Genomic DNA, 110,865 nt, shown 5'->3' on the forward strand with positions numbered 1-110,865 from the left:
TGGCCGGTGAAGCCCAGCTCGAAGCCGTTGATTTCCTTCTTGCCGGCATTCTGGCTGGTGCCGTTGTCGACCGTCACGCGCGCGTTGTTCATCACCGTGTGGAAGATCGCCGCGGTGAGGTTCAGGCGCTGGTCGAACAGGTCCCACTTGGTGCCCAGCTCGAGGTTCTTCGTATCCTGCGGCTTGAGGTCGGCCACGGCGGCGCTCAGGCCGTCCGAACCGTCACCACCGTCCATGCCCGGCGGAGTCGAGGAGGTGCCCCACGACAGGTAGATGCTGCCGTTGGCGGCCGGCTTGAACACCACGCCGGCCTGGTAGTTCAGGAAGTCGTTGCTGTTGCGCACGCGGGTCGGTGCCTTGCCGGCCACCGGGGTGGTCAGGGTGGTGCGGAAGTCGTCGTAGCGCAGGCCGAGGTTGATCATCCACTGCTCATTGAGCTCGATGGTGTCGAACACGTAGGCCGAGGTGGTCCTGGTGCGCTGCTCTACGTCCAGTGCCTTGTCGCTGCGGTACACCGAATGGGTGGCCGCCCACGGATCGCGCGGGTTCGGATTGGCGAAATCGGTGCAGTTGTAGCCGGTGGCCGCGCCGGTGGTCGGGCACTTGCTGTTGCCGGTGAGCGGGTTGCTGGTGCCCGGGGTCATCAGATAGCTGCCGCGGGTCATCTTCTCGTCGCTGTATTCCACGCCCGCGCTGTAGCTGTGCTTGAGCGCACCGGTCTGGAAGGCACCGGTCAGGCCCAGCTGGTCGGCGAAGCTCTTGACGTCGACGGCACGGCTGTTGGTCCGGCGCCACAGGGTGCCGTAGTTGTTCGGGTTGCCCTGGCTGTCGTCCGGCTGGGTCCACAGGTAGTCGTTGCTGGTGTTGCCCAGGCGCGCGATGTTGCGCAGCTTGTGGCCGCCGAAGTCGTAGCTGGCATCCAGGGTGCTGATGTCGGCGCGGGTACGCTGGAAGTCACGGTCGACCAGGCCGTAGTAGTTGTTGCGGTCCGGCACCATCGGGCGGCCGTCGACCCACTTCGAGGCCGGCGCACCGTTCGGGTTGCCATACGGGAAGCCACCCGCGTCCGGCAGGTCATCGCTCTGCATGTGGTAGTGGCTGGCGATCAGCTGGGCCGGGCCGTTCAGGCCGAACGCGATCGACGGCGCGATGCCCCAGCGGCTGACATTGGCGGCGTCACGGCCGGCGATGTCCGATTCGTGCTTCATCAGGTTCAGGCGCGCGGCGATGCCATCGCCCAGCACGTAGTTGGCGTCCACGGTGCCGCGCGCGTAGCTGTCGGTGCCGATGCCCATGCTGGCGCTGGTCTCGTTCTTCAGCTTCGGCGTCTTGCTCACAAGGTTCAGGCTGCCACCGCCGGAATCACGGCCGCCGTAGGCCGAGCTCGGGCCCTTGACTACTTCCACCTGCTCCAGGTCGAAGATCTCGCGGGTCTGCGAGCCGACGTCGCGCAGACCATCGACGAAGACGTTGCTCTGCGAATCGAAGCCACGGATGAAGGGACGGTCGCCGGTCGGGTTGCCGCCTTCGCCGGCACCGAAGGTGATGCCCGGCACCATGCGCAGCGCATCCTGCAGGTTGGTCGCACCGGTTTCGGCGATCAGCTTTTCCGAGACGATCGACACCGACTTCGGGGTGTCCAGCAGCTCGGCGGTGAACTTCGGTGAGGACGGATTGAACCAGCTGCCGCGCACCTGCACCTTGTCCAGGTCGGTGGCCTTGCGGGAGGAGGCTGCGTCAGCGCTGTCGGCCGCCTGTGCGGCCAACGGCGCGAAGCCGGCGGCCAGGGTGGCGGTGGCGAGCAGGGAAACGCGCGGGGCGTGCTTGCGGGACGTGATGTGGGTCATGACTGTGGGTAGTGGCTTGGATCGGGAAAGGGCGAGCGCGAGCCGGCGCAGATGGGCATGCGGCGACAGGCGGGAAGTGGGTGCTGTAGAGCCGAGCCAGGCTCGGCTGGCGGGAAACGCAATCAGGCGCACGGCAACGGCCGCAGGGCGCCTCAGCTGGCGTGCGGTGCGGGCGGTGCGTGGCCGGGGTTCAACCGCAGTGCGGGATCGTGCAGCTGCCAGTGCAGGGCATCGGAGCGCCACAGCGGAACATGCGCGACCAGGGCGGCGCGCGGGGGAGCCAGTCCGGTACAGGGCGTTGTGCCCTCGCCATCCAGCGGCGGCTCCGGTACTGGCACCGCATGGCGCGGGCACTCGTCCGCCGGCGGGGCCGGCATCGGCATGGCCTGCTGAAGATCTTCAGCGTGTGCCTGCCAGCCGTAGGTGGCGGGTCCATCGCGCCCTTCGTGCAGGGCCGACCAGCCCAGCAGCAGCGTCAGCAGCAGGGCCACAGCCAACGGCCACCCATGGCGGGCAAGCTGGCACAGCGTGGCGGCGGGCGCGGGCAAAGCCATGGCGCAGGGGACGGAGTCGTTACGAAGGTGTTACGTAGAATAACATCAACGATAATGATTCGCATATGCGTGGGCGAACGAGCAGTCTGGAGGCCCGGGGAGGCCCCTGAACGCCTCTCAGCGCGCTCCGCTGGCTTCCACCCCCTGGGCGGAGTCGCCGGCGGCCGAACGCCGCGTCAATCGCGGTCGTCGCGGGTCCAGACGGCGTCGTGTTCGCGCTTCACCGGGAACTTGGGTACCGGCGTATAGGCCGGGGCGCACAGGGCGCGGCCATCGCGCACGTCGAAGCGCGCGCCGTGCAGCACGCATTCCACGCTGCCTTCGTCGGTGTTGAACTCGCCCGAGGACAGCTCGAACTCCTCATGCGTGCACTGGTCTTCCAGCGCGTACAGCTCGCCGTCGAGGTTGAACACCACGATCGGCGTGCCGGTCACTTCGTCGAACACGCTCTTCATTTCACCGGGCAGCAGCTCGTTGCCGGCACACACGAAGGTCCAGGTATCGCTCACGCGGCGGCTCCGGCCAGTGGCTTTTCCAGGACCTCGAAGCGCAGGTCGTCGCGCTTGGGGATTCCGAAGCGTTCGTCGCCATATGGGAACGGCTTCTTGATGCCGGTACGCTGGTAGCCGCGGCGCTCGTAGAAGGCGATCAGTTCGTCGCGTACGTCGATCACCGTCATCTGCATCACCGGCACCTTCCATTCGCGTGCGGCGTGCGCTTCGGCGGCGTCCATCAGCTGCTTGCCGACGCCGCCGCCCTGCTGGGCCGGATCGACCGAGAACATGCCGAAGTAGCCGTTGCCGTCGACGTCGGCAACGTGGGCGCAGGCCACCAGCTGGCCCTCGCGCTCGGCCAGCAGGATCGTGGAGCGCGGGCGGTCGAGGTCGGCCTGGATGCCTTCGGCGTCGATGCGGGCGCCATCCAGCAGGTCGGCTTCGGTGGTCCAGCCAACGCGGCTGGCGTCGCCACGGTAGGCCGAGGTGACGAGGGCGATCAGGGCGGGGATGTCGGCCGGCGTGGCGGCGCGGAAGGTCAGGGTGCTCATGGCCCCATTCTAGGTGGGGCGTGGGCGGGCGCAAATGGGGGAGTGGGGTCAGATCCCTTTCGCAACGCGAAAGGGATCTGACCCCGGCATCTACTGACTCAACGGCAGGCCATGGACCGACTGGCACGGGCCCGGAATCGGCAGATGCTCGGGGTCAGATCCCTTTGCGCAGCGAAGGGCCCTGACCCCCTGCTACCAGGAGCAGCCCATGCCAAGGCCACGGCGCATCGATGCGCCCGGATATCCGCAACATGTCGTCCAGCGCGGCAACAATCGTCAGCGCGTGTTCTTTGCGGATGGCGACCGCGTCGCCTACCTGCGCCTGCTGTGTCATCACGCAGGTCAGCAGCAGTGCCGGGTCCACGCCTATGTGCTGATGGACAATCACATCCACCTGCTGGCGACACCCGATGTGTCCGGCGGCTTGTCTCGGATGATGCAGGCGGTAAACCGGGCCTACGTGCGCCGGGTGAACGATCGACAGGGCCGCACGGGAACCCTGTGGGAAGGACGTTTCCATTCCACGCAGGTGGATACGGATCGCTATCTGCTGGCCTGCCAGCGTTACATCGAGCTCAACCCGGTTCGGGCGGGGAAGGTGGCGCATCCCGGTGACTATCGCTGGTCGAGCTATCGTGCCAATGCGCGTGGCAGGCCCAATGCGCTGCTCGAGCCGCATTCGGCATTTGAGCTGGTGGGTTCTGATGCGGATGAACGGTGCAGGCGCTATGTGGAGTTCATCGAGGCGGGTATTCCGGCGGGGGATCTGCTGGCGATCCGGCGGGCATTGCAGTCGCAACGGCGGCTGTCGGGAATGCTGGTGGAGTCAGATCCCTTTCGCGTGGCGAAAGGGATCTGACCCCGGTGTGCTGCGGGCGGTATGCCGCGTTCATCTGGTCGCGATCCGGCGGGCATTGCGGTCGCAACGGCGGTTGTCGGGAATGCTGGTGGGGTCAGATCCCTTTCGCGTGGCGAAAGGGATCTGACCCCGGTGTGCTACGGGCAGTATGCCGCGTTCATCTGGTCGCGATCCGGCGGACATTGCAGTTGCAACGGCGGTTGTCGGGAATGCTGGTGGGGTCAGATCCCTTTCGCGTGGCGAAAGGAATCTGACCCCGGTGTGCTGCGGGCGGTATGCCGCGTTCATCTGGTCGCGATCCGGCGGGCATTGCGGTCGCAGCGGCGGCTGTCGGGAATACTGGTGGGGTCAGATCCCTTTCGCGTCGCGAAAGGGATCTGACCCCGGTGTGCCGGCTCAGCCCAGAAGCTTGCGCACCTTGGTCAGCGCGGTCATGAAGCGCTCGATCTCGGCGTGCGTGTTGTAGAACGCCAGCGAGGCACGGCAGGTGGCGGCGACGCCGAAGTACTGCAGCAGCGGGTGTGCGCAGTGCTGCCCCGAGCGCACGGCCACCCCTTCCAGGTCGAGCAGGGTGGCCAGATCGTGCGCATGCGCGCCATCGATCAGGAACGAGACCACGGCGGCCTTCTCCGGCGCTTCGCCGATGATGCGCAGGCCGTCGACGCGGCGCAGCTCCTCGGTGAAGTGCGCCAGCAGTTCGGCTTCGCGGGCTTCCACGTTCTCCTGGCCGAGCTGCTGCAGGTAGTCGGCAGCCACGCCCAGGCCGATGAAACCGGCGATGTTCGGGGTGCCGGCTTCGAACTTGTGCGGGGCATCGTTGAACACGGTGCCGTCGAAGCTGACTTCCTTGATCATCTCGCCGCCGCCGAGGAACGGCGGCATCGCGTCCAGGTGCTCGCGGCGCGCCCACAGCGCACCAGTGCCGGTCGGACCGCACATCTTGTGGCCGGTGATGGCGTAGAAGTCGCAGCCGATCGCGGCGACGTCGACCTTGCGGTGCGGCACCGCCTGCGAGCCATCGACCACGGTGATGATGCCGCGCTTGCGCGCTTCACGGCAGATCTCGCGCACCGGATTGACCGTGCCCAGCACGTTGGAGACATGGGTGACCGCCAGCAGCTTGACCTCCGGGGTCATCGCCGCGCGCAGCGCATCCAGGTCCAGCGCGCCATCGGGCGTGATCTCGGCCACGCGGATGGTGGCGCCGGTACGTTGCGCGACCAGCTGCCACGGCACGATGTTGGCATGGTGTTCCATGCGCGTGATCAGGATCACGTCGCCGGCCTTCAATCGCGGCAGCGCCCACGAGTAGGCCACCAGGTTGATGGCGAAGGTGGTGCCGCTGCACAGCACCAGGTCGCTGGCGCGCACGTTGAGGAAGCGTGCCAGCTTGTTGCGTGCGCCTTCGTAGGCGTCGGTCGCTTCGCTGCCCAGTGCATGCACCGCGCGGCTGACGTTGGCGTTGTAGCGGCGGTAGAACTCATCCACCGCGCCGATCACCTGTACCGGCTTCTGGCCGGTGTTGGCGTTGTCGAAATAGACCAGCGGCTTGCCGTGCACTTCACGCATCAGCAGCGGGAAGTCGAGGCGGACGCGATCCCAGTCCGGGGCGCCGGTGCGTTCTTCGATCGGGCGTGGCGTGGACAGGTTCATGCCACACCCGCCTCGGCCAGGGCCTTGTCCAGGCGGCGTGCCAGCTGCTCGCGCAACGCGTCCGGCAGGATCTTCAGCGGTTCATGGCAGAACGCAGCGCTCAGCAGTGCCTGCGCCTGGACCTGGGGCAGGCCACGCGAGCGCAGGTAGAACAGCGCATTGGCATCGAGCTGGCCGACGGTCGCGCCGTGCGCGGCCTTCACTTCATCGGCGTCGATCACCAGCGTCGGCTGGGTATCGATCTCGGCATCGGCCGACAGCAGCAGGTTCTTGTTGGACAGGTTCGCGTCGGTGCCGTCGGCGCCTTCGCGGATCTGGATGCCGCCATGGAACACCACGCGGCTGCGGTTGGCGGCAACGCCGCGCCACAGCAGCTCGCAGGCGGTATCGCGCGCGATGTGGTCGATGCCCAGGCGGGTCTCGACGTGGCGGCGGCCATTGCCGAGCAGCACGCCGTTGGCGGTCAGCCGGGCGTTGTCGCCTTCCAGGCGCACGTTCAGTTCGTGGCGGCTGAGCGCGGCGCCCAGTTCCAGGTCCACGCGGTGGTACTGCGCGTCGCGGGCCAGCACCGCGTCCGTACGCAGGAAGCTGGTCTGGCGGGCGCTGCCGGCCTGCACGCGGGCGTGCTTGAGTACGCCATCGCGGGCGACGTGGGCATGCAGCACGGTGTTGTCCAGGTGGGCGGAGTCACCCACGCTGAAGCGATGCTCGACCACGCCGAGGCTGGCGCCGGCGCGCAGTTCGATCAGGTGGCGATGGTGCCAGGCCAGGTCGGCTTCCCCGGCGACGCTGGCGAATACCAGCTGCAGCGGCGTTTCGACCTGCACGCCTTCATCCACGCGCAGCACCACGCCTTCATCGGCCAGCGCGGCGTTGAGCCGGGCGAAGATCTCTTCGCTGCGCTCGTAGCGACGGCCAAGGAAACGCACGGCGTCTTCGCCAGCGGCCAGCGCGGCCGACAGCGGCTGCAGCTGCACGCCGGACGGCAGGGCCTGCACATCGCTCAGCGCGGCATCCAGGCGGCCGTTGACGAACACCAGGCGCGGCGCCGGGATGTCGTCCAGCAGCGCGGCGTCCAGCGCCGGGCCCTGCAGCGGCGCTGCAGCGAACGCACGGCGTTCCAGCTGGCGCAGCGAGGTGTACTTCCAGGCTTCATTGCGGGCGGCGGGCAGGCCGTCGCGCAGGGCCGCATCCAGCACTTCGCGGCGCGCATCGCTGCCACAGAAGGCCTGGGCCATGGAGTCAAGCAGGGCGCTCATCAGACCGCCGCCTCGGGCACGACCCGGTCCTTCAGGAAATCATAGCCGTGCGCTTCCAGCTCCAGCGCCAGCTCGGGGCCGCCGCTCTTGACGATGCGGCCATCGGCCAGCACGTGCACCACGTCCGGCTTGATGTAGTCCAGCAGGCGCTGGTAGTGGGTGATGACCAGGAACGAACGGTCGGCGCCGCGCAGTGCGTTGACGCCGTCGGCCACGCTCTTCAGCGCGTCGATGTCCAGGCCCGAGTCGGTCTCGTCCAGGATCGCCAGCTTCGGTTCCAGCACGGCCAGCTGGAAGATCTCGTTGCGCTTCTTCTCGCCGCCGGAGAAGCCTTCGTTGACGCCACGGTGCAGCAGTTCGTCCTTCAGGTGCAGCACGGCCAGCTTCTGCCGCACCAGCTTGAGGAACTGCATGGAATCGAGTTCTTCTTCGCCGCGCGCCTTGCGCTGGGCGTTCAGTGCCGCGCGCAGGAAGTAGGTATTGTTCACGCCCGGGATTTCCACCGGGTACTGAAACGCCAGGAACAGGCCCGCGGCGGCACGTGCTTCCGGGTCCTGCTCCAGCAGGTCGACGCCGTCGAACTGCACGCTGCCTTCGGTCACTTCGTAGCCGTCGCGGCCGGCCAGGACGTTACCCAGGGTGGACTTGCCGGCGCCGTTCGGGCCCATGATGGCGTGCACCTGGCCGGGCTTCACATCCAGCGACAGGCCCTTGAGGATTTCCTTGTCGCCGATGCGGGCGTGGAGGTTTTCGATCTTCAGCATGGTGGGGGTTTCCGTGGGGCGGGCCAGGGCCCGCCGGTAAAGAGAATGCGTTTGCGAGGGGCAGGGGCGGGCGGTCAGCCCACCGAACCTTCCAGCGAGACTTCCAGCAGCTTCTTGGCTTCCACCGCGAACTCCATCGGCAGTTCGCGGAACACCTGCTTGCAGAAGCCGTCGACGATCATCGACACCGCGTCTTCCTGGCTGATGCCACGGGCGCGGCAGTAGAACAGCTGGTCATCGGAGATCTTGGAAGTGGTCGCCTCGTGCTCGACGGTGGCGCCCGGGTTCTTCACCTCGATGTAGGGGAAGGTGTGCGCGCCGCACTGCTTGCCGATCAGCAGCGAGTCGCACTGGGTGTAGTTGCGCGCGCCCTCGGCGTTGCGGTCCACCCGCACCAGGCCGCGGTAGGTGTTCTGGCCACGGCCGGCGCTGATGCCCTTGCTGACGATCTTGCTCTTGGTGCGCTTGCCGACATGGATCATCTTGGTGCCGGTGTCGGCCTGCTGGCGGTGATGGGTCAGCGCGACCGAGTGGAACTCACCGACCGAATCGTCGCCCAGCAGCACGCAGGACGGGTACTTCCAGGTGATCGCCGAGCCGGTCTCGACCTGGGTCCAGGTGACCTTGCTGCGCGCGCCACGGCATTCGGCACGCTTGGTCACGAAGTTGTAGATGCCACCGACGCCGTTCTCGTCGCCCGGGTACCAGTTCTGCACCGTGGAGTACTTGATCTCCGCATCTTCCAGCGCGACCAGCTCGACCACCGCGGCGTGCAGCTGGTTCTCATCGCGCATCGGCGCGGTGCAGCCTTCCAGGTAGGAGACGTAGGCCTTGTCCTCGCACACGATCAGGGTGCGCTCGAACTGGCCGGTGTGGCCGGCGTTGATGCGGAAATAGGTGCTCAGTTCCATCGGGCAGCGCACGCCCTTGGGAATGAACACGAAGCTGCCGTCGGAGAACACCGCCGAGTTGAGCGCGGCGAAGTAGTTGTCACCGACCGGCACCACGGTGCCCAGGTACTGGCGCACCAGCGCCGGGTGTTCCTTGATGGCCTCGGACATCGAACAGAAGATCACGCCCTTCTCGGCCAGTTCCTTGCGGAAGGTGGTGCCCACGGATACCGAGTCGAACACCGCATCCACCGCCACGCCGGCCAGCTTGGCGCGCTCGTGCAGCGGCACGCCCAGCTTGTCGTAGGTGTCGAGCAGTTCCTTCGGCACATCATCCAGCGAGGCGTACTTCGGGCCCTTCGGCGCGGAGTAGTAGCTGAGCGCCTGCAGGTCGATCGGCGCGATCTCCAGCTTGGCCCAGTCCGGCATCGGCAGGGTCAGGAAGTGGCGGTAGGCATCCAGGCGCCACTGCGTCATCCACTCCGGCTCGTCCTTCTTGGCCGACAGGGCACGGATGGTGTCCTCGTCCAGGCCCGGCGGCAGGGAGTCCGACTCGATCTCGGTGATGAAGCCGGCCGAATACTTGCGGCCGAGCTGCTCGTGGATCTCGCGGTTGGGGGTGTCGTCGTGGGCGACGTTTTCGATGGTTTCGGTGGCCATGGGGGGCTGCCTACGGATCAGGAGACGACGTCGACAGCGATGGTGCGGCGCTGTTCGTCATCGGCAAGGGGGAGAGGGGGCAGGATCTGCGCGAGGGTGACATCGCGCAGGGCCTCGGAGACCACGTCGTTGATCAGCCGCCAGCTGCTGCGCGCGCCGCACTTGGGCGCCATGCCGCACTGGTGGTGGTCGTGGCTGCATTCGGTCAGGGCCAGTGGCCCTTCCATCGCTTCGACCACTTCGAACAGCGAGATCTCGATGGCCGGGCGGGTCAGGCGGTAGCCGCCACGGACGCCACGCAGGCCTTCGACCAGGCCGGCCTGGGCCAGTGGCTTGAGCACCTTGCTGACGGTGGGCGGCTCCAGACCGGTGAATTCGGCCAGCTCGGTGGCACTGAGCACTTCGCCCGGACGGGCGGCGAGCACGGTCAGCACGACGGTGGCGTAATCGGTGAGTTTGGTGACGCGCAACATGGGGATGCGAGTGGTTCTTAAAGCGGACTGAAATTGTACGCTTTTATTCGCCACCATCCAACCCGGGCATTCAGCCGGCGCTTGGGCCAGGCCGGGAGGACACACCGCGGCCGTTGCCGGGGCGCAATGCTGCGCCAACGGGGTGATTTTCGCAATCACCCGGAATGGGCGAGAATCCCCATTCCATTCGCTGCAAACAGCCCTCGCCGATGCCGAAGAAGATCCAAGCCCGCAAGTCCGCCATCCATGGCAACGGCGTGTTCGCCGTGGCCCCGATCAAGCAGGGCGAGCGCGTGATCCAGTACAAGGGCCTGCTGCGCAGCCACGGCGACGTTGATGCCGATGACAGCGGCGACGTCGAAAGTGGCCATACCTTCCTGTTCACCCTCAACGATGACTGGGTGATCGACGCCAACTACAAGGGCAACGACGCGCGGTGGATAAACCACAGCTGCGACCCGAACTGCGAGGCGGTGATCGAGGAGGACGAGGACGGCGACAGCCGGGGCGACAAGGTGTTCATCGAGGCACTGCGTGATATCAAGGCCGGCGAGGAGCTGACCTACAACTACGGCATCACCCTGGCCGAGCGCCACACCGCCAAGCTGAAGAAGATCTGGGAGTGCCGTTGCGGCTCGCCCAAGTGCACCGGCACGATGCTGCAGCCCAAGCGCTGATCGGTACCGGGTAGTGCCGGCCGCCGGCCGGCAAGGCGCAATCCAGGTGCCGGCCAGCGGCCGGCACCACCCGGCGGCTCTCCACCTGCCGTGCACGACAGGGTCACCGCCGCGCAAGGGCCGTTCTTCCATTCTGTGGGCTCCCCCAACCGGAGTGCCTCCATGGCAGAGCGATTGAAGGGCAAGCAGATTGCCATCCTTGCCACCCACGGCTTCGAACAGTCTGAACTGATCGAACCCAAGCGTTTGCTGGAAGCGGAAGGGGCGCGCGTCAGCGTGGTCTCGCCCGCAAAGGAAGCGACGATCAAGGGCTGGAAGGAGAAGAACTGGGGCGACGCCGTCGCGGTGGATATCCCGTTGGATGAGGCGGATCCTGCACGCTTCGATGCGGTGGTTCTGCCCGGCGGGGTCATCAATCCGGACACACTGCGCACCGATGATGCCGTACTGGCCTTCATCCGTTCAGTGGATGAAGCCGGCAAGCCCGTGGCGGCGATCTGCCATGGCCCGTGGCTGCTGATCAACAGCGGCCTGGCCGATGGCCGCGAGCTGACCTCCTGGCCTTCCCTGCAGCAGGATCTGGCGAACGCGGGTGCGACATGGCGCGATGCCGAGGTGGTGGTCGACGGCAACGTCATCACCAGCCGCAAGCCGGATGACATTCCGGCTTTCAGCGAGGCGGTGGTAAAAGCGCTTGCCGCCTGATGCGCTACCGGTAGTGCCGGCCGCTGGCCGGCAGATGCAGTGACGTGCTGCCGGCCAGCGGCCGGCACCACCTCATTTGCCCAGCAGGCCTGCCGGTACCAGGTTGCCCAGGTTCTGGTTGAAAGTGACCACCAGCTTGCCGTTCTTCACCTGTGCCGACTGCACCTGCAGGGCGCCGAGCACCCCGGCCACGGCCGGGTCCAGCTTGTAGATCGGTTCGCGCTGGGCGTAGTCGCTCAGCCACGCATTGAGCAGGCCACGGGTGCGCGAGTCGAGGCGGCCGCCCTGGTTGGCCGGGGTGAAGTCATCCACGCTCGGCTGCTGCAGGTGAAAGCCCTGGGTCTGCGCGTCGTAGCGCAGGCCGCTGCTGAGCTTCACCGTGCCCAGTCGGGCCGGGTTGCCGCCGGCGGTGGCCAGCGCGACGTCCATGCCCAGGTTCAACCGTTCGCCGGCCGGAAGGCTCAGCTGCGGGTGGCTCATGGTCAGGGCGATCAGGCCGCCGAGGGCGTCCTGGGTGCGCGGGAAGCTGCCATCGAGGTACTGCTGCACGTCGCTGGCGCCCACCGACAGTTCGCGGCCGGAAATGGAGGGAGCCGCCTGTGCACCGATCGCAGCGGCGATCAGCACGGTGGAGGCCGCGAGGCGGGTCATCAGGGAACGCAGGCGCATGTCGGTGACCGGTGGGAAGCAGATGGATGGATCAAAGAGTAGCCGCGCAGGCTGAATCGCGCGTGCATGCCGCTGCAACGGTTCAGTCCAGCGTTGGACGCAGCTGTGCCGACTGGATCTGCCAGGCGCTGCCGTCACTGCTGGGCTGCACGCGGTACCAGCCGCCGAAGCGGAACGTGCCATTGGCGGTGACCGCACGGATCTGCACAGGGACTTCAAGCAGCCGCGGTGGCTGCCGGTCATCTCGGGCGATCGGGGTATCGCTGTGCAGGCGCAGCGTGCGCAGGTCCTGCAGCTGCCGCAGCGCGGCGTCGTCTGCATGCCGCGGGTCGCCGGGTGGGATCGTCCAGGCAGCATCGCTGGCGGCGCGGTCGCGGTTGAGCAGTGCGGCGACGTAGCGGTTGAGCATCGTCGACGGCGGCTCTGCGCCGTCGTCGACGGCGGACAGCAGCGTCATATCGCTCGCCTGCAATGCTGCGGGAACGGGACCGGGACCGGTGTCCGCTGCTGCGGCGACGGGAGCGGACGCTGCCGTGATGTGATCATTCGTCTGTGCCGCCGGGCGTGAACAACCCAGCAGCACCAGTGGTGCGATCAGGAACAGGATCCTGCGCATGCCCGCCTCCTCCCCGAGGCAACCTGGAGGGCGGCAGTGTATCGGTTGCGCCGCTATCAGCGGGAGGAGGGCAGCTGCTCCAGCGCGTCCAGCGCCGGCAGGACCTGGCCGGCGATGGCGGCCAGTGCGTGGCCGTCGGTCTCGGCGTGGCGCTGTACGATGTCGCGCAGCAGCTGGGTGGCGATCACCAGGGTCGCGCGCTCGTCGCCACTGATGCCGGCGGTACGCGGGGCCGCTTCCAGCAGGCGCATCAGGTCGCGGCCGGCGCGGTGTTCCAGTTCGATGGTGCAGCGCCCGGTGCACTGCAGCCCGTCCTTTTCGATCGGGGTTACCGAGATCCGGTAGCGGGTGGAGGGGCTGGCCATGAGGGTGTGCTCGCCGTAGCTGTGGAGGATGTGCCCACCATAGGCAAGGCCACGGCTGGCGGCGACGGCCGGCGCTGCACGCAGTGTTCCACCCGGTACGTTCCGCGCCCTTTGCGGAGCACCGGCAGCCAATGCTGGCGGGCCTGTACGGGGATTGCCGGGGCCGCGGCAACGCTGTGTTGCGGGGTGTGGTGCGGACAAAAAAAACGGGACGGCCAGAGCCGTCCCGTCGGAATCCGCGTTGGGGCGCGCGCTTACAGCGCGGCGTCCTTCAGCTTCTTCAGCGGACGCACCTTCAGCTTGGTGGTGGCCGGCTTGGCAGCGAACCACTGCTCTTCCTTGGTGAACGGGTTGATGCCCTTGCGCTTCGGCTTGGCCGGCACATTGACGGTGGTGATCTTCAGCAGGCCCGGCAGGGTGAACGAGCCAGCGCCCTTCTTGTGCACCGAGGAGGCGACGGCGCTTTCCAGCGAGGCCAGCACAGCGCGGACGTCCTTGGCGATGACGCCGGAGGCTTCAGCGATGTGTGCAACCAGGCCGGACTTGGTCAGCACTTCCTTGATCGGCTTCGGAGCGGCCGGCTTGGCGGCTGCCTTCGTCGCGACTTTCTTCACTGCCTTCTTCGGGGCAGCCTTCTTAGCGGTCTTTGCCATGGTTTCCTGTTCCGTGAACGGTTGGTTGTGTGGTCGGCGCCGAACCCCGTCGGCAAGCGCAATGTAGGGCAACTCTCGGGCGCCGCCAATAGCCCGAAGCGCGGAAAGTGCATGTTTTTTCATATCCAGGCCGATTCAGTACATGGCCGGCGGTGGGGGACGGGGGCGCTGCAGCGTGCGCGATGGCTGCTGCCTGCCCGTTGCTGGAATGTGCGAAACCACTGAAAACAAGGGAAAAGTCCGCGTCGGTCTGGCGAAGAAGTGACCAGCTGTCCGATGTCCGGCGGACGTGCGGCATGCGGCGGAGCGACGCAGGGCTAACGCGTCCCGTGCGAGAGTGGCCGTTCATCACCGCCACGCAGGAGCAGCACATGGGAATCTCGCGACACGCCACCGCGCACTGGGAAGGCGATCTGAAGTCGGGCAAGGGACAGCTGAGCACGCCGCAGAGCGGGCTGCTGGACAAGACCCGCTACGGTTTCAACAGCCGCTTCGGCGACGAGAAGGGCACCAATCCGGAGGAGCTGATCGCCGCCGCGCACGCCGGCTGTTTCACCATGGCGCTGTCGGCCAAGCTTGGTGAGGCCGGCTTCACCCCGACCTCGCTGGACACCGAGGCCAAGGTCGATCTGTCCCTGGAGGGCGGGCCGCAGCTGTCGCAGATCCGGCTGAAGGTGAAGGCCGTGGTGCCGGGCATCGACGCCGCACAGTTCCGTGCCATTGCCGATGACGCCAAGCAGAACTGCCCGGTGTCCAAGGCGCTGAGCGCGGTGCCGATCAGCCTGGAAGCCGAACTGGGCTGAGCCACGGTAGTGCCGGCCGCGGGCCGGCAACCGCATGATGCCGGGGTCCATGTAGCAGCCGGCCAGCGTTATGGCGGCCTTCCTGGTCCCCACCCTCCGGGCCGTCGCGTCCGACGTTGGCAGCGGCTCCTGCCGCTGCCTTCGGCTCTACCACCCGCCAGCGCGATCACCAATCAAGGGTGCCGGTAATCACCGTCTGCACCTGCCCGCCCGACCAGACCTCGCCGTCTTCATCGACGCGCAGGGTCAGGCGCGCGTCGTGGCCGACTTCGCGGCCCTGGCTGACTTCGAACGATTCACGGCCCCGCGGCAGCGCATCGCGCAGGTCCAGCCATGCGGCCAGCACCGCATTGGCAGCACCGGAGGCGGCGTCCTCGAAGCGGCGGCCATTGCCGACAAAGGCGCGCACCGCCAGATCGAAGCCTTCGCCGCCATCGCTGAAGGCGTAGGCAAACACGCCCATGCTGTCGGTGGATTCGGCCAGAGCCGCGACCGCGTCCCAGTCCGGGCGCAGTGCGCGCAGTGCCGCTTCATCGGCCACCTGCACCACCCACCAGCTGCGCCCGCCCTGCATGCGCGCTGGCGGCAGCGAGCCCAGCGGCCAATTCTTCAGCGCCGCCTGCAGGCGCGGGTCGGTGGCCTCGGCGATCTCCGCCAGCTGCGCGCGCGGGGTGCGAATGGCAATGCGCTGCTGCGCGCCCTCGCCGTTCACGCGCAGCGGCAGCGCACCGGCAATGCCATCCTGCACGAGCACGCCGTCGACTGGCGCGGCCAGGCCCGCCTGCAGCACCGCATGCGCGGTGCCGACGCTGGGATGGCCGGCGAACGGGACCTCCTTCTGCGGGCTGAACATGCGCAGCCGGTAGCTGGCGCCTGCGACCTGCGGCGGGAACACGAAGGTGGTCTCGGGCAGGCGCGTCCAGCGCGCAATGGCCTGCATGCTGGCATCGTCCAGGCCTTCGGCATCAAGCACCACGGCCAGCGGATTGCCGGCACCGGCGCGCGGGGAGAACACATCCAGCTGCAGGAAACGGCGGGTGGACATCAGGCAGGACTCCAGTAAACAGGCGGCATAGCGTAGCGCGGGGCACAAAAAAGGGGACGGAGGGAATTAAGTCGCTTGTGCCCCAAGTGCCATAAGCGACTTAATTCCCTCCGTCCCCTTTTTTGTGCGCTACCAGCGAAGGTGGCCGTCGATGACCGGCTGCACCTGGCCGCCGATCCAGACCGTGCCCTGCGCGTCGACCTGCACCTGCACGTGGCCATCGCGGCCGACTTCGCGGCCCTGGCTGGCCACGTAGTGGCCCTCGCGGCCGGGCAGGGCGTTGCGCTGCCGCAGCCAGGCAGCGATCAGGGCATTGGCGCTGCCGGTGACCGGATCTTCCGGCACGCTGGCCGCATCGGCGGGGCAGAATGCGCGCACCACACGGGTGTGGTCGGTACCGGCTTCGTCGGCGAATACGGCCACGCCGGTGGCCTCGGTGGCAAGGCTCCAGTCACGCAGGGCGGCCATGTCCGGCGCCAGGCCGCGCACAGCGGCGGCATCGCGCAGCGGCAGCAGCCACCAGCGCGCGCCGTTGTCCCAGAGTTCGGGCACGTGCCCGTTGGCGGCGAGGGCCAGCAGTGTTTCGGGTGCCGCATCTGCGCCAGTCGCCAGTTGCCGCGCCGGTGGGCTGGCCAGCTGGATCTGGAGTGCTTCGGCCGGGCCGCTCACCCGCACGGGCAGCACCCCCGCCGCGCACTGCTGCAGCAGGGCGCCGTCGCGAGGCTGGGCCAGGCCGCAGCTCACCGCCGCCCAGGCCGCGCCGACGCTCGGGTGGCCGGCGAAGGCCAGCTCACGGGTCGGGGTGAAGATGCGGATGTGGTAGTCGGCGCCGGGCGCGCTGGGGCGCAGGAAGAACACCGTCTCGGACAGGTTCAGCCAGGCGGCCAGGGCCTGCATCTGCTCGCCGGAGAGCGCATCGGCGTCCAGGAGGGCACCCAGTGGATTCCCGGTTCCGGGGCGGGAGGCGAAGACATCGAGCTGCAGGTAACGGAGGAGGGCCATCTACGGGGATATTGCGCTTAGAATCAAAGGTTCCGCCCCCAAGGGCGGCTTCCCCACATTCTACATAGCCAATCCATGTCAGCTTCCCCCCTTGTCGATCGTTGGATCGTACTGAAGTTCGGCGGCACTTCGGTGTCGCGTCGTCACCGCTGGGACACGATCGGGAAGCTGGCGAAAAAACGCGCGGAAGAGACCGGCTCGCGCGTGCTGGTGGTGGTGTCGGCGCTGTCCGGGGTCACCAACGAGCTGACCGCGATCGCCGATGGCGCGCCGGACAGCCGTGATCGCGTGGCCGCGCTGGTCGAACGCCATGAAGGCTTCCTGGCCGAACTGGGCCTGGGCCGCGAAGTACTGGCCGAGCGCCTGGCGGCACTGCAGGGCCTGCTCGACGACCCGCGTGCGGCCACCCGTCCGCTGCAGTGGCAGGCCGAAGTGCTGGGCCAGGGCGAACTGTTGTCGTCCACGCTGGGCGCGGCCTACCTGCACGCCTCGGGCCTGGACATGGGCTGGATGGATGCCCGCCAGTGGCTGGACGCGATGCCGCCGCAGCCGAACCAGAGCGACTGGTCACAGCGCCTGTCGGTGAACTGCCAGTGGCGTGCCGATGCGGAGTGGATGCAGCGCTTCCGCGCGCAGCCGACCCGCCTGCTGATCACCCAGGGTTTCATCTCGCGGCATGCCGATGGCGGTACCGCCATCCTCGGCCGTGGTGGCTCGGATACCTCGGCGGCGTACTTCGGCGCGCTGCTCGGCGCCAGCCGCGTGGAAATCTGGACCGATGTGCCGGGCATGTTCAGTGCCAACCCGAAGGATGTGCCGGACGCGCGCCTGCTGACCCGCCTGGACTACTACGAGGCGCAGGAAATCGCCACCACTGGTGCCAAGGTGCTGCATCCGCGCTCGATCAAGCCGTGCCGCGATGCAGGCGTGCCGATGGCCATCCTCGATACCGAGCGTCCGGAACTGCCGGGCACCAGCATTGACGGCAGTGCTGCACCGGTACCAGGCGTCAAGGCGATCAGCCGCCGCAACGGCATCGTGCTGGTGTCGATGGAAGGCATCGGCATGTGGCAGCAGGTCGGCTTCCTGGCCGATGTGTTCAACCTGTTCAAGAAGCATGGCCTGTCGGTGGACTTGATCGGTTCGGCCGAGACCAACGTCACCGTGTCGCTGGACCCGTCCGAGAACCTGGTCAACACCGATGTGCTGGCCGCGCTGTCGGCCGACCTGTCGCAGATCTGCAAGGTGAAGGTGATCGTGCCGTGCGCGGCGATCACCCTGGTCGGCCGTGGCATGCGTTCTCTGCTGCACAAGCTGTCGGACGTGTGGGCCACCTTCGGCCGCGAGCGCGTGCACATGATTTCGCAGTCGTCCAACGACCTGAACCTGACCTTCGTCATCGACGAGGCCGATGCCGATGGCCTGCTGCCGATCCTGCATGCCGAGCTGATCGACAGCGGTGCGATGCCGGTGGAAGAAACCGAAGTGTTCGGCCCGCGCTGGCGCGAGATTGCCGGCACCGTGCGCCCGCGCGGCACGCCGTGGTGGCGCGGCCAGCGTGCGCACCTGCTGCAGCTGGCCGATGCCGGTACGCCGCGCTATGTCTACCACCTGCCGACGGTACGCGCCCGCGCCCGCGCGCTGGCCGCGATCAAGCCGATCGACCAGCGTTACTACGCGATCAAGGCCAACAGCCATCCGGCCATCCTGCAGTTGCTGGAAGCCGAGGGCTTCGGGCTGGAGTGCGTCTCGTACGGCGAGCTGAAGCATGTGTTCCAGCACCTGCCGGAGCTGTCGCCGCGGCGCGTGCTGTTCACTCCCAGCTTCTGCCCGCGCAGCGAGTACGAGGCGGCGTTCGCCCTTGGCGTGACCGTCACCGTCGACAACGTCGAAGCGCTGCAGCGCTGGCCGGACCTGTTCCGCAACCGCGAGCTGTGGCTGCGCGTCGACCTGGGGCGTGGCGAAGGCCACCATGCCAAGGTCCGCACCGGCGGCAAGGAGTCCAAGTTCGGCCTGCCGATCGCCCGCGTGGACGAGTTCGTGCGCGCGGCCACCGAGCTGGGCAGCCGCGTGGTCGGCCTGCATGCGCACCTGGGCAGTGGCGTGGAAACCGCGCAGCACTGGCGCCTGATGTGCGATGAGCTGGCCGGCTTCGCCCGCCGCATCGGCAGCGTGCACACCATCGACATCGGTGGCGGCCTGCCGATTCCGTACAGCGACGAAGACGAGCCGTTCGACCTGGACGCCTGGGCCGAGGGCCTGGCCGAGGTCAAGGCGCTGCACCCGGCGTTCCGCCTGGCGATCGAGCCGGGCCGCTACCTGGTGGCCGAATCGGGCGTGCTGCTGACCCATGCCACCCAGGTGGTGGAAAAGGACGGCGTGCGCCGCGTGGGCCTGGATGCCGGCATGAACACGCTGATGCGCCCGGCCCTGTACGACGCCTGGCACGACATCGAGAATCTCAGCCGCCAGGGTGGTTATGCCGAAGCGGCGTTCGATGTGGTCGGCCCGATCTGCGAATCCAGCGATGTGTTCGGCAAGCGCCGCAAGCTGCCGGTGTCAACTGCGCCGGACGACGTGATGCTGATCGCCGACGCCGGCGCGTACGGCTATGTGATGGCCAACACCTACAACCAGCGGATGCTGCCGCGCGAAGACGTGATCGAATGACCACCGCGCGCGCCCTGCACCCGCCCACCGACACGTCCCGCGCCATCGCGCGGGCCCGTGCCTGACCGGATACACCATGACTGCTTTCGACAAACACCAGGTTTCCCGCTTCCGCTTCGTCCGCTGCGAATTCGCCGCGGATACCGGCGTGGCCAAGCTGGTCTACGCCTTTGATGACGGCCCGGAGATGGTGGAAACCATCACCGTGCCGGGCGCCCCGTTCGTGCTGGACGAAGCGCGTAGCGCCGCCGTGCAGCGCGCGCTGCAGCTGCTGCACCTGATCGCCGGTGTCAGCTACTACAAGGCCGGCGTACCGGATACGGTCAGCATCGAAAGCTACAGCATCGATGCCGATACCGCCGCGCTGGTGGAGACCATTTACCTCAACGGCCTGGGCGAATTCGCCTACCGCAACGGCCTGAACCTGCGCGGCCGCTTCCGGTTGCCGGTGCAGGGCGAGGCCGTGCAGGCGCCGGCGCTGGGCCTGCAGCCGCACGCGCTGGTGGCCATCGGCGGCGGCAAGGATTCGCTGGTCAGCATCGAAGCGCTGCGCCGTGCCGGCGTGGACGAGACCGTGACCTGGATCGGTGGCTCGCAGCTGATCCGTGCGTGCGCCGAGCGCACTGGCCTGCCGACCTTGAACCTGGGCCGCACGCTGGCACCGGAACTGTTCGAGTTGAACCGCCAGGGCGCCTGGAACGGCCATATCCCGGTGACGGTGGTGAACTCGGCGATCATGGTGCTGGCCGCGTTGCTGCACGGCGTGGACCAGGTCGTGTTCTCCAACGAGCGCTCGGCCAGCTACGGCAGCCAGATTCCAGGCACCGGCGAAGTGAACCACCAGTGGTCCAAGGGGTGGGCCTGCGAGCAGGCCTTCGGTAGCCATGTGCAGAAGTACGTGGCGGCGGACCTGCAGTACTACTCGCTGCTGCGCCCGATGTCCGAGCTGGCGGTGGCCCGCCAGTTCGCCAAGAGTGACTTCTACGACGCGCATTTCTCCAGCTGCAACCGCAACTTCCACATCCTCGGCGAGCGCCCGGTGAACCGCTGGTGCGGCGTCTGCCCGAAATGCCATTTCGTGTTCCTGGCGCTGGCCCCGTTCATGCCCAAGACGCGCCTGGTGCGCATCTTCGGCCGCAACCTGCTGGACGATGCCGAGCAGGCCGGTGGCTTCGATGCGCTGCTTGAATTCCAGGACCACAAGCCGTTCGAGTGCGTGGGCGAAGGCCGCGAATCGCGTGCGGCGATGGCGACCCTGGCACAGCGCCCGGAGTGGAAGGAAGACGTGCTGGTGAAGCGCTTCTGCAACGAGATCCAGCCGCAGCTGGATGCCGCCGAACTGGAACTGGCACCGCTGCTGCAGCTGCAGGGCGAGCACCGTGTTCCAGCTGCGCTGTGGGAACGGGTGCGTGAAGATTTCGAAGCTTGAAGGAAAGCGCGTCGCCCTGTGGGGCTGGGGCCGTGAGGGCCGCGCCGCGTTTGCGGTGCTGCGCGCGCGCCTGCCCACGCTGGCATTGAGCCTGTTCTGCCCGGCGTCCGAGGTCGAGGCGGCGCGTGCGGAAACGAAGGGCGCGCTGGACGTTCGTGGCGAGCCTTCCGCTGAAGCGCTGGCTGCGTTCGACGTGGTGATCAAATCGCCCGGCATCAGCCCCTACCAGCCGATCGCGCTGGCGGCTGCAGGGCAGGGCACCAGCTTCATTGGTGGCACCGCGCTGTGGTTCGCCGAACACGCGGCCGACGATGGCATCGTGCACGACACCGTGTGCGTGACCGGTACCAAGGGCAAGAGCACCACCACCGCGCTGGTTGCGCACCTGCTGCGTGCCGCCGGCCATCGCACCGGCCTGGTCGGCAACATCGGCCTGCCGCTGCTGGAAGTGCTGGATCCGCAGCCCGCGCCCGAGTACTGGGCGGTGGAACTGTCCAGCTACCAGACCGGTGAGGTGGCACGCAGTGGCGGCCGCCCGCAGGTGGCGGTGGTGCTGAACCTGTTCCCGGAACACCTGGACTGGCACGGCAGCGAACAGCGTTACATCGAAGACAAGCTGCGGCTGGTGACTGAAGCCGCACCGCGCATCGCTGTGCTCAACGCCGCCGATCCGCACCTGGCCGCGCTGTCGCTGCCCGACAGCGCAGTGGTCTGGTTCAACCAGCCGCAGGGCTGGCACATGCGCGGCGACATCGTGCATCGCGGTGAGCAGGCCGTGTTTGATACCCGCAACACGCCGCTGCCAGGCCGCCACAACCGCGGCAACCTGTGCGCGGTGCTGGCCGCGCTGGAAGCGCTGGGGCTGGATGCCGCGGCGCTTGCGCCGGCGGTGCAGGACTTCCGTCCGCTGCCGAACCGCCTGCAGCGCATCGGCGTGGCCGATGGCCTGACCTACGTCAACGATTCGATCAGCACCACGCCGCATGCCAGCCTGGCCGCGCTGGAGTGCTTCGCCGGCCAGCGCATCGCGCTGCTGGTGGGAGGGCATGACCGTGGCCTGGACTGGACCGATTTCATGCAGCACATGGCGCACGATGTGCCGCCGGTGGAGATCGTGACCATGGGCAGCAACGGCCCGCGCATCCACGCGATGCTGCAGCCGTTGGCCGACGCCGGTCGCTTCGGCCTGCATGCGGCGGGCGATCTCGCCGAGGCGATGGCCTTGGCGCGCGCCGCGCTGGGCGAACAGGGCGGGGTGGTGCTGCTGTCGCCGGGTGCACCGAGCTTTGGTGCATACCGCGACTACGTGGCGCGCGGACGTCATTTCGCCGCGCTGGCCGGGTTCGATCCGGACAGCATCAGCGCGATTCCGGGGTTGGGCATCGGGTGAGGGGTCGGATCCCTTTCCGCAGGAAAGGGCTCTGACCCCGGCGGGATCCTGTGCAGCTATCCACGCATGGCGTGGATCTACAGATCTTCGTCGATGAACGCGTAATCGCCGTCAATCAGCTGCTGCAGGTAGGCGTCGAAGCTGGGCGCGATCACCGCGTAACTGTCCGGATCATGCAGGTAGCGCACCACCTGGCCGACCGTACCGCCCGGTGCGGGATCGAAATCCAGGTACAGCATCGAGGTGCCGCCATTGTTCATGCAGTGCGAGAAGCACAGCCGACGGCTCATCGGCAGATCCGCGTCGATGCCCTCGCCGAGGATCTCCGGTTCGTCATCCAGCCACTCTTCATAGATGGAACGGATGCTGTCGTCCCACTGGTGCTGGTCCTCGAAGATCTGCGCGACCGAGCGCAGGTAGTACGGATAGCCGCCGTCCTCAACGTCCGAGCCGAGCATCAGCACGCAGACCTCGCCGCCGGGGTATTCGCGGAAGTGGGTGCCATCCACGCGCGACAGCAGTTCGACCAGGCTGTCCGGCACCTGCGGCCACTGCACACGCAGGCGCTGCAGGTCTTCGGCGCTGGCGCCCTGGACGTGGATCCATTGCGCGGCGCCATCAGCAGGCAGGCGCGGGTTCAGGCCAGACAGAAAGCGGTCAACAACGTTCATACGGAAAAAGGGGACGGAGGGGATTAAGTCGTATCCAACCACACCTGCGTCACGTCGCCAATGCAGAATGCGACGCGGGAGGGGCAAATGCGGCTTAATCCCCTCCGTCCCCTTTTTCTTGCGGAGCAGGCGCATGAATCGTTGGCGATGCGGTGTGGCGGTGATCCTGGGGCTGGCGGCGATGCCGGCGTGGGCGGCGATGAAGACCCAGCCGGTGGAATGGAAACACCAGGGCACGACCTTCAGTGGCGTGCTGGTCTATGACGACGGCGACAACGACAAGCGCCCGGGCCTGGTGATGGTGCCGAACTGGAAGGGCGTGAACGAATCGGCGGTCGAAAAGGCCAAGCAGCTGGCCGGCGATGATTACGTGGTGCTGGTGGCCGATGTCTACGGAAAGGGCGTGCGGCCGAAGACCGATGCCGAGGCCGGGCCGGTGGCAACCAAGCTGCGCAATGACAGGCCGCTGCTGCGCGCACGTGCGCTGGAGGCGGTGAACGTGCTCAGGGCGCAGGCGGGCAAGGTGCCGCTCGATGCCGGCCGGATCGGCGCGGTGGGCTTCTGTTTCGGCGGCACCACGGTGCTGGAACTGGCTCGTGCCGGTGCGCCGCTGGCCGGTGTGGTCAGCCTGCACGGTGGGTTGGGTTCACCGCTGCCGGCGCAGGCCGGTGGCAGCCATCCGTCGGTGCTGGTGCTCAACGGCGCAGACGACAGGAGCGTGACTGCCGAGGACATCGCTGGTTTCCAGAGGGAAATGAACGCGGCCAAGGTCGACTGGGAGTTCACCAACTACAGCGGGGCGGTGCACTGCTTCGCCGAGCGCGATGCCAACAGTCCGCCGGGGTGCCAGTACAACGAGCGGGCGGCCAAGCGCGCGTGGAAGGCGCTGGATGAGTTCTTCGAGGAACGCTTCGAGAAACGTTGATTCGTGCAGTGGTAGTGCCGGCCGCTGGCCGGCAACCTCATGATGCTGCGGATGTCATCGGGAATGCCGGCCAGCGGCCGGCACTACCGATGCTTCAGTGCCGACCAACGGTCGGCACCCACCGGAATGCCGGTTTGGTGGGTGCCGACCGTTGGTCGGCACACCTCAGCCGGTCAATGCGAGCGCTGCACCGCGTAGCGGGCCAGGCCGCGCAGGGCGGCCACGGCATCGTTGTCGCCCAGGCCGTCGAGCGCGCGCTCGGCGGCTGCGGCATATTCCTCTGCACGCGCGCGGCTGTACTCCAGGCCGCCGGTGGCACGGATCGCGGCCAGCACTTCCGGCATCGCCGAGGCGTCACCGTCCTGCACGATGGTGCGCAGGCGCTCGCGGGTGGCGTCGTCGGAGTGGGCCATCGCGTGGATCAGCGGCAGCGTGGCCTTGCCCTCGGCGAGGTCGTCGCCCAGGTTCTTGCCCAGCTCCTCGGCGTTGGCCGAGTAGTCCAGCACGTCGTCGGCGATCTGGAACGCGTAGCCCAGATGCATGCCGTAGTCGAACAAGGCCTGCTGGGTCGCTTCATCCACGCCGCTGGCCAGCGCGCCCAGGCGGGTGCCGGCGGCGAACAGCACCGCGGTCTTGCGCTCGATCACGCGCAGGTAGGCGGCTTCGTCGGTATCCGGATTGTGCACGTGCAGCAGCTGCAGCACTTCACCCTCGGCGATGCGGTTGGTGGCGTCGGCCAGGATCTGCATCACCGGCATGCGCTCCAGCTCGACCATCAGCTGGAAGCTGCGCGAGTACAGGAAGTCGCCGACCAGCACGCTGGGCGCGTTGCCCCACAGTGCGTTGGCGGTGCTGCGGCCACGGCGCAGGCTGGATTCGTCCACCACGTCGTCGTGCAGCAGGGTGGAGGTGTGGATGAACTCGATGATCGCCGCCAGCTGGTGGTGCTCCGGGCCAGCCTGGCCGACCGCATGGCCGGCCAGCATCACCAGCATCGGGCGCAGGCGTTTGCCGCCGGCGGAAATGATGTGGTCAGCGATCTGGTTGATCAGCACGACGTCCGAGGACAGCCGGCGCCGGATCAGGGCGTCGACGGCGGCCATGTCGGCCGCGGCAAGCGACTGGATCTGGGGCAGGCCCAGGGCGGGACGGGTGTCTTCGGTGATGGTCATGCGATCAGGCTTTCAGGCTCACCACCGATTATAGGCGCTGGCCGTGAATTCGGGCGCAAACCGGCCCGAGCGGCAATTCCAGCCCGGCCTGCGCGGCCCTCCGCGTGAATACGTATGCAGGTTGCGCCATGCCTGGGAGCCCGCCGCTAAGCTTGCCGGATCAGGATTTCGGCCCGCTGCCGGCGGGTCCCGCATGCCCGGAGGGGGGCTGTCGATGTCGCACTATCCATGGTGGCGCGGAGCCGTCATCTACCAGATCTACCCGCGCAGTTACCTTGATGCCAACGGCGATGGCGTGGGCGATCTGCCCGGCATCATTCAGCGCTTGGACCACATTGCCGCGCTGGGCGTGGATGCGATCTGGATCTCGCCGTTCTTCAGGTCGCCGATGGCCGACTTCGGCTACGACATCGCCGATTACCGCGATGTCGACCCGCTGTTCGGCAGCCTGGACGACTTTGACCGCCTGTTGGCCAAGGCCCACGGCCTGGGCCTGAAGGTGATGATCGACCAGGTGCTGAGCCACACTTCGATCGAGCATGCGTGGTTCCGCGAGAGCCGCCAGGACCGCAGCAATCCGAAGGCCGACTGGTACGTCTGGGCCGACCCGCGCGAGGATGGTACCCCGCCCAACAACTGGCTGTCGCTGTTCGGCGGCTGCGCCTGGCAGTGGGAGCCGCGCCGTGAGCAGTACTACCTGCACAACTTCCTGGTCGACCAGCCGGACCTGAACTTCCATCACCCGGACGTGCAGCAGGCGACCCTGGACAACGTGCGCTTCTGGCTCGACCGCGGCGTGGATGGCTTCCGCCTGGATGCGATCAACTTCTGCTTCCACGACGCACGGTTGCGTGACAACCCGGCCAAGCCCGCCGACAAGCGGGTGGGGCGCGGCTTCAGCCCGGACAACCCGTACGCCTACCAGTACCACTACTACAACAACACGCAGCCGGAGAACCTGCCGTTCCTGGAGCGCCTGCGCGCGCTGCTGGACGAATACCCGGGGGCGGTCAGCCTGGGCGAGATCTCTTCGGAAGACTCGCTGGCCACCACGGCCGAGTACACCCGCGAGGGCCGCCTGCACATGGGCTACAGCTTCGAGCTGCTGGTGGACGACTACAGTGCGGCCTACATCCGCGATACGGTCTCGCGCCTGGAAGCAGCGATGACCGAAGGCTGGCCGTGCTGGGCGGTTTCGAATCACGACGTGGAGCGGGCGGTCAGCCGCTGGGGCGGCCACCCGGCCGATCCGCGCCTGGCGCGGATGCTGGTGGCGATGCTGTGCTCGCTGCGCGGTTCGGTCTGCCTGTACCAGGGCGAGGAGCTGGGCCTGGCCGAGGCCGAGGTGCCGTTCGAGGCCCTGCAGGACCCTTATGGCATCACCTTCTGGCCGAATTTCAAGGGCCGTGACGGCTGCCGCACCCCGCTGCCGTGGACCGATGCACCGCTGGCCGGCTTCACCACCGGCCAGCCCTGGCTGCCGATCCCGGCCGAACACCGGGCCGCGGCGGTCGCCGTGCAGGAGCGCGACCCGCATTCGGTGCTGGCGGCGTTCCGCGCGTTTCTGGCCTGGCGGCATACCCAGCCGGCCCTCCTGCACGGCAGCATCAGATTTCTTGAAAGCGCCGAGCCCGTGCTGCTGTTCGAGCGTATGCTTGCAGATGAAACCCTCCTGCTGGCCTTCAACCTGTCGGCCGAAGCGGTGAGCCATCCGCTGCCGCCGGGCAACTGGCAGCAGGTGGTGGTACCGGGCCCGGATGCGGGCACGGTGCAGGGCAATGAACTCCAGCTGCCGCCGCGCGCGGTGTATTGCGCCCGACGCAGCTGACCGTTTTCTCCGGTGGCGGTACTTGCGGGGACGGGGCCGAAGCGCCCCGTCCCTCTTTTATGGGTGGGCCTTGCGACCAACGGCCGGCATCCGCGCAAAGGAAAACCCGCTGCCTGCGCAGCGGGTTTCCGGTCCTGCTCCCTGTTTCTGTTGCCGGCCAGCGGCCGGCACTACCGGGTCCGGCTGCCGGGCAGGGCCCGGCGCTACCTCAGAACTTGTAGTTCACGCCCAGCATGTAGGTGCGGCCCCATTCGATGTACTCCAGCGGGCGGTCCTTGCTGCCGGCGTAGGTGCGGTACGGCTCGTTGGTCAGGTTGCTGCCCTGCAGCAGCAGGGTCAGGCCACGCAGGGCGCTGCTGTCGCTGAAGGTGTAGCTGACCTGCGCATCGGTCACGTTCTCGCCGACGACATAGCGCAGGCTGCGGTTGCCGTTGAAGTTGCCGATCTCACCGATGAAGTCCGACCGCCGGCGCTGGCTGACGCGTGCTTCAAAACCGCTGCGCTCGTAATAGGCAGTGAAGTTGTACACGCGCTTGGACAGGCCCGGCAGGCTGATCGGTTCACTGCCCACGCTGGAGGCGCTCTCCGGATCCAGGATGGTGATGTCGCTCTTGTTGAAGGTCGCGCTGGCCTGCAGGCCGAAGCCACGCAGGCTGTCGGTCAGCATGTCCAGCGGGAACGATGCGGTCAGTTCCAGGCCCTTCAGCGTGCCGCCCTTGCCGTTCTGCGGCGCGGAGAAGGTGCCGGTGGTCAGCACCGGCGCATCACCTGGTTGAGAAACCCAGTTGGCCACTTGGTCGCTGAAATCATAACCATCAATTGTCTGCGTATAGACGTAACTCTTCAGGTCCTTGTAGAAGATCGCCGCCGCTACGTAGGCCTTCTCGCCGAAGTACTTCTCGTAAGACAAGTCGACCGCGGTTGCACGCCAGGGATCCAGCAGGGGGTTGCCGCCGCTGGCCCCGGGCTTGCCGGTTTCTCGGGCAACACCAAAATCCAGACCGGCGCGCATCTGATCCACGCGCGGGCGTGCGACCTGCTTGGCGACGGCGAAGCGAAGGGTCTGCTGGTGCGGGAACAGGAAGGCCAGGTTCAGGCTCGGCAACCAATCGTTATAAGTTTTCCCGCTGGCGATAGGAAGAACGTTCTCGCCCGCTGGGCGGGAGCGGTCAAAGTAGCGCGAATCCGAGCTCTGGTCGGTGTGCTGCATCTGCACGCCGATGTTGCCGCGCACGCCCACTTCACCGATGTCGGTGTTGATGTTCAGGCGCGCCCAGGCGGTGGTGATCTTCTCTTCGACCGTCCACGACTTGGGGATCAAGTAGTCCAGGTTGTCGACCGGGTTGAAGGTCATGTAACGACCCACAGCGGCCGGTACGTTCCAGGCCGGGATGGTGCCGAGGCCGGCGAAGCCCAGGTCCACCGGACGGTACTGCAGGTCCGAGGCGATGTTGGCATCGCCCTGTGCGCCGAGCAGGATGTTGCCTTCGGACTGGGTCTTCACCTTGCGGCGGTCGGCATAGTTCACGCCGATGTCGATGTCCGGTGCCCACGAGGCGATGGCATCAGGAAGGGCGATGGTGGCAGCCAGCTTGCCGCCCTTCAGGCGGTCTTCCACCTGCGGCACCTTGCCGTAGCCGGAGCCGTAGATCGTGTTGGTCAGGAACAGCGCATCGGGGTTGGAGTAGTTCAGGCCCGGGCTGATCTGCGAGAAGCCGTCCTGGCGGATCGACACGCCGACCGTATCCAGTTGCGGCATCGGGGTCAGCTGCAGGTTGTTTTCCAGGTTCAGCTCGTCGCGCGTGGCCTTGGAGTAGTTCAGGTCGGCGACCAGCTTGACGCCGCCGAAGTTGAACTCGTTGTTCCAGCCGAACGCATCGATCTTGTCCTTGCGCTTGTTGTACATGCCGCGCACCAGCGGATACACGCCGCTGGCGGTGCCGCCGGTGAACGAGCCGTTGGCGTTGACCTGCGGGTTGCTGACCAGCAGGCCCGGGGTGTAGTTGCCGTTGTAGTTGCTGAGGTTCAGCTCGAACTGGTTGGCGGTGTCGATCTGCTCGGCTTCGGTGTGGAAGGCATCGAAGGTGCTGGTCCAGCTGTTGTTCGGGCGGAACTGGATCGTGGCCATCACGCCGTCGCGCTTGTTGTTGCCGGTGCGGCGCAGCGCCTTGATGCCATCGGAGAAGTAGGTGCCGGCGCCCACGCCCGGGCGGTCGCCCTTGTCGGTGTGCTCGGTGGTCCACGGCTCGTACAGGCCGACCTGGTTCTCCTGGATCGGCATGTCGCTGTGCGCATAGCCGATGGCGATGCCCAGGGTCTTGTCCAGGAACTGGTCGATGTAGCTGGCGCTGAAGCGGTTGCCGTACGGATCGACATTGGCGGCGCGGCCCAGCGAACTCTTCTGGTAGCGGCCACTGACCGCGATCACGCGCTCGCCGAAGCTGAGCGGGCGCGCGGTCTGCATGTCGATGGTGCCCGACAGGCCCTGGCCGACCAGCGCCGCGTCCGGGGTCTTGTACACCGTCACGCCGTTGACCAGCTCGGACGGGTACTGGTCGAACTCGACGCCGCGGTTGTCGCCGGTGCTGACCACTTCGCGGCCATTGAGCAGGGTGGTGGCGAAGTCCGGCGACAGGCCGCGCACGCTGATCACCTGCGCACGCCCGGCCACGCGCTGGGCGGCTAGGCCGGGCAGGCGCGAGATGGATTCGGCGATGCTGACGTCGGGCAGCTTGCCGATGTCTTCAGCGGAGATTGCCTCGACCACCGAGGTGGCGTCCTGCTTGACCGCGATCGCGCTCTCGATGCCGCGGCGGATGCCGGTGACCTGCACCGTATCCAGGTTGGTGGCGGCGGTGCCGGCCGGCGTGGTGGTGTTCTGCGTGGACTGTGCCGACGCCAGCGTCGGCGCCAGGACAACGGCCAGCGCGATGCTCAGCGCGCTGCGCTTGTGGTTCAACATTTTCCCCTCCCAGGCAATGTTGCAGATCGATTTGTGAGCGTTCCGGCGGGGCCGTGAACGTGCGACGCGGTGGCCGCTGTCGTCGCCGCTATGGTAGGCAGCGCGTTCTTCGCGGGAATCACCCTGCATACGTATTCAATGGCGTCTGCAGGGTTGTAATCGCTTTCAGGTGCCTTGTTCGGTAGAGCCGAGCCCATGCTCGGCTGCGTTTCGGTGCTACGCACCGCCGCCCGAGCATGGGCTCGGGCGCTACGGGAGCGCAGGTAGGAAAACGTTCAGTGGATGGGCGTGAAGCGAATGGCCTGCCCACCGCCCGGTGCCAGCACCAGCGTCAGTGCATCGGCACTGGTCACCTCGCGGGTTTCGCGTGCGAACGCGAACGGGTTGCTGCGGAAATCAGCGCCTTCACCATCGCGGTAGATCTCGGCGCGATAGCGCACGCCTGGCTCCAGGAAGCCCAGCGGTACCGGCAGCACGCGGCCGTGTTCGTCGGTGATGCTGCCGAGGAACCAGTCGCGGCTGTTGCGGTCGCGGCGCACGATCGTCACGTAGTCACCCACTTCGCCGTCGAGCACGCGGCTCTGCTCCCAGTCCACCGCCACGTCCTCGATGAAACGGAACGCCTCGCGATGCTGCAGGTAGTGTTCGGGCAGGTCCGCGGCCATCTGGATCGGGCTGTACAGCACCACGTACAGGGCAAGCTGGCGGGCCAGCGTGCTGGGAATGGCCTGGCCGTGGCGGCCCTTCAGGCTGAGGATGCCGGGGGTGTAATCCATCGGCCCGGCCAGCATGCGGGTGAACACCAGGTTGACCTCATGTCCCGGCGGGTTCGGCGGCTGGCCCCAGGCGTTGTATTCCATGCCGCGCGCGCCTTCGCGTGAGATCCAGTTGGGATAGGTGCGGCGCAGGCCGGTATCCTTTATCGGCTCATGCGGGTTGACCGACAGATGCCGGCGCGCAGCTTCCTGCACCACCTTCAGGTGGTGGCGGGCCATGAACTGCCCGTCGTGCCACTCGCGCCACAGTGGGCCCCCCGCGGGGTTGCGGCGGTCGACCTGGCCATCGTCGCAGACGTAGCCGGTCTTGAACTGGTCCACGCCCAGCCGTGCGTACAGGTCCAGCGCGGCGCCCAGCTGGTCCTCGTAGTGCTCGATGGCGCAGCCGGTTTCATGGTGGCCGATCAGGTGCACACCCTTTTTCAGGCCATACGCCGACAGCGCTTCGATATCGAAATCGGGCGTGGCACGGGTGAAATCGAAGTCGTAGCCATTGCCCACCCAGTTGCCGTCCCAGCCCGGGTTCCAGCCTTCCACCAGCACGCCACGGAAGCCATGCGCGGCGGCGAAGTCGATCACCTTCCTGGTCTTGGCGGTGGTGGCCGCGTGCTTCGGTCCGGTTGCCCAGCTCTCGTTGTCCAGGTGCATCGACCACCACACGCCCAGGTACTTGGCCGGCTTCACCCAGCTGACATCGCCCAGCGCGTTGGGTTCATTGAGGTTGAGGATCAGGTCCGATTCGACCAGGCCACCGGCACGATCGGCGATCTGCAGCGTGCGCCACGGCGTGGCGAAGGGCAGGGTGCGGCGTACCTTCCAGCCTTCGGCCGAGGGCGACAGCTGCGCGCGCAGGCGCTGCCCCTCGGTGCGCCGCAGCCACATGCCGGCATAGTCCACCAGCGCTGCCTCGTGGATCGCCACGTGCAGGCCATCGCGGCTGCGCAGGGTCATCGGCGTATGCACCAGCGGCACTTCGCGCAGCGGCGTGCGCTGATACAGGTATTCGTAGTGGATCGGTTCGCCGGCGGGAATCCACCAGGCGGTTGATTCGGGCGCGATGGCGAACTCGGTCAGTTCGTCATCGATGATGGCTTCGCGCAGGTTCGGTTGCTCAGGGAACACATACCGGAAGCCAAGGCCATCATCGTAGACGCGGAACACCACATCCAGCCGCCGCTTGCGGCCGGTGGTTTCAGCCAGCTGCACGGTCAGCTCGTTGAAGTGGTTGCGGGTGAGCCGGCGCTCGCCCCACGGCTGCTCCCAGGTGTCATCGACGCTGCGCCGCTGCTGGCCCAGCAGGGCGAAATCGCGGTCCAGGCGACCGTCGCGCAGGGCAAAGCCCAGCTTCGAATCCTCCACCACGGTGTCGCCCAGGCGCTCGACACGGTAGCGGGCGGTGCCGCCGTCCAGCAGCAGACTGACCTTCAATACCTTGCCCGGCGATTCGACGCTGGCCACCTGTGGCGCGGCCTGTACCAGCGTGGCCCACCCGATCAGGGCCAGGCCGAGCATGTGCGCGAACACCGCGCGTACAGCAGTGGATGACATCGGCAATTCCCCTCCCAAGGCGCCGTTGGCAGACCCGGACCATAAGCCAGCGCGGCGGGCGCGCCACCGCGCGATGCCATGAATACGTATGCAACTGGACGCAGCCGACAGCCCCGCGTCTACCATGGGGCCCAGGCACCTTGAGGGAGGGGCCGCGCCCGCCCGCCGGCAACGACGGTGCGGACCTACAACGCGTGCAGAGAGGGAGGGAGGCCGACGGGCGCAAGCCGGTCCGCCGCTTCGATGCTGAAGATCATTTGCCTGACCGCTGCCCTGGGGGCAGCGCTGGGATCGACCGCGCAGGCGGCCGACCTGCAATTCGACGGTCGCCATGCGCGCGCCGAAGCCGCTGCCAAGGGCAGCTTCGTGCTGCATGCGCCGAAGGGCGCAGTGCAGATCGCAGCCGCACCGATGCGCAGCCAGACCGGCAGCGTGATGTTCGATGCCCTGTTCGCGCTCGCCCAGCAGGAGATGTCCCAGGACCGCGTGGACGCGATCCGTGATCCGGCGTTCGACGAGGGCCGGCCGGTCCCGTGCGAGTGCTTCCAGACCGGTGCACGCTGGCCCTATGTGTGGACCCGTGATGTCAGCTTCGCCGCCGACCTGGCGCTGGCGCGGCTGGACCCGCAGCGCACCCGGCAGTCGCTGCAGTTCAAGCTGTCGGCAGCCCGTGACGGGCGTACGCCCGGCCTGTTCGTGGCGCAGGACACCGGTTCCGGCGGCAGCTGGCCGATCAGCAGTGATCGCGTGGTGTGGTTCCTGGCGGCACGCCACCTGCTGGAGGACCGAGCGTTTGCCGATCAGGTCTGGCAGGCGCTGCAGGGCACGCTGGCGCAGGACCGCGCGATGGTGTTCGACGCGCAGATGGGCCTGTACCGCGGCGAGACCTCCTTCCTGGACTGGCGCGAGCAGACCTATCCAGACTGGACCCGCGAGGACGTGCGTTTCATCGGTGATTCCTACGCATTGTCCACCAACGTGCTGCACTACCAGGCACTGCGCCTGGCCGAACGCCTGGCCGGGCAGCACGGCGATGCCCGCGCGGCCGACTACAGGGCATGGGCCGATGCATTGGCGCAGCAGATCGATGCGCGCTTCTGGCGCGAGGATATCGGCCAGTACATGAGCTACATCGGCGAGGCCGCGCACCCGGTGCCGTACGCCAAGGTCGATCTGCTTGGCCTGTCGCTGGGCATCCTGGCCGAAGTGCTGCCACCCGAGCGGGCGCGCCGTGCATTGGCCGCCTATCCGATGGGGCCGGCCGGCAGCCCGGTGGTGTGGCCGCAGGAGGCGCAGCAGCCGATCTACCACAACCGCGCGATCTGGCCGTTCGTCAGTGCCTATTCGCTGCGCGCGGCGCGCCAGCTGGACGATGCACCGCGCATCGCCGCCGAGATCCGCTCGCTGATGCAGGGCGCCGCGCTGGCCGGTTCCAACATGGAGAACTACGAGCTGGTCAGCCAGGCGGTGCATGTTGACGAGGGCGTGCTGAGCGGCCCGGTGGTCAACTCCGAACGCCAGCTGTGGTCGGTGGCCGGCTATCTGTCGATGGTGGTCGAGGGCGTGTTCGGCGTGCAGGACGATGGCCGCGTGCAGCCCAAGCTGCCGGCCGTGCTGGTGCCCGAACTGTTCGGCAATCAGCGCCGCATCTCCCTGGAGGCCGATGGCAGGCGTTATGTGCTGGAGCGACCGAAGCAGGTGGGTGATGGCCTGCTGGTGGCGGGCAAGGTGAAGACCCGTGGCGCCACCACCACCGTGCAGCTGGTGCCCGCCGCAGCGGCGCCACGCAGCGCGGCGACGACGGCCGACGCAGATGCGCGCGCACCAGCCACGCCGGCCGCACCGCAGGTGCAACGCAAGGGCAGGGGCTGGAATGTCGTGGTCGCTGCCGGCCAGGTGCTGTGGCAGGACGGCCGGGCGCTCGCCGCCAGCAATGGCCTTGCACGCATCGGTGACGATGGCCTGCAGCATTGCCTCAGCCTGACCCGGCGCGACGGTGCAATTGAATCGCTGCACAGCCCGATGGTCTGCGTCGGTCCGCAGCAGCGACTGAAGGGTACGCAGCGCTGGCAGTTCACCTCCGCCAGGGCCGGGCAGGTGCGCCTGCGCCTGCAGTACCGCAATCCGAACGGGCCGATCAACACCGGCGTCACCGCTGCGGTGAAGCAGCTGGTGCTGCAGTGCCCGGGCCAGCCGTTGCAGCGGCACACCGTCACCCTGCCGCACAGCGTGGCCGTGCAGGACTCGACCTCGGCGACATTCACGGTGCCCAAGGGCCGATGCACGGTCACGCTTGAAGAAGGCTTCAACATGAGCGCGCTGCAGCACTTCGCGCACTACACCGGGGGCAAGGGCGGACGCGATGGCGTGCTCAACCAAGCCCAGGTGCAGGCGCTGATGGTGGCGCCGGTGGCCGCGGCAGAGGGCGCACGATGAATCGTACCGCCAAGCCGCAGCTGTCGTTCTGGCAGATCTGGAACATGTGTTTCGGCTTCCTGGGCATCCAGTTCGGCTTCGCCCTGCAGAACGCCAATGCCAGCCGCATCTTCGAGACGCTGGGCGCGGACATCGACGCGGTGCCCGGGCTGTGGATCGCCGCGCCGCTGACCGGCCTGCTGGTGCAGCCGGTGATCGGTTACCTGTCCGACCGCACCTGGACGCGCTGGGGGCGCCGCCGTCCTTATTTCATGATCGGAGCGGTGTTGACCACGCTGGCGCTGCTGGTGATGCCGAACTCGCCGACGTTGTGGATCGCGGCGGGCACGTTGTGGGTGCTGGATGCTTCGATCAACGTATCAATGGAGCCGTTCCGCGCCTTCGTCGGCGACCAGCTGGCACCGCGCCAGCGCCCGACCGGCTACGCCATGCAGAGCTTCTTCATCGGCGTGGGCGCCATCGTCGCCAGCTTCCTGCCGTTCATCCTGGCCCACTTCGGGGTCGCCAATACGGCCGCCGCAGGTGAGGTGCCTGATACCGTGCGCTATGCGTTCTACTTCGGCGCGGTGGTGCTGTTGGCGGCAATCACCTGGACGGTGGTCAGCACCCGCGAATACTCACCGGCGGAGCTGGCCGGTTTCGATGACGCCGAACCTCCGGCACATCACGCAGCGGCGCCGATCAGCGGCCCGGCGCCCTGGGTGCAGGTGGCCGGATGGCTGGGGCTGGGCGTACTGCTGGCGCTGCTGATCACCTGGCGGCAGGGCGACCGGATGCTGTACGTGCTGGCCGGCCTGTGTGCCGGCTATGGCCTGCTGCTGGCGCTCGCGCGTACGCTGCCGGCCACGCACATGCTGGCCGCCATCGTCGGCGACCTGCGCGCGATGCCGGTCACCATGCGTCGCCTGGCGTGGGTACAGTTCTTCTCGTGGTTCGCGCTGTTTGCGATGTGGATCTACACCACCGCCGCGGTGGCTGGCGCCCACTTCGGTTCGACTGAACCAGAGTCGGCGGCCTACAACGAGGGCGCCAACTGGGTGGGCGTGCTGTTTGGCGCCTACAACGGGTTCGCCGCGTTGGCGGCGGTGCTGATTCCACTCATGGTGCGTGCGATCGGCCTGCGCTGGAGCCACCTGGTCAACCTGTGGCTGGGCGGTGCCGGCCTGGTCTCGCTGATGTTCATCCGCGATCCGCACTGGTTGCTGCTGTCGATGGTTGGCGTCGGTTTCGCCTGGGCGTCCATCCTCTCGCTGCCGTATGCACTGCTGTCCGACAGCGTGCCGGCATCGAAGATGGGCGTGTACATGGGCATCTTCAATTTCTTCATCGTGATCCCGCAGCTGGTGGCGGCCAGTGCACTCGGCTTCGCCCTGCGCACATTGCTGGGCGGCCAGCCAATGCATGTGCTGGTGCTGGGCGGCTGCAGCCTGTTCATTGCCGGCCTGTGCGTGTTGTGGGTTCCGTCCCGTCCGGAGGTGGTGTGATGCGTGCTGCGTTGTCTGTTGCTGTTTCCTTGATGCTGCTGGCCGGCCATGCGGCGGCCGCGCCGCGCCCGGACTATGTGGGCACCACCGAACCGTTCGCCAGTGATGCGGTGTACTTCGTGGTCACCGACCGTTTCGTCAACGGTGACCCGTCCAATGACCATCGTGACCAGGGCGGCAAGCTCCGCACCTTCGACATCCCGGTGCCCTGCCCGGACAAGGTGGACGGCAACATCGGCTATCTCGGCGGCGACTTCCGTGGCGTGCTCGACAATGCGCAGTACATCCGCAACCTCGGCTTCGGTGCGGTGTGGATCACGCCCATCGTTGACAACCCGGACGAGGCCTTTGCCGGCAGCAAGCCGATCAGCTGCACCAGCACGCTGACCGATCGTGGCAAGACCGGCTACCACGGGTACTGGGGCATCAACTTCTACAAGCTCGATGAGCACCTGCCCAGCAAGGACCTGGACTTCGCCGGGTTGACCAAGGGCCTGCACGGTGCCGGCTTGAAGGTGGTGCTGGACATCGTGGGCAACCACGGTTCGCCGGCCTGGACCATGCCGACACGGCAGCCGCAGTTCGGGCAGATCTTCGACAAGGACGGAAAGCTGATCGCCGACCACCAGAACCTGCCGCCGCAGGAACTGGATCCGAAGCACAACCCGCTGCACGCGTTCTACAACAACATTGGACCGGTCGACAGCAAGGACGGCTCGATCTTCGATGGCAACCTGGCCGAGCTGTCCGACTTCAACCAGGACAATCCGGCGGTGATGGACTACCTGGTCGGTGCTTACCTGCAATGGGCCGCTCAGGGCGTGGATGCGCTGCGCATCGACACCATCGGCTGGTTGCCGCACCCGTGGTGGCATGCCTTCGTCAAGCGTATCCGCGCCGAGCACCCGGGCATGTTCATGTTCGGCGAAGCGTTCGATTACGATGCCGCGCGCATTGCAGAGCACACCTGGCCGGCCAACGCCAACGTCAGCGTGCTCGACTTCCCGTTGCGCGGTGCACTGGAGCAGACCTTCGGCACCGCCGGCAAGGGTTTCGAGACCCTGGCCGAGCCGCTGCATCTGAGCGGTGGGCCGTATGCCAACCCGTACGAGCTGATGAGCTTCTACGACAACCACGACATGCCACGACTGCAGGCCAGCGACAGTGGCTTCATTGATGCACACAACTGGCTGTTCACCGCGCGCGGCATTCCGGTGGTCTATTACGGCTCGGAGACGGGCTTCATGCGTGGCCGTGCCGAGCATGCCGGCAATCGCGCTTACTTCGGCCAGCCGCGTGTGGATGCTGCGCCGAAGAGTCCGATCTTCGCGCCGCTGCAGCGTATCGCCCGGCTGCGCGCAGCCACTCCGGCGCTGCAGCGCGGCCTGCAGGTGAACGAGCGCCTGCAGGGTGATGAGGCGGTGTTCTTCCGCGTGCTGCAGCATGGCGAGGTGGCGCAGACCGCGCTGGTGCTGCTGAACAAGGGCGACAGTGCGAAGACCTTCACCGTGGCGCGGTACCTCCAGGCGGGCCGCTGGCGTGATGCGCTGGACGGCGGTTCGTTGCAGGTGGATGCTTCCCTGAAGGCCGAAGTGCCGGCGCACGGGGTGAAGGTGTACGTGCTCGATGCCGCCGTGCAGCAGCCGGCGCTGCAGGCCGAGCTGGACAAGGCGATGGCCGACCAGCGGGCGCGGGACGTGCGGCTGGGGCGGTAGTGCCGGCCGCTGGCCGGCACCCATGAATCCATGGCACCTTCAGGTGCCGGCCAGCGGCCGGCACTACCGGGGTGACCATATCCGGCACAATAGGCCCCCCTCACGCCCCGCCGTATCGCCATGACCGACCTCGCCCCGCAGACCCCGATCGAAACCCTGCTGAAGGCGGCGATGGACGGGGCGGTGCCGATCCGCGCCTTCATGGAGGCCTTCGTCGCCTCCGAGGTGGTACTGCTGACCGGCAGCCTGGTGACCCCCGATGGCAGCGGCTTCGACCCGCTGCTGTTCGACAAGCAGGGCACCCTGCACGTGGCCGTGTTCACCGATCCGTCGCGGGTGGGCATCTACAGCCAGCAGGCCGAACACCAGATCCGCTGGCGGATGCTGGACGTGCTGCGCCGGGTGCCGGGTGGCTACGGCGTGGTGATCAACCCGGGCACTTCGCTGGGCTTCGAGATCTCGCCCAGCGGCGTCGGCGAGATCCTGAAGGACTTCGCCCAGGGTTGATTGTCATGTAGAGCCAAGCCCATGCTCGGCTGCCGTTCGCGCAATGCCGGATCAGTCGAGCACGGCTCGATACTACAGAGAGCTTCCCTTCGGGCACCGTACGTGATCCCCTTTGGACTACATCGGGATCGAGGCACTCTCCATGGAATTCAGCGAATCACCCGCCGACGCACCGGCACGATCACGCCATTCCCGCTCCGCACTGGTCTTCCTGATCGCGGCCATCGTCGCCGCACTGGTGTCCATGCCTGTTCTGCGTGCGGTGGGCATGGTGCTGTGGCCGGTGTTCGCCATTGCCTGGCTGATCAACCTGGGGGCGGCCTGGCATCTGGGCCAGTGGGCGCGCCAGCAGGGCCGTCCGGCGTGGGCATTCGGGTTGCCGGCGGTGCTTGGCACCGTCGCCTCGATCGTGGTCTTCGTGCTGCTGGCGTTGCTGGGGCCGAAGGCCCCGGTGCGCTGAACTTTCGCGGTTGTCGTGGACGGTGTGCGGGGCAGGGCTCGGCACTACAGCAAGGCCAAGCCAAGCCCGCACGCGTCGCGCGGAGCACCGGCACATCGGCCGGCGCCCCGTTGCTTCACATCGTCACCTTGCGCCGGTTGTCATCGCTCACCCGGTCGATCAGCTTGTTGTAGGGATCGAAGCCTGCTTCGTCCGGCTTTTCATCCACCGTCACCGTGATCTTCGGCGCGGCGCTGGTGATGTGGTGGCGCTGCAGGTACAGCACCTTCTGGTCGCGCTCCTTGCCCGACGGTCCGGTGGCGAACACGCCGATCTCGACCCAGTCATCCATCTTCGCCTCGCTCTCCTTGCCCTTGCCATCGGCGTACTGCTTGGCGGCATGCAGGTCCAGGGTCACGTCGTAGCGGCCGTCAGCACGTTTGCGGGCGCTGGCGGCCATCACCCGGTTGTCGTAGAAGCTGATCTTCTCGAACAGGTCGGTGACCAGCTGCTGGCGGTCGGCCGGGGTCTCGGCGCGGATGTAGCCCAGCAGCTCGCGTGAGGTGGTGTACGGCGGCTGCTGGTAGCCCTTGTCCTGCAGGAAGCGCTTCAACGCACGGTTCAGCGCCTGCTCGCCGATTTCCTCGCGCAGGCGGTAGAACACCAGCGAACCCTTCTGGTAGTGGATGTACTGCTGGTTTTCCACGCGTTCCAGCGGCTGTTCCTCGATGGCTTCGCCACCGCGGCCGGACAGGTAGCCGTCCAGTTCGCGCTTGAGGAACTGGCGCATGTGCTGGCGGCCGTATTCCTGCTCCATCACCATCAAGGCCGAGTACTGCGACAGCGATTCGGACAGCACGGTCGCGCCCTGCACGTTGGCGCCGATCACCTGGTGCGCCCACCACTGGTGCGCGATCTCGTGCGCGGTCACGTAGAACACGTAGTCCACCTTGTCCGGGTCGCGCAGGTCGGCGATGAAACCGATGGCCTCGGAATAGGGGATGGTGTTGGCGAAGGACTGCGCGAAGCGGGCATAGCCCGGGAATTCGATGATGCGTACCTGGCGGTGCTGGTACGGGGTGAAGTTCGCCTCGTAATAGGCCAGCGACTTCTGCACCGCCTCGATCATCCGGTTCACGTTGTAGCCGTGCGCCGGATCGAAGTAGACCTCGATCGGGATGTCCTTGTACTTCGCCTTGCGCACCTCCCAGCGTGCCGATAGATAGGCATAGAAGTTCAGCATCGGCCGGTCCATGGCGTAGCTGAAGCAGCGCCGGCCGTTGACCGTGGTCTCGCGCTGCAGGTAGCCCGGGGCCAGCGCCACCTGGTCCGGTGCGGTGCAGATCGTGGTGCGGAAGTCGAGCCAGTCGGCATCGTTGGCAATGTACGTGTTGGCGCGCGCCGCTTCGTCCTCCAGCCTGGGCATGCGCCGCGGCTCACCCAGGCCGCGCTTGCGCCGCTCGTTGCGGTCGCTGATCTCGGCGCCCTCGTTGTAGCCGAACGAGGGCAGCACGCGGCTGTTGAAGAAGGTGCCGTTGTCCACGATGTTGCTCGGCGCCGGCCCGGCGGTGATGCCGTTGGGTTTCTGCACCACCCGGAAATGCACGCTGCGGGTTTCGCCCGGCTGCAGCGGCTTCTGCAGGCGGTAGATGCGGTAGCCGAGATCGGCATCGTGCAACGACAGCGTCTGCCCACCCAGGTCGACGTCGACCAGCTGCTTGTCATCGCCTATCGAGACATGCACGTCCTGGATCGGCGTGGCATGGGTATTGCGCACCGTCCAGTTCGCATCGATCACCATCGACTGCGATTCCGGGAACAGGTCCACGCGGTTGTCCACCGCCACGATGCGCGGCTGCGGCTGGGTGCGGTACTTCGACAGCTCGCGCTCGTAGCGGGCCTGCAGGTCCAGCTGCTGGTCGGGCGAGATGAACTCGTTGCGGATATTGGTGCTCCAGTACAGCCAGCTGCCCACGCCGGCGAAGGCCAATGCCGCAAGTCCGGCGAAGACGCCGGTCGGGCCGCGCAGGCGGCGGCCGGCCAGGACCAGGCGCTGGCGCAGGCCCTGGCTGACACCGCGCACCCAGAGCGCCGATGCCAGGCACATCAGGGTCAGCAGGAACAGCGCCCAGTAGCCCTGGAATGCCAGCTGCCCCGGCAGGAAGTGGCCGTAGCCGTTCATGTCCGAATAGGGAGCGTTGGGCCAGCCACCGAAGGTGTACAGGTTCTGCGTGTAGTCCAGCATGCCGAGCACGCCCTGGCCGATCATCACCACGATCAGCAGCGCGTAACCGACGAACTTGTTGTTGGTGAGCACCTGCAGCACCAGTGCCAGGCCCCCCATCAGGATGTAGATCACCGAATCCAGCGCCAGGCTGCGCAGGTACAGCAGCGGCTCCAGGTGGGTGTAGCCCTTGACCAGCTGCACGCCCATCGCCGCCAGTGCACCGGCGGCCTGGAAGCAGATGATCACTGCCAGCAGTGCGGTGAACTTGGCCAGCAGCGGTACCCAGTTCGGCACCGGCATGGCATCGGTCACTTCGTTGATGCGCGCGCTGCGTTCCTTCCACACCAGCTCACCGGCGAAGAACAGCACGATGATCACCAGCAGCCAGCTGAAGGCCCCCTGCAGGCCCATGATCATCTGCGAGGTGACCGGCCAGATCGAGGTGCCGTACAGGGTCTGCCGGAACAGCGCGTTGGGCAGGAAATTGGCCAGGCCCAGCACCAGCAGCACGATGAACGGCACGCTGCGCAGGACGCCGCGCGTGTCGAAGCGCACCTGGCGCAGGAACTGTTGCCACGCGGTGGTCGCGCTGAATGCCGGTACCACGCGCGGCAACGGGTTGCGGTTGGGCCGGAGGGCGGCGGCGTCGGCAACCGGCTGCGCCTGCCGGCGGCCCCAGCGACGACGGCCGCTGCCGCTGCGCTCGGTGCGGAACAGGGCGAACGTGGCGGCGAACAGCAGCGCCGTCACGCCCAGCCACAGGGCACGGTTGGCCAGCAGGTAGCCGGCCAGGCCGGGAACGCCGCTGTTGTGCTCGGCGGTGGACCAGTAGCGGATGGTGCGTGACAGGGCGCGCATGCCCAAAGGCTCGCTGAGCACCGCCAGCCAAGTGTTGTCGATGTCGCGCAGCACCGCCGCGCTGGCGCCGAACAGGACCAGGTAGGCCACCAGCCCGATGTAGACCCACAGGATTGAACGCGTGACCGCTGCCAGCAGTGACAGCAGCGCGGTGGTGAACAACAGGTTGGGAATGACGATGACCGCAAAACTCCAGGCATAGCCCTGCCAGCTGATCGGCCCCATGCGCTCGGCGTCCACCCAGGGCATGAACGGTGCCAGCCAGAGCCCGAAAGCGACCAGCAGGTAGAACAGCAGGCCGGTAGCCAGGGCGGCGGCGATGCGGCCGGCCAGGTAATCGCGGCGTTTCACCGGGCTGGCGAAGATCAGCTCGGCGGTGCCCAGTTCGAAGTCACGCAGCAGCGCATTGCTGACGAACAGGGCGGTGACCAGCATGCCGAGCAGGGTGAAGATGCCCAGCATCTGCGCGATCACGGTGGGCGCGTTGCTGTGCACGTTGCCGCTGCCACCACCGATCTGTACGGCGTCGCTGGACGCAGCGGCGAAGGCGAGCAGGGCGAACAGCCCGGCCAGCAGCCACAGCAGCGGGGAACGCAGCTGCTCGCGCAGCTCGAAACGGAAGAAATCGAGGATCATGGCGTGCTCCGCTCAGGCTGCCGCGCGAGCACGGGCCTGCAGGCGCAGGCGCTGGAAGTACACGTCTTCGAGGTCGGGAGCCACGGCCGCAAAGCCGTCGCCGGGGTCGTTGGCGCTGTGCACATGGATCACCGGGCGGCCACCGACCAGACGGGTCGACAGCACCACGTAGCGCGCTTCATGGTCGGCCAGCTCCGAAGGATCGACCTGCTTGCGCCAGACCTGGTGCTGCAGGGCGTCGATCGCTTCGCTGGGGCGGCCGGTCAGCAGCACCTGGCCCTTGTTCATGATCGCCATCGTCGGGCACAGGTCGGTCACGTCCTCGACGATGTGGGTGGACAGGATCACCGCTACGTTCTCGCCGATCGCCGCCAGCAGGTTGAGGAAGCGGTTGCGTTCCTCCGGGTCGAGGCCGGCGGTGGGCTCGTCGACGATCACCAGCCGCGGGTCGCCCAGCAGCGCCTGGGCAATGCCGAAGCGCTGGCGCATGCCGCCGGAGTAGGTGCCCAGCTTGCGCTTGCGGGCATCCCACAGGTTCACCTGCTGCAGCAGCCCATCGACCACCTCGCGGCGCTGCGCGCGTTGGGTCAGGCCCTTGAGCACTGCGAAATGCTCCAGCAGGTCCAGCGCGCTGACTTTCGGGTACACGCCGAAATCCTGCGGCAGGTAGCCCAGCCGACGGCGCACGGCGTCCTTGTCACGCAGCACGTCGATCGGCGCCTCGCCCGGAATGCTGAGCGTCACCGTGCCGCTGTCGGCCTCCTGCAGGGTGGACAGCGTGCGCATCAGCGAGGACTTGCCGGCGCCGTTCGGGCCGAGCAGGCCGAACATGCCCCGCGGGATGTCCAGGGTGACGTTGTTGAGGGCATGCACGCCGTTGGCGTACGTCTTGGACAGCGAATCGATCTTCAGCATGCGACGTACACCTTTCCATGGGCAATGTCTGCGCGTTATCCGCGCAACCGCCTCCGTGCGCATCCGCCGTTGGTCATGGGGGGAGAATCCCGCCGTCGTGCGTTGGCCAGCGCGCCGGCCCAGCGGCGCTTACCCGCGCAGGGATGATTCGCGCACCACCAGCTTCACCGGGATGCTCTGGCTGTCCACCGGCTGCCGGCCGATCAGCGCCAGCAGGCGCTCGACCAGCAGCTGGCCGGCCTGCTTGGTGTCCTGCTGCACCGTGGTCAGCGCGGGGGACACCGAAGCGGCCAGCGGGATGTCGTCGAAGCCGGTCACCGCCACGTCCTGCGGCACCCGCAGCCCGGCCTCGCGCAGGGCGCGCATCGCACCGATGGCGATCAGGTCGCTGGCCGCGCAGATCGCATCGATCGGCTCGCCGCGCGCCAACAGGGCCTGGCAGGCTTCCTGGCCGGAGGCTTCAGTGGTGATCGCATCGTGCTGCAGCGCCGGTTCGGCGGCCAGGCCGTGGTCCTGCAGGGCCGCCACGTGGCCGCGGTAGCGCTCCTGGAATTCGGGGTAGTGGCTGGAGGCATGGCCGAGGAAGGCGATGCGGCGGCAGCCCTGCTGCAGCAGGTGGGTGGTGATGTCATGCCCGCCCTGGAAGTTGTCGCTGCCGATCGAGACACCGGGCTGGCCGGGCAGGGCGGCGCCCCAGCGCACGAAGTGCGTGCCCTGTTCGACCAGCCGCTGCAGGCGGTCGCGCGATTCGTGATAGTCGCCGTAGCCGAGCAGGATGATGCCGTCGGCCTTGTTGCTGTCCTCGTAATCGGCCTGCCAGTCGGTGGACAGCTGCTGGAACGAGACCAGCAGGTCCTGCCCGTGCAGCGCGCAGGCGCGGGTGATCGAGCCCAGCATCGAATGGAAGAACGGGTTGATCAGCGAGTCGTCGTTGGTCGGGTCCTCGAAGAACAGCAGGGCCAGCGTGCCGGCATTGCGCAGGCGCAGGCTGGAGGCATTCTTGTCGACCTTGTAGTTCAGCTCGCGGGCGATGCGCAGGATGCGCTCGCGGGTCTCGGCGTTGACCATCGGGCTGCCACGCAGGGCCCGCGACACGGTCGGCTGGGAGACCCCGGCTAGGTGGGCGATGTCCAGGGAGGTGGCTTTGCCTTTGATCGTCATGTGCGGGCGGAGCGGGCAGGTGGAAGGTGCCCGGGCATGATGCCATGCGCAGACGCGAATGCCCCTCCGGGCGTCGGCCTGGGCACAGGTAAGTCATTGCCGGACAAGGAAATCAGCCTGATCCTTCGGTGCGGTCGGGGTCTCCTGACCGGGCGGATGGCGGCGGCAATGGTAAGATGCGTCGTTCTCGCATTCCCCCAAATTTCACCAGGGGCGGCCCAGCGTACTGCACCCCGCCCGGGGCTGTGCTATCACTGGCGGTCTGCCCCTGGACAACGGACGAAGGTACCTATGGCGCGCGGCATCAACAAAGTCATCCTGGTCGGCAATCTCGGCAACGACCCGGACGTGAAGTACACCCAGGGCGGCATGGCGATCACCCGCATCAGCCTGGCCACCACCAGCGTCCGCAAGGACAAGGATGGCAACCAGCAGGAGCGCACCGAATGGCACCGCGTGGTGTTCTTCGGCAAGCTCGGCGAGATCGCCGGCGAGTACCTGCGCAAGGGCAGCTCGGTCTACGTCGAAGGCAGCCTGCGCTACGACAAGTACACCGGCCAGGACGGCGTGGAGAAGTACTCCACCGACATCATCGCCGATGAAATGCAGATGCTGGGCGGCCGCGGTGAAGGCGGCGGCGGTGGCGGTGGTGGCAATTACGGCGGCGATCGTCCGCAGCGCCAGCAGGCGCCGCGCCAGGAGTATGGCGGTGGCGGCGGTGGCCAGCGTGGTGGCCAGGGCGGTGGCTATGGCAACCAGGGCGGCAACCAGGGCGGGGGTTACGGCAACCAGGGTGGCAACCAGCGCCCGCAGCCGCAGCAGGCGCCGCCGATGGACGACTTCGCTGACGACGATATTCCGTTCTAAGCGTACCTTCCGTTTATCCCGACAAGGGCTCCTGGCACGCGTGCCCGGGGCCCTTCTCGTTACAGGCGACGTGGCAGGATCCCATTGCCCGGCGGCAGGATGCGGACGTTCGTCGACCTCGTCACCGATTGCCGAACATTCCCTGGTCCAGCAGGCAGTCAATGAACGCGCCCAGCAGGGCGGGGCGATGCCGCCTGTTCGGGTAGTAGAGAAAAAGCCCGGGCCGCGAGACCGACCAATCCGCCAGTACCCGCACCAGCAGTCCCTGTGCCAACAGTTCGCCCACACCATCCTGTTCGAAGTGATAGGCGATTCCAAGGCCGGCCAGGGCCGACGCAATCCCGATGTCAGCGTGATTGGTGACGACAGGACCGTCCACGGCGACCTCGAGGTGGCGACCTCGCTTCTTGAACTCCCATCGGTACTGCCTGCCATCGCTCTGCAGCCGCCAGTTGATGCAGGCGTGATCCTGCAGTTCCGCCGGAGTTCGCGGTGTTCCGCGGCGTGCCAGGTAATCCGGTGACGCCACGGCCACCATGTTCAGGTCCGGGGTGAGGCGGATGGCCACCATGTCCTTCTCGAGCTGACCACCCACGCGGATGCCCGCATCAAACCGGCCACTGACGATGTCGCTGAGCGCGTCGTCGACCACGATGTCGACAACGACATCAGGGTAGGCCTGGTGGAAGCGGGCAAGCCGCGGGGCAATCAGTGTTCTCGCGGCGATGCCCAGCGTATTGATTCGCAGGGTCCCGTTGATCCGTCCGCTGGCTTCGCTGGTTTCAGCGACCGCGACGGCCAACTCCTGGAACAGCGGCGCGATGCGCGCGTACAGTCGCCCGCCGCTTGCCGAGGGCGCCACGCTTCGTGTCGTGCGATTGAGAAGGCGGGTGCCGAGACGGCCTTCCAGTTGGCGGATGGTCTGGCTCAGGGCCGAGGGCGATACCCCCAGATGTTCCGCCGCCCGCGCGAAGCTCTGGCGTTCCACTACCGCCACGAAGGCCTTCAGTTCAGCGAACTCGGATCCGCGCATTATGTGAGATTCTTGACATAACCCATTCGGATTATAGGGCATTCACTTAACCGACCTGCGTGCACATCCTGAGCGCCTGACCACTGCAGGAGCCAGGAATGAATGCGTTGACCCTCCCAGAACCCATTGCCGCGTACTTCGCGGCCGAACATGACCCTGAAGTGCTGGCGCGTTGTTTTGCCGCCCAGGCTGTGCTGAAGGACGACGGGCACACCCTCGTCGGCGTCGACGCCATCAAAGCCTTCCTGGCCGAGGCATCGGCCAAATACAGCGCCACCAGCGTGCCGAGCGCCATCGAACGGCAGGAGAAACACCACGTTGTCCGTGCCATCGTGAGCGGCAACTTCCCCGGCAGTCCGATTCTGCTGAGCTACCGTTTCGAACTGGAACGGGGCCTGATCGCATCGCTGGAGATCACGGCATGAGCCTCGATCTTCAACTCGGTGGCCTGCGGGCCGTGGTGACCGGCGGCACGGCCGGTGTGGGGGCGGCCGTGGTCAGGACCCTCGCCGAGGCCGGGGCCAGGGTAATGACGTCGGCGCGCAGCCTGCCGGCACGCCCGGTGGAAGGAGTCGCCTACGTAGCCGCCGATCTGTCGACGGCCGAGGGCACCGGCATTTTCGCCCACGCCGTGCTGCAGGCATGGGGCGGCGCAGACATCCTGGTCAATGTGCTGGGGGGATCAAAGACACCTGCCGGTGGCTTCGCAGCGATCAGTGATGCGCACTGGCTTGCCGAGCTGAACCTGAATCTGATGCCGGCGGTCCGCCTGGATCGTGCCTTGCTGCCATCCATGCTCGCGCAGAGCGCTGGCGTGATCATCCACGTCAGTTCGATCCAGCGCATGCTGCCTCTGCCGGAGTCCACCACCGCCTACGCCGCCGCCAAAGCGGCACTCACGACCTACAGCAAGTCGCTTTCACGAGAGGTCACCCCCAAGGGCGTGCGGGTGCTGAGCGTAGCGCCGGGCTGGATCGAGACAGAAGCATCCAGGGAATTTGCAGAACGGATCGCTGCGGAAGCGGGAACCGACTATGAAGGAGGCAAGAAGGTGGTCATGGACTGGCTCGGCGGGATCCCGGTGGGACGGCCCGCGGCACCGCAGGAGGTGGCTGATCTGATTGTGTTCCTGGCGTCTCCCCGGTCGGCGTCGATTGCCGGAACGGAGTATCGGATCGACGGCGGCACGGTTTCGACCCTGTAGCCAACAGGCGTCGTCCTGCTCCCACCGCCAGAAGGAAAGCCCCGCTCACGCGGGGCTTTTGTTTTCCAGGTCGGTTGCGGAGTTGTGCCTCGCAGCATTGATTTTCGTGCACTGCGACTTGCAAACACACAAATTCCTCCCCTATGGTGCAATCGATTGCATTGCAGTGAATCCTCAGTGTTTGATGTCGGTTGGGAGGCCGGCAGGTGGATGTCCATCCATTCGATCAGACCGGCTCCGGCGACGGGCCTCACGCGGCGCGATGCGTTGCGCATGGCGGTTGCTGGAGGCGTAGCGCTGGGTACTGCGGGAGCGTTGCCTGCATTCGCCGCCACCGCAGCGCTCAAGGGCAACCTGAAGCACTCCGTGGCGCGTTGGACCTTCCCGCAGCTGTCGGTCGCCCAGCTCTGCACGACGGTGAAAGACATCGGCTTCGCCGCCATCGACCTGGTCGGCCCGGAAGACTGGCCCACGCTGAAGGCGAACGGCGTCTACAGCTCGATGTGCAATGGCGCGGAGCTGGGCCTGACCAAGGGCTTTGCCGGCCGCGAATTCCACGACCCGCTGGTGGAGCGCTACACGCGGCACATCGACCTGGTCGCCGATGCCGGTTACCGCAACCTCATCTGCTTCTCCGGCAACCGCAACGGCATGGACCCGCAGGACGGCATGGCCAATGCCGAAGCCGGCCTCAAGCGCATCCTCGGGCATGCCGAGAAGCGCGGCGTCGTGCTGGTGATGGAGCTGCTGAACTCCAGGGTCGATCACCACGACTACCTGTGCGATCACTCCGCCTGGGGCGTGGAGCTGTGCCAGCGGCTCGGCTCGGACAATTTCGGCCTGCTCTACGACATCTACCACATGCAGATCATGGAGGGCGACATCATCGCCACCATCGGCAAGCATCACGCCTGCTTCAAGCATTACCACACTGCAGGCGTGCCGGGCCGGAACGAGATTGGAGACCAGCAGGAACTCCACTATCCGGCCATCTGTCGCGCGATCCGCGACACCGGTTTCAAGGGGTATCTGGCGCAGGAATTCACGCCTGCAGCGCCCGATCCCGTTGCCTCATTGCGCGAGGCGATCCGCCTCTGCGACGTCTGAAACGATATCCACCCAGGTGAGAGACCATGGCAGATAATCACTACGACGCCATTGTTGTTGGCTCGGGAATCAGTGGCGGTTGGGCAGCGAAGGAGCTGACCGAGAAGGGCCTGAAGGTCCTGATGCTGGAACGCGGGCGCAACATCGAGCACGTCAAGGACTACGTCAATGCGATGAAGGAAGCGTGGGACTTCCCGCATCGCAACCGGCCGACGCAGGCGATGAAGGCCGCCTTTCCGGTGCTGATGCGCGACTACGGCCTGGCCGAGAACCTGGAAGGAATGTGGGCCAACGAGCAGGACTCACCCTACATCGAAACCAAGCGCTTCGACTGGTTCCGTGGCTACCACGTGGGCGGGCGCTCGCTGATGTGGGGCCGGCAGAGCTATCGGTTTTCCGACCTGGACTTCGAAGCGAACCTCAAGGATGGCATCGCCACCGACTGGCCGATCCGCTATGCCGACATCGCGCCGTGGTACGACCATGTAGAGAGGTTCGCCGGCATCGCCGGCACGCGCGAAGGACTGGACGTGCTCCCGGACGGCGAGTTCCTGCCGCCGATCCCGTTGAACATCGTCGAGAAGGACGTGGCCGCGCGGATCAAGAAGGCCTTTGGCGGAACGCGGCACATGATCCACTCGCGCACCGCCAACATCACCCAGCCGATGCCCGAGCAGGGGCGCGTGAACTGCCAGTACCGCAACAAGTGCATCCTGGGCTGTCCCTTCGGTGCCTATTTCTCGACCCAGGCGGCGACGCTGCCAGCGGCGATGAAGACCGGCAACCTGACCTTGCGGCCGTTCTCGATCGTCAAGGAAGTGCTCTACGACAAGGATCGCAAGCGTGCGCGCGGCGTGGAGGTGATCGATGCCGAGACTGGGCAGACCTACCAGTACACCGCCAAGGTCATCTTCCTCAATGCATCGTCGTTCAATTCGACCTGGCTGCTGATGAACTCGGCGACCGATGTGTGGGAGGGGGGACTGGGTTCTTCGTCGGGCGAGCTGGGGCACAACGTGATGGACCATCATTTCGGTGCGGGCGCCTCGGGCCGGGTCGAGGGCTACGAAGACAAGTACTACTTCGGCCGCCGTCCGTGCGGTTTCTACATTCCGCGCTTCCGCAACGTCGCGGCCGACAAGCGCGGCTACCTGCGCGGGTTCGGTTACCAGGGCGGTGCCAGCCGCACCGGCTGGTCGCGCGAGATCGCCGAGCTCAACATCGGTGCCGACCTGAAGGAGGCGCTGACCGTACCGGGCGACTGGCGCATCGGCATGACCGGGTTCGGTGAAATGCTGCCGCACCACGACAATACGATCCGCCTGGACCACGACCGCAAGGACAAGTGGGGGCTGCCGGTGCTGGCGATGGACGTGTCCATGCGTGCCAACGAACTGGCGATGCGCAAGGACATGGCCGCCGATGCCGCCGAGATGCTGGAGGCGGCCGGCGTCAAGGACGTGAAGATGCACGACCACGACTATGCCCCGGGCAAGGGCATCCACGAGATGGGGACCGCACGCATGGGACGTGACCGGAAGAGCTCGGTATTGAACGCGCACAACCAGGTCTGGGATGCGCCCAACGTCTATGTGACCGACGGTGCCTGCATGACCTCCAGCGCCTGCGTGAATCCTTCGCTGACCTATATGGCGCTGACCGCGCGCGCGGCCGACCACGCGGTACGCGAACTGAAAGCGGGGAACCTCTGATGGATCGCCGCGAACTGTTGAAGATGATCGTTGCAGCCACCGGCGCGGCCATGGTCGGCCTGCCTGCGCTCGCGCAGGGAAACGCCGCCGCGGCACCGGTGAAGACCCTGTTCTCCGATGCCGACATCGGCACGCTGGACGAGATCGCCGAGACCATCCTGCCGCGGACCCGGACGCCAGGGGCGAAGGATGCCGGCGCTGGCCTGTTCATGGCGACCTTCGTCAGCGATTGCTACACCGCCCGGCAGCAGGCAACGTTCCGGGCAGGCCTGGTCGATATCGACAAGCGCGCCGGCGGCCGGTTTGTGGCGCTTGCGCCGGAAGCCCGCACCCAGTTGCTGCGAACGCTGGACGCCGAAGCCAAGGCGCGCTCTGCCGACGTGACCGAGACCGGTACGCCTGAAGAGGGCGAGGCGATGCCGCATTACTTCACGATGATCAAGCAGCTGGCCATCTTCGGCTTCTTCACCTCCAAGGTCGGGGCGACCGGCGTGCTGCAGTACGTCGCGGTGCCCGGCCGCTACGACGGCGACCTCGCCTATGTCCCCGGTACGCCCGCGTGGGGGACCAGCTGATGGACACCACCCTGATGATCCGCCCTGCGTTGATCACTGTTGGCCTGCTGGCCGCTGCATCTGCATTCGCGCAGGACAGTGCCGACGCTGCGCGCGACCCGAAGAAGACCGAAGTGTGGACCCCCGTGCCCGCTGTCGTGGCCACGCCGCCAGGCAAGGCCCCCTCCGACGCGATCGTGCTGTTCGATGGCAAGGATGTCTCCGCGTGGGAATCGGAGCAGGGCGGACGCGTGCCCTGGAAGGTTGCCGGGGGCGCCATGACCGTCGTTCCGGGCAGCAAGGGCATCCGCACCCGGCAACGCTTCTGCGATGTCCAGCTGCATGTGGAGTGGCGCACGCCCACTGACACGAAGGGCTTCGACGGCCAGAACCGGGGCAACAGCGGGATCTTCCTGCAGGAACTGTATGAACTGCAGGTGCTCGACAGCTACAACAACCCGACCTATGCCAATGGCCAGGCGGGCTCCATCTACAAGCAGGCCATGCCGCGGGTGAATGCCTCGCGCGCGCCGGGCCAGTGGCAGGCCTACGACATCATCTGGAAGGCACCGCGCTTCTCGGTGGGCGGTGGGCTTGTGTCGCCCGCGCGCATCACGGTGCTGCACAACGGCGTGCTGGTGCAGGATGACACCGTGCTGGCAGGCAAGACTGAGTACATCGGAGCGCCCTCGTATTCGCCCCATGCGTGTGCGCCGCTCTATCTGCAGGAGCATGACTCCAGGGTCAGTTACCGCAACATCTGGGTGCGCGAGCTGTAGTGGCATGCGGCTGGCGTGGCCGCCGGCCGCTTACTTCGCCAGGTAGCTGGCGATATCGTCTATCTCCTGCTGTGACAGCTGGGAGAAGGGCGGCATCAGGCCGCCGCCCTTGCTGATCTTTTCCTTGATCTGTGCAGGTGCCATGCGCTTGCCGATGTCGGTGAGTGCCGGGAACGCGCCCGGCATGCCCGCGCGATCGGCGCCGTGGCAGGCCACGCAGTTCGCGGTGTAGAGCTTTGCTCCCGCAGCCGGGTCGCCCTTGCACCAGGCGGCTGTCGCAACACTCATGCCGCCCAGGGCCACCGCCATTGCCAGGATCATTTTCATGTGGGGCTCCTTGATGCGTCAGCGCCGCGCACGGGCAGGCGTATTGGTGGTCAGGTGTTCACGCAGATAGTCGGCGCCGGCCTGGACGACCTTGGCCGGCTCGCGTGGCTGGTCGTGCTCGATGATGTACCAATGCACGCCGGCGACCGCCGCGGCAGGCAGGATCGCGTTCCAGTCCAGTACGCCCTGGCCGACCGCAGCGAATCCGCCCTCGTCTTCGGCCTGGCCCTTGGGCGCATTGTCCTTGGCGTGTACCGCGAATACGTGGCCGCGGAACTTTCCCAGCATCACCGCCGGGTCCAGGCCCGCACGCGCGACCCAGGCCAGGTCCAGCTCGGTCTGCAGGTCGGGGCCGGCGGCGGCGAACAGCAGTTCCAGCCCGGTCCTGCCATCGAAGTCGACCAGCTCGAAGTCGTGGTTGTGATAGGCCAGGCGCATACCCTTGCCGCGCACCTGTTTCGCGATCCGGCCCAGTTCCTGTCCCAGGGCAGTCCAGCCGGCGGCATCGCTCGGGCGTTCCTTCCTGTCCAGGTACGGCACCACCAGCGTGGTGTTGCCGATCGACCGGTTGAAGGTCACCACCCCATCCAGGTTGCTGCGCAGCTCGGCCAGCGGCACATGCGATGAAATGGCCTTGATCGAATACCGGTCCAGCAGCTGCTTCAGTTCCGCGGCACTGACGTTCTGCGTGCCGACGGTTTCCACCGCGTGCACACCGGCATCGTGGACGATCTTCAACTGTTGCTCGAGCGAGCCGGCATCGCGCAGGGTGTACATCTGCACCGCGATCGGCTTCTGCGCGCTGGCGGCTTCGACTGCGAAGGCGGGCAGCGCCGCGAGCAGCAGGACGAGGCTTGCACTTCGACGGACAAGGGCTTTCATCAACAGATCCTCCCGGGATTCAACCGATGGTGGTCCAGGCGCGTGACCTGGCCGATGCAATGACACGATCAACGATCCGCGCCGAACGCATGCCGTCCTCGAAGGTGGGCAGGCCGTCCGGTTGCTCGCCGTCGATGGCGCGATAGGTGTCGGCGACAAACGCCTCGAAGCACTGGGCGTAGCCCTGCGCGTGCCCCGCCGGCAGCGCCGACAGCCGGCGTTGCTCGGCACTGCCGGCGCCTGGCCCGCGCACGAAGATCTCCTCGCGCTGGTCGGGCAGGCCGATCCACAGCCGCTCGGCGTCCTCCTGGTTGAACGCCATGCTGGCCTTGGCGCCATCGATCTCGAACCAGAGGCGGTTGCGGCGTCCGGCCGAAACCTGGCTCACCGTCAACGACGCCAGCGTACCGGCGCCGGTCCTGAACATCGCCGTCGCCACGTCCTCGCTCGCGACCGCCTGCGTCGCGCCGTTCGCCGCCGGTGTGCTGAAGCTCTGGCCGGTGACGGCGCTGCGTTCGGCGATCACCGTGGCAAACGCCGCGTTCACTTCGGTGAAGCGCTCGCCACTGACCCATTCGACCAAGTCGCACCAGTGCGAACCAATGTCGGCGAACACGCGCGAGGTGCCGCCCAGCGCCGGGTCCACGCGCCAGTTGTTGCTGGCCGGGTCCAGCAGCCAATCCTGCAGGTAACTGCCATGGATCAGGTGCAGCGGCCCCAGGTCACCCTGGGCGATGCGTGCACGCGCCTCGCGCACCACCGGGTGGTAGCGGTAGACGAAGGGGACGGTGGCAACCAATCCGGTCGAGGCGGCCAGTACCGCCAGCGCCTGCGCATCGTCCAGCGTCGTCGCCAGCGGCTTCTCGCAGATCACGTGCTTGCCGGCTTCCAGCGCAGCCTGTGCCATGGCGCGGTGCAGATGGTTGGGCGTGCACACGTGCACCACCTGTACCTGCGGATCGGCGATCACCTCCTCGATATCCCGGTAGGCGCGCGGGACATTCCAGGAGTGCGCTGCCTCATGCGCGCGCTGCGGTGACGAGGCGGCCACGCCGCGTACCTCGGCGCCGGCGAGCAAGGCCGCGCGGCGGTGCACGGCACCGATCATGCCGGCGCCGACGATGGCGATTCCAAGCTTGGGCATCGACGGGGATCCTCAGGGTGTGGAGGGCGCGGCCGCAGCCGCCGGCCGGTCGCGGAACAGCAGCAGGAAGGCGACCAGCACCACCAGCGCAACACCGGCCGGGAACAGCCAGATCTGCTGCCAGTCGGGACCGGCCTCGGTGGTGAAGTGCTCCACCACCGCGCCGGACAGGAAGGTGCCGATCAACATGCCCACGCCATAGGTGGCCAGGGTGATGAACCCCTGTGCGCTGCTGCGCGCGGCAGGGCCGGCATGGGCATCGGTGTAGATCTGGCCGGTGACGAAGAAGAAGTCGTAGCAGATGCCGTGCAGCACGATGCCGATCACCAGCAGCGGGAAGCCGCTGCCCGCATCGCCGAAGGCGAACATGGCGTAGCGCACCACCCAGGCGGCCATGCCGACTGCCAGCATGGTCTTCACCCCCAGCCGAACGAACAGGAACGGCATGGCCAGCATCAGCAGCACTTCGGAAACCTGGCCCAGCGACTGCAGGCCCGCCGCGCCGCGCACGCCGAGGTCGTTGAGATAGGGATTGGTGAAGTTGTAGTAGAACGACAGCGGGATGCAGATGGCGATGGAGGCCAGGAAGAACACCAGGTAGGCGCGCGACTTCAGCAGCCGCAGCGAATCCAGCCCCAGGATCTGCCCCAGCCCGGCATCGCGCTGCTGCGCCAGTGGCGGTGTGTGCGGCAGGGTGAACGCATACAGCCCGAGCACCAGCGACGCCGCCGCCGCCATCCGGAACGTCAGCTCAAGCCGATGCGCCTGTTCCCAGCCCAGCCAGCCGATCAGCACGCCCGCCACGATCCAGCCGATGCTGCCGGCCACGCGGACCAGCGGGAACTGCTTCTCGGGTGATTGCATGTGCCGCATGGCCACGCTGTTGGCCAGTGCCAGGGTCGGCATGAACAGCAACATGTAGCCCATGACGCACGCAGAGAACATGCTGAAGCTGGTTGCCGTGGACGCCAGCCACATCAGCACGGCACCGGCCAGATGCAGTACCGCAAGAATGCGCTGCGCCGCGAAGTAGCGATCCGCGATCAGCCCGACCAGGAACGGCGCCACGATGGCACCGATCGATTGGCTGAGGAACGCGGTCGCCACCTGGCTCGCGCTGGCCTGCAGCGGGCCCTGCACCAGGTAGGTGCCCAGGGTGACGAACCACGCCCCCCAGATGAAGAACTGCAGAAACATCATCGCGCCCAGGCGCGACATGGCGTGCGTCATGGCTTGCCCTCCCGGGGCGGTCTTGGCTCAGATTCCCAGCATGCGGTGCAGTGATGCGGCGTCGGTGCCACTGTCGGCGAAGTCATCGAAGGCGCGTTCGGTCACGCGGATGAGGTGGTCGCGGATGAAGGCGGCACCCTCGCGCGCGCCGTCTTCCGGGTGCTTCAGGCAGCACTCCCATTCCAGTACCGCCCAGCCGGGGAAGTCGTACTGCGCGAACTTCGAGAAGATCGCCTTGAAGTCGATCTGGCCGTCACCGGGTGAACGGAACCGGCCCGGACGGTCGATCCAGTCCTGGTAGCCGCCGTACACGCCGCTGCTTGCGCTGGGGCGATGTTCCGCGTCCTTGACGTGGAAGATGCCGATGCGCGCGTGGTAGCGGTCGATGAAACCGAGGTAATCCATCTGCTGCAGCAGCAGGTGGCTGGGGTCGTACAGGATCTTCGCGCGGGGATGGTGGTCGACCTCATCGAGGAAGCGCTCGAAGGTCGCACCATCGTGCAGGTCCTCGCCCGGGTGGATCTCGAAGCACAGGTCAACGCCGCAGGCATCGAACGCATCCAGGATCGGGCGCCAGCGACGGCCGAGTTCGGCGAAGGCTTCTTCCACCAGTCCCGGCGGGCGCTGCGGCCAGGGGTAGAAGTAGGGCCAGGCCAATGCACCGGAGAACGTGGCATGCGCGGTCAGCCCCAGGCGCTGGCTGGCCTGCGCCGCCAGCCGCAGCTGCTCCACCGCCCAGGCCTGGCGGGCGGCCGGGTTGCCGCGCTTGTCCGGTGGCGCGAATCCGTCGAACAGGCTGTCGTAGGCAGGATGGACGGCAACCAACTGCCCCTGCAGGTGGGTCGACAGTTCGGTGATCTGCAGGCCGTGTCCGGCCAGCATGCCGGCAATGTCGTCGCAGTACGCCTGGCTGCGCGCCGCCTGCGCCAAGTCGAACAGGTGGGGCGCGGAGGTGGGGACTTGTACGCCAGAATAGCCCAGACCCGCGGCCCATCCGGCCAGCGTGTCCAGCCGATCAAAAGGAGCTGTGTCGCCGATGAACTGCGCCAGGAACAGCGCTGGACCCTTGAGCGTCTTCAACGTGATTCGCCCTCGATGCAATCGATTGCATTATCCTAGCAGGGGCTTACGCAGGATCTGTTGTGCAGTGCACAGCGGGCAGGAGAACTAACGCCATGGCCACCATCTACGACATCGCAAAACACGTCGGCGTGTCCGCCGGTACGGTGTCGCGCGCGCTTTCGCGGCCGGACAAAGTGCTGCCGGCCACCCGCGCGCGCATCGAGCAGGCCGCCGCCGCACTGGGCTATGTGCCCAACACGGTGGCGCGCACGCTCAAGACCCAGCGCAGCGGCAAGATCCTGGTCACCGTCCCGGACATCGCCAATCCGTTCTTCGCGCAGATCCTGCAGGGGGCGGAGGAGGCCGCGCAGGCGGTGGGCTATGCGGTCCTGCTGGGCGATACCCAGCATCAACCCGACCGCGAGGAGCGCTACGCGCAGATGCTCCGGCGCAACGAGGCCGACGGCATGATCGTGCTGGGCCATCGCCTGCCACCGACCGCGCGCGAGATCGTCGAGCAGCGCGGCTCCGCCGCACCGGTGGTCAACGGCTGCGAGTTCGACCCCGCGCTGGGCATCCCCAGCGTCCACATCGACAACGCCGCCGCCGCACGCGCGGTGATAGAGCATCTGTACGGGCTGGGACACGAACGGATTGCGGTGGTCGGCGGGCCGCCTGACAACCCCCTGCACCAGCAACGGCTCGAAGGGGTCCGCGCGGCCGGCAAGGCGCGTGGCCGCCTGCGCCAGCTGAGCATCGTGCCGGGTGACTTTTCCGTGGAGTCCGGCCATGCAGCGGCGATGGCGCTGCTGGATGGCACGGCCGCGCCGACCGCGGTGTTCTGCTTCAGTGACCAGATGGCACTGGGAACCCTGGCCGCTTGCCGGGACCTGGGCATCCGCGTGCCGGACGAGCTGTCCGTGGTCGGCTTCGATGATCTGGCGTCCTCCCGCTACCTCACGCCCCCGCTGACGACCATCCGGCAGCCGATGCGGGAGATCGGCGAGCGTGCGGTCAACCTGCTGCTCGCCATCATCGAGCACGTCGATGTGCCGCTTCAGCAGACGCTGGAGTTCAGCTTCATGCTGCGCGGCTCGACGGCTGCGCCCCGACCCGGATGACCACGGGGAGGGGCAGCGGCAGCGGCCCGCGCGATATCGCGCAACCTTGATCCCGAATTGACGCAAAGCTGTCAGACTCATCGCAGGCAGCCCGGCAAGGGCCGTAGCACCAGGTGCGATCGCGCAAGGGGGTCGGCAATGCCATTCTTCACCGATTCGGCGGAAGGCGCGGTCGAAGGCATTGGCGCGGCACGTCGCATTGGCTGGATGCGTTTCGTCGGCAATGGGCTGGGGGCGATCCCCATCGCTTCGATCATGCTTGAACGCCAGGACGGCGGGCTGGCCTGGGTCCTGCTGCTGCTCAACGCGTTGGCGTGGCCGGCACTGGCACTGCGGCTGACCCAGCGCTCGCGCCAGCCGGCGGTCGTCCAGTTCCGCTGCATGGTGGCCGACTCCTTCTTCGGCGGTGGCTGGATCGCCTTCATGGCGTTGAGCGCGGTGCCCAGTGCACTGTTCGCCGCACTGCTGGTGGCCGACAAGATCGCTGCCGGTGGCGTGCGCCTGGCGATGCGCGCCACCCTGGCCCTGCTGCTGGGTTTCGCTCTCGCCTGGTGGCTGCTCGGCTTCCCTTTCCAGCCGGTCACCTCGCAGCGCACGATCATGCTGAGTGTCCCATTCCTGTTCGTGTATGGCATCGGCCTCAGCATTCTCAGCTGGCAGCTGGCGCGCCGGGTCAAATCGCAGAACCGTCAGCTGCAGCGGCTCAGCCGGATGGACCCGCTGGTCGAGCTGGCCAATCGCGGCTTCCTGATCCTGCGTGCGCAGCAGGCGCTGGATCGGGCACAGGGCCAGGGCGGTTTTGCCTGCCTGCTGATGCTCGATGTGGATGACTTCAAGCGCATCAATGACTCGCATGGCCACCGCGCCGGTGACGAGGTGCTGCGGCATATCGCGGCGACATTGCGCACCTTTGCCCGGCCCGGTGATACGCCCGCGCGGCTGGGGGGCGACGAGTTCGTGGTGCTGCTGCGCGACTGCGCACCCGTCGATGCGATGCATGTGGCCGAGCGGGTGCGCCTGCACCTGCTGGAGGCCGCGCAACAGGCCACGCCGGGCGTGGAGTTCAGCGTCAGTATCGGCATTGCCGCCACACCGCGTGGCGGCAGTGTCGAGGACTGGTTGGCACTGGCCGACCGCGCGCTGTACCACGCCAAGCGGCAGGGCAAGAACACGGCCAGCTACGGCGAGTGAGTGCGGCACCGCCGCCGCCGAACGAGGGTGAAATGCCCGTTCATCCTGCACGCGGAATCGGCACGCCAATCCTCTACCATGGGCCACCCCGCCCGGACGCGCTCCCATGCAAGACGCTCTCGTTGCCCAGCCCAAGCCCCCCATTCCAAGGATCGCGGCGTGGCTGATGATGCTGCTGGGCATGTGGCTGGCGCTGAAGCTGGGCCTGGTGGTGACCCTGCTGTCCGGCCTGCTGGTGTTCCAGCTGACGCACGTGCTGGCCTCCACCGTGGAGGGCAAGCTGCCGCCGGGGCGGGCACGGGCGATCGCAGTGATCGTGCTGTCGGCGATCATCATCAGCGGGCTGGTACTGGCCGGCATCGGCGTGGCCTCGTTCTTCCGCAACGAGACCGGCGGCCCGGACGCATTGCTGGCGCGCCTGATGGAGATCCTCAACACTTCGCGGCACCAGGTGCCGGCGCTGCTGCAACCCTACATTCCCGAAGACATGCCGGCGTTGCGCGCGGCGCTGAACGACTGGGCCGCCGAGCACCAGCGGCAGCTGGGCGTGGCCGGTACCTCGGTGGTACAGGTCGGCGTGCGCGTACTGATCGGCATGGTGCTGGGCGCGATGATCGCGCTGTATGACGAACTGCCGCTGCCGAAGATGGGCCCGCTGGCGCAGGAGCTGGTCGGGCGCACCAGCCGCCTGGCCACCGCGTTCCGCCAGGTGGTGTTCGCGCAGGTGAAGATCTCGCTGCTCAACACCGTGTTCACCGCCATCTTCCTGCTGGGCGTGCTGCCGTTGTTCGGCGTGCACCTGCCGCTGTCCAAGACCCTGGTGCTGATCACCTTCCTGGCCGGCCTGCTGCCGGTAGTGGGCAACATCATTTCCAACACGATCATCGCCATCGTCGCGCTGTCGGTCTCGTTCTATGTGGCGGTGGCGGCGCTGCTGTACCTGATCGTGATCCACAAGCTGGAGTACTTCCTCAACGCGCGCATCGTCGGTGGCGAGATCCAGGCGCGTGCCTGGGAGCTGCTGCTGGCCATGCTGGTGATGGAGGCGGCCTTCGGCCTGCCGGGCCTGGTCGCCGCACCGGTGTTCTATGCCTACGTGAAGCGCGAACTGGTCGACCAGCGCTGGATCTGACGCGGCGGGGCATGACGTAATTTGCCCCGATTCGACAACCCGTGCGGCCTTTGTCGGTGCGTTCGCGGCGGGCGCGGTATACCCATGGCAACGATTGATCCGGTAGCGGCTTGGCGCCTGTGCAGGCGGCCGCTACAGTGTTGTGCACTACAGGGGAAATGTGCATGGCCCGCAAGGCGTCGCCCATCGGATTGCGGACCTGGGTCTGGATCCTGGCCGGGCTGTTCGTAGTCTGTACGCTGCCATTGATGGCCATCGCGCTGGTGCAGGGCACGCTGCGCTTCACTGCCGCCGAGGACAACCTAGTCAGCCTGCGCCAGCTGCGGCAGACCTTCGACCTGGCCAACCTGGTGTCGGCCGAGCGCGGCCCCGCCAACAGCCTGCTCGGGGCCAACACGGCCGATGCGGGCGAACAGACCCGGCTGGCGGCGGAGCTGGCAGTCGCGCGCAAGCGGGTCGATACCGCCCTGCAACGCCTGGACACCGTGTTCAACGCTGACCCGGGCGTGGTCGACGAACACGGGCTGCTGGCCGATGCGCAACGTCGCCTGCAATCGGCGCGGGCCGCGGTGGACCGGGTGGCGGCACAGCCGCATGGCGCGCGCCAGGTGGAGGACGTGGAGCGCGCGATCAGCAGCATGTTCGCCGTGGTTGATCGCCTGCACGTGCTGACCTCGGCGCAGATCAACGTGCTGGTCAGCGCCGACCGCGAAGCGGCGATTCCGGCGATGCAGGGCCAGGTGCTGATCGACCTGCGCGAGCATGGCGGCCGCCTGGCCTCGAACGTGATGGCGCCGGTGGCGGTACCGGGGGCCTGGCGTGACGAACAGGTGCGGGCGGCATTGCAGACCGAAGGCCGCCTGCTGGAGCTGTGGCGGCTGGCAGGCAGCCATGAAGCGGTGTTCCGCAGTGATCCGGCGCTGTCCTGGCATTGGGACATGGCGCGCCGGCAGTTCTTCGGCGAATCGCTGCCGATGATCGAACAGTTGATCGAGGATGGCCGGCGCGGCGTGCAGCCGCCGTGGACCACCGCCGAATTCACCACCCGCTACGTGCCGACCCTGCGGTCGCTGGAAGCGCTGCGGGACGGCTACCTGAGCGTGTCCATCGCCCGTTTCGAACGCACCCGCAATCGCGAAGCGACGCGCCTGGTGGTGCTGGTGGCGACGGTGCTGGGCACGCTGGTGGTGCTGGGCGTGGCGCTGCGCATCGCGCATCTTCAGATCCTGCGGCCGCTGCTGCAGGCGCAGAAGCAGGTCATCCAGATCGCCTCGGAAGCGCCCGGCCCGGAGCAGCATGTGACCCACCCGCTGGCCGAGATGCAGCGCCTGTTCGATGCCATCGAAGTGCTGCGCGAGAAGTCGCGCGAGCGCTCGGCGTTGACCAGCGAGCTGCGCCAGCTGGCCGGCACCGATGAGCTGACCGGGCTGTTGAACCGGCGCGCGCTGGACGAGTTGGTGCAGCAGCGTCATGCCGACGGCGGCAACAGCGCGGTGGTGATCCTGCTGGACGTGGACCGCTTCAAGGCGATCAACGATGGGCACGGGCATGACGCCGGTGACGAGGTGCTGGTGCAGGTGGCACAGCTGCTGCAGCGCCACCTGCGCCGCAGCGACAGCATTGCCCGCTATGGCGGCGAGGAGTTTCTTGTGTTGCTGGCCGACGGTGATCTGGCCGGTGGCCGCCAGCTGGCCGAGTCGCTGCGGGTGGCGCTGCAGCGGCTGGACATCGCCCTGGTCGGTGGCAAGGTGCTGCGGGTTACCGCCAGCTTCGGTGTGGCCGAGGGCGGCACCGACGCGCTGGGCTGGCGCACCCTGCTGCGTGCCGCCGACGCGGCCATGTACCAGGCCAAGGCGCAGGGCCGCGACCGCGTGCGCGTGGCCGGCGGCGGCCGCAACGCACGTTGACGGCACCCATCAGCCGATCTGCGCATGCACGCGCCGCAGCGTGCGCGCAATCATCCGGCGCGCGATGGGACGCGGCACCGAGAGTCCACGCCAGCGCAGCGCACCCACACGGAAGGTGGCGCTGGCAGTGGCCAGCACCTTGCCGGCCGGGTCGGTCAGCCAGCCGCGGGTGAAGGCGATGCTGCCCTTGCTGTGCTCGACTTCGCCCCAGCCGATGATCCGCCCGGGCCGTGCGGGGCTGACGAAACTGGTCTTGGATTCGACCGTGACCGCGATGCGGTTGGCAGGCAGGGTGGCGTAGATCGCTGGCCCCATGCAGTCGTCCAGCATCGCTGACAGGAAACCGCCCTGCACGTTGCCCATCGGGTTGGTGAGCACCGGCCCGGCCTCGAACTCGACCTGGATGCGGCGCAGTGCATCGTCGTAACCGACGAAGCGCCAGCCGAGCAGGGTGCCGGCCTGGGAGCGTGGAAGATCACCGTTGACCACGCTGTAGAAGATCGATTCGGGATTCATCGTGGAGCCTCGCGGGGGAGAGGAGAGAAAAAGAACTCACTGCGGTAGCGACAACAGGGCCAGCACGAATCCGATGACCGACAGCAGCACCACCGCGGCGCCGGCGGGCACCGGTGTACGCGCACCGGTGCGTCGCCGCACGCCGGAAGCGACCAGGACCGGCGGCAGGGTGGCGACCAGGCAGAACAGCTGGAACGCCAGCAGCTGCGGCAGTGCGAAGTGACCTCCGAAGAAGATCAACCAGGCCAGCATCACGCCGGCACCGGCCAGTGCGATCCAGGCAGCGCCGACCACGCGGATGAGTGCCATCAGCAGCACCTGCATGCGGGGGTCGATCTGTGCCCACGGCCTGTCCACGGCCTGGCCGTGGTAGGGCATGAAGTCGGAGCGTTTCAGATAGGCCGCAGCAAACAGGGAGACAATGAAGAACGCCAACAGGTAGCAGCCGAACGCGAGCCAGGCGGACAGGTCCATGTGGAGGCCATGCGGTTGCGGAGGAAAGGCCGCGTTTGTACCGGCAGCCATGCCGGTCGCGCCACGGGGTTGCGCGATTCTGGGGCAGCACGCCGTTAGGGGCGTGTCGCGGCTTGCAGGGCCGTTCCTCCATCTGCCGTTAACGCCAGTGTGGTGGTGAGGAATGCGTCACGTACGCGCCATGCGCTCTATCTCGTTTCCTGTGAAGAGGCCGCAACTACCCGTCCACGCCCAGGTCACCGCGCTGCGCAGACGCTGGGATTCCATTCCATGAAGGACGACGCCATGACCCAGCTCACCCTGCCCGAACTGGCCAGGAAAATGGCCGGCATTGATTTCAGCCTGCTGCAGACCCACGCCGGTGGAGAGATTGCCGGCCGTCCGATGAGCAACAATGGCGACGTGGACTATGACGGTGACAGCTGGTTCTTCACCACCGAAGACACCGACATGGTGCGCGAGATTGAAGCTGACCCCGCCGTTGCGCTGGGTTTTTCCGGCAGCAAGTCGCTGCTGGGCAAGCCGCCGCTGTTCGTGCACGTGCAGGGCAGGGCTGTGCTGGTGCGCGACCGGGCCACGATGAGCCAGCACTGGGTGAAGGACCTGGAGCGCTGGTTCGAACAGGGCGTGGATACACCGGGACTGGTGCTGATCCATGTGCGCGCCAGCCGCATCCACTACTGGGATGGCGAGGACGAGGGCGAAATCGTGATCTGACCGGAACCGCGCAGCGCCCGGCGCATCGCGTTCCAGGGTCAGCAGTGCGCAGGGTGTGCTGCCGGACCCTCAAGGTTGGCCAGTTCCGGTGCCAAGGCGTGCTCCACCGCGCGCCGCAGCAGTGCCGGTGCGACATAGTGCCGGTGCCCGGCGTCGATCAGGGCCATGTACATGCCGCCGAACGCATTGAGGGTCTGCACGCGTGAGCCCAGGCTGATCTCGACGTGTCCATCGCGATGCCGCTGCACGCGCACGCTGCTGCGGAAACGCAGGTGCCGATCGTCGGCGCCGAGCAGGACTTCGGCGTCGTTGTCCTGCGTATCGATGTGCGAATCCAGCACCGGGAATCGACCAGCGAACAACCGGCTGCGATCGGTCGACAGCAATGACGACACCGGGCATCCCAGCGGCGACGTGCGCAACCGCAGCGGTGCCACCAGTCGGTTTCGCAGCGCCATCAGATGGCCTACGCCGCTGGGTGGATTGCGCAGGAAGCCCTCCAGTACGTCGGCCAGCAGCGCCGACGCGGAAGGGTGGACCACCTGCGAGGGTTCCAGGCACAGGGTGGTCAGGTCCTGGTAGTGGCTGTGCGGCAGCGCTGTGGTCAGCAGGCCATCGGTGGGCGCGGGCCGCGAATGGATGGGATAGGCCGGTGTGGCACGTTCGACGAACCCGCGCAGCGGCCGTATTGGGATGCGGCGCAGCGGGCCGAGCACGGCACGGGTACGCGCGCACAGGAGCGCGCACACGCTGGGAGGTGCCGCCTGCAGCGACAGCTGCAACAGCGGTGCCGCCGCAAGCGAGGTGCACGAAGGCCAGTGCGATTCCGGAAGCACCTCGGTCAGGCTGGGGATATCGGCGGCATTGCGCTCCACCTGCGCACGGGTCTGCTCGCTCATTCGGCCTGCCAGTTCATCGCTGTGGCAGGACAGCGCAAACAGCGCCGGATGTGCAGGATGGTTCGACGCGAACTGGTGCCAGGTGCCGCCGCCGAAGCGCACGGTAAACAGGCAGTCCGGTGGGATGCGGACGCGCCGAAGCGTGCGCGCGAAGGCACCAGGACCTGCTGCCAGCTGCGCGTCGGAGGCGGTAGCGAAACGCAGCTCGGCTCCCGCGCTGCCGGCGATGGCGGTGAACATGCGCGGGCCTGCATGGCGATGAAACGGGTGGCCACCGGCACCGACGGTGAAGCTGTACAGCGAGGAGGCATCCCCGTGCTGCAGGTGCATGCCACCCAGTCGCGCCGAAGGTTCATCCAACGCATCGATGAACGCCGGGTGGTGGCGCTGACGCTGGCCGGCGTCACTCACCAGCGCGTCGCCGGCACCGATGCCGAGCTGCGCGATCAGGGTGACTTCGGTCGGACTGCCGCCGTCCTGTGCCGGAAGCTGCACTGCTGGAAACGAACGGCGATCGCGGGTCGAACCAGGCATGGTCATGCTCCTTGGCGGGGCGGATCAGCGGGCGGGGGACTTGCGGCGGGCGCGGGCTTCACGCTTGAGCGGGCCGCCGACCGGGCAGACTTCGGCCGCCCACGAGAACAACGTGTTGGCCAAACGGTCGGGTACCTGCCTGAAGTACACGAACTGGCCGCGTTTCTCGCGTTCGATCAGTCCGGCTTCCTCGAGGATGCGCAGGTGGCTGGACAACGCCGGCTTGCTGAAGTCGAAGCGCTCGGCCAGCTCGCCCGCGCTGAGCTCGCCGGCGCTGAGATAGGCCAGGATCTGCCGGCGGGCGGTGGAGGCAAGGGCTTCGAAGATGCGGTCCATGGAGAGCTAGTTAACTAATTCGTTAATTCATGTTGCTCCCGCAGCTTAGGACTGTCAAGCCATGACCCATTGCGCGGCGCGCCCGGGCTTTGCCATCCTCCCTGCTGTTTTCCGTAGCGTGGAATCCCGATGCGTCCTGCGTTCTGGCTGGCTTTGGCCCTGCTGCCCACCCTGGCGGTGGCGCAACCCGCGCGTACTCCCAAGGCCAAGGCCCCGGCGCAGGATCCCTTCAGCGAGTTGTTCGATACCGCCTGCATGCAGCACATCGGCGCGCCGGCGCGGTTGCAGTCGCTGATGGAATCCAACGGGCTGTCACCGCTGCAGCCTGCCGAAGCGGCAACGTTGCTGCAGGGGCAGTCGGGCGTGGCCTGGATGGTGCCGCTGGCCAGCGGCCGTTATGCGGTCAGCTGGGCCGACGACGGCACCTGCTCGGTGTATGCGGAAAAGGCCGATGCGGCGGTGGTGCAGAAGGGCTTCGCACGGCTGGTGCAGGCGGCACCGAAGCCATTGCAGGCGCGCTCGCTGCCGGGCCGTGGTCCGCTGTCGGCCGACCAGGTGGCGATCCAATACGGCTGGGCCACGCCGGGGCAGGCCAAGCTGCAGGTGCGCTTCCGGCTGGTGACGCGGCAGGCGGCCGAGGCCGGCGTACAGGCGATGGCCTCGGTGACGCCGGGGGACGCGATGCTCGAACCCGCGGCTCCCACCCCGTAACGCCTGCCGGGGCCCGCGCCCAGCCGGTGGACCATGCCCGCGATTCAGCCTTTCACGCAGGATGTGTTATATCGTTTATCGATAAATCCACCCTGGGGCGGCGAGGCCACCCCAATGCCGGAGGCCGCTTGACCGCTCGTCCCGCCCGCGCCAGACCCGCGCGAGGCTTGTTCACCCTTGCCCAGGCCGCCGTACAGGCCGTCCGGGCGATGTGCTGGCTGGGCATCCTGGCCGCACTGCTGGCGGTGCCCCTGGTCGCCCATGACCGCCGCTGGCTGCTCGACAGCGTGCATGACGCCGAGGCCGCCGCCGCGCATGGCAACGACCTGTTCCTGCACTTCTGCCTGGGCCTGGGCGCGATCGTCGCGCTGCTGGTGCTGTGCCTGCTGTTCCTGCGCCATCTGCTGAGGCTGCTGAAGTCGGCGGCGCGCGAGCGGCCGTTCACCCATGCCAATGCACAGCGCCTGCAGCGCATGGCCTGGCTGATGCTGGCAATGGAACTGCTGTCGATCCTGATCGGTGCCTACGCGGCCTGGATGGGCCCGGATTTCACCTGGATGGAGGTGGGCGGCGGCATGTCGATCACCGGGCTGGTGGCGGTGCTGATGCTGTTCGTGCTCGCACGCGTGTTCGCCGTGGGCGCGGCGATGCGCGATGACCTTGATGGTGTCATCTGATGGCGATCGTCATCACCCTGGACCGCATGCTGCAGGCACGGGGCATGACCCTGTCCGAGCTGGCCGGGCGCATCGACATCACCCTGGCGAACCTGTCGATCCTGAAGACCGGCAAGGCGCGAGCCATCCGCTTTTCCACGCTGGATGCGATCTGCCGCGAGCTGCAGTGCACGCCCGGCGACCTGCTTGGGCATGACCCGGCGCAGGCGCAGGATGCCGACTGAGTGGACGCCCTTTTCCCTTACCCACTGACAAAACGGACCTGAAATGGAATGGTTGGCTGACCCCTCGATATGGATGGGCCTTGCAACCCTGGTCGTGCTGGAGATCGTTCTCGGCATCGACAACCTGGTGTTCATTGCGATCCTTGCCGACAAGCTGCCGCCGCACCAGCGCGACCGCGCGCGGGTGATCGGCCTGGCGCTGGCACTGCTGATGCGGCTGGTGCTGCTGGCGGCGCTGGCCTGGATCATGAAGTTGACCGAGCCGCTGGTGACCTTGTTCGACCACAGCTTCTCCGGGCGCGACCTGATCCTGCTGGGCGGTGGCCTGTTCCTGCTATTCAAGGGCACCATGGAACTGCACGAACGGCTGGAAGGCCGCGCGCATCACGAGGATGGCAAGAAGGTCTATGCCAGCTTCGCGATGGTGGTGGCACAGATCGTGGTGCTCGACGCGGTGTTCTCGCTGGACTCGGTGATCACCGCCGTCGGCATGGTCGACAACCTGGGCGTGATGTATGCGGCCGTGACCATCGCCATGGCGCTGATGCTGCTGGCCAGCAAGCCGCTGACCCGCTTCGTCAACAAGCATCCCACCGTGGTGGTGCTGTGCCTGGGCTTCCTGCTGATGATCGGCTTCAGCCTGGTGGCTGAAGGCCTGGGCTACAAGATCCCGAAGGGCTACCTGTACGCAGCGATCGCTTTCTCGATCCTGGTCGAGGCGTTCAACCAGTGGGTGCGTTTCAACCGTGAGCGCAACGAGCGCCGCCAGCCGTTCCGCCAGCGCACCGCCGATGCCGTGCTGAGGATGCTGGGCGCGCGTCCAGCGAACGGCCACGAGGACGAAGGCGTGGACGAGCAGGTGGACGCCGACGAGCGCCTGCAGCCGGCGGAGCACGAAATGATCCGCAGCGTGCTGGGCCTGGCCGATCGTCCGGTGTCCAGCGTGATGACTGTGCGTGCCGACGTGCAATGGATCGACCTGGCGCGTGGTCAGGAGGATGTGGTGGCGCGCCTGGTGGCCTCGCCGCATACGCGCCTGCTGGTCGGCGACGGTGACCTGGACAGCCTGCGTGGCGTGGTGCAGAGCCGGGACGTGCTGGCCGACCTGCTGCAGGGCAAGCCACTGCAGCTGGAGGGCAACCTGCGCGAACCGCAGTACGTTCTGTCCACTGCCAGTGCGCTGCAGGCGCTGGAACTGATCCGCCAGCATCCGGTGCCGCTGGCGGTGGCGGTGGACGAGTACGGCAGCGTGGAGGGCCTGGTGACCGCCAACGACCTGCTGGCGGCGATTGCCGGTGACCTGGTCGATACCCAGGACGAGCGCTATGGCGTGGTGGCGCAGGGCGAGGATCAATGGGAGGCCGATGGTGCGCTGACCCTGGACGACCTGCAGCGTTTGGCGGGCGTGTCGCTGCCCCGCAGTGCCGACTACATGACCATCTCGGGTCTGGTGCTGGAGCAGCTGGGCCGCCTGCCGGACGTCGGCGACGCAGTGGAGGTGGCCGGCGTGCGCATCACCGTGCTGGCAATGGAGAAGCGCCGTATCGCCCGCCTGCGGGTGGAGCGCCTCGACGGAATGGCCTGACCGCCTGTTGTTGTAGAGCCGGGCCCATGCCCGGCTGCGTGTCGAGAAGCCGAGCATGGGCGCGGCTCTACACAACACGACCCGCAGCCGTCACCATGGCGGGCCCGCTTTCTGTCATGGATGGTTGCAGTGCTGAGTACGATCGGTTTGTTGATGGGCCTGTATGTGGCCTGGCGCCTGTTCTGGCCGCTGCGCATGCCCATCGGGTTGAAGGTCGTGCTGTCGCTGCTGGTGGTGGCCATGGCCGTGCAGCTGCGCATCGTGGCCACCTTCTGGGGCACGATGGCATCGCCGGAAATCCCGAGGATGGCCATCGCCGTCCTGGCCACCGGCTCCACGGCGGTGCTGCTGCTGGCGTTGCTGATGCTGGTGCTGGATGTGGGCCTGCTGCTTTCGCGCCTGCTGCGATGGCCGCGCATCGTATCGGCCCTGCGCGCCTCGAAGCTGCGGCCGTTGGCGGGCCTGCTGGCGCTGCTTGTGAGTGGCTATGGCATCAGCCAGGGCATGGCCGTGCCCCAGCCCAGGCAGATCGACGTGGCGATCAAGGATCTGCCTGCTGCGTTCGACGGCTATCGCGTGCTGCAGCTGACCGACATCCACGCCAGCCGCCTGCTGACCGGCGACTGGGTGCGCAGCGTGGTGGACGAGAGCAACGCGCTGAAGCCGGACCTGATCGTGATCACTGGCGACCTGATCGACGGCAGCGTCGAGGCCCGCCGTGACGACGCGCGCCCGTTGGCCGATCTGCAGGCGCCGGACGGCGTCATTGCCATCACCGGCAACCATGAGTACTACGCGCAGTATCAGCAATGGATGCAGGCGTTCCGCGCGCTGCGCATGCAGGTGCTTGAGAACAGCCACCTGCAGGTGCGGCGCGGCGATGCGGCGCTGACCATCGCCGGTGTCACCGATCCGGTGGCCGCACGCTACGGCCTGCCGCTGCCGGATCTGGACGCTGCACTGGCCGGTGCCGATCCCTCTGCACCGGTGATCCTGCTTGACCACCGCCCGCGCAACGCGCGCGAAGCGGCGGCGCGCGGGGTGAAGCTGCAATTGTCCGGGCATACCCATGGCGGGCAGATCATTGGCATGGACCAGCTGGTGAAGCGGGCCAATGGCGGTTTCGTGTCCGGCCGCTACGACGTGGAGGGGATGACGCTGTACGTGGGCAACGGCGCGGGCCTCTGGGCCGGTTTCCCGGCGCGCATCGGCGTGCCTTCGGAGATCACCCTGATCACGCTGCGCCGCGCGCCGTGACCTGATGTGGGGTCAGATCCCTTTGCCTTTGGCAAAGGGATCTGACCCCGGCCCGTCAGGCCGCCCGCAGCGGCGGCCGCGCATGCGCACTTCGACGCAGGGCCTGCGCCCGCTTGGCGATCCAGCGCACCACGAAGGCGGTGAACAGCAGCGCCGACGGCACCGCATACCAGAAGTTGCCGGGCACGCGCTTGAAGTACGAGTAGGTGAACACCGCCGCGATGATCCACATGCCGGTGACGTGCAGGCGACGCCAGGCGGTGGGTCCCATGCGCCGGGCGAGCCCCCGGTGCGAGGTGATGGCCAGCGCCAGGATGGCGATGTAGCCCACCGTGCCCGGGAGGTTGGCCAGCGCGGAGCGTGCTGGCCAGAACGCCGGGTTGAGGATGCCGAAACTGGTGATGGCGACTGCGTGCAGCAGGTGCGAGAACGCGAAGGACAGACCGATGATGCGCCGTTCGCGCAGCAGGAACCGGGTGAACGGGCCGGGCAGCAGGGTGGCGAAGGAGGATGCCGTGAATGCCCCCAAGAACAGCAGGAACGATGTGCGGGCGGTGAGCCGGATCGCCGCGCGGCTGCCTTCGGCTGCATCGGGATACAGGGCGAAGGCGGTCAGTGCGAACGCGATCAGGACCACGGCGATGGCTACGAACAGGCGCCAGCCGTGCAGGAAGGAAATGTTGGAAGCAGCCATGATGAGACCTCGAAGTAGGGGGCGGGTAGTGCCGGCCGCTTGCCGGTCAATGAACGGGTAGTGCCGGCCGCCGGCCGGCACCTCAGAAAGCAGGCAATGCAACCAGCACCCCCGCCGTGCACAGCTCGCCCAGAACGGGCACGCAGGCAGCACGCAATGTGTCCGTTGCCACGTCATGTGTTTCGGACAGCGCCTGCAGTGCCTCATCCACACGCGCGCCGTCGTCACCGAAGACCGAAAGCAGCGCGTAGGCCAGCGGTGACGGTTGCTCGACCTTCAGGCTGAAATCGGCGCGGCGCTGGATCACCAGCAGCGTGGGAGCTGCGCCCAACACCGGTTTCAGCCCCTCGTCCTCATGCACTGGCCACCGGTACCCAAGCACCCGCACCAGCGGCGAAACCGCCAGCACATCACTGTCCTCGGGTACGCGCTGCAGCAAACACCCAGCGCCACGCGGTTCAATGTGCAGCGACTGCTGCGTGCTCTCGTAGTGCGCCAGTTCCGCCGCCCAGCCCGGCAGTGCCAGCGTGTCCTGTACTGCCAGCCAGGCCGCGAACTCGCCGGCGATCCGTGGGAACAACGGGGTCTGGCAGGCGTGGTGGGCGTAGTAGTGCGCCACGGTGTCGCGCCAGCGCGACGTGCCCAACTGCTGTTGCAGGCGCGGCAGGCTGCCGGCCAGCAGGGTGTCCAGGCTGTCGATGCACAGGCGGCGGTATACCGCCAGCCTGCGCGCCTCCACGCCATCGGGTGCGGTCTTTGCAGGGTCCCGCACATGATCGGCCCAGCGCCGTTGCAGGGTAGCCAGCGGCTCAGCCATGGGCCACCTCCGGCCAACGTGCCTCAGCCTGCGCCTGGCGGATCTGCGCGATCTCGGCCAGCAACCCGGCCAGCGGCGGGAAGTTGAAGTCGCGTTCGAGCAGCGTGGGACGCACGCCCACCCGCATGTAGGCCTCGCGCAACAGGGCCCAGACCACGCCTTTCACCGGCGCACCATGGGTATCGATCTTGAAGCCGTCGTCTTCATCGAAGTGGCCCGCTACGTGCAGCGAGGCGACACGGTGGGACGGCATGCGGGCCAGGAATTCGAAGGCGTCGTAACCGTTGTTGCAGGCATTGACGAAGACGTTGTTGACGTCCAGCAGCAGGTCGCAGTCGGCTTCGGCGAGCACGGCGTTGATGAAGTCGATCTCGCTCATGTCCGCGCCGGCAACGGTGTAGTAGGAAATGTTCTCCACGGCGATGCGTCGGCCCAGCATGTCCTGCACCTGGGCGATACGGCCGGCGACATGGTGAACGGCCTCGGCGGTGAACGGCAGTGGCAGCAGGTCGTAGACATGGCCACCGGCGGCGCAGTAGCTCAGGTGTTCGCTGTACAGCTGCACCTGGTGCAGGTCGAGGAAGGCACGGGTCTGTGCCAGCAGGGTGCGGTCCAGCGGATCAGGACCGCCCAGCGACAGCGACAGGCCGTGGCAGGTCAAGGGGTGGCGCTCGCTGAGTTGGCGCAGCGCGTCGCCGTGTGCACCGCCGACGCCGATCCAGTTGTCGGGGGAGACTTCGAGGAAGTCGATGGCACCGGCCGGCATGGCCAGCAGTTCGTCGATCAGGCCACGGCGCAGGCCAAGACCGGCGGCATGGGTGGGCAGGGGCAGGGACATGGCGGATGCTCCAGAGAGAGCGCCGCCTTGAAGGCGGCGCCGGGTGAACGTCGATCAATCGGCAACGCGGGAGAACAGGCCCTTCGGCATCGGCTTGCCGTTGGCGGTGTAGACGCTGCGCAGGTAGTCGTGTGCTTCCTGCTCGCTGATGTAACCGTCGTGGTCGGTGTCGATGCGATCGAACTCGGCGGCACGCTTGGCGGCCACAGCATTGAACTCGGCACGCGAGACCTTGCCGTCGTGGTCGCGATCAGTGCGGGCAAACGAGGCGTCGCCGCACTTGCCTTCGCCACACTGGCCCTCGGCCACCTTGGCCTTGCCGGCGGGCTTGCCGGTGGTGGCCTTGTTGGCCCCGCACTTGCCTTCACCGCACTTGCCTTCGGCGGCGGCGCTCATGGCCACCGCGCTGATAGCCAGCGGCTGGATCGCCGCGGCCTGGCCGGCCAGCAGCAGGCCACCGGCCAGGGCGATGCCGATGGCACCGATGCGCGGCTGGCGGGAGGAAGAGGTGTTCTTGGTCGAGATGGACATGGTGGTGACTCCTTGGGAAAGCACGCGGGGCGTGCGGGATGGACGCCGCCGAAGAGGCGACGGAAAGCGAAACGCGCGGGAACAGGGGAGTCGGCTCAGGCGGCGCGGCGACGGCGCAGCAGATGGCCCAGCAGCAGCACACCGCCGAGCAGGGCACCGCCGAAGCCGATGCCGGGCAACAGCGCGGCAACCGGCAGCAGCAGGGCGATCAGGCTGACGCCCCAACCCAGGCCGTCATTTCCTGCCGTGGCACGGCCGGGGCCGGCCAGCAGCCGGTCCACGCTGAGTGCGCCACCGCCGTTGAGGATCAGTGGCAGCAGCATGGCCAGGAACAGCAACGGCAGCTTGAAGTTGCCGTAGCCCTGGTCGGTGATCGCATAGCCCTGCCAGAGTTCACCCAGGCCGTTCCATTGGTCGGGCCAGTGCACGGCGGCGATGGCAACGATGGTGAGTACCCAGAAGACGTAGGCCACCGAGCGCGTGGCCAGACCGAGCAGCAGCATCACCGCACCCACCAGTTCCAGCCACGTGGCCAGCTGCCAGTTCAGCGACGCGGGCAGTGTGGAGAACGGGAACGGGAAGCGGCCTTCCAGGTCGGCGAACCAGTTCTGGCCGCCCAGCTTCTCGCGGCCGGATTCAAAGAACTCCCAGGCCAGCAGGGTGCGCAGCGCCAATGGCGAGAGCCAGCGGCCGACGGCGTCCAGGCGGGGCGTATACACGGAAGAAGCGGTGCTGATCATGGTGGTGTCCTGCGGGCCAGTGGTCGATGGAAGCCATTCCAGGCGGCGCAGGTATCGGCAACGTGTGCCGTTGCCCGGGGTTTTGTCAGCGACTGTGGCCGCGGCCGGGGTTTCGTACAGTCAGATACAAAGACGATGCGCGGATGCGCATCGGGGCGTTGCGCGCCCGCGTGCGGGCAGCGATATCCACCCGAAAGCGCCCGGCCAGGACCGGCGCGCGAATGTATCCCACTGTAGAAACCCGCCTGCGCCCTACAGTCCGGTACAACTCCGCGCTGCGGAGAAACAGCGCCGATACACCGGCAGGCGGAAATGGCCACTCCCAACTCCGGAGTGCCCCCATGATCCGTACCTGCTTGCTGGCCGCCGCTCTCGCCCTTGCCGCCGCCGCCCCTGCCTTCGCTGCCCGGGCCGATACCGCTGCACCGCCCACCGTCATCCTGGTGCACGGCGCGTTCGCTGATGGCTCCAGCTGGAGCAAGGTCATCAGCACCCTGCATGACTGGAAGCTGCCGGCGGTGGCCGTCCAGAATCCGCTCACCTCGTTGGCCGACGACGTCGCCGCCACCCGTCGTGCGATTGCCGCTGCGCCTGGCAAGGTGGTGCTGGTCGGCCACAGCTGGGGTGGCACGGTCATCACCGAAGCGGGCAATGACCCGAAGGTGCAGGCGCTGGTGTACGTGGCGGCGTTCGCGCCGGATGCAGGGCAATCATCGGCGCAACAGGGCGAAGGCTTCCCGGTCGGTCCGGGCCTGGCCCGCCTGCAGGAAAGGGACGGCTACCTGACGTTGCCGGCTGACGCTGTCGCCCAGGACTTCGCGCCGGACGTGATGAAGAAGTCGGCCGCACTGCTGTACAGCACGCAGGTCCCGTTGAAGGCCAGCGCGCTGGGCGAAGTAGTGAACGTTGCGGCGTGGCGCAGCAAGCCGAGCTGGTACGTGCTCAGCCGTGACGATCGCATGCTGTCGCCGCAGCTGCAGGCCGCCACCGCAAAGCGCATTGGCGCGCAGCTGCAATCGATCGGCAGCAGCCATGTCTCGCTGCTTTCGCATCCGGCGCAGGTGGCCGACAGTATCCTGGAAGCGGCGGGGGTGAAGCCGGCGGAACTGCCACTGGCCGAGCAGGGGGGCTGAGCGATGGCCGGCCTGCGTGCGTACGTGCTGCCGTTGCTGATGGGCGTGCTGGGTGGGGCTGCGCTGTTGATGGCCTGGCCCAGCCCGGAGGCCGATGCGCAGCCGGCACAGGCCGTTCCCGCCGCCGGGTTCGACGGTGGCGGGCCCTGGCACAACAGCCCGCCACTCACACTGGAGCAGTTGCGGGGGACGGTGGTGCTGGTCGAGTTCTGGACCTACACCTGCAGCAACTGCCTCAACGTGGCGCCGTATGTCCACCAGTGGCATGCGCGCTACGCGTCGCAGGGCCTGAGGGTGATCGGCGTGCATACGCCGGAGTTCGCCTATGAAGGGCTGCCTGGCAACGTGCGCAAGGCCATCGCACGGTTGGACATCACCTGGCCGGTGGTGCAGGACAACCAGTACCGGATCTGGAACGCCTGGGGCAACCGCTTCTGGCCCGCACTGTACCTGCTCGACCGGCAGGGGCGGGTGGTCTACCGCCATTACGGCGAGGGCGACTACGCACGTACCGAAAGCGAGATCCAGCGCCTGCTGGGCAACCCCTGAGCCGCGCTACCATGGCCGCACCGCGCGGCCTTGACCTTCGTCCTCATCGAGAACGCAATGAACCACGTACCGCACATCCTGGTCGTCGACGATGACAGCGAGATCCGCCAGATGCTGGCCGATTACCTGCAACGCAACGGCCTGCGCGTGAGCCAGGCCGACGGTGGCCGGGCCATGCGCGCGCTGATGGAGACCCATGCCGTGGATCTGGTCGTGCTGGACGTGATGATGCCGGGCGAGGACGGACTGAGCCTGTGCCGCAACCTGCGCGCCGGCAAGCATCGTGCGGTGCCGGTGGTGCTGCTGACCGCCCGCGACGACGAAACCGACCGCATCATCGGCCTGGAAATGGGCGCTGATGACTACGTGACCAAGCCCTTCTCTTCGCGCGAACTGCTGGCACGCATCAATGCGGTGATCCGCCGCACCCGGATGTTGCCGCCGAACCTGCAGGTGAGCGAAGCCGGTCGCCAGCTGGCCTTCGGCGAGTGGCGCCTGGACACCACCGCACGCCATCTGCTGGATGCACAGGACACCGCGTATCCACTCAGTGGCGCCGAATTCCGCCTGTTGCGCGTATTCCTCGATCACGCCAATCGGGTGCTCAGCCGCGACCAGCTGCTCAGCCTCACGCAGGGCCGCGATGCCGAACTGTTTGACCGCTCGATCGACCTGCTGGTCAGCCGCGTGCGGCAGCGCTTGGGTGACGACGCACGCGAGCCGACCTACATCAAGACCGTGCGCAGCGAAGGCTATGTGTTCAGCGTGCCGGTGCAGTTGCTGGGGCCGGACGAATGAACGCCACCGCACGCCGCCCACGCTGGCCGCGCACGCTGTCGGCGCGGCTGCTGCTGGTGCTGCTGGGCGGACTGGCGCTGGCCCACGCACTGTCTTTCGGCCTGCTGTTCTTCGAACGCTACCAGTCCACCCGCAGCATGATGCTGCGCAACCTGGACGAAGACGTGGCCGTGAGTGTCGCGCTGCTGGAGCACCTGCCCGCGGACCAGCGCGATGCCTGGGTGCCGCGGCTGGAGCGGCGCACCTACCGTTACCTGCTGCGCCCGGCCGCGGCCGGACCGGGGCTGCAGACCGATCGTGCACGCCAGGTCACGGCGATCATCGATGACAGCCTGCAGCACCGCTATCCGTTGCAGGCGCGCCAGGTGGCTCGCCTGCCGGAGCGGTTCGAGGTGGAACTGCGCCTGCACGACGGCACTCCCTTGACCATTGAAGTCACCCCGTCGGGCCTGCCGCTGGCGCGCTGGCTGCCCGCCGTGCTGCTGGTGCAGCTGGCGCTGCTGCTGGTGTGCGCGTGGCTGGCGGTGCGCCTGGCCATGCGCCCGCTGCAGCAGTTGTCGCATGCGGTGGAGCATCTGCAGCCGGGCAAGGACGGGCCTGCACTGCCTGAAGATGGCCCGGCGGAAGTAGGCGGCGCAGCAGCCGCACTCAACGCACTGCAGGCACGCATTCGTGGCCATGTCAGTGAACGCCTGCAGATCCTGGCCGCGATCTCGCATGACCTGCAGACCCCCATCACGCGCATGAAGCTCAGGGTGGAGACCCTGCCTGAAGACAGCACCCAGCAGCGGCTGCTGGCCGACCTCGACCACCTTGGGCAACTGGTGCGCGAGGGTGTGGCCTATGCGCGCAGTAGCCACGTCGCCAGTGGCGCGCCGGTGTCGATGGACCTGGGCGCGTTCCTGGCCAGTGTGGTCGGCGATTACGAGGACATGGGCAAGCCGGTCAGTGGCGGAGCACCCGCTGGACTGGTCGTGCAGACCTGGCCGCAGCCGCTGCGCCGGGTGGTCGGCAATCTGGTCGACAACGCGTTGCGTTACGCCGGTGCCGCCGAGATCGAGGCGGGCCGCGATGAGGCCGGAAGGGTGTGGATCGGAATTTCCGACCGTGGCCCCGGCATTCCCGAAGACCAGTTGCAGGCAGTGCTGGCACCGTTCCACCGGCTGGAAAGCTCGCGCAATCGCGATACCGGCGGCACTGGCCTGGGCCTGGCCATCGCGGTGCAGCTGGCGCAGTCGCTGGGCGGCTCGCTGCGGTTGCGCAACCGCGAGGGTGGCGGGCTGAGGGCTGAGCTGCAGCTGCCGGGGTAACGGGCGGGGTCGGATCCCTTTGAGGGAGCGGAGGGCTCTGACCCCGATGTGGGATCTGTGACGTTCCTGCACGGCCTTGGGATCGGCGATCATCTGCAGGGAGTGTCGAAACCAGGAAGCACGCAATGCAGGGAACGCAGCATTCAATCCAGCGCCCGCGCCACGTCGCGCTGCTGGTCGGTCTGCTCGCGCTGGCGGCCTGCCAGCGCACACCGGACGCACCGACCGACGCACCCGCAGCGGGCACACCGCCTGCCGCCCCGGCCACCGCAACAGATCTCTCTCCGCTGCTCGACGCCTTGCCGACCTGCGCGCTGGACGGCTGGTACATCGATCAGCAGACCGGGCGCCCGGCCCATCCCTGGTTGGCGGCGAACGCGCCCAAGCCCTGCAAGGAAGACGTGGAGAACGAGATCGCCACGTTCTGCGTGCAGGGGCAGTGGAAGGGGCTGCCGGTGGAAGAGGTGATCCTGCCGACGATGACATTCGTTTCGTTCCGTGGGGCCAGGATCGGCCTGCCGCTGGAGAAGGCACGTCCCATCGTCCGCCAGCGTTTCGGCCAGGACTTCCCGGGTGGTGCGGCTTACGAGGCGGGCCGCGAGCCGAAGCTGATGGCCGATCCCGAAGATGCGCAGGGTTCGTGGCTGCTGTGCAGCACCCCGGAACTGGGCCACGACGTGGACAGCGAGGGAAGCATCAGCTATTCCGGCATGAACCTCCCCTACGACCACGACGGTTGCAGTTACCGCTACAGCCCGGTCGACTTCTGCGATGCGCGGCACCGCGCAGCCATCGAAGATGCCCTCCAGCATCAGAAACCCAATTTCAACCGGCACTACCTGCTGGTACAGGTCGATGATCGTCCGGAGTATTTCCAGCGCACGCTGGTGCTGGTCGATACCCGCACGGGCAGGGCGACGCCACTGCCGTTCGATGCCTTCACCGGGCCGGCGGGAAAGGGCGGTGATGCTACCGGCTACGGGACACTGGAGACGGGCGTGGACCAGCCGCAGTTCTGCCTCGATGGCGCGTTGCTGGTCTACCGCGTGTTCGAGGAAGGGCGCTTCTGCTTCGGTTTTGACGGTGAGCGCTTCACCGGCCATGAAACCCAGTACATGCAGGCAGCGGATGGCCGATGACCGGTATTTCACCCGGGCCATGACATCCTGCCCCGAACCTGCGCAACCGGGACCGAGGCTGTTGAAGGCGAACACGCAATGACCGCGGCGCGGCAGCGCTCGATGTGGGTGGCGGGCCTGTCCACGGTAGTGGAGTGGTACGACTTCACCCTGTACCTGTATTTCGCCACGGTGCTGTCGCGGGTGTTCTTCGGCGGCGGCGAACAGGCGCTGCTGGTCACGCTGGCAGGCTTCGCGGTGTCCTACCTGATGCGCCCGCTGGGCGCGCTGTGCTTCGGCCACCTGGGCGACCGCCTGGGCCGGCGCTGGATGCTGCTGGCTTCGATGGCGTTGATGGCGGCGGCGATGCTGGCCACTGCGTTGCTGCCGACCGCGGCCACCGCAGGTACCACGGCGGGCGTGCTGCTGCTGGTATTGCGCTGCGTGATGGCGTTTTCGGTGGGCGGTGAGTACACCGGCGTGGTGGCATATCTGCTGGAAAGCGCACCGGCGCGGCGGCGTGGCCTGGTGACCTCGCTGGCCTCGGCCGCCAGTGAAGTAGGCGCACTGCTGGCGGTAGCGATCTCGGCGGTCACCGTGGCGCTGCTCGCGCCCGCGCAGCTGGACAGCTGGGGCTGGCGTATTCCGTTCTTCGTCGGCGCGGCGCTGGCACTGGTGATCCTGGTCGCGCGCTCGGGCATGCACGAATCGCCTGAGTTCGAACGCCAGCGCCGTGAAGGCAGCATTCCGGCCACGCCGCTTCGCCATGTCCTGCGCAACCACCCGCTGGCGGTGGCGCGCACCTTCGCGATCTCGGCGCTGGGATCGATCACCTACTACGTGGGCATCACCTATGTGCCCGCATTCCTGCATGCGCGGGGCCACGATGAGGGCGATGCGCTGTGGCTGTCGACGATTGCGGCCGTGGCGGTGATCGCGATCACGCCCCTGTGCGGCGCATTGTCCGACCGTGTCGGACGACGGCCGGTGCTGCTGGGCCTGACCGTGCTGGCAGCGCTGCTGCCGCTGTCCTTGTTCGCGTGGATGGCGCAGGCGACGCCGCTGGGCATTGCGCTGGCGGCGGTGCTGCTGGCCTGCGTGGCCGGCGGCGTGAGCGCGGTCGCGGCCCCGGCCACGGCCGAGCAGTTCCCCGGCGAAGGGCGGGTCAGTGGGCTGGCACTGGGGGTGACCATGGCCACGGCCTTCTTCGGCGGGGCAACGCCATGGCTGGCGCAATGGTGGGTGGAACGCAGCGGGTGGGCAGCAGCGCCAGGCGCGATGATCGCGCTGGTGGCGGTGCTGGTGCTGCCGGTGCTGTGGACCCTGCCCGAGACGGTCCCGGGCAGGGCCAGGCGCTAGCCGGTCAGACCTTCAGGGTCTGCTCGATGTCGGCCAGTACTGCAGCCGCATCCACGCCGATGGCAATCGACTGCACCACGTGGCCGTCCCACACGCTGGGGCCGAACGCCAGGCCTTCCGGCTTGGGGATGGTCATGCCGCGGGCAACACCGTCGGTGGCCACGCGCACGCTGGCGCGCTCGAACTGGAACAGCTCCGGACGGGTCAGCGCGATGCAGGCGCAGCAGTCGTGCACGACCATGCCCTTGTGGCCGGCCTGCAGGTAGAAGTCCACGTAATCCTGCGACAGCGCACGCACCAGTTCGGCATCGGCACCGCCGATGGCGGCCAGCTTGTCCAGACCGTCACGGTCCATTTCCACGCGGGTGGTCACGTCCAAGCCGATGGCGGTGACCGGCCAGCTGGCGGTGAACACCACGTCGGCCGCTTCGGCATCACCCCAGATGTTGGCCTCGGCGGCCGGGGTGATGTTGCCGTTGACGTGGAACGCGCCGCCCATGATCACCACGCCGCGCACCAGGCCGGCGATGTCCGGGGCCTGCTGCAAGGCCAGCGCGAGGTTGGTCATGCGGCCGACCGCGACCAGGGTCACTTCGCCCGGATGGGCGCGGACCAGGTCGATGATCAGCTGGTGAGCGGGGCGCGCGTCGGCGGCCACGTCCAGTTCGGTCGGCACCGGGTGGTTGCCCAGGCCGTTGTGGCCGTGGATGTGCACCGGCCAGGCTTCCGGGGTGGCTTCCGGCTGCAGCGGGCCACCGGCACCGCGCGCGACCGGGGCGGCGAAGCCCCAGGCCTGCTTCAGGTACAGCGCGTTGTGCGTGGTCGACTTCACCGAGGCATTGCCGAAGGTGGTGGTGACGCCGATCAGGTCAATCTGGGCGTGCTTGTGCAGGTACAGCAGGGCCAGGGCGTCGTCGACGCCCGGGTCGGTATCGAAAATGACTTTCAGCATGTTGTTGTTCTTCTTCTTCCGTGTGGTGCGGGGGGCGCCGGCGGCCCGGAAGCAGGCCGGCGCGCCCTGCATTGTCCCATCTTCATGACGGGCAGGGCCATTGCCGGGCTGGCAGGCCCATAATGCCCTCCAGTCCAGGCATGGAGCCGCCGAATGTTGATCGTTGCCCTTCTGCTGGTCCTGCTGGTGCTGGGCCTGAACGTGGCGGCTACCGTGGTGATCGTCAGGCGTGATGGCCTGTCGGCGGGTGGCCGCGCGGTGCAGCTGCTGCTGGTCTGGCTGCTGCCGCTGATCGGCGCCATCCTGTGCCTGGCAGTGGCCACGGCCGATGGCTCAGGCAGCCGCGGGGATGGCGGTGCAAGCCATGACACCTCCGTTGGCTATTCCGGTGACAGCCACAGCCATCACAGCTACAGCAGCTCCGACTGCAGCAGTGATGGTGGTGGGGGGGACGGCGGCAGCTGCGGCGATTGAGGTCCCTGTAGCGTCGAGCATGGCTCGACGCTACAAGGTGCCGGGCATAGCCCGGCAACCCCGCCTGCCTCAGAATTTCCAGCGCAGGCTGGCCGACACGAAGCGCGGCTCGCCGAAGTTGTTGTAGTCCAGGTTGGCCCAGTAGGTCTTGTCCAGCGCGTTGCGTACGCTCAGCGTCGCGGTCCAGTTGTCGCTGATGCGGTAGTTGGCGTTGAACTGCACCAGCGAATACGCCGGCTGGTTCACCGTCACCGTGCCGCCGAGCGGGTAGGCGATGTTGTAGCCCTGCACCCGGCTCTGCCACTGCAGGCCACCGCCGATGCTCAGTCGCTCCAGCGCGCCGCGCAGCTGCAGCTGGGTGTTGAGCTGCAGCAGGTCCTTGGGCGGATTGGCGTACAGCAGGTCGGTGGCGGCGCGGGTCACCTTGACGCGGGTGTAGCCGGCATTGACCGTCCAGCCCGGCAGGATCTCGCCGTTGACGTCCATCTCCCAGCCGCGCGCCTTGGTGCCGTTGATGCCGATATAGGCCGAGCTTCCGTCGCTCAGCGTACCTTCCGGCACGCTCATGTCACGCACCGCGTAGTTGTCCTGCTTGGCCTCGAACACCGCCGCATTGGCGGTCAGGCGGCCATCGAACCACTGCGTCTTGATGCCCGCTTCCAGGTTCGAGCCCTGCACCGGTGCCAGCAGGTTCTCGTTGCGGTCCTTGTAGTTCTGCGGATTGAAGATCTCGGTGTAGCTGGCATAGGCCGACACGTTCGGGGTGATCTCGTAGACCAGGCCCACGTACGGAGTGACCTCATCGCTCACCTTGTATGCACCGCTGGTGCCGGTATAGGCGCCGGCAGCGTTGTACGAGCGGCTGAGCGTTTCCCAGCGGCTCAGGCGCGCACCGGCAATCAGCGACAGCGGCTCGGCCAGGCGCAGGCGGGTGGCCAGGTAGACGCCACTCTGCGTGGTCTTGGCCACGCGGCGTGCGCCGGTGCGGGTGTAGGTCACTTCGGAGATGTCGCCGTTCCAGTTGAACACGTTGGGGATGTAGTAGCAGCGCTCACGCCCGCAGGTCGCCCAATCGCCCGGGAAGTTCAGCGCCACGGTATTGGTGGTGCCTTCCAGGTCCGACCACTGCGCGCCGACGGTGAGGTCGTGGTCGCGGCCGAACAGCGGGAAGCTGCCGGTCAGGTAGGCATCGACATTGCGGCGGGTGTCCTTCGAATCACCGGCGGCCGCGCGCAGGTAGATGCCCGCGCCGGTCACCGGGTCCGGGTTGCCGGTGCCGTACAGGCGCACGTTCTGCACGTTGCCGCGGGTGTAGGCGGTGTTGATCTTCAGCAGCCAGTGGTCGCCGAAACGCTGTTCCAGGTTGGCGAAGGCGGTATTGCTTTCGCGCTTCCAGTAGCTCCACTTCGGCGACAGGTTGGTCGAGCGCGCCAGATGGGCGAAGTTGCCCTGGTTGTCGAAGAACGCCACGGTGCCCCAGGTCGAACCGGTCGGGTTGTTGTCCTGGGTCTGGTAGCCGACGGTAACCGTGGTGCTGTCGGTGACATCGCCTTCCAGCACCGCCATGCCGGCCATCTTGTTTTCCTTGTAGCGGTCGTAATACAGGCCACGATCGGTGTAGGCGGCGACCACGCGGCTGCGGAAGCGGCCGTCGGCGGTCAGCGGCGCGGTTACGTCGGCTTCCATGCGGCGGTAGTCCCAGCTACCGGCGCTGACCGCGAACGACGCGTCGAATTCCTTGCCGGGGCGCTTGCGCAGCAGGTTGACCGTGGCCGACGGCACGCCGGCGCCGCTGAGCAGGCCGTTGGCACCGCGGATCACTTCGATGCGGTCGTAGAAAGCGGTGTCGTACTCCTGGTTGGTCGAGCCGCTGTAGGTGGGAATGCCGTCGACCTGGAAGTCGGTGATGGCGAAGCCGCGCGCGTAGTACAGCGGGCGTTGCGTGTCATAGAAGGACACGCTGACGCCGGTCACGTTGCGCATCACGTCATTGATGCTGAACAGCGATTCGTCCTGCAGGCGCTGCAGGCTGATCGCGGTGGCCGACTGCGGGGTTTCCTGCAGGGTGATCGGCAGGCGCGTGGTACTGGCCGGCGGCGCCGACTGTTCGGCACGCACGCTGACCCGGTCCAGGGTCTTGGCGTCGGCTGCGCCATCAGTGGCGGCGAACGCGCTGGGCGTGGCCAGCAGGGTCAACGACGAAAGCAGGGCGGCCGGCAGCAGCGCGCGGCGGGGCAGGCGGTTATCGAAGGTCAGGCACATGGTGGGCTCGAAGCGTGGAGGCGGGGAGGGGCGGCAACAGTCGTCCAGCACCCGGGGCGGCGGCTTCGGGCACGGTCAGGTCCGTCTGGGGCGAGGCGCGGTCACTGCGCAGGACGAAAATGTAAATAATTCTTAACAACATTACAATTCGCGTCATTGTGCGCAGGGTTCCCGGCACGGGGCATCGCTTTCTGTAGAGCCGAGCCATGCTCGGCTGTTTTTGCCGGAGCCGAGCATGGGCTCGGCTCTACAGGCGTAGCCTGCACAAACGCAAACGGCCACCCGAAGGTGGCCGTCCGTCTGCATCGAAAGGAACCTGCGGGCTTACAGCGCCTGCAGTTCCTCGTTGGCGTTGCGCTTTTCCTTGGCCGGCGCCGGAACCGCCGCCGGAGCGGGCGATGCCGCGTTCGCGTCCACCGGCACCTCCAGGTAGGGCAGCTGCAGGGTCTGGCTGGTCAGCGTGCGGATCTCGTTGACCAGCGCGGCGCTGTCGTTGAGCTTGCGCCCGTACGACGGCACGATCTCGCGCAGGCGGGTTTCCCAGCCGGCCTTCATCTGCTCCGGGAAGGCCTTGGCCATCAGGTCAAGCATGATCGGCGGCGAGGTCGACGCGCCCGGCGATGCGCCGAGCAGGGCGGCGAGGGTGTGGTCCTTGTCGGTCACGATCTCGGTACCGAACTGCAGCACCGGGCCCTTCAGCGGATCGCGCTTGATGATCTGCACGCGCTGGCCGGCGGTGACCAGCTTCCAGTCACCCGGCTTGGCATTGGGGAAGTACTTGACCAGTTCGGCCTGGCGGTCGGCATCGTTCAGGCGCGCCTGTCCCATCAGGTACTGCACCAGGTCCAGGTTGTCCTTGCCCACTTCCAGCATCGGGCCAACGTTGTTGTGGGTGACCGAGGAATACAGGTCCCACCACGAGCCGTGCTTGAGGAACTTGGTGCTGTACAGCGCGAACGGCCCGAACAGGACCACCGGCTTGCCGTCCAGCTTGCGCGCATCCAGGTGCGGCACCGACATCGGCGGCGAGCCGGTCTCGGCCATGCCGTAAGCCTTCACCCCATGGCGCGAGGTCACGTCCTGGCCCTGGAAGGCGAGGAACTGGCCGCCGACCGGGAAGCCGGCGTAGTCCTTCGATTCCGGAATGCCCGACATCTGCAGCAGCTTCAGTGCGGCGCCACCGGCACCGATGAACACGAAGCGGGCGTGGGTGGTGGATTCGGTGCCGGCCTTGAGGTCCTTCACCGTCACGTTCCAGCTCTTGTCGGCGTTCTGCCGCAGCGCGCTCACTTCATGGTTCAGGTGCAGGCTGAAGTTCGGGCTGCGCTGCAGGCCGGCGGTCAGCTGGCGGGTGATCACGCCGAAGTTGACGTCGGTGCCCAGCGGCATCCAGGTTGCGGCAACCTTCTGCTTCGGGTCACGGCCTTCCATCAGCAGCGGGGCCCACTGCTTGATCTGGGCCGGATCCTCGGAGTACTGCATGCCGTAGAACAGCGGGTTCTTGACCAGGGCCTGCTGGCGCTTGTGCAGGTAGGCGATGTTGTCATCGCCCCAGACGAAGCTCATGTGCGGGGTCGGGTTGATGAAGTCGCTGGGCTGGCTCAGCCGGCCCTCCTTCACCTGGTGCGACCAGAACTGGCGCGAGACCTCGAACGATTCGGCGATGCCGACCGCGCGCTTGGTCTCGATGCTGCCGTCGGGCAGTTCCGGGGTGTAGTTCAGTTCGGCGAACGCCGAGTGGCCGGTGCCGGCGTTGTTCCAGCCATCGGAGCTTTCACCGGCGACGCCGTCGAGGCGTTCGTAGACCTGGATGTTCCAGTCCGGCTGCAGTTCCTGCAGGTAGGTGGCCAGGGTGATGCTCATGATGCCGGCGCCGACCAGCACAACATCGACGGGCTTGTCGTTGCTGGCGGCGGGCACCGAGCGCTGGGTCAGCGGCCAGTACAGGAACAGCGCGGCGGCCAGCAACAGCAGCACGAGCAGGGCGAGAAGAGCCTTGCCAAATTTCTTCATGGGGGCGGGATCGTTGGCGGAGGGGAAGGGGTCAGGATGCGCGTGGGGCAGGGAAAGGGCGTGAAGAAACAACGCCTTGCATCATCCACCGGTGATTCTAACCGGATCCGGTCCTTTTTTGATGCAACGCAGCATCCGACGTTTCGCGGTGCTGCCACATGGGCGGCAGGCGATGCCCGGCGACGGTGGGATCAGACCAGCTCAAGGATCTCGTCGCCAGCCTCATCGACCCCGCCGGTCGGGCGCCAGCCCAGGCGGCGGTAGAAGCCGTGCGAGCGCGAACGCGGGTCGGCCGAGCAGGCCAGGAACAGCCGCCGGTGGCCGGCATCGCGGGTCAGGCTGACCACTTCCTGCAGCAGCTGGCGGCCGATGCCGCGGCCCTCGTAGTCCGGCAGCAGGGCCAGCACCAGCACCTCGCCGCTGTCGCGGTCGGCGAAGCAGTAGCCGGCCATGCGCTCGCCCTCCCAGGCGACGCGGCCGATCGAATCGCCCTGGGCGATGCCGGCCGCCCAGCTGTCCACAGTGATGCCCAGCTGGGCCAGCTGCTCGGCGCTGAAGGCGTTCTCGCGGGTGCGCCCACGCAGGTCGATGCAGGCAGCGGCATCCTCGGGGCGGGCATCGCGCAGGTACACGGGCATGCCGGACATCCTTGTAATGGTCGGCCCGCCAGTATCCGCATCGCGCATGGACCCGGTGTGTAGGCTTGATGGAGATCCGATGGAGCCCCGAAAAAGGGGACGGAGGGGATTAAGCCGTATTTGCCTTGGATGTCGTATTGGCCTTAAACGACTTAATCCCCTCCGTCCCCTTTTTGCGCTGTGCGTCAGCGCTTGCGCCGGATCAATGCCGAGGATGCATCCAGCACGGCGCGGGTCAGCAGGGCCATGGTCTGCACGTCGCCCTTCCAGTGCTGCCAGTACAGCGGCACGTCTTCCCACGCGCGCTGGCGTACGTAGACCAGGCGGCCGGCGTCCAGGTGCCGCTTGACCAGCGGCAGCGGATTCATCGTCCAGCCCATGCCGCCCAGGTTGGCCTGCACAAAGGCGCGGGTGGAGGGAATCCACCAGGTCGGTGCGGTGCTGGGCAGGTCATCGCCGGCCATGCGCCGGGCGAAGCGCGACTGCATTTCGTCCTTGCGGTTGAACACCAGTACCGGTGCCTGCGCCAGTGCCTGCGCGGTCACGCCCTTGGCGAAGTGGCGTTCGCGGAATTCAGGAGTACAGGTCGCTGCATAGCGGATGCTGCCCAGCGCGTGGATCTGGCAGCCCTGCACCGGCTCGTCCAGCGTGGTCACCGCACCCAGCACCGTGCCCTGGCGCAGCAGTTCGACGGTGTGGTCCTGGTCCTCCACGCGCAGGTCCAGGGTGGTCCCGGTGCCCTGCGCGAACTGCGCCGCGGCCTGCGGAAACCAGGTTTCCAGGCTGTCGTGGTTCACCGCCACCGGGATGCTGGCCTGGGGCAGGTCCTCATCCGCCAGGCCCATGCGGTGCAGCGCATCGTGTTCCAGCAGGGCGGTCTGCTCGGCCAGCTGCACCAGCAGCTGGCCCTCGGCGGTCGCGGTGGCCGGGGTGCCACGCTTGACCAGCAGGCGGCCGATCCGGTCCTCCAGTGCCTTGACCCGCTGCGAGATGGCCGAGGGCGTGACATTCAGCGATTGCGCGGCGCGGTCGAAGCTGCCTTCGCGGATCACCGCGGCCAGGGCGCGCAGCTGGGCGTGATCGATGCGCATCGAATTAAGCTCCGCTAATGTTGGTTTAGGAAGTTTAGCTCGTCTTTTCCATGTTGCGGCGCGACAATGGCGCCCGTTCCGGTGCTGTCCGCCTTCGCGAGGCACCGTCCCCCAAGCAATACAAGGCAGTGAATCCCATGTTCTCGGTCATCTCCGCCAGCACCGGCCTCGGTGCCTGGTTCTCTGGTGCAGCCACCGGCATCGGCCTGTTCGCCGTGGTCGGGGCCCAGAGCGCCTTCATTCTGCGCCAGGGCATCCTGCGCAAGCACATCGTGCCGGTGGTCGCCACCTGCGCGGCCATCGATGCCATCTTCATCTTTGCCAGCGTGGCCGGCCTGCGCACGCTCACTTCAGCGCTGCCGTGGCTGACCACCGCCGTGCTGTGGACCGGTGTCGCGTTCCTGGCCTGGTATGCGATGAAGTCGGCACGCCGTGCGATCGCCGGCGGCGGTGGCATGGGCGAGGCCGACAGCGACGACGGCAGCCGCCGCGCGGTGCTGATGGCCGCGGTCGGCTTCTCGCTGATCAACCCGCACTTCTGGCTGGACATGATGGTGATCGGCTCCATCGCCGAGAACTTCGGCAATGCCCGCATGGCCTTCGCTGCGGGCGTGGTCACGGCCAGCTGCCTGTGGCTGACCGCGCAGGGCCTTGGCGCACGCCTGCTGGCGCCGCTGTTCACCAAGCCCAGCACCTGGCGCGTGCTCGACGGCACCATCGCCGTGATCCTCAGCATCCTGGCCCTCATGTTGGCGGTGCGCGGGGTCCACTGACCCGGCGCACGCCCCCCGAACCCACGTCCTGACTCTCTCTCCAAGGTAGTGGCAACGACGGCACCGGCAACGGTGCCGTCGTCTTTTCCGGCTCTGGCGGGAAACCCATTGCCCTGCCTAGAATCGGAGACCAGGACAAGGTGTCCACAGGAGCAGGGGAAGGATGCACAGGACGATTCTGGCGGCCGCACTGGCCGTCATCGGGGGCGTTGCCACAGGCAGCGCGGGGGCGGTGGAGCTGACGCAGTACCTGCGGCGGGAGACCTTCACCGACATCAAGATCTCGCCGGGGGGCGAGTACGTAGCGGCAACGGTGCCGAGGGAAGACAGCACCGCGATCGCGATCCTGCGCCTGAAGGACAAGGAGGTGGTCGGCAGTTTCTGGCCGCCCAGCCGCAACCACGCGCAGGAATTCGATTGGGTCAGCAACGAGCGCCTGTTGATCGGCCTGGCCCAGAAGTGGGGCTCGCTCGACCAACCCAATCCCACCGGCGAACTCTATGCCATCGACGCCAACGGCAACCGCGGCGAACTGCTGGTCGGCTATCGCGTCGAAAGCAAGGGCCCGGGGACCCGCATCCAGCCGAAGAAGGTCGAAGCAGTGGCCGCCTTCCTGGCCGACGACCTGCCGGGCGACGAGCGCAACGTGCTGGTGACCGTATGGCCGCTGGCCGAGGATCCGTACACCCGCGTAGATCGCATGGATGTGACTACGGGTCGTCGCTCGCGGGTGGCGTCCTCGCCGGTACGGCGCGGCGAGTTCACCACCGACGGCGCCGGCGAAGTGCGCTTCGTGCATGGCTCGGGCAGCGACAACATCAACAAGCTGTACTTCCGCGAACGCAGTGGCGACAGCTGGAAGCTGATCAACGACGAGGCCGTCAGCAAGCGCATCGAAACCGCCCTCGGCTTCTCGGCCGATGACAGCCTGGCCTACCTCAACGTCGAGCAGACCCAGGGCCCGGACGCGATCGTCAGCTGGAACCCGCAGACCGGCGAGCGTGCCACGCTGCTGCGCGACGAGGTGGTCAATCCGTATCGCATCATCCATCGGCCCGGCACCCACGTGCCGGTGGGCGCGCTCTATCTGGGCGATACGCCGCGTACCCGGTTCTTCGACGAGAAGTCGCCGGAGGCGCGCCTGTACCGCAGCCTGGAAGCCGCCTTCGGAGGGCCGGTCTACATCACCTCCAGCACCCGCGATGGCCGTGTCGTGCTGGTGGAAACCTGGTCGGGCTCGAACCCGGGCGATTTCTACGTCTACGACACGGTGGCGCGCAAGGCTGACCACCTGATCAGCCGCAGCGACTGGATTGACGTGGACCGCAGTGCCAGCGTGAAGCCGATTGCACTGAAGGCGCGGGACGGGCTGCCGTTGCATGGCTTCCTGACCCTGCCGTCCGGCAGCAACGGCCGCAACCTGCCGATGGTGGTGATGCCGCATGGCGGTCCGTTCGACATCTTCGATTCCGGCCAGTACGACCGCGAAACCCAGATGCTGGCCGCCGCCGGATATGCCGTGCTGCAGGTCAACTTCCGTGGGTCGGGCAATTACGGCCGGGCCCACACCCAGGCCGGTGCGCAGCAGTGGGGCGCGGCGATGCAGGACGATGTCACCGATGCCACCCGCTGGGCAATCAGCGAAGGCATCGCCGATGCTCGTCGCATCTGCATCTATGGCGCCAGCTACGGGGCCTACTCGGCGATGATGGGGGCGGCCCGCGAACCCGGGCTGTATCAGTGCGCGGCCGGCTATGTGGGGGTCTACGACCTGCCGATGATGTACACCCGTGGCGATATCCAGGACCGCGGCTCAGGCGTGACCTACCTGCGCGAATGGCTGGGTGATCCGGCCAAGCTGGGCGCGGTGTCGCCGGTGAACCTGGCCGAACGGATCAAGGTGCCGGTGTTCCTCGCGGCCGGTGGCGAAGACAAGCGTGCGCCGATCCAGCATACCGAGCGCATGGAAGCGGCGCTCAAGCGCGCCGGCACGCCGGTGGAAAGCCTGTACTACAAGACCGAAGGCCACGGCTTCTACACCGAGGCGCATCGCAGCGAGTACTACGACAAGCTGCTGGCGTTCCTGGCGCGCAGCCTGGGGGGCAAGACCGCGACGACCGCGCCCGTGGCCGGCAAGGACAAGGCGCCCTGAGCCCAGTGCCTGCGGGGGAGTGGTCCCCCGCAGGCACTGAGGTGCGATGACCGCACAGATCGTATTTGAAACAAGTTGCATAGCATATGTGCCTGCTGCGTGGGGATCATGCTTGTTTCCCCGATACGGTGTTGCCATGGCCCTCCCTGATCGATGCACACCTGTGCTTGCCCGGTGCGGAACGCTGGCATTCGCCTGTCTCGGCTTGCTGGTCCTGGACGTGCAAGCCGAGGTGGGGGAACGCTACGAGGCCGATGAAGTCGCACGCTCGCTGCTCGCTACCGGCGCGGTCCACGAGGAGGGGTTGCAGCTGCATCGATGGTTGACGGGGGCCGCGGTCGACATGCCCGCGGACGCTGAGCGCGAGGTCAGGATGATGACCCGCGCGATTGCATTGGCAACCGGGCTGACGGACAGCTGGATTGACGCGCTGTACGGTGTGGAAGCAGCGGGGTCCGAAGCGCAGGCAGCGCGGAAACTGCTGGCGGACGCCAACAGCGCTGGCGCTTCGCGCTGCATGGCGCACGGCGTCAAGGAACAGCCGGAGAATGCGCCGCTGCACGGTTATGCGTTGGAGCGCTTCGGGGACACCCCGCTGCCGGCTCATGCAACGGTTGTCGACGTTCAATACCGATGCATCACCTCCTACATTTCGGCTCACAGGGTTCTCGCGTTGGCCGCGATAGACGTGCTCAAGCAGGGGCGCCGCCCGATAGCGGGGCAGTTGCTTGCCGATCTGCAGGCGGGCATGGCGCGTGATCGGCACTGGCCCCGGGCAGACGGTGGTGACATGCAGCTGCTTTCGTTCTGGAAGGGGCGCGCGTGGTCCGGTGATCGGCGGCTGGTCGAGACACTCGCCAGACGGTCGATCTCCATGGACGAAGTGCGGCCCGTGGATGCAGTCGCACAGAAGGCGCTGTTCGCAGACTTCAGCGAACAGGCCCTTGGACAACCGGCCTCGGAGGAGCTGACCACCCAGATCCTGCTATGGATACCGCCCGTTCTGCGCGAGTCACTGCGCAGTGATGTGGAGGCCTATGTTGCCGCGGCAGCGGTCTCGCCCCTGCAATGTCAGCCGGTGCGAGCACAGTTCATCGACGAAGAAGGCCGGCGCGCGCGCATGGAAGTTCGATGCACGGTACCGGCGCTGGATGCCATTGCGGTGCCGGAGATGGCCGCATCCCTTCCAAAAGATGCGCTGGAACAGCACTACCGGCAGGTGTTGGGGGCGTTGCGCACGTCCATCGGCAGCGTCGGAAGTACCACCCTGATCGGCTTCACCACCCTCGGCTGGAGCGCGCATGCCCAGCGTTGGGACTTGCCCGTCGGCGCGCACGCGGCTTTGCAGGCGCGCACGCTGCTGCCGACGCCGGTGGTCGACGAGTGGGGCAAGCCGTCCAACATCAGCCGCTTCCTGCCGGACGTGCTGCGCGTGCAGAACATCGATCCTTCAGCCCTGGACGAAGATACCCGCGACAAAATCCAGAGCATGCGGCTGCAGATGGCCGACGCCATGCGTGGCGGTTGGCAATGACGCCGGGACTTACTTCACCCCGTGCATCATCTTCTTCAGCAGCGGCGCGGCGATGAAGGCCGCCAACGCGCAACCCAGGCCGATCCACATCAGCAGCCAGAACAGGTGCGCGTAGGCACCGGCGGCAGCCACCATGTCCAGCGATTCGCCTTCCGGCACCTCGATCGCGGCCAGCTTGCCGAACAGCGCGGCCAGCGTTTCCGAGAATGCGGTGGCCAGGAACCAGGTGCCCATCATCAGGCTCATCACCCGCGGCACGGCCAGCTGGGTCACCGCCGACAGGCCGACCGGCGAGAGGCACATCTCGCCGCTGGCCAGCAGGAAGTAGGCCAGCACCAGCCACCACACGCTGGCCATCTCGCCGGTGGCGCCCACCTGCTGTGCGGCCAGCGCCAGCGGCACGAACGACAGCGCGCCGATCACCAGGCCCCAGGCCGACTTCACCGGCTTGCCCGGTTCCCAGCCGCGGCGGTCCATCCACGTCCACAGCGCGGCGAAGGCAGGCGCCAGCAGCACCAGGAACAGGCCGCCGAGGTAGGTCAGCGAGCCGGCGGTCTGCGGAATCACCAGGCAGTCGCGCACCAGCAGCACCAGCATCAGTACGACGATGGCGGCGAAGAACGTGCGCGGCGCGGCCGAGCCCGGGCGCCGTTCCGACAGGCGCGCGCTGACCACGAAGCCGAGCGGTGCCAGCAGCAGCGAGAGGATCGACCACGGCAGCGGCGTGCCGCCGGTGATCACCAGCGAGGGCACGATGTCCTTGGTCAGCAGGCGGTCGGTGAAGGTCACCCACGAGCCGTAGGACTGCTCGTACATCGTGAAGAACACCAGCGCCATGAAGATCAGCACCATCAGCGCGATCATCTGCTGGCGCTGCACCGGCGTGCATTTCGTGCCGGTGAACCAGGCGAACCAGACCAGCACGCCGCCCAGCACCACCAGCATCAGCATCAGCGCCAGGCTGATTTCACCGCCCAGCGCGAACGCGCCGTTGCCGGCGGCCCACATCAGCCATGCCACCGGCAGCACGCCGAGCACCGCGCACAGATAGATGAGCCATTCGCGTGGCAGGCCCAGCACCTTCTGCTTCAGCGCCGCCGGTTGCGGCGGTTCGGCATGGCCCTGCAGGTACTTCTGGCCCCACAGGAACATCGCCAGGCCGGCCAGCATGCCGATGCCGGCCGCACCGAAACCGTACTTCCAGCCGTAGGCCTCACCGAGGAAGCCACACACCAGGGACGAGAACAGCGCGCCGAGGTTGATGCCGGCGTAGAACAGCGAAAAGCCCGAGTCGCGACGCGGGTCGTCCTTGGCGTACAGCTTGCCGACAATGGTGGAGATGTTCGGCTTCAGGAAGCCGACGCCCATGATGATCAGCGCCAGCGACAGGTAGGTCACCGCCAGCGCCGAGGTGTCGCGCACCACTTCGCCGTTCACCCGGTACGCGGCGTGGCCCTCGAAGGCCATGCCGAGGTGGCCGAGTACCAGCAGGATACCGCCGAACAGCACTGCCCGGCGCATGCCCAGCCAGCGGTCGGCCAGCATGCCGCCGAACACCGGGATGCAGTACACCAGGCCACCGTAGGCACCGAGCAGGTCCAGGCCGGCCTTGTCGCCGAACAGGTGGTATTTGGTCAGGTACAGCAGCAACAGCGCCTTCATGCCGTAGAAGGAGAAGCGCTCCCACATTTCAGTGAAGAAGCAGACGTAGACGCCCTTGGGGTGGCCCAGGAAGTCGTCGGAAGCAGAGGCGGCAACGGTCATCGACGGCGGGGACAGCGGAAAGGGCGCGATTATAGGCCTCTGGGCCTGGGCAGGCAGCCGCCGGTGGATCCACGCCATGCAGGGATGGCGCTCCCCCGGCGGCCACCGCTCACAGGTATCGCAACCAAGGCAGATCGCGCCTTCGCGCTTTGAACCGCGCGAAGGCCCGCGTCGGCGGGTACAGCACCACCGCCAGCGCACAGGCCACCAGCAGCAGGCCGCTGACCGAATCCAGGGCATACAGTTCGCCATGGGTCGGCCCCCAGGCCGCCAACGCGGCCAGGTACAGCCCTTTCAGCACGTACAGGTGCAGCAGGTAGAAGAACATCGGCGCGGCGCCGATATCGGACAGCGGGCGCAGCGCACGCGCGAGGGGCGGCCATTCGTACAAGCGCAGCAGCAACAGCCCCACGCCCAGGGTCAGCAACAGGAACTGCAATGACGGCGGGTACTTGGTGACGTTGAAGATGCTCAACCACGTGCGCAGCGTAGTGGTCTGGTACGACCAGGGAGCATCCCCATACTGGTTGGCGAACCGCAGCAGCGCGAACAGGGCCAGCGCGCTGACGCCTGCCCACAGCAGCCAGCGCTGGCGCTGCTCCGGCGCGCGCGCGCGGCCGAACCAGGGCCCCATCAGATAACCCAGCGCAATCACCCCGATCCACGGCAGTACTGGATAGGAGGTGCGCAGGCGCAGCGCGCCGGCCTCGATCCAGTCGCGCTGGTGCAGCACTTTCCACAATAGCGCCAGCAGGCCATTGCCTTGCACCCGTAAGCCGTCGAACAGGTTGTGCCCGGCCACCACCGCGACCGCGACCGCCAGCAGGACGGGGCGGGGCAGCCATAGCAGCCCGGCCAGTGCGATCATGCTCAGCCCGATGGCCCAGATCACCTGCAGGTACAGCGTTTCCGGCGGCAGCTGGAAGGTCCAGGCGAAATTCACCAGGGTCAGTTCCAGCACCACCAGGACCAGCCCGCGCTTGAGCAGGAACGCAGCTGTGGCCCCGCGCGGATCCGCCTGGCGCTGGCCGTACAGCCAGGCCGACAGCCCGGTCAGCAGCACGAACACGGGGGCGCACAGGTGGGCCAGCAGACGGCAGGCGAACAGCGCAGGGGAGACCGTCGCTGCGTCCATCGGGTCGCTCACCTGGTGCTGCAGGAAGAAGGTCTCACGCACGTGGTCCAGCAGCATCAACAGCATCACGGTGCCGCGCAGCTGGTCGATGGAGGCCAGGCGGTTAGTGGGGGAAGGGGCCACGTACGAGGTTCGGTCGGCGTGACAGGATATAACATAACAATTGCGTACTTCCAGCGCGTGCTGGGCTGCTCCGACGAGCGCGCGCGTCGGCTCAGGGCAGGCAAACCGAGGGGCTCCAGCCCAGTGCCTCGTCGTAGTGGACCTGGATCGCTCGCAGGCTCCCGTCGGGGTTGGCCTTCAAGCAGAATCGGGCGCTGTGGTATTGCGTGGCGCCGGTCCTGGTGGCCGACAGCGAAACGTCGTACAGGCGTCCGGGCTGCAGTGGCATGGCCGCTTGCCTTGAAATGGCGTTGACTGGCACTTCTCCGTAGACCACGCAGGCTCCGGGTGGAAGTGGGATTGATGCGGGATGGGCAAAGTAGAAAGACCATTGCCGCCGCAGCGGTGGAGCAATTGCGTCATGCACCTCCACACCAAACACCTCCGGAGTTTTACCGATACGCTTGCGCTCTTTCTTGGGTAGTCCGAAACAGGGTTTGCCGGCGTGGTCGGTGATCTCGACTTCGCCAATGCGGCTCCAGGCAGATGCGTAGTCGCAAAGCGGCATCAGGCAGATCAGGGTCACGAGAGCCACGACCGGTGATTTGATCGGGCGGATCCGCAGTGGGTTGTTCATCGGGCGGCTCAGCGTCATCGGTTCAGATCATGAACACGATGCACGGGGCGTTGAGGCACTTCAAACGATGATGGCTGGAATGCTGCAGGACTGGTTGGCCTGGCCCCTGCAGGACAAGAGACCGCGAGGCCCGGCAGCCGTCCGGGATGTGCCCCATGCGCTTGATGCGTTGGCCGAGTTTGGCCAGAAGCGACTATCTCACTGCCGACCTGGCCGCAACCCTCCCGAACCGCACTGGACTTGCCGCCCCCTGAACGCTAGCGTGGCAGGGATTTTTTGCCAGCAGGGGCTTCCATGAACCACGACACTGCGCCCAAGCAGCTCACCTTCCGCGCAGTGGCCCTGGCCATCGTGCTGGCGGTGGTGCTGTCGGCCGCAAACGCCTACCTCGGTCTGTTCGCAGGCCTGACCATCGCCACCGCCATTCCCGCCGCGGTGATTTCCATGGGCGTGCTGCGCCTGCTGGGCGGTGGCTCCATCCTCGAGAACAACATCGTGCAGACCGGCGCCTCGGCCGGTTCGTCGATCGCCGCCGGTGTGATCTTCACCATCCCCGCGCTGGTGATCATGGGCTACTGGCCGGACTTCAAGTACTGGTGGGTGCTGGGCATCGCCGGCCTCGGTGGCCTGCTGGGCGTGCTGTTCTCGGTGCCGCTGCGCCGTTCGATGATTGTCGAAGACCCGCTTCCGTTCCCGGAAGGCAAGGCTGCGGCCGAAGTGCTCAAGGCCGGTGAGAACCCGGGCCCGGGCCTGAAGATCCTCGGCCTGTCGGCGGTGATCGGTGCCTTCGTCAAGCTGGCCGCGGAAAGCGGCATGCGCCTGATTCCCGATGCCTGGGCCACCTCGGCCTACGTCGGCAGTTCCAAGGTCACCGCCTTCATCGGCACCAACCTGTCGCCGGCACTGCTGGGCGTGGGCTACATCGTCGGCCTCAACGTCGGCATCGTGGTGGTGTCCGGCTCGATCCTGACCTGGCACATCGCCATTCCGATCTACCAGGCGTTCTTCATGAACACCGATCCGGCGCTGGCCGCGTCGGTTGCCGCTGCCTCGTCCACCGAGGCAGCGTTCGCCATCTGGGGCGCGAAGATGCGCTACCTGGGCGTCGGTGCGATGCTGATCGGTGGCATCTGGACCCTGATCTCGCTGCGCAAGTCGCTGCTCAACGGCGTCAAGAGCGGCTTTGCCGCCGCCCGCAAGAGCGGTGGCCCGGTGCTGGCGCACACCGAGCGCGACCTGCCGATGAAGTGGATGCTGGTCGCCCTGGTGGTGTTCGTGCTGCCGCTGCTGGCCCTGTACCAGGCCATTGTCGGCCAGTGGCACGTGTCGATCCCGATGACCCTCATCATGATCGTCGCCGGCTTCCTGTTCGTGTCGGTCTCGGCCTACCTGGCCGGCCTGATCGGTTCGTCCAACAACCCGGTCTCGGGCATCACCATCTCCACCATCCTGTTCGCCTCGGCCGTGCTGGTCGTGCTGCTGGGCAAGGATGGCCTGCAGCCGGTCGGCGCCTTCGGCGCGCCGCTGGGCGCGGTGGCCGCGATCATGATCGGCGCGGTGGTGTGCTGTGCTGCAGCGGTCGGCGGTGACAACCTGCAGGACCTCAAGGCCGGTTACATCGTCGGTGCCACCCCGTGGAAGCAGCAGCTGATGCTGGGCATCGGTGCGTTCTCGTGCGCGCTGATCATGGCCCCGGTGCTGAACCTGCTGGCCACTGCCTACGGCATCGGCGTGAAGTCGGAGCTGCACCCGAACGCGCTGGCCGCGCCGCAGGCCAACCTGATGGCCTCGGTGGCCAAGGGCCTGTTCGGTGGTGAACTGCCGTGGACCTTCATCGGCATCGGTGCCGTGGTCGGTGCCGCCATCATCGCCTTCGACAGCTGGCTGAAGTCGCGCAACGCCCGCTTCCGCGTGCCGGTGCTGGCCGCCGCCATCGGCATCTACCTGCCGCTGGAACTGATGGTGCCGATCTTCCTCGGCGGCCTGATCGCCTACCTGGTCGAGCGCTTCCACAAGGTGCGTGCCGATGACGAAGAAGGCCGCGACCGCGTGCACAAGCCGGGCGTGCTGTTCGCCGCCGGCCTGATCACCGGCGAAGCGCTGATGGGCATCGCCATCGCGATTCCGATCGTGGTGAGCAGTCGCGCCGACGTGCTGGCCGTTCCGTTCCACCTGCCGGGCGCACAGTGGATCGGCCTGGCCGTGCTGTTCCTGGTCGGCTGGCTGATCTACCGCACCGGCAAGCGCGCCGTGGCGTAAGGGTTGGGGTCGGATCCCTTCCCGCAGGGAAGGGCTCTGACCCCGGGTTGACAGCGTCTGGGGTCAGAGCCGATTCCGTCGGAATCGGATCCGACCCCGGTGTCCCCACAAACCGCGCCACGGCGCGGTTTGCTTTTTCTGGCGGCGGGGCCGCGCCCCACCGGCAGCCATGACCGATGGCCTTGGCAGCCCCGGCCGCACGGGCCTACCATCGGTTTTTTGCCGTCCTGCGGAGACCCCGATGAAACTGCGTCATGCCCTGCTGCCACTGAGCCTGCTGGCCGCCCTGCCCAGCGTCGCCGCTGCCCGTGGCCTGGAAGTCCGCGACATGGTGGCCATGGACCGCGTCTCCGCACCGGTACTGACCGCTGACGGCGGCACCGTGGTGTTCGCCAAGCGCAGCGTGGATGCCAACCTGAAGGCCTCCACCGCGCTGTTCGCGCGCAACCTGCGTACCCGCGATGCAGCGCCGCCGAAGCAGATCACCCCGGCCGGCTGGAACGTCAATTCCGCTTCGCTGTCGGCCGATGGCCAGACCGTGTATTTCCTCAGCGCCAGGAACGGCAGCCAGCAGTTGTACGCGCAGCCGGTCAGCGGCGGCGCCCCGCGCCAGCTGACCGACTTCCCGGTCGACGTGGACAGCTACCACGTGTCGCCGCAGGACGACCGCGTGCTGTTCAGCGCCGGCGTGTTCCAGGCCTGTGCCTCGGACCTGACCTGCACCGAGAAGAAGCTCAAGGACGTCGCCGGCGCCAAGGCCAGTGGAAAGGTCTTCGATTCGCTGTTCGTGCGCCACTGGGATACCTGGAACGATGGCCGCCGCAACACCCTGTTCGTGGCACCGCTGCCGGCAGCCAAGGCCGGTCCGGTCAAGGGCGCTTCCGCGCTGAGCGCCACCATCGACGGTGATGCCCCGTCCAAGCCGTTCGGCGGCAATGATGATTTCGCGTGGTCGCCGGATGGCGCCAGCGTGGTCGCCAGCATCCGCGTGGCCGGCAAGCAGGAGCCGTGGTCGACCAACTTCGACCTGTACCGCTTCGACGCGGCGGGCAAGCAGGCGCCGGTCAACCTGACCGCCTCCAACCCGGCCTGGGATGCCGGCCCGGTGTTCAGTGCCGACGGCAAGACCCTGTTCTACCGCGCGATGAAGCGCCCGGGCTTCGAGGCTGACCGCTTCGGCCTGATGGCGATGGACCTGGCCAGTGGCAAGACCCGAGAGATCGCCCCGCAGTGGGATCGTTCGGCTGGCGGCATCACCCTGTCCGCCGACGGCGCCAGCATCTACACCACGGCCGATGACCTCGGCGAACACCCGCTGTTCCAGATCGACGTGGCCAGCGGCAAGGCCACCAAGCTGATCGGCGACGGCAGCGTGACCTCGGTCGATGTGGCCGGCAACAGCGTGGCGATCACCCGCAACAGCCTGAAGAGCAACGACCAGGTGCTGGTCGGCCTGCTGCCGGCTGCGGGCGAGGCCATCGGCGAATTGCGCGCGCTGACCCCGGCCGCTGGTGAGGTGCTGAAGGACGTCAGCTTCGGCGACTACGAGCAGTTCGAGTTCAAGGGCTGGAACAACGACACCGTGCATGGCTACGTGGTCAAGCCGCACAACTACCAGGAAGGCAAGTCCTACCCGGTCGCGTTCCTGATCCACGGTGGCCCGCAGGGCAGCTTCGGCAATGGCTGGAGCTACCGCTGGAATCCGCAGACCTACGCGGGCCAGGGCTATGCGGTGGTGATGATCGACTTCCACGGCTCCACCGGCTACGGCCAGGCGTTCACCGATGCGATCAGCCAGCACTGGGGCGACCGCCCGCTGGAAGACCTGCAGAAGGGCTGGGATGCGGCGCTGAAGAAGTATTCCTTCCTCAATGGTGACAAGGCCTGTGCGCTGGGCGCCAGCTACGGCGGCTTCATGGTCAACTGGATTGCCGGCAACTGGAACGGCCCGTTCAAGTGCCTGGTCAACCATGACGGCGTGTTCGACCAGCGCATGATGGGCTACGCCACCGAAGAACTGTGGTTCACCGAGTGGGAGCAGGGCGGTACGCCGTACCAGAAGGCGGCGAACTACGAGAAGTTCAACCCGGTCAACCACGTGGCGGACTGGAAGAAGCCGATCCTGGTCATCCACGGCCAGCAGGACTTCCGCATCCCGGTCGAGCAGGGCCTGGCCGCGTTCACCGCTGCCCAGCGCCAGGGCATCGAATCGAAGTTCCTGTACTTCCCGGATGAAAACCACTGGGTGCTGAAGCCGAACAACAGCATCCTGTGGCATGACACCGTCAATGCCTGGCTGAAGCAGCACATCGGCAACTGATGGTTGCGGCGCCGCCCTCCGGGGCGGCGCTTCTGTTTCACCATCTGCTTTACCGGTGGGTGCCGACCGTTGGTCGGCACACCTTCCTGATCTGCCGCCACCAGCAGCCGGCCAGCGGCCGGCTCTACCAGAGCGCCTGCATGCCTTCGACTGCCCTGATCCAGAACGACATCGTCGTCTTCGGTTTGATCGCCGCCACTCTTGGCGCCGTGTTCTGGACCGCCTCGCGCGAGCAGGGCCTGTGGAAGCGCTTCTATACGTTCGTGCCAGCGCTGCTGCTGTGCTACCTGATTCCCGGCATCTACAACACCGTCGGCCTGATCGACGGCCAGAACACCAAGCTCTACAACCCGATCGCGCGCGACATCCTGTTGCCGGCGGCGCTGATCCTGCTGACCCTGGCAGTGGATATCAAGGGCATCCTGCGGCTCGGCCCGAAGCTGGTACTGATGTACCTGGGCGCCTCGGCCAGCATCATGCTCGGTGCGGTGGTGGCGTTCCTGGTGATGCGCGCGATCCATCCCGACACCGTGGCCGGCGATACCTGGGCCGGCATGGCGGCACTGGCCGGCAGCTGGATCGGTGGTGGTGCCAACATGCTGGCGATGCGCGAAGTGTTCGACGTCAACGCGACCACCTTTGGCCAGTTCGCGGTGGTCGATGTCGGTGTCGGTTACGTGTGGATGGCCGCGCTGATCTTCCTGGCAGGACGTGCAGCGAAGATCGATGCACGCAGTGGCGCTGATACCTCGGCCATCGATGAACTGAAGGAACGCATCGCGCGCTTCCAGGCCGAGCACGAACGCATTCCCAGCCTGACCGACCTGATGCTGATCGTGGCGGTGGCCTTCGGCGGCGTCGGCCTGTCGCATGCGATCGGTGCGCCGCTGGCGGCCTGGTTCAAGGCCAACGTCAGCTGGGCGTCGCAGTTCAGCCTGGACGCGCCGTTCGTGTGGGTGGTGGTGCTGTCGACCACGCTGGGCCTGAGCCTGAGTTTCACCCGCGCACGCAACCTGGAAGGGGCGGGTGCATCGCGGCTGGGTTCGTTGCTGCTGTACTTCCTGATCGCCTGCATCGGCATGCAGATGGACCTGCTGGCGCTGCTGGACCGCCCGTGGTTGTTCCTGCTTGGCCTGATCTGGATCGCCGTGCACATCGTGCTGCTGTGGTGCCTGGGCAAGCTGCTGAAGGTGCCGTTCTTCTATTTCGCCATCGGTTCGCAGTCGAACATCGGTGGCCCGGCCTCGGCGCCGGTGGTGGCGGCCGCGTTCCATCCGGCCCTGGCGCCGGTGGGCGTGCTGCTGGGCACGATGGGCTATGCCACCGGCACCTACCTGGCCTACATCGTCGGCATCACCCTGCGCGCGCTTGCCGGGCAGGGCTGATACGGCGACGGGGTGATGGGGTCAGATCCCTTTTGCGACGCAAAAGGGATCTGACCCCGGTTCCCGGTGAATCACGCCACCGGCAACCCGCGTTCGATCAACCATGCCTTCGCGTCTTCGGCGTCCTGCTCGAACCACGCTTTCGTAGATCCCAGCCGATACGTATACCCCCAGGCATCCATGTCGGCCATCAGCCGCTGGCTGCCGACGCCGGGCAGCTGCCCGGCCAGCACGATCTGCAGGTAGCAGGTCGCGTCTTCCTCGGCCACCGAGTCGGTGGCATCGGTATGCACCTGCGCCCGCCGCTCCGGCGGAAGTACGATCAGGTGGCAGGCCTCATGCAGCATCGAGTGCACGGGCGTGTCATCGCGCACGTAGACGTTGCTGGCGATGATGCCCGCCTCGGGCTCGCCCCAGTAGCTGCCGGGAATCGGCTCGCCGGCGGCCACGTGGTGCAGCCGCAGGCCATGCGCGGCGAGCAGGCACTGCGCATCGGCGAAGGCGATGTCGCCCACGCAGGTGATGTCCACGGCGGTTGTCGTATCGGTCATGCGGGTCAGGCAGCCCCGCCCATGCAGGCACGGGCGGGGCAGGGGATCAGGGTTTGTCCGGGCCTTCCGGCAGCGCCACGGAGATGTCCAGCACATCGTGCTGGCCATCCTTCACCAGGTCGACCTTCACCGCATCGACGTCGATGTTCACGTACTTCTTGATCACTTCCAGCAGCTCGCGCTGCAGCAGCGGCAGGTAGTCCGGGCCACCACGGTGGCTGCGTTCCTGCGCGATGATGATCTGCAGGCGGTTCTTGGCGGTTTCGGCGGTGGTCTTCTTCGCTTTGAGGAAATCAAACAGGCCCATGCTTACCCTCCGAACAGCTTGCTGAAGAAGCCCTTCTTCTCGACGTTGGTGAAGCGCATCGGGCGTTCTTCGCCGAGGATGCGCGCGACGGCGTCTTCATAGGCCTGGCCGGCAGCGGATTCGACATCCAGGATGACCGGCTCGCCCTTGTTGGAGGCGTTGAGCACGTCGCCCGATTCCGGAATCACGCCGATCGCCTTCAGGCCGAGGACTTCCTCGACGTCGGCGATGCTCAGCATCTCGCCGCTTTCCACGCGCAGCGGGGTGTAGCGCGTCAGCAGCAGGAAGGCCGGCACGTCCTGGCCGGATTCGGCCTTGTGGGTCTTCGAATCGAGCAGGCCGATGATGCGGTCGGAGTCGCGCACCGACGACACTTCCGGGTTCACCACCACCACCGCGCGGTCGGCGAAGTACATCGCCAGGAAGGCGCCCTTCTCGATGCCGGCCGGGGAGTCGCAGATGATGTAGTCGAAGCCGTCGGCGGCCAGGTCCTTCAGGACCTTGCCCACGCCTTCCTGGGTCAGTGCGTCCTTGTCGCGGGTCTGCGAGGCCGCCAGCACGTACAGGTTGTCGAAGCGCTTGTCCTTGATCAGGGCCTGCTTGAGGGTGGCTTCGCCGTGCACGACGTTGACGAAGTCGTACACCACGCGGCGTTCGCAGCCCATGATCAGGTCGAGGTTGCGCAGGCCGACGTCGAAGTCGATCACCGCCACCTTCTTGCCGCGCCGCGCCAGGCCGCAGGCCAGGCTCGCGCTGGAAGTGGTCTTGCCGACGCCGCCCTTGCCGGAGGTGACTACGATGATTTCAGCCAAAGGACTTCTCCTGGTTCTGCATGAGTTTGGTGCTGCGTCAGTCCAGCGCAGCGATCTTGATCTGGTCCTGTTCCAGCCACACCTGGACGGCCTTGCCGCGCAGGTTGTCCGGAACATCGTCCAGTACCTTGTAGTGGCCGGCAATGGCCACCAGTTCCGCATGGAAATCACGGCAGAAGATGCGTGCCGCGGTGTTGCCCTGGGCCCCTGCCAGCGCGCGGCCACGCAGGGTGCCGTAGATATGGATGCTGCCATCGGCGATGACCTCGGCGCCGGCGCCGACGGTGGCCATCACGGTCAGGTCGCAGTTTTCCGCGTACAGCTGCTGGCCCGAACGCACGTTGCCCAGCTGCATGCGGCCCGGCTGCGGTGCAGCGGCGTCGGCCACCTTGGCCACCGGCGTCGCCGGGGCAGGCTTCGGTTCGGCACGGGCTGCCCGGCGCGGTTCAGGTGCGGGCGGCGGCGGGGCCGGTTCGCCCTCGGCACGCTCGTACTGCGCGCGGAACTTGGCCAGCAGCGGCAGGCCGAGCTGCTGGGAGAGCAGGTCGACCGCGCTGGTGCCGTAGGCCAGCGCCACCGGCAGCACCCCGGCGCTGCGCAGGCCGTCGACCAGCGCCTGCGCGGTGGCCACGTCCGGCACCTGGCTCAGGCCGCCGAAGTCGAGGATCACCGCGGCGCGGCCGAACAGCTTCGGGGCGCGGGTCACGCGCTCGCGCATTTCCTGCACGAGACGTTCGACATCAAGGGTACGGATGCGCAGGTTCGCGATGCCCACCTGGCCGATCTTCAGTTCACCGGCCTGTTCGTAATCGAAATTCACCGCCACGCTCAGGTCCCCGTCGGCCGCTGTGCCTGCGCCGGCAGCTGCCGGGCGCGTGTCCATGCCACATCCGGCAGCTTGTCGCCGTAGGTCTCCTGGACCCATGGGTAGCTGCACAGTTCCTTGGCCAGCATGCTGGCGCGCACATCGACCTGCGGCATGGTGTTCTGGCCCAGCTCGCGGAAGCCGAAGCTGCCGTGGAAGAGCAGGGCGGCATCGGCGCCATGGTCGAGGAAGACTTCGCAGGTCATCTGCGGGTAGCGCAGCTCGGCGAAGCTCTGCGCGTCGGCGTAGAACGCACGCCCGACGCCACCGCCACGACGGCGGCTGGCGACCACGATGCGGTCGATATAGAAGAACGGGGTGTCCAGCTGCTGCTTGAACCAGGCGAAATTGCTGCTGTCGTGCTGGCTGTCGCTGCCGAAGCCGATCAGGAAGCCGGCCAGGTTGCCGTCGCGCTCGGCGACGCGGAAATACTCAGCGGTTTCATAGAACAGGCGCAGGCGGGCCGCATCCAGGGGAAGGATGGCCAGGCCAGCGTTGTTGTTCAAAGCCAGGACGGAATCGAGCTCGTGCTCGCGCACGTCGCGGATGACAATCGACATTGTGACTCCGTGGGGTAACGCGGTTGGTCCATCAAGGGACCCTGCGCACGATTATTGCATGCCCGGGGTGGGCTGCGGCATGAACAGGCGACCGGGCAGGCATGACTTCCGTGGGGTGCGGTGCGCAGGCGCGGCCCGTAGAGTGCTGGCATGTTGGGAGTCCTCAGCCATACCCGCGTCCTCCGCCTGGCCGGCCTGTTCACCTGGGTCATGGTCGGCCTGCCCCTGGCGTACTCGCAGTTCGAGAACCTGCACAGCCGCGGTGACATGGGCGGCTGGGCGATCCTGTTGTTCGTCGCCTACCTGTCCTTCGGCACGGCCTACTACTGGTTGACCCGCATCCTGCGCAGCGACAGCCACACCAGCTGGCTGGACCGCGGCCTGCTGCTGTTGCTGACGGTCTCGGCGCTGGGGGTCAGTTTCCTAAGCGGTTCGGGCCTGGGCAGCATCCTGATGATGGTGGCCGCCGGGGTCATTCCGTGGATGCTGTCGGTACGGCTGGGGGTGCTGTGGCTGCTGGTCAGCCAGCTGGCGGTGGCGCCGGTCTATTACCTGCTGCTGCGCTTCCCGCTGTTCGAAGCGGTGATGCAGTCGCTGCTGTACGGCGGCTTCTCCATGTTCATCTTCGTGACCAGCCTGGTTGCACGGCAGCAGACCGAGGCCCGCGACGAGCAGCGCCGGCTCAATTCGGAGCTGCGTGCCACCCGCGCCCTGCTGGCCGAGAGCGCGCGGGTCAACGAGCGCACCCGCATTTCGCGCGAGCTGCACGACCTGCTGGGCCACCAGCTGACTGCGCTGACCCTGAACCTGGAGGTCGCCGGCCACCTGGCCGAGGGCCAGGCGCTGGACCACGTGAAGCGCTCGCACGCGCTGGCCAAGCTGCTGCTGGGCAATGTGCGCGAGGTGGTCAGCCAGCTGCGCGAGACCGGCGCGATCGATCTGGCCGCGGCGCTGCGCCCGCTGACCGAGAACGTGCCCTCGCTGGATATCCAGCTGGAGATCGAGGATCCGTTGAACGTGGAAGACCCGCAGCGGGCCCACGTGCTGCTGCGCTGTACCCAGGAGATCATTACCAACGCGGTGCGCCACGCCGGCGCCCGCCACCTGTGGATCAAGGTGTACCGTGAAGCCCCCGACCGGGTGGTGGTGGAGGCCCGCGACGACGGCGTCGGCGCGGATATGGTCAATGTAGGCAATGGCTTGCGCGGCATGCGCGAGCGCCTGCAACAATGTGGTGGCCAGCTGCAGATCGAAACCCGTCCCGGAGAAGGCTTCCGGCTGCGGGCGACGGTGCCGGCAACGGTGCTGGTGGCGGCCCTTACCAAGGTTCCTGAAGGAGTGCGTTGATGATTCGCGTCTGCCTGGTCGACGACCAAACCCTGGTGCGGCAGGGAATCCGCTCCCTGCTGGCGCTCGACGACGGCATCGAGGTGGTGGCCGAGGCCGGCGACGGCCGGCAGGCGGTCGAGCTGATACCGCAGGTGCGCCCCGACGTGGTGCTGATGGACATGCGCATGCCGGTGATGTCCGGTCTGGAGGCACTGCAGGTGCTGTCGCGGCAGGAACAGCTGCCGCCGACCATCATCCTCACCACGTTCGACGATGACCAGCTGGTGCTGGCCGGGCTCAAGGCCGGTGCCAAGGGCTACCTGCTCAAGGATGTCACCCTGGCGCAGCTGGTCGGTGCCATCCGTACCGTGGCCGACGGCGGTTCGCTGGTGCAGCCGGCGGTGACCCAGCGCCTGCTGTCCGGCCTGGAGCACATGCGCAACGAGTTCGTCAGCCTGGACCGCCCGGACCCGCTGACCGACCGCGAGACCGAGATCCTGCGGCTGATGGCCAGTGGCTTCTCCAACAAGGAGATCGCCAATTCGCTGGGCGTGGCCGAAGGCACCATCAAGAACCACGTGTCCAACATCCTGTCCAAGCTGGGCGTGCGCGACCGTACGCGTGCCGTACTGAAGGCGTTCGAACTCCAGCTGGTCTGAAGAAAATCGTTCAAGTACAAAGACTTGGGTCGTAGTTACGGGTTCCTGCCAAGGTTGCCCCCTACTTGCCGGGTAGCGGTATGCGTTACCCTTCGAATTCTTTGTCCATACAAATACGCAGCCGGCAGGGAAACCGGTGCGCCAATCCCGATAAACAATGCCCGCGAAGCCTGCTAGGATTGGCGCTTCGCTTCAATCAACCCGGCCGTGGGATCGGCCCCGGAGACTCTCTGAATGACCCGTATTATCGAGTTCCTGATCGCCTTGGGGATCGTGGCTGGCCTGTTCGTCATCATTGGCGTATGTCTGCCGGGCGAGCGTCACATCACCGAAAGCATCGAGACCAACCGCAAGATGACGATCGTGTACGACACGGTCAGCAGCCTGCGCCGCTTCAAGGACTGGAACCCGCTGGTACTGCGCGATCCCGCCGTTGAACTGAAGCTGTCCGGCCCGGCCTCCGGTACCGGTGCCACCCTCGACTTCACCTCCAAGGAGCTGGGCACCGGTTCCTGGAAGATCACCGAAGCCGAAGAGAACAAGCGTGTTGTGATCGCCATCGAAGACGCCACCAAGGGTCACGACAAGGTCACCACCTTCAACCTGGAGCCGACCGGCAAGGGCGGTCGCAACGTCAAGATCACCCAGGACTACTCGGTGAAGTACGGCTTCGACCTGTTCGGCCGTTACGCCGGCCTGTATGTCAGCCGCCAGATCGGCGACGACATCAAGCTGGGCCTGTCGCGCATCGCCAACATGCTCGCAACCGTGCCGAACGTGGACTACCGCACGCCGGAAGCCCCGCTGACCGACCTGGCCATTGTTGAAGTGCCGGCCGAGAACCTGCTGGTGGTCAACGCCGGCAACGTGGACCGCGGTCAGGACACCATCACCAAGTCCATCAAGGACAACCAGGAGTGGATCAAGCGCGTGATGGAGGCCAATGGCCTTGAAGCCGCCGGCCCGTTCCGCATCATCACCACCGACTTCGGCCAGGAGAAGTACGCCTTCGACATCGCCCAGCCGGTGAAGAAGAAGGGTGCTGAAGGTGCTGCTGCCGACGAGCTGACCGTCAAGATCGACGGCGGCGCTCCGGTCAAGTACGTGCACGTTGCTCCGCACCGTTCGGCGCATGCGGCCTACACTGGCCACATGGCGGGTCTGGACGTGGCCCGCAACGGCCTGCGTGCCTGGGCCGTGACTTCGGGCAACGAAGTCATCGACCGCCCGTACGAAACCTGGAAGGACGGCATCGACAAGTCGTTCACTCCGGAAGCGACCTACGACATCTACTGGGCCGTCAAGTAAGCCCCGGCTGACCCATGTAGTGTTGGACACGAAAACGCGCCGCTCATTGCGGCGCGTTTTTTTTGATCCGGCGCCCGGCAAGGGGCGCTGCGCAAGGAGCCCCCATGTTCAATCTCGAACGTCGTGCACGTAAGCCGTCCCTGCTCGCCTGCCTGGGGGCGCTGCTGGCCGCCGCCTCGATCGGCCTGTCCGCCTACGCCTCGCATGGCGTGGCCGATCCGCTGGCGCAGCAGCACCTGAACATGGCGGCGCTGTACGCGTTCGCGCATGGTGCGGTACTGGTGGCACTCGGGCCGCGCGCGCACGGGGCGATCGCACACCTGGCGCTGTACGTGCTGCTGCTGGGTGTGCTGTTGTTTTCAGGCAGCCTGGTGGGCGGGGCGCTGTGGCAGTGGCCGACGCGGATGGCGCCGATCGGTGGCACCAGCATGATGGCCGGCTGGGTGGTGCTGGCGATCAATGCGTTGAGGCGGTGACGGCAATCCGGGTACAGCCGAGCATGGCTCGGCACTACATGGGGGCGTTGCGCGGCAGCTGCTGTAGAGCCGAGCCATGCTCGGCTTCGAGCGAAGCGGCCCGCTTTTGGCTTCGCTCTCTCGTTCCATTCCGCGTGCGGGCGCCACGAGGGGCTCAGCCGTTGGCCGGCCTCCAGCACCAGTGCCAGGGTTCGTAGACGATGCCGTGCGGGTTGTCGCGTGGGTAGCTCAGATGGAAGCCATGCCCGCCCGCATGCACCTGCAGCCAGGCGAACGCGTCGGTGGCTTCAAATGATTCCTCGGCCGGGGCATCGCCCGGTGTGCCGATGTCCAGCGCATGGCCGCTGTGGTGTTCGCTGAACCCCGGCGCTGCATTGACCTTCAGGATCTCCGTCACGCTCAACCCACGTGCCAGCTTCCGCTCGAAGATGCCCAGCTGGTAGGCATGGCTGCGGAAGCCGGAGATCGCGTCCAGCGCAATGCCATCCCGTGCCGCCTGCAGTCGCATCCGTCGCCAGCCCTGCGCGGCGCTACGGCGCAGCCATAGCGGCCGGCCGAAGCGGTCGCGGCCGGCAAAATGCAGCAGGCACGGTTCGGGCTCCAGCGGAAGGCCGCTGTCGTCGGCATAGCGCTGTGCATCCAGGCCCAGTTGCTGCAGGCGTTGCTGCAGCCCGGCCAGCGGCAGCCACTGTTCCTGCAGCGCAGCGCCGAACGGACGTGCCGCCGCTGCATCGAGCAGCGCCAGTGCGTCCTCGGCCCCGGGCTCGCGCGGCAGGCGTGGCACCAGCGAATGCACGCCATGCGTCGTTACCGCCGCCAGATAGCGGCCATCGCGCTTGCGTCGCAGCACCCACTGTGCCTGCGACAGCAGGCGGGCATCCAGGTTGCTTCGTGCGCGCAGCAGGTGGGCGGGCCACAGCTCGATGGCCTCGGTATTGATCAGCAGGGGGGCGCGTCGTTGCATCGCCGCAGCTTACCGCCGAGGCGCCGGTGCGGCCACCTTGCGCAGTGCGTCCAGCAGCACCTGCGGCCGCTCCAGGCTGAGCAGCAGCGTGCTGCCATCGCTGACCGGCAGGGCGAGAACGCGCGTGCGGTCGGTGACCAGCGCGAACCCCTTGCCGCCGCCCTGCAGGCGGAAGTGGCCGGAATAGAAGCCCGGCATCGCATAGCCATTGGTCTTGAAACGAATGCCATAGCGGCGGTCACGCTGCAGGTCGACCACCTCGGCCTGGTCCAGCCGCAGCTGTGCCACCGGAACGCGGCGGCGGTACATCGTCGAGCGCACGTCCAGCACGTCGTCGGCCAGTTCCACCCGGCGGCGGAAGAACGCCGCGCCCAACCCGATACCGAGCGCGGCGATCACCAGCAGGCTCCAGGCGGCACTGCCGCCCATCCGGAACCAGGGCGGCGACAGCGTTACTTCGATCCAGGGCGCCGTGGCCGGTGCCTTGTACAGCTGCGCATACAGGCAGGCCACGAAGGCGGCGAGCAGGGGCAGCACGATCCACAGCACGCGCAACGGCGAACTCTCGGCCACCTCGTACTGCTTTGGATCGCTGGCACCCATGGCTCAGGCCTCCTTCTTGAATACCAGCATCGCCGGGCGCATCGGTGCGGGGATGATGATGTTGACCAGCTCCCAGCCCAGTTGGCCCTGGCGGCTCAGTTCGCTCTGGATGTCCTCGGCCTTGAGCTGGCCCATCATGGACGTCTTGACCTCGATCGTCTGGTAGCTCCAGCGCTTGCTCATTCCTTGTCCCCCGAAGATGGCGTGGGTTTCGGCAGGCGTCCTGCCTTGCGCAGGGCGTCGCGCAGCACGTATTCGATCTGTGCGTTGAGGCTGCGCAGCTCGTCGTCAGCCCAGCGTTGCGCGGCGGCCAGGACGTCGGCATTGATGCGCAGCGGGTAGGCTTTCTTCTCACTCATGCAAGCTCCTGGCGGGGTGGTGGGGCACCCCGTTGCGAGGGTGGTTCAGTACAGCGAACCGGCGTTGACGATCGGCTGGGTACCGCGGTCCGAGCACAGCACGGTCAGCAGGTTGCTGACCATGTGCGCCTTGCGTTCTTCATCCAGCTGCACCACGCCGTTCTTCTGCAGTTCGGCCAGGGCCATTTCAACCATGCCCACCGCACCGGCCACGATGCGCGTGCGTGCGGCGATCACCGCGTTGGCCTGCTGACGCTGCAGCATCGCCTGGGCGATTTCGGCGGCGTAGGCCAAGTGGCTGATGCGTGCGTCGATCACCTGCACGCCGGCGTCGGCCAGGCGTTCGGCCAGCTCGTTCTTCAGGTGCTGGGAGATCTCGCTGGCATGGCTGCGCAGGGCCAGCTGGCCGTCTTCGTGCTGGTCGTAGGGATAGCTGGTGGCCATCGCACGCAGCGCAGATTCGGACTGGATGTGTACGAAGCTCTCGTAGTCGTCCACGTTGTAGACGGCCTCGGAGGCGTCGACCACCTGCCAGACGATCACCGCGGCGATCTCGATCGGGCTGCCGTCCAGCTCGTTGACCTTCAGCTTGCCGCTCTCGAAGTTGCGCACGCGCTGGCTGACCCGGCGCTTGGCAAAGAAGGGGTTGTTCCAGCGCAGGCCGTTGTCCTTCACCGTGCCCACGTACTTGCCGAACAGGCTAAGGACCGCCGCCTGGTTGGGCTGGATGGTGTACAGACCGGCCAGGATGAACACGCCCAGCGCCACCAGCAGGGCGCCCAGCAGCATCAGCAGCAGGCTGGGCGAGCCGGTGCTGGCCTTGGCTGCCACGCCCACCACGAACAGGGCGGCGCCGGCGAGGCCGACGAGCAGGGCGCCGACCAGCGTGCCGAGGCCGTTGAGGGAAGACAGCGACTTCTCTTTCATGGCGGTACGTCCTTGAGGGTTCAAATTGAAGATATCAAAGTGATATCACCTGTCCACTACCGTTCGTCGGATGCCATGGTCAGGGTGCCCGGCCAGCTAGAATGCCCTCCCGCCTTCACATCGCTGCTGGAACCGCCATGGCCAAGCTTGGAACGCCGTTGTCCCCCTCCGCCACCCGCGTGCTGCTGCTGGGCTCGGGCGAACTCGGCAAGGAGGTGGCCATCGAGCTGCAGCGGCTGGGCGTGGAGGTGATCGCCGCCGATCGCTATGCCGACGCCCCGGCCATGCAGGTCGCGC

General features: G+C 67.0%; 104 protein-coding genes (2 of these 104 cut by a window edge). 49 read left to right on the top strand and 55 right to left on the bottom strand.

Features of this window, described 5'->3' with window-relative positions; genetic code table 11:
* The 4 genes from AC5P98_RS01505 to AC5P98_RS01520 form a co-directional block, all read right to left on the bottom strand.
* Window positions 1-1,847 carry the 5' portion of a TonB-dependent receptor gene (locus AC5P98_RS01505; RefSeq protein WP_049405585.1) on the bottom strand. Its footprint begins 448 nt before the window's first position, so 1,847 of the gene's 2,295 nt are visible here — the first part of the coding sequence; it begins with the start codon at window positions 1,845-1,847; the stop codon falls past the left edge of the window.
* A 152-nt stretch (window positions 1,848-1,999) separates the two neighbouring features.
* Complete coding sequence (locus tag AC5P98_RS01510) at window positions 2,000-2,401, bottom strand: hypothetical protein (protein ID WP_046429355.1); 402 nt, start codon at window positions 2,399-2,401, stop codon at window positions 2,000-2,002.
* A gap of 176 nt (window positions 2,402-2,577) precedes the next feature.
* Window positions 2,578-2,910 (bottom strand): non-heme iron oxygenase ferredoxin subunit, encoded by a 333-nt coding sequence (locus tag AC5P98_RS01515; RefSeq protein ID WP_014646265.1) that lies wholly within the window; start codon window positions 2,908-2,910, stop codon window positions 2,578-2,580.
* Window positions 2,907-3,446: a GNAT family N-acetyltransferase gene (locus AC5P98_RS01520; RefSeq protein ID WP_014646266.1), complete on the bottom strand. Its 540-nt coding sequence runs from the start codon at window positions 3,444-3,446 to the stop codon at window positions 2,907-2,909. Before AC5P98_RS01520 ends, AC5P98_RS01515 begins: the two co-directional genes overlap by 4 nt.
* Window positions 3,447-3,654: 208 nt before the next feature.
* Here AC5P98_RS01520 and AC5P98_RS01525 point away from each other — a divergent pair, with 208 nt between their 5' ends.
* Entirely contained in the window at window positions 3,655-4,305 is a 651-nt protein-coding gene (locus AC5P98_RS01525; protein WP_049405583.1) for a transposase, read from the top strand.
* Window positions 4,306-4,701: 396 nt separating this feature from the next.
* Here the strand turns inward: AC5P98_RS01525 and AC5P98_RS01530 are convergent, their stop codons facing one another.
* The 5 genes from AC5P98_RS01530 to AC5P98_RS01550 form a co-directional block, all read right to left on the bottom strand.
* Window positions 4,702-5,958: a cysteine desulfurase gene (locus AC5P98_RS01530; protein ID WP_032957821.1), complete on the bottom strand. Its 1,257-nt coding sequence runs from the start codon at window positions 5,956-5,958 to the stop codon at window positions 4,702-4,704.
* Window positions 5,955-7,217 (bottom strand): Fe-S cluster assembly protein SufD, encoded by a 1,263-nt coding sequence (gene sufD, locus AC5P98_RS01535; protein ID WP_049405940.1) that lies wholly within the window; start codon window positions 7,215-7,217, stop codon window positions 5,955-5,957. The genes AC5P98_RS01530 and sufD overlap by 4 nt, the downstream gene beginning before the upstream one ends.
* A complete protein-coding gene (sufC, locus tag AC5P98_RS01540) occupies window positions 7,217-7,981 on the bottom strand; it encodes a Fe-S cluster assembly ATPase SufC (protein ID WP_032957818.1) in 765 nt (254 codons plus the stop codon). The genes sufD and sufC overlap by 1 nt, the downstream gene beginning before the upstream one ends.
* A gap of 74 nt (window positions 7,982-8,055) precedes the next feature.
* Window positions 8,056-9,531, bottom strand: coding sequence for a Fe-S cluster assembly protein SufB (sufB, locus tag AC5P98_RS01545; protein WP_014646271.1), 1,476 nt, complete (start codon window positions 9,529-9,531; stop codon window positions 8,056-8,058).
* A gap of 17 nt (window positions 9,532-9,548) precedes the next feature.
* Window positions 9,549-10,004: an SUF system Fe-S cluster assembly regulator gene (locus tag AC5P98_RS01550; protein WP_005408436.1), complete on the bottom strand. Its 456-nt coding sequence runs from the start codon at window positions 10,002-10,004 to the stop codon at window positions 9,549-9,551.
* A gap of 209 nt (window positions 10,005-10,213) precedes the next feature.
* On the opposite strand from AC5P98_RS01550, the gene AC5P98_RS01555 reads away from it, so the two are divergent.
* Complete coding sequence (locus tag AC5P98_RS01555) at window positions 10,214-10,681, top strand: SET domain-containing protein (protein WP_012479369.1); 468 nt, start codon at window positions 10,214-10,216, stop codon at window positions 10,679-10,681.
* 162 nt (window positions 10,682-10,843) lie between these two features.
* Window positions 10,844-11,386, top strand: a complete 543-nt coding sequence (locus tag AC5P98_RS01560) for a type 1 glutamine amidotransferase domain-containing protein (RefSeq protein WP_032957815.1) — start codon at window positions 10,844-10,846, stop codon at window positions 11,384-11,386.
* Between the two features lie 72 nt (window positions 11,387-11,458).
* Here AC5P98_RS01560 and AC5P98_RS01565 read toward each other — a convergent pair whose 3' ends face one another.
* From AC5P98_RS01565 to AC5P98_RS01580, 4 genes are all read right to left on the bottom strand, one after another.
* Complete coding sequence (locus AC5P98_RS01565; protein WP_014646273.1) at window positions 11,459-12,055, bottom strand: YceB family lipoprotein; 597 nt, start codon at window positions 12,053-12,055, stop codon at window positions 11,459-11,461.
* Between the two features lie 82 nt (window positions 12,056-12,137).
* On the bottom strand, window positions 12,138-12,671 hold the full coding sequence (locus AC5P98_RS01570) for a hypothetical protein (RefSeq protein ID WP_049405946.1): 534 nt from the start codon (window positions 12,669-12,671) through the stop codon (window positions 12,138-12,140).
* 56 nt (window positions 12,672-12,727) lie between these two features.
* The gene (locus AC5P98_RS01575) at window positions 12,728-13,036 is read right to left on the bottom strand and encodes a DUF3861 family protein (protein WP_014646275.1); all 309 of its coding nucleotides are present in this window, start codon (window positions 13,034-13,036) and stop codon (window positions 12,728-12,730) included.
* A gap of 254 nt (window positions 13,037-13,290) precedes the next feature.
* Window positions 13,291-13,689, bottom strand: coding sequence for an HU family DNA-binding protein (locus tag AC5P98_RS01580; RefSeq protein WP_010483539.1), 399 nt, complete (start codon window positions 13,687-13,689; stop codon window positions 13,291-13,293).
* A gap of 371 nt (window positions 13,690-14,060) precedes the next feature.
* Here AC5P98_RS01580 and AC5P98_RS01585 point away from each other — a divergent pair, with 371 nt between their 5' ends.
* Window positions 14,061-14,492, top strand: coding sequence for an OsmC family protein (locus tag AC5P98_RS01585; protein ID WP_014646276.1), 432 nt, complete (start codon window positions 14,061-14,063; stop codon window positions 14,490-14,492).
* A 166-nt stretch (window positions 14,493-14,658) separates the two neighbouring features.
* On the opposite strand, the gene AC5P98_RS01590 is transcribed toward AC5P98_RS01585, so the two are convergent.
* Complete coding sequence (locus AC5P98_RS01590) at window positions 14,659-15,537, bottom strand: PhzF family phenazine biosynthesis protein (protein WP_049405950.1); 879 nt, start codon at window positions 15,535-15,537, stop codon at window positions 14,659-14,661.
* A gap of 129 nt (window positions 15,538-15,666) precedes the next feature.
* A complete protein-coding gene (locus tag AC5P98_RS01595) occupies window positions 15,667-16,539 on the bottom strand; it encodes a PhzF family phenazine biosynthesis protein (RefSeq protein WP_014646278.1) in 873 nt (290 codons plus the stop codon).
* 75 nt (window positions 16,540-16,614) lie between these two features.
* On the opposite strand from AC5P98_RS01595, the gene AC5P98_RS01600 reads away from it, so the two are divergent.
* The 3 genes from AC5P98_RS01600 to murD all read left to right on the top strand — a co-directional run bounded on the left by AC5P98_RS01600 (window position 16,615) and on the right by murD (window position 22,028).
* Window positions 16,615-19,209: a bifunctional aspartate kinase/diaminopimelate decarboxylase gene (locus AC5P98_RS01600; RefSeq protein WP_046429381.1), complete on the top strand. Its 2,595-nt coding sequence runs from the start codon at window positions 16,615-16,617 to the stop codon at window positions 19,207-19,209.
* A gap of 76 nt (window positions 19,210-19,285) precedes the next feature.
* Entirely contained in the window at window positions 19,286-20,638 is a 1,353-nt protein-coding gene (gene murL, locus AC5P98_RS01605) for a UDP-N-acetyl-alpha-D-muramoyl-L-alanyl-L-glutamate epimerase (RefSeq protein ID WP_049404970.1), read from the top strand.
* Window positions 20,619-22,028 carry a UDP-N-acetylmuramoyl-L-alanine--D-glutamate ligase gene (murD, locus tag AC5P98_RS01610; RefSeq protein WP_049404975.1) on the top strand — a complete coding sequence of 470 codons (1,410 nt, stop codon included), beginning with the start codon at window positions 20,619-20,621 and terminating at the stop codon, window positions 22,026-22,028. Before murL ends, murD begins: the two co-directional genes overlap by 20 nt.
* Before the next feature lie 77 nt (window positions 22,029-22,105).
* Here the strand turns inward: murD and AC5P98_RS01615 are convergent, their stop codons facing one another.
* A complete protein-coding gene (locus AC5P98_RS01615) occupies window positions 22,106-22,699 on the bottom strand; it encodes an SMI1/KNR4 family protein (RefSeq protein WP_049404969.1) in 594 nt (197 codons plus the stop codon).
* A 133-nt stretch (window positions 22,700-22,832) separates the two neighbouring features.
* Here AC5P98_RS01615 and AC5P98_RS01620 point away from each other — a divergent pair, with 133 nt between their 5' ends.
* Entirely contained in the window at window positions 22,833-23,624 is a 792-nt protein-coding gene (locus tag AC5P98_RS01620; RefSeq protein WP_049404968.1) for a dienelactone hydrolase family protein, read from the top strand.
* Between the two features lie 173 nt (window positions 23,625-23,797).
* Here AC5P98_RS01620 and AC5P98_RS01625 read toward each other — a convergent pair whose 3' ends face one another.
* Window positions 23,798-24,796: a polyprenyl synthetase family protein gene (locus AC5P98_RS01625; protein WP_049404967.1), complete on the bottom strand. Its 999-nt coding sequence runs from the start codon at window positions 24,794-24,796 to the stop codon at window positions 23,798-23,800.
* A gap of 214 nt (window positions 24,797-25,010) precedes the next feature.
* On the opposite strand from AC5P98_RS01625, the gene AC5P98_RS01630 reads away from it, so the two are divergent.
* Window positions 25,011-26,624: an alpha-glucosidase family protein gene (locus tag AC5P98_RS01630; protein WP_049404966.1), complete on the top strand. Its 1,614-nt coding sequence runs from the start codon at window positions 25,011-25,013 to the stop codon at window positions 26,622-26,624.
* Window positions 26,625-26,832: 208 nt separating this feature from the next.
* On the opposite strand, the gene AC5P98_RS01635 is transcribed toward AC5P98_RS01630, so the two are convergent.
* On the bottom strand, window positions 26,833-29,586 hold the full coding sequence (locus AC5P98_RS01635) for a TonB-dependent receptor (RefSeq protein WP_495229827.1): 2,754 nt from the start codon (window positions 29,584-29,586) through the stop codon (window positions 26,833-26,835).
* Between the two features lie 275 nt (window positions 29,587-29,861).
* On the bottom strand, window positions 29,862-31,916 hold the full coding sequence (locus AC5P98_RS01640; RefSeq protein ID WP_069117480.1) for a glycoside hydrolase family 97 protein: 2,055 nt from the start codon (window positions 31,914-31,916) through the stop codon (window positions 29,862-29,864).
* Between the two features lie 237 nt (window positions 31,917-32,153).
* On the opposite strand from AC5P98_RS01640, the gene AC5P98_RS01645 reads away from it, so the two are divergent.
* The 5 genes from AC5P98_RS01645 to AC5P98_RS01665 all read left to right on the top strand — a co-directional run bounded on the left by AC5P98_RS01645 (window position 32,154) and on the right by AC5P98_RS01665 (window position 38,512).
* Window positions 32,154-34,346 carry a glucosidase family protein gene (locus AC5P98_RS01645; protein ID WP_495229828.1) on the top strand — a complete coding sequence of 731 codons (2,193 nt, stop codon included), beginning with the start codon at window positions 32,154-32,156 and terminating at the stop codon, window positions 34,344-34,346.
* Window positions 34,343-35,830, top strand: coding sequence for an MFS transporter (locus AC5P98_RS01650; RefSeq protein ID WP_495229829.1), 1,488 nt, complete (start codon window positions 34,343-34,345; stop codon window positions 35,828-35,830). The genes AC5P98_RS01645 and AC5P98_RS01650 overlap by 4 nt, the downstream gene beginning before the upstream one ends.
* The gene (locus tag AC5P98_RS01655) at window positions 35,830-37,545 is read left to right on the top strand and encodes an alpha-amylase family glycosyl hydrolase (RefSeq protein WP_049404962.1); all 1,716 of its coding nucleotides are present in this window, start codon (window positions 35,830-35,832) and stop codon (window positions 37,543-37,545) included. The genes AC5P98_RS01650 and AC5P98_RS01655 overlap by 1 nt, the downstream gene beginning before the upstream one ends.
* A 120-nt stretch (window positions 37,546-37,665) precedes the next feature.
* Complete coding sequence (locus AC5P98_RS01660) at window positions 37,666-38,052, top strand: SseB family protein (RefSeq protein ID WP_021203054.1); 387 nt, start codon at window positions 37,666-37,668, stop codon at window positions 38,050-38,052.
* Between the two features lie 142 nt (window positions 38,053-38,194).
* Window positions 38,195-38,512 (top strand): hypothetical protein, encoded by a 318-nt coding sequence (locus AC5P98_RS01665; protein WP_049404961.1) that lies wholly within the window; start codon window positions 38,195-38,197, stop codon window positions 38,510-38,512.
* Between the two features lie 115 nt (window positions 38,513-38,627).
* Here AC5P98_RS01665 and AC5P98_RS01670 read toward each other — a convergent pair whose 3' ends face one another.
* The 3 genes from AC5P98_RS01670 to AC5P98_RS01680 all read right to left on the bottom strand — a co-directional run bounded on the left by AC5P98_RS01670 (window position 38,628) and on the right by AC5P98_RS01680 (window position 44,288).
* On the bottom strand, window positions 38,628-42,212 hold the full coding sequence (locus tag AC5P98_RS01670) for a M1 family aminopeptidase (protein WP_197561525.1): 3,585 nt from the start codon (window positions 42,210-42,212) through the stop codon (window positions 38,628-38,630).
* A gap of 12 nt (window positions 42,213-42,224) precedes the next feature.
* Window positions 42,225-43,127 carry an ABC transporter ATP-binding protein gene (locus AC5P98_RS01675; RefSeq protein ID WP_069117470.1) on the bottom strand — a complete coding sequence of 301 codons (903 nt, stop codon included), beginning with the start codon at window positions 43,125-43,127 and terminating at the stop codon, window positions 42,225-42,227.
* A gap of 129 nt (window positions 43,128-43,256) precedes the next feature.
* Window positions 43,257-44,288, bottom strand: a complete 1,032-nt coding sequence (locus AC5P98_RS01680) for a LacI family DNA-binding transcriptional regulator (protein ID WP_014646297.1) — start codon at window positions 44,286-44,288, stop codon at window positions 43,257-43,259.
* 291 nt (window positions 44,289-44,579) lie between these two features.
* Between AC5P98_RS01680 and AC5P98_RS01685 the strand changes: the two genes are divergently transcribed.
* The gene (locus AC5P98_RS01685) at window positions 44,580-45,155 is read left to right on the top strand and encodes a single-stranded DNA-binding protein (protein WP_006423759.1); all 576 of its coding nucleotides are present in this window, start codon (window positions 44,580-44,582) and stop codon (window positions 45,153-45,155) included.
* Between the two features lie 121 nt (window positions 45,156-45,276).
* Here AC5P98_RS01685 and AC5P98_RS01690 read toward each other — a convergent pair whose 3' ends face one another.
* The gene (locus tag AC5P98_RS01690; RefSeq protein WP_049404958.1) at window positions 45,277-46,188 is read right to left on the bottom strand and encodes a LysR family transcriptional regulator; all 912 of its coding nucleotides are present in this window, start codon (window positions 46,186-46,188) and stop codon (window positions 45,277-45,279) included.
* A 98-nt stretch (window positions 46,189-46,286) separates the two neighbouring features.
* On the opposite strand from AC5P98_RS01690, the gene AC5P98_RS01695 reads away from it, so the two are divergent.
* From AC5P98_RS01695 to AC5P98_RS01720, 6 genes are all read left to right on the top strand, one after another.
* Entirely contained in the window at window positions 46,287-46,613 is a 327-nt protein-coding gene (locus AC5P98_RS01695) for a nuclear transport factor 2 family protein (RefSeq protein ID WP_049404957.1), read from the top strand.
* Complete coding sequence (locus AC5P98_RS01700) at window positions 46,610-47,392, top strand: SDR family oxidoreductase (RefSeq protein WP_069117465.1); 783 nt, start codon at window positions 46,610-46,612, stop codon at window positions 47,390-47,392. Before AC5P98_RS01695 ends, AC5P98_RS01700 begins: the two co-directional genes overlap by 4 nt.
* A 210-nt stretch (window positions 47,393-47,602) precedes the next feature.
* Complete coding sequence (locus AC5P98_RS01705) at window positions 47,603-48,499, top strand: hydroxypyruvate isomerase family protein (RefSeq protein ID WP_049404955.1); 897 nt, start codon at window positions 47,603-47,605, stop codon at window positions 48,497-48,499.
* A 26-nt stretch (window positions 48,500-48,525) separates the two neighbouring features.
* Window positions 48,526-50,211 carry a GMC oxidoreductase gene (locus AC5P98_RS01710; RefSeq protein ID WP_046429409.1) on the top strand — a complete coding sequence of 562 codons (1,686 nt, stop codon included), beginning with the start codon at window positions 48,526-48,528 and terminating at the stop codon, window positions 50,209-50,211.
* The gene (locus AC5P98_RS01715; RefSeq protein ID WP_014646300.1) at window positions 50,211-50,786 is read left to right on the top strand and encodes a gluconate 2-dehydrogenase subunit 3 family protein; all 576 of its coding nucleotides are present in this window, start codon (window positions 50,211-50,213) and stop codon (window positions 50,784-50,786) included. The genes AC5P98_RS01710 and AC5P98_RS01715 overlap by 1 nt, the downstream gene beginning before the upstream one ends.
* The gene (locus tag AC5P98_RS01720) at window positions 50,786-51,544 is read left to right on the top strand and encodes a 3-keto-disaccharide hydrolase (RefSeq protein ID WP_046429464.1); all 759 of its coding nucleotides are present in this window, start codon (window positions 50,786-50,788) and stop codon (window positions 51,542-51,544) included. The genes AC5P98_RS01715 and AC5P98_RS01720 overlap by 1 nt, the downstream gene beginning before the upstream one ends.
* 30 nt (window positions 51,545-51,574) lie before the next feature.
* Here the strand turns inward: AC5P98_RS01720 and AC5P98_RS01725 are convergent, their stop codons facing one another.
* From AC5P98_RS01725 to AC5P98_RS01745, 5 genes are read right to left on the bottom strand one after another with little or no spacing between them, the layout of a single operon-like run.
* Window positions 51,575-51,871 carry a c-type cytochrome gene (locus tag AC5P98_RS01725; RefSeq protein WP_032961525.1) on the bottom strand — a complete coding sequence of 99 codons (297 nt, stop codon included), beginning with the start codon at window positions 51,869-51,871 and terminating at the stop codon, window positions 51,575-51,577.
* A gap of 18 nt (window positions 51,872-51,889) precedes the next feature.
* Window positions 51,890-52,753 (bottom strand): sugar phosphate isomerase/epimerase family protein, encoded by an 864-nt coding sequence (locus AC5P98_RS01730; protein ID WP_227863615.1) that lies wholly within the window; start codon window positions 52,751-52,753, stop codon window positions 51,890-51,892.
* Between the two features lie 19 nt (window positions 52,754-52,772).
* Complete coding sequence (locus tag AC5P98_RS01735; protein WP_241884108.1) at window positions 52,773-53,897, bottom strand: Gfo/Idh/MocA family protein; 1,125 nt, start codon at window positions 53,895-53,897, stop codon at window positions 52,773-52,775.
* A gap of 12 nt (window positions 53,898-53,909) precedes the next feature.
* A complete protein-coding gene (locus AC5P98_RS01740) occupies window positions 53,910-55,127 on the bottom strand; it encodes a nucleoside permease (RefSeq protein ID WP_495229830.1) in 1,218 nt (405 codons plus the stop codon).
* Window positions 55,128-55,154: 27 nt separating this feature from the next.
* A complete protein-coding gene (locus AC5P98_RS01745) occupies window positions 55,155-56,207 on the bottom strand; it encodes a sugar phosphate isomerase/epimerase family protein (protein ID WP_032961535.1) in 1,053 nt (350 codons plus the stop codon).
* Window positions 56,208-56,302: 95 nt separating this feature from the next.
* On the opposite strand from AC5P98_RS01745, the gene AC5P98_RS01750 reads away from it, so the two are divergent.
* The 4 genes from AC5P98_RS01750 (at window position 56,303) to AC5P98_RS01765 (ending at window position 61,540) form a co-directional block, all read left to right on the top strand.
* On the top strand, window positions 56,303-57,310 hold the full coding sequence (locus tag AC5P98_RS01750) for a LacI family DNA-binding transcriptional regulator (protein ID WP_495229831.1): 1,008 nt from the start codon (window positions 56,303-56,305) through the stop codon (window positions 57,308-57,310).
* Between the two features lie 138 nt (window positions 57,311-57,448).
* Entirely contained in the window at window positions 57,449-58,501 is a 1,053-nt protein-coding gene (locus AC5P98_RS01755; RefSeq protein ID WP_069117451.1) for a sensor domain-containing diguanylate cyclase, read from the top strand.
* Window positions 58,502-58,607: 106 nt separating this feature from the next.
* Window positions 58,608-59,633 carry an AI-2E family transporter gene (locus AC5P98_RS01760; RefSeq protein ID WP_032961540.1) on the top strand — a complete coding sequence of 342 codons (1,026 nt, stop codon included), beginning with the start codon at window positions 58,608-58,610 and terminating at the stop codon, window positions 59,631-59,633.
* 164 nt (window positions 59,634-59,797) lie between these two features.
* Window positions 59,798-61,540 carry a GGDEF domain-containing protein gene (locus tag AC5P98_RS01765; protein WP_495229832.1) on the top strand — a complete coding sequence of 581 codons (1,743 nt, stop codon included), beginning with the start codon at window positions 59,798-59,800 and terminating at the stop codon, window positions 61,538-61,540.
* 9 nt (window positions 61,541-61,549) lie between these two features.
* Here the strand turns inward: AC5P98_RS01765 and AC5P98_RS01770 are convergent, their stop codons facing one another.
* Window positions 61,550-62,056 (bottom strand): PaaI family thioesterase, encoded by a 507-nt coding sequence (locus tag AC5P98_RS01770; RefSeq protein ID WP_046429424.1) that lies wholly within the window; start codon window positions 62,054-62,056, stop codon window positions 61,550-61,552.
* A gap of 36 nt (window positions 62,057-62,092) precedes the next feature.
* The gene (locus AC5P98_RS01775; RefSeq protein WP_049418964.1) at window positions 62,093-62,530 is read right to left on the bottom strand and encodes a hypothetical protein; all 438 of its coding nucleotides are present in this window, start codon (window positions 62,528-62,530) and stop codon (window positions 62,093-62,095) included.
* 285 nt (window positions 62,531-62,815) lie between these two features.
* Here AC5P98_RS01775 and AC5P98_RS01780 point away from each other — a divergent pair, with 285 nt between their 5' ends.
* Entirely contained in the window at window positions 62,816-63,247 is a 432-nt protein-coding gene (locus AC5P98_RS01780; protein ID WP_046429427.1) for a pyridoxamine 5'-phosphate oxidase family protein, read from the top strand.
* Window positions 63,248-63,285: 38 nt separating this feature from the next.
* Here AC5P98_RS01780 and AC5P98_RS01785 read toward each other — a convergent pair whose 3' ends face one another.
* Together AC5P98_RS01785 and AC5P98_RS01790 are read right to left on the bottom strand one after the other, a co-directional pair.
* Window positions 63,286-64,680 (bottom strand): DUF2867 domain-containing protein, encoded by a 1,395-nt coding sequence (locus AC5P98_RS01785; RefSeq protein WP_100449592.1) that lies wholly within the window; start codon window positions 64,678-64,680, stop codon window positions 63,286-63,288.
* Between the two features lie 24 nt (window positions 64,681-64,704).
* Window positions 64,705-65,016, bottom strand: a complete 312-nt coding sequence (locus AC5P98_RS01790) for a metalloregulator ArsR/SmtB family transcription factor (protein ID WP_004147836.1) — start codon at window positions 65,014-65,016, stop codon at window positions 64,705-64,707.
* A 129-nt stretch (window positions 65,017-65,145) separates the two neighbouring features.
* Here AC5P98_RS01790 and AC5P98_RS01795 point away from each other — a divergent pair, with 129 nt between their 5' ends.
* From AC5P98_RS01795 to AC5P98_RS01815, 5 genes are all read left to right on the top strand, one after another.
* Window positions 65,146-65,727, top strand: coding sequence for an NMCC_0638 family (lipo)protein (locus AC5P98_RS01795; RefSeq protein WP_046429431.1), 582 nt, complete (start codon window positions 65,146-65,148; stop codon window positions 65,725-65,727).
* 209 nt (window positions 65,728-65,936) lie between these two features.
* Window positions 65,937-66,404 (top strand): DUF2975 domain-containing protein, encoded by a 468-nt coding sequence (locus tag AC5P98_RS01800; RefSeq protein WP_041864087.1) that lies wholly within the window; start codon window positions 65,937-65,939, stop codon window positions 66,402-66,404.
* Window positions 66,404-66,628, top strand: coding sequence for a helix-turn-helix domain-containing protein (locus AC5P98_RS01805; RefSeq protein ID WP_012479411.1), 225 nt, complete (start codon window positions 66,404-66,406; stop codon window positions 66,626-66,628). The genes AC5P98_RS01800 and AC5P98_RS01805 overlap by 1 nt, the downstream gene beginning before the upstream one ends.
* A 43-nt stretch (window positions 66,629-66,671) precedes the next feature.
* On the top strand, window positions 66,672-68,213 hold the full coding sequence (locus tag AC5P98_RS01810) for a TerC family protein (RefSeq protein ID WP_032960799.1): 1,542 nt from the start codon (window positions 66,672-66,674) through the stop codon (window positions 68,211-68,213).
* A gap of 120 nt (window positions 68,214-68,333) precedes the next feature.
* Complete coding sequence (locus AC5P98_RS01815; RefSeq protein ID WP_111144170.1) at window positions 68,334-69,470, top strand: metallophosphoesterase; 1,137 nt, start codon at window positions 68,334-68,336, stop codon at window positions 69,468-69,470.
* A gap of 55 nt (window positions 69,471-69,525) precedes the next feature.
* On the opposite strand, the gene AC5P98_RS01820 is transcribed toward AC5P98_RS01815, so the two are convergent.
* The 5 genes from AC5P98_RS01820 to AC5P98_RS01840 all read right to left on the bottom strand — a co-directional run bounded on the left by AC5P98_RS01820 (window position 69,526) and on the right by AC5P98_RS01840 (window position 73,090).
* Entirely contained in the window at window positions 69,526-70,164 is a 639-nt protein-coding gene (locus AC5P98_RS01820) for a ferric reductase-like transmembrane domain-containing protein (RefSeq protein WP_100449595.1), read from the bottom strand.
* Window positions 70,165-70,246: 82 nt separating this feature from the next.
* Window positions 70,247-70,981, bottom strand: coding sequence for an HvfC family RiPP maturation protein (locus AC5P98_RS01825; RefSeq protein WP_100449596.1), 735 nt, complete (start codon window positions 70,979-70,981; stop codon window positions 70,247-70,249).
* Window positions 70,974-71,819, bottom strand: coding sequence for an HvfB family MNIO-type RiPP peptide maturase (locus AC5P98_RS01830; RefSeq protein ID WP_100449597.1), 846 nt, complete (start codon window positions 71,817-71,819; stop codon window positions 70,974-70,976). The genes AC5P98_RS01825 and AC5P98_RS01830 overlap by 8 nt, the downstream gene beginning before the upstream one ends.
* 54 nt (window positions 71,820-71,873) lie before the next feature.
* A complete protein-coding gene (locus tag AC5P98_RS01835; RefSeq protein ID WP_100449598.1) occupies window positions 71,874-72,350 on the bottom strand; it encodes an HvfA family oxazolone/thioamide-modified RiPP metallophore in 477 nt (158 codons plus the stop codon).
* A 95-nt stretch (window positions 72,351-72,445) separates the two neighbouring features.
* Window positions 72,446-73,090 (bottom strand): HvfX family Cu-binding RiPP maturation protein, encoded by a 645-nt coding sequence (locus AC5P98_RS01840; RefSeq protein WP_049469733.1) that lies wholly within the window; start codon window positions 73,088-73,090, stop codon window positions 72,446-72,448.
* A gap of 341 nt (window positions 73,091-73,431) precedes the next feature.
* Here AC5P98_RS01840 and AC5P98_RS01845 point away from each other — a divergent pair, with 341 nt between their 5' ends.
* The 6 genes from AC5P98_RS01845 (at window position 73,432) to AC5P98_RS01870 (ending at window position 79,357) form a co-directional block, all read left to right on the top strand.
* On the top strand, window positions 73,432-74,223 hold the full coding sequence (locus AC5P98_RS01845) for an alpha/beta fold hydrolase (RefSeq protein WP_014646324.1): 792 nt from the start codon (window positions 73,432-73,434) through the stop codon (window positions 74,221-74,223).
* Window positions 74,224-74,226: 3 nt separating this feature from the next.
* On the top strand, window positions 74,227-74,772 hold the full coding sequence (locus tag AC5P98_RS01850) for a redoxin family protein (protein ID WP_495229833.1): 546 nt from the start codon (window positions 74,227-74,229) through the stop codon (window positions 74,770-74,772).
* A gap of 57 nt (window positions 74,773-74,829) precedes the next feature.
* A complete protein-coding gene (locus AC5P98_RS01855) occupies window positions 74,830-75,570 on the top strand; it encodes a response regulator (RefSeq protein ID WP_134967333.1) in 741 nt (246 codons plus the stop codon).
* A complete protein-coding gene (locus AC5P98_RS01860) occupies window positions 75,567-76,880 on the top strand; it encodes a sensor histidine kinase (RefSeq protein WP_111205845.1) in 1,314 nt (437 codons plus the stop codon). The genes AC5P98_RS01855 and AC5P98_RS01860 overlap by 4 nt, the downstream gene beginning before the upstream one ends.
* Window positions 76,881-77,005: 125 nt before the next feature.
* Window positions 77,006-78,019 (top strand): hypothetical protein, encoded by a 1,014-nt coding sequence (locus AC5P98_RS01865; RefSeq protein WP_495229834.1) that lies wholly within the window; start codon window positions 77,006-77,008, stop codon window positions 78,017-78,019.
* A gap of 78 nt (window positions 78,020-78,097) precedes the next feature.
* Window positions 78,098-79,357, top strand: coding sequence for an MFS transporter (locus AC5P98_RS01870; protein WP_049406400.1), 1,260 nt, complete (start codon window positions 78,098-78,100; stop codon window positions 79,355-79,357).
* A gap of 4 nt (window positions 79,358-79,361) precedes the next feature.
* Here the strand turns inward: AC5P98_RS01870 and AC5P98_RS01875 are convergent, their stop codons facing one another.
* A complete protein-coding gene (locus AC5P98_RS01875; RefSeq protein ID WP_049406428.1) occupies window positions 79,362-80,309 on the bottom strand; it encodes a nucleoside hydrolase in 948 nt (315 codons plus the stop codon).
* A gap of 153 nt (window positions 80,310-80,462) precedes the next feature.
* Here AC5P98_RS01875 and AC5P98_RS01880 point away from each other — a divergent pair, with 153 nt between their 5' ends.
* Entirely contained in the window at window positions 80,463-80,783 is a 321-nt protein-coding gene (locus tag AC5P98_RS01880) for a hypothetical protein (protein WP_049406402.1), read from the top strand.
* 69 nt (window positions 80,784-80,852) lie between these two features.
* Here AC5P98_RS01880 and AC5P98_RS01885 read toward each other — a convergent pair whose 3' ends face one another.
* The 4 genes from AC5P98_RS01885 to AC5P98_RS01900 all read right to left on the bottom strand — a co-directional run bounded on the left by AC5P98_RS01885 (window position 80,853) and on the right by AC5P98_RS01900 (window position 86,787).
* Entirely contained in the window at window positions 80,853-83,045 is a 2,193-nt protein-coding gene (locus tag AC5P98_RS01885) for a TonB-dependent siderophore receptor (RefSeq protein ID WP_049406405.1), read from the bottom strand.
* A 324-nt stretch (window positions 83,046-83,369) separates the two neighbouring features.
* Complete coding sequence (gene mqo / locus AC5P98_RS01890; RefSeq protein ID WP_046429482.1) at window positions 83,370-85,058, bottom strand: malate dehydrogenase (quinone); 1,689 nt, start codon at window positions 85,056-85,058, stop codon at window positions 83,370-83,372.
* A gap of 191 nt (window positions 85,059-85,249) precedes the next feature.
* Complete coding sequence (locus tag AC5P98_RS01895; RefSeq protein WP_014646343.1) at window positions 85,250-85,696, bottom strand: GNAT family N-acetyltransferase; 447 nt, start codon at window positions 85,694-85,696, stop codon at window positions 85,250-85,252.
* 185 nt (window positions 85,697-85,881) lie between these two features.
* Entirely contained in the window at window positions 85,882-86,787 is a 906-nt protein-coding gene (locus tag AC5P98_RS01900; RefSeq protein ID WP_049406408.1) for a LysR family transcriptional regulator ArgP, read from the bottom strand.
* Between the two features lie 137 nt (window positions 86,788-86,924).
* Here AC5P98_RS01900 and AC5P98_RS01905 point away from each other — a divergent pair, with 137 nt between their 5' ends.
* The 3 genes from AC5P98_RS01905 to AC5P98_RS01915 all read left to right on the top strand — a co-directional run bounded on the left by AC5P98_RS01905 (window position 86,925) and on the right by AC5P98_RS01915 (window position 91,246).
* On the top strand, window positions 86,925-87,560 hold the full coding sequence (locus tag AC5P98_RS01905) for a LysE/ArgO family amino acid transporter (protein ID WP_005415673.1): 636 nt from the start codon (window positions 86,925-86,927) through the stop codon (window positions 87,558-87,560).
* A gap of 163 nt (window positions 87,561-87,723) precedes the next feature.
* Window positions 87,724-89,712, top strand: coding sequence for an alpha/beta hydrolase family protein (locus AC5P98_RS01910; protein ID WP_049406410.1), 1,989 nt, complete (start codon window positions 87,724-87,726; stop codon window positions 89,710-89,712).
* 136 nt (window positions 89,713-89,848) lie between these two features.
* Entirely contained in the window at window positions 89,849-91,246 is a 1,398-nt protein-coding gene (locus tag AC5P98_RS01915) for a hypothetical protein (protein ID WP_141098903.1), read from the top strand.
* A 9-nt stretch (window positions 91,247-91,255) separates the two neighbouring features.
* Here AC5P98_RS01915 and AC5P98_RS01920 read toward each other — a convergent pair whose 3' ends face one another.
* From AC5P98_RS01920 to AC5P98_RS01930, 3 genes are all read right to left on the bottom strand, one after another.
* Window positions 91,256-93,010 (bottom strand): peptide MFS transporter, encoded by a 1,755-nt coding sequence (locus AC5P98_RS01920; RefSeq protein ID WP_014646346.1) that lies wholly within the window; start codon window positions 93,008-93,010, stop codon window positions 91,256-91,258.
* 109 nt (window positions 93,011-93,119) lie between these two features.
* A complete protein-coding gene (locus AC5P98_RS01925) occupies window positions 93,120-94,268 on the bottom strand; it encodes an acetyltransferase domain-containing protein (RefSeq protein WP_049406414.1) in 1,149 nt (382 codons plus the stop codon).
* Between the two features lie 91 nt (window positions 94,269-94,359).
* Complete coding sequence (locus tag AC5P98_RS01930; protein WP_234413132.1) at window positions 94,360-94,902, bottom strand: hypothetical protein; 543 nt, start codon at window positions 94,900-94,902, stop codon at window positions 94,360-94,362.
* Window positions 94,903-95,178: 276 nt separating this feature from the next.
* Here AC5P98_RS01930 and AC5P98_RS01935 point away from each other — a divergent pair, with 276 nt between their 5' ends.
* From AC5P98_RS01935 to AC5P98_RS01945, 3 genes are all read left to right on the top strand, one after another.
* Window positions 95,179-97,143: an OPT family oligopeptide transporter gene (locus tag AC5P98_RS01935; protein ID WP_049406416.1), complete on the top strand. Its 1,965-nt coding sequence runs from the start codon at window positions 95,179-95,181 to the stop codon at window positions 97,141-97,143.
* A gap of 241 nt (window positions 97,144-97,384) precedes the next feature.
* Entirely contained in the window at window positions 97,385-99,463 is a 2,079-nt protein-coding gene (locus AC5P98_RS01940; protein ID WP_049406417.1) for an alpha/beta hydrolase family protein, read from the top strand.
* A 140-nt stretch (window positions 99,464-99,603) separates the two neighbouring features.
* The gene (locus AC5P98_RS01945) at window positions 99,604-100,848 is read left to right on the top strand and encodes a DUF819 family protein (RefSeq protein WP_032961385.1); all 1,245 of its coding nucleotides are present in this window, start codon (window positions 99,604-99,606) and stop codon (window positions 100,846-100,848) included.
* Window positions 100,849-100,919: 71 nt separating this feature from the next.
* Here AC5P98_RS01945 and AC5P98_RS01950 read toward each other — a convergent pair whose 3' ends face one another.
* The 5 genes from AC5P98_RS01950 to AC5P98_RS01970 are packed head-to-tail and all read right to left on the bottom strand — an operon-like array spanning window position 100,920 to window position 103,943.
* A complete protein-coding gene (locus tag AC5P98_RS01950; RefSeq protein WP_014646351.1) occupies window positions 100,920-101,399 on the bottom strand; it encodes a hypothetical protein in 480 nt (159 codons plus the stop codon).
* A 46-nt stretch (window positions 101,400-101,445) separates the two neighbouring features.
* The gene (minE, locus tag AC5P98_RS01955; RefSeq protein WP_005408532.1) at window positions 101,446-101,706 is read right to left on the bottom strand and encodes a cell division topological specificity factor MinE; all 261 of its coding nucleotides are present in this window, start codon (window positions 101,704-101,706) and stop codon (window positions 101,446-101,448) included.
* A 2-nt stretch (window positions 101,707-101,708) separates the two neighbouring features.
* Window positions 101,709-102,518, bottom strand: coding sequence for a septum site-determining protein MinD (minD, locus tag AC5P98_RS01960; protein ID WP_005415682.1), 810 nt, complete (start codon window positions 102,516-102,518; stop codon window positions 101,709-101,711).
* Between the two features lie 37 nt (window positions 102,519-102,555).
* On the bottom strand, window positions 102,556-103,401 hold the full coding sequence (minC, locus tag AC5P98_RS01965) for a septum site-determining protein MinC (RefSeq protein WP_046429497.1): 846 nt from the start codon (window positions 103,399-103,401) through the stop codon (window positions 102,556-102,558).
* Window positions 103,347-103,943: a GNAT family N-acetyltransferase gene (locus AC5P98_RS01970; RefSeq protein ID WP_014036357.1), complete on the bottom strand. Its 597-nt coding sequence runs from the start codon at window positions 103,941-103,943 to the stop codon at window positions 103,347-103,349. The genes minC and AC5P98_RS01970 overlap by 55 nt, the downstream gene beginning before the upstream one ends.
* 150 nt (window positions 103,944-104,093) lie before the next feature.
* Between AC5P98_RS01970 and AC5P98_RS01975 the strand changes: the two genes are divergently transcribed.
* The 4 genes from AC5P98_RS01975 (at window position 104,094) to AC5P98_RS01990 (ending at window position 107,715) form a co-directional block, all read left to right on the top strand.
* Complete coding sequence (locus tag AC5P98_RS01975) at window positions 104,094-105,290, top strand: sensor histidine kinase (RefSeq protein WP_032961359.1); 1,197 nt, start codon at window positions 104,094-104,096, stop codon at window positions 105,288-105,290.
* Window positions 105,290-105,931, top strand: a complete 642-nt coding sequence (locus AC5P98_RS01980) for a response regulator (RefSeq protein ID WP_006424175.1) — start codon at window positions 105,290-105,292, stop codon at window positions 105,929-105,931. The genes AC5P98_RS01975 and AC5P98_RS01980 overlap by 1 nt, the downstream gene beginning before the upstream one ends.
* Before the next feature lie 234 nt (window positions 105,932-106,165).
* A complete protein-coding gene (locus AC5P98_RS01985; protein WP_049406424.1) occupies window positions 106,166-107,239 on the top strand; it encodes a polyketide cyclase in 1,074 nt (357 codons plus the stop codon).
* Window positions 107,240-107,343: 104 nt separating this feature from the next.
* The gene (locus AC5P98_RS01990; protein WP_014646356.1) at window positions 107,344-107,715 is read left to right on the top strand and encodes a DUF423 domain-containing protein; all 372 of its coding nucleotides are present in this window, start codon (window positions 107,344-107,346) and stop codon (window positions 107,713-107,715) included.
* A gap of 154 nt (window positions 107,716-107,869) precedes the next feature.
* Here the strand turns inward: AC5P98_RS01990 and AC5P98_RS01995 are convergent, their stop codons facing one another.
* Genes AC5P98_RS01995 through AC5P98_RS02015 form a run of 5 tightly spaced genes read right to left on the bottom strand, consistent with a single transcriptional unit; the run spans window position 107,870 to window position 110,568 of the window.
* The gene (locus tag AC5P98_RS01995) at window positions 107,870-108,679 is read right to left on the bottom strand and encodes a M15 family metallopeptidase (protein ID WP_049406427.1); all 810 of its coding nucleotides are present in this window, start codon (window positions 108,677-108,679) and stop codon (window positions 107,870-107,872) included.
* A gap of 9 nt (window positions 108,680-108,688) precedes the next feature.
* Window positions 108,689-109,282 (bottom strand): PH domain-containing protein, encoded by a 594-nt coding sequence (locus tag AC5P98_RS02000; protein ID WP_014646358.1) that lies wholly within the window; start codon window positions 109,280-109,282, stop codon window positions 108,689-108,691.
* Window positions 109,283-109,285: 3 nt separating this feature from the next.
* Window positions 109,286-109,465, bottom strand: coding sequence for a DUF4177 domain-containing protein (locus AC5P98_RS02005; protein WP_014646359.1), 180 nt, complete (start codon window positions 109,463-109,465; stop codon window positions 109,286-109,288).
* A complete protein-coding gene (locus AC5P98_RS02010) occupies window positions 109,462-109,641 on the bottom strand; it encodes a type II toxin-antitoxin system antitoxin (protein ID WP_014646360.1) in 180 nt (59 codons plus the stop codon). The genes AC5P98_RS02005 and AC5P98_RS02010 overlap by 4 nt, the downstream gene beginning before the upstream one ends.
* A 45-nt stretch (window positions 109,642-109,686) precedes the next feature.
* On the bottom strand, window positions 109,687-110,568 hold the full coding sequence (locus AC5P98_RS02015; RefSeq protein WP_014646361.1) for an SPFH domain-containing protein: 882 nt from the start codon (window positions 110,566-110,568) through the stop codon (window positions 109,687-109,689).
* A gap of 137 nt (window positions 110,569-110,705) precedes the next feature.
* Between AC5P98_RS02015 and purT the strand changes: the two genes are divergently transcribed.
* Window positions 110,706-110,865: the beginning of a formate-dependent phosphoribosylglycinamide formyltransferase gene (gene purT / locus AC5P98_RS02020; RefSeq protein WP_014646362.1), read on the top strand. 1,028 nt of this gene lie beyond the right edge of the window; 160 of the gene's 1,188 nt are visible here — the first part of the coding sequence; its start codon is at window positions 110,706-110,708; the stop codon falls past the right edge of the window.

The organism is Stenotrophomonas sp. YJH_SMC_135, assembly GCF_059372355.1.

What these genes read in the sequence shown, in the direction of transcription:
- AC5P98_RS01735 (WP_241884108.1), bottom strand. Translation starts at nt 53,897, where the DNA reads ATGCCCAAGCTTGGAATCGCCATCGTCGGCGCCGGCATGATCGGTGCC.
- AC5P98_RS01920 (WP_014646346.1), bottom strand. Translation starts at nt 93,010, where the DNA reads ATGACCGTTGCCGCCTCTGCTTCCGACGACTTCCTGGGCCACCCCAAG.
- AC5P98_RS01685 (WP_006423759.1), top strand. Translation starts at nt 44,580, where the DNA reads ATGGCGCGCGGCATCAACAAAGTCATCCTGGTCGGCAATCTCGGCAAC.
- AC5P98_RS01710 (WP_046429409.1), top strand. Translation starts at nt 48,526, where the DNA reads ATGGCAGATAATCACTACGACGCCATTGTTGTTGGCTCGGGAATCAGT.
- AC5P98_RS01625 (WP_049404967.1), bottom strand. Translation starts at nt 24,796, where the DNA reads ATGACCATCACCGAAGACACCCGTCCCGCCCTGGGCCTGCCCCAGATC.
- AC5P98_RS01980 (WP_006424175.1), top strand. Translation starts at nt 105,290, where the DNA reads ATGATTCGCGTCTGCCTGGTCGACGACCAAACCCTGGTGCGGCAGGGA.
- minC (WP_046429497.1), bottom strand. Translation starts at nt 103,401, where the DNA reads ATGGACACGCGCCCGGCAGCTGCCGGCGCAGGCACAGCGGCCGACGGG.
- AC5P98_RS01650 (WP_495229829.1), top strand. Translation starts at nt 34,343, where the DNA reads ATGAATCGTACCGCCAAGCCGCAGCTGTCGTTCTGGCAGATCTGGAAC.
- AC5P98_RS01645 (WP_495229828.1), top strand. Translation starts at nt 32,154, where the DNA reads ATGCTGAAGATCATTTGCCTGACCGCTGCCCTGGGGGCAGCGCTGGGA.
- AC5P98_RS01560 (WP_032957815.1), top strand. Translation starts at nt 10,844, where the DNA reads ATGGCAGAGCGATTGAAGGGCAAGCAGATTGCCATCCTTGCCACCCAC.
- AC5P98_RS01780 (WP_046429427.1), top strand. Translation starts at nt 62,816, where the DNA reads ATGACCCAGCTCACCCTGCCCGAACTGGCCAGGAAAATGGCCGGCATT.
- AC5P98_RS01510 (WP_046429355.1), bottom strand. Translation starts at nt 2,401, where the DNA reads ATGGCTTTGCCCGCGCCCGCCGCCACGCTGTGCCAGCTTGCCCGCCAT.
- AC5P98_RS01895 (WP_014646343.1), bottom strand. Translation starts at nt 85,696, where the DNA reads ATGCCCGTGTACCTGCGCGATGCCCGCCCCGAGGATGCCGCTGCCTGC.
- AC5P98_RS01575 (WP_014646275.1), bottom strand. Translation starts at nt 13,036, where the DNA reads ATGGCCAGCCCCTCCACCCGCTACCGGATCTCGGTAACCCCGATCGAA.
- AC5P98_RS01580 (WP_010483539.1), bottom strand. Translation starts at nt 13,689, where the DNA reads ATGGCAAAGACCGCTAAGAAGGCTGCCCCGAAGAAGGCAGTGAAGAAA.
- murL (WP_049404970.1), top strand. Translation starts at nt 19,286, where the DNA reads ATGACTGCTTTCGACAAACACCAGGTTTCCCGCTTCCGCTTCGTCCGC.
- AC5P98_RS01615 (WP_049404969.1), bottom strand. Translation starts at nt 22,699, where the DNA reads ATGAACGTTGTTGACCGCTTTCTGTCTGGCCTGAACCCGCGCCTGCCT.
- AC5P98_RS01670 (WP_197561525.1), bottom strand. Translation starts at nt 42,212, where the DNA reads ATGATCCTCGATTTCTTCCGTTTCGAGCTGCGCGAGCAGCTGCGTTCC.
- AC5P98_RS01995 (WP_049406427.1), bottom strand. Translation starts at nt 108,679, where the DNA reads ATGCAACGACGCGCCCCCCTGCTGATCAATACCGAGGCCATCGAGCTG.
- AC5P98_RS01940 (WP_049406417.1), top strand. Translation starts at nt 97,385, where the DNA reads ATGAAACTGCGTCATGCCCTGCTGCCACTGAGCCTGCTGGCCGCCCTG.
- AC5P98_RS01825 (WP_100449596.1), bottom strand. Translation starts at nt 70,981, where the DNA reads ATGGCTGAGCCGCTGGCTACCCTGCAACGGCGCTGGGCCGATCATGTG.
- AC5P98_RS02010 (WP_014646360.1), bottom strand. Translation starts at nt 109,641, where the DNA reads ATGAGTGAGAAGAAAGCCTACCCGCTGCGCATCAATGCCGACGTCCTG.
- AC5P98_RS01750 (WP_495229831.1), top strand. Translation starts at nt 56,303, where the DNA reads ATGGCCACCATCTACGACATCGCAAAACACGTCGGCGTGTCCGCCGGT.
- AC5P98_RS01760 (WP_032961540.1), top strand. Translation starts at nt 58,608, where the DNA reads ATGCAAGACGCTCTCGTTGCCCAGCCCAAGCCCCCCATTCCAAGGATC.
- AC5P98_RS01715 (WP_014646300.1), top strand. Translation starts at nt 50,211, where the DNA reads ATGGATCGCCGCGAACTGTTGAAGATGATCGTTGCAGCCACCGGCGCG.
- AC5P98_RS01870 (WP_049406400.1), top strand. Translation starts at nt 78,098, where the DNA reads ATGACCGCGGCGCGGCAGCGCTCGATGTGGGTGGCGGGCCTGTCCACG.
- AC5P98_RS01655 (WP_049404962.1), top strand. Translation starts at nt 35,830, where the DNA reads ATGCGTGCTGCGTTGTCTGTTGCTGTTTCCTTGATGCTGCTGGCCGGC.
- AC5P98_RS01725 (WP_032961525.1), bottom strand. Translation starts at nt 51,871, where the DNA reads ATGAAAATGATCCTGGCAATGGCGGTGGCCCTGGGCGGCATGAGTGTT.
- AC5P98_RS01630 (WP_049404966.1), top strand. Translation starts at nt 25,011, where the DNA reads ATGTCGCACTATCCATGGTGGCGCGGAGCCGTCATCTACCAGATCTAC.
- AC5P98_RS01695 (WP_049404957.1), top strand. Translation starts at nt 46,287, where the DNA reads ATGAATGCGTTGACCCTCCCAGAACCCATTGCCGCGTACTTCGCGGCC.
- AC5P98_RS02000 (WP_014646358.1), bottom strand. Translation starts at nt 109,282, where the DNA reads ATGGGTGCCAGCGATCCAAAGCAGTACGAGGTGGCCGAGAGTTCGCCG.
- AC5P98_RS01730 (WP_227863615.1), bottom strand. Translation starts at nt 52,753, where the DNA reads ATGAAAGCCCTTGTCCGTCGAAGTGCAAGCCTCGTCCTGCTGCTCGCG.
- AC5P98_RS01705 (WP_049404955.1), top strand. Translation starts at nt 47,603, where the DNA reads ATGTCCATCCATTCGATCAGACCGGCTCCGGCGACGGGCCTCACGCGG.
- AC5P98_RS02005 (WP_014646359.1), bottom strand. Translation starts at nt 109,465, where the DNA reads ATGAGCAAGCGCTGGAGCTACCAGACGATCGAGGTCAAGACGTCCATG.
- AC5P98_RS01795 (WP_046429431.1), top strand. Translation starts at nt 65,146, where the DNA reads ATGCGTCCTGCGTTCTGGCTGGCTTTGGCCCTGCTGCCCACCCTGGCG.
- AC5P98_RS01950 (WP_014646351.1), bottom strand. Translation starts at nt 101,399, where the DNA reads ATGACCGATACGACAACCGCCGTGGACATCACCTGCGTGGGCGACATC.
- AC5P98_RS01865 (WP_495229834.1), top strand. Translation starts at nt 77,006, where the DNA reads ATGCAGGGAACGCAGCATTCAATCCAGCGCCCGCGCCACGTCGCGCTG.
- AC5P98_RS01900 (WP_049406408.1), bottom strand. Translation starts at nt 86,787, where the DNA reads ATGCGCATCGATCACGCCCAGCTGCGCGCCCTGGCCGCGGTGATCCGC.
- AC5P98_RS01860 (WP_111205845.1), top strand. Translation starts at nt 75,567, where the DNA reads ATGAACGCCACCGCACGCCGCCCACGCTGGCCGCGCACGCTGTCGGCG.
- AC5P98_RS01665 (WP_049404961.1), top strand. Translation starts at nt 38,195, where the DNA reads ATGGAATTCAGCGAATCACCCGCCGACGCACCGGCACGATCACGCCAT.
- AC5P98_RS01935 (WP_049406416.1), top strand. Translation starts at nt 95,179, where the DNA reads ATGAACCACGACACTGCGCCCAAGCAGCTCACCTTCCGCGCAGTGGCC.
- AC5P98_RS01990 (WP_014646356.1), top strand. Translation starts at nt 107,344, where the DNA reads ATGTTCAATCTCGAACGTCGTGCACGTAAGCCGTCCCTGCTCGCCTGC.
- AC5P98_RS01910 (WP_049406410.1), top strand. Translation starts at nt 87,724, where the DNA reads ATGCACAGGACGATTCTGGCGGCCGCACTGGCCGTCATCGGGGGCGTT.
- AC5P98_RS01770 (WP_046429424.1), bottom strand. Translation starts at nt 62,056, where the DNA reads ATGAATCCCGAATCGATCTTCTACAGCGTGGTCAACGGTGATCTTCCA.
- mqo (WP_046429482.1), bottom strand. Translation starts at nt 85,058, where the DNA reads ATGAAGAAATTTGGCAAGGCTCTTCTCGCCCTGCTCGTGCTGCTGTTG.
- AC5P98_RS01620 (WP_049404968.1), top strand. Translation starts at nt 22,833, where the DNA reads ATGAATCGTTGGCGATGCGGTGTGGCGGTGATCCTGGGGCTGGCGGCG.
- AC5P98_RS01550 (WP_005408436.1), bottom strand. Translation starts at nt 10,004, where the DNA reads ATGTTGCGCGTCACCAAACTCACCGATTACGCCACCGTCGTGCTGACC.
- AC5P98_RS01590 (WP_049405950.1), bottom strand. Translation starts at nt 15,537, where the DNA reads ATGTCCACCCGCCGTTTCCTGCAGCTGGATGTGTTCTCCCCGCGCGCC.
- AC5P98_RS01765 (WP_495229832.1), top strand. Translation starts at nt 59,798, where the DNA reads ATGGCCCGCAAGGCGTCGCCCATCGGATTGCGGACCTGGGTCTGGATC.
- sufB (WP_014646271.1), bottom strand. Translation starts at nt 9,531, where the DNA reads ATGGCCACCGAAACCATCGAAAACGTCGCCCACGACGACACCCCCAAC.
- AC5P98_RS01700 (WP_069117465.1), top strand. Translation starts at nt 46,610, where the DNA reads ATGAGCCTCGATCTTCAACTCGGTGGCCTGCGGGCCGTGGTGACCGGC.
- AC5P98_RS01740 (WP_495229830.1), bottom strand. Translation starts at nt 55,127, where the DNA reads ATGACGCACGCCATGTCGCGCCTGGGCGCGATGATGTTTCTGCAGTTC.
- AC5P98_RS01905 (WP_005415673.1), top strand. Translation starts at nt 86,925, where the DNA reads ATGTTCTCGGTCATCTCCGCCAGCACCGGCCTCGGTGCCTGGTTCTCT.
- AC5P98_RS01880 (WP_049406402.1), top strand. Translation starts at nt 80,463, where the DNA reads ATGTTGATCGTTGCCCTTCTGCTGGTCCTGCTGGTGCTGGGCCTGAAC.
- AC5P98_RS01930 (WP_234413132.1), bottom strand. Translation starts at nt 94,902, where the DNA reads ATGACGCTGAGCCGCCCGATGAACAACCCACTGCGGATCCGCCCGATC.
- AC5P98_RS01820 (WP_100449595.1), bottom strand. Translation starts at nt 70,164, where the DNA reads ATGGCTGCTTCCAACATTTCCTTCCTGCACGGCTGGCGCCTGTTCGTA.
- AC5P98_RS01585 (WP_014646276.1), top strand. Translation starts at nt 14,061, where the DNA reads ATGGGAATCTCGCGACACGCCACCGCGCACTGGGAAGGCGATCTGAAG.
- AC5P98_RS01565 (WP_014646273.1), bottom strand. Translation starts at nt 12,055, where the DNA reads ATGCGCCTGCGTTCCCTGATGACCCGCCTCGCGGCCTCCACCGTGCTG.
- AC5P98_RS01845 (WP_014646324.1), top strand. Translation starts at nt 73,432, where the DNA reads ATGATCCGTACCTGCTTGCTGGCCGCCGCTCTCGCCCTTGCCGCCGCC.
- AC5P98_RS01680 (WP_014646297.1), bottom strand. Translation starts at nt 44,288, where the DNA reads ATGACGATCAAAGGCAAAGCCACCTCCCTGGACATCGCCCACCTAGCC.
- AC5P98_RS01675 (WP_069117470.1), bottom strand. Translation starts at nt 43,127, where the DNA reads ATGCTGAAGATCGATTCGCTGTCCAAGACGTACGCCAACGGCGTGCAT.
- AC5P98_RS01720 (WP_046429464.1), top strand. Translation starts at nt 50,786, where the DNA reads ATGGACACCACCCTGATGATCCGCCCTGCGTTGATCACTGTTGGCCTG.
- AC5P98_RS01985 (WP_049406424.1), top strand. Translation starts at nt 106,166, where the DNA reads ATGACCCGTATTATCGAGTTCCTGATCGCCTTGGGGATCGTGGCTGGC.
- AC5P98_RS01945 (WP_032961385.1), top strand. Translation starts at nt 99,604, where the DNA reads ATGCCTTCGACTGCCCTGATCCAGAACGACATCGTCGTCTTCGGTTTG.
- AC5P98_RS01805 (WP_012479411.1), top strand. Translation starts at nt 66,404, where the DNA reads ATGGCGATCGTCATCACCCTGGACCGCATGCTGCAGGCACGGGGCATG.
- AC5P98_RS01840 (WP_049469733.1), bottom strand. Translation starts at nt 73,090, where the DNA reads ATGATCAGCACCGCTTCTTCCGTGTATACGCCCCGCCTGGACGCCGTC.
- AC5P98_RS01915 (WP_141098903.1), top strand. Translation starts at nt 89,849, where the DNA reads ATGGCCCTCCCTGATCGATGCACACCTGTGCTTGCCCGGTGCGGAACG.
- AC5P98_RS01555 (WP_012479369.1), top strand. Translation starts at nt 10,214, where the DNA reads ATGCCGAAGAAGATCCAAGCCCGCAAGTCCGCCATCCATGGCAACGGC.
- AC5P98_RS01600 (WP_046429381.1), top strand. Translation starts at nt 16,615, where the DNA reads ATGTCAGCTTCCCCCCTTGTCGATCGTTGGATCGTACTGAAGTTCGGC.
- AC5P98_RS01815 (WP_111144170.1), top strand. Translation starts at nt 68,334, where the DNA reads ATGGTTGCAGTGCTGAGTACGATCGGTTTGTTGATGGGCCTGTATGTG.
- AC5P98_RS01595 (WP_014646278.1), bottom strand. Translation starts at nt 16,539, where the DNA reads ATGGCCCTCCTCCGTTACCTGCAGCTCGATGTCTTCGCCTCCCGCCCC.
- AC5P98_RS01975 (WP_032961359.1), top strand. Translation starts at nt 104,094, where the DNA reads ATGTTGGGAGTCCTCAGCCATACCCGCGTCCTCCGCCTGGCCGGCCTG.
- AC5P98_RS01835 (WP_100449598.1), bottom strand. Translation starts at nt 72,350, where the DNA reads ATGTCCATCTCGACCAAGAACACCTCTTCCTCCCGCCAGCCGCGCATC.
- AC5P98_RS02015 (WP_014646361.1), bottom strand. Translation starts at nt 110,568, where the DNA reads ATGAAAGAGAAGTCGCTGTCTTCCCTCAACGGCCTCGGCACGCTGGTC.
- AC5P98_RS01850 (WP_495229833.1), top strand. Translation starts at nt 74,227, where the DNA reads ATGGCCGGCCTGCGTGCGTACGTGCTGCCGTTGCTGATGGGCGTGCTG.
- AC5P98_RS01690 (WP_049404958.1), bottom strand. Translation starts at nt 46,188, where the DNA reads ATGCGCGGATCCGAGTTCGCTGAACTGAAGGCCTTCGTGGCGGTAGTG.
- AC5P98_RS01830 (WP_100449597.1), bottom strand. Translation starts at nt 71,819, where the DNA reads ATGTCCCTGCCCCTGCCCACCCATGCCGCCGGTCTTGGCCTGCGCCGT.
- sufC (WP_032957818.1), bottom strand. Translation starts at nt 7,981, where the DNA reads ATGCTGAAGATCGAAAACCTCCACGCCCGCATCGGCGACAAGGAAATC.
- AC5P98_RS01530 (WP_032957821.1), bottom strand. Translation starts at nt 5,958, where the DNA reads ATGAACCTGTCCACGCCACGCCCGATCGAAGAACGCACCGGCGCCCCG.
- AC5P98_RS01875 (WP_049406428.1), bottom strand. Translation starts at nt 80,309, where the DNA reads ATGCTGAAAGTCATTTTCGATACCGACCCGGGCGTCGACGACGCCCTG.
- sufD (WP_049405940.1), bottom strand. Translation starts at nt 7,217, where the DNA reads ATGAGCGCCCTGCTTGACTCCATGGCCCAGGCCTTCTGTGGCAGCGAT.
- AC5P98_RS01855 (WP_134967333.1), top strand. Translation starts at nt 74,830, where the DNA reads ATGAACCACGTACCGCACATCCTGGTCGTCGACGATGACAGCGAGATC.
- AC5P98_RS01785 (WP_100449592.1), bottom strand. Translation starts at nt 64,680, where the DNA reads ATGCCTGGTTCGACCCGCGATCGCCGTTCGTTTCCAGCAGTGCAGCTT.
- AC5P98_RS01635 (WP_495229827.1), bottom strand. Translation starts at nt 29,586, where the DNA reads ATGTTGAACCACAAGCGCAGCGCGCTGAGCATCGCGCTGGCCGTTGTC.
- minE (WP_005408532.1), bottom strand. Translation starts at nt 101,706, where the DNA reads ATGGGCCTGTTTGATTTCCTCAAAGCGAAGAAGACCACCGCCGAAACC.
- AC5P98_RS01970 (WP_014036357.1), bottom strand. Translation starts at nt 103,943, where the DNA reads ATGTCGATTGTCATCCGCGACGTGCGCGAGCACGAGCTCGATTCCGTC.
- AC5P98_RS01775 (WP_049418964.1), bottom strand. Translation starts at nt 62,530, where the DNA reads ATGGACCTGTCCGCCTGGCTCGCGTTCGGCTGCTACCTGTTGGCGTTC.
- AC5P98_RS01755 (WP_069117451.1), top strand. Translation starts at nt 57,449, where the DNA reads ATGCCATTCTTCACCGATTCGGCGGAAGGCGCGGTCGAAGGCATTGGC.
- AC5P98_RS01810 (WP_032960799.1), top strand. Translation starts at nt 66,672, where the DNA reads ATGGAATGGTTGGCTGACCCCTCGATATGGATGGGCCTTGCAACCCTG.
- AC5P98_RS01660 (WP_021203054.1), top strand. Translation starts at nt 37,666, where the DNA reads ATGACCGACCTCGCCCCGCAGACCCCGATCGAAACCCTGCTGAAGGCG.
- AC5P98_RS01790 (WP_004147836.1), bottom strand. Translation starts at nt 65,016, where the DNA reads ATGGACCGCATCTTCGAAGCCCTTGCCTCCACCGCCCGCCGGCAGATC.
- AC5P98_RS01800 (WP_041864087.1), top strand. Translation starts at nt 65,937, where the DNA reads ATGTGCTGGCTGGGCATCCTGGCCGCACTGCTGGCGGTGCCCCTGGTC.
- AC5P98_RS01885 (WP_049406405.1), bottom strand. Translation starts at nt 83,045, where the DNA reads ATGTGCCTGACCTTCGATAACCGCCTGCCCCGCCGCGCGCTGCTGCCG.
- AC5P98_RS01520 (WP_014646266.1), bottom strand. Translation starts at nt 3,446, where the DNA reads ATGAGCACCCTGACCTTCCGCGCCGCCACGCCGGCCGACATCCCCGCC.
- AC5P98_RS01525 (WP_049405583.1), top strand. Translation starts at nt 3,655, where the DNA reads ATGCCAAGGCCACGGCGCATCGATGCGCCCGGATATCCGCAACATGTC.
- AC5P98_RS01570 (WP_049405946.1), bottom strand. Translation starts at nt 12,671, where the DNA reads ATGCGCAGGATCCTGTTCCTGATCGCACCACTGGTGCTGCTGGGTTGT.